This window comes from Devosia sp. 67-54 (assembly GCF_001899075.1).
In the GTDB taxonomy this organism is placed as follows: domain Bacteria; phylum Pseudomonadota; class Alphaproteobacteria; order Rhizobiales; family Devosiaceae; genus Devosia_A.
This window is the reverse complement of sequence record NZ_MKVA01000003.1, coordinates 223,505-334,436: the sequence shown is the minus strand read 5'-3', so window position 1 is coordinate 334,436 and position 110,932 is coordinate 223,505. Positions and strand designations below refer to the sequence as shown.

The window sequence follows — 110,932 nt, the reverse complement described above, 5'->3', positions numbered from 1 at the left end:
CGCTGGAGTTCCACCACGACAAGCACCACCAGGCCTATGTCACCAACGGCAACAAGCTGATGGAAGGCAAAGGGCTTGAAGTGCTGGAGCTCGAGGACCTCGTCAAGGAGGCGTTCGGCAAGGATCCGGCGCTCTTCAACAATGTCGGCCAGCACTACAACCACGTGCATTTCTGGAACTGGATGAAGCCCAATGGCGGCGGCGGCGCCAGCAAGGTGCCGGGCGAATTGCTGAAGAAGATCGAGAGCGACCTCGGCGGCTTCGACAAGTTCCGCGCCGACTTCCTCAATGCCGGCACCACCCAGTTCGGCTCGGGCTGGGCCTGGCTCAGCCTCAAGAACGGCAAGCTCGAGGTCAGCAAGACCGCCAATGGCGAAAGCCCGCTGGTGCACGGCAACGCGCATCCGCTGCTGGGCGTCGACGTGTGGGAGCACAGCTACTACATCGACTATCGCAACGCCCGGCCGAAATACCTCGAGGCCTGGTTCGACAATCTGGTGAACTGGGACCACGTCGCCTTCCTCTACGACGAAGCCAAGTAAGCCGGATTTCCCCGAGTCTTTGCCGAGGCAAGCGCCCGCTGGAGAGTCTCCAGCGGGCTTTTTCGTGCGCGCCGCTTCTAGCCGCCGGGGCCCCGTGTTAAGCTTTGCTTAACCATGACCCAACCGATCAACACCGTTGCCGTGCTCGTCGCCAATCCGGCGCTGTCGTCGATCCTGTCGATGACGCTGGCCGGCGCCTCGTCGCTGCGCGTCCGGCCGTTCGAGACGCAATTGGCGCTGATGACCTACCTCCGGCTGGCGCCGGCCGACCTGGTGATCGCCGATTTCGACAGCGTGCCGGCGCGCGCCGACCGGCTGGCCGAGGATCTGCGGCACGACCGCACCATCGGCGCCCGCGGCCTGCAGGTGATCGCGCTCGCCAGCGCCATGACGGCCGAGACCAAGGCGGCGTCGATCCATGCCGGGATCGACGAGGTGATCATGAAGCCGATGTCGCCGAAATACCTGGTCGAGCGCGTGCTCGCCCGGCTGGCGAGCCGCAAGGCGGCGGCGCCGGAACGGCGGACAAGCCTCAGGAAGCGCGACTGGTCGAGCTTCGGCGACAATGTGGTGCCGCTGTTCCGGCCGGCGCATCTGCACCGGCCGGTGTAAGGCACGAACAGGCGGCCGTTTAACCGAACGCAAAGTCCGGCGATCGCTGCCCCCACCCTCGGGTCCCTCCCCGCAAGGGGAGGGAGGCGATGGAACGGCATTCTCCGATGTTTCAGTCAGGCTCCCCTCCCCCCTGCGGGGAGGGGGTGGGGGGCCACGACCACCGTCGCCGACCTGGCGCGGCAAACCGCTTCAGAGCGCCGTCGCTCCCTGGTCGACGAGCCATGAAATCTTGTTCCACATGTCGTCGAGATTGGTGGCGAACTGCACGTAGCGGTCGTGGTTGCGGATGGAATTGGAGATGACGTCGGCGGCGTAGCCGCGCACCACCTTGAAGGCGTCGTGGTGGTCGTAGAAGACGACAGGCTTGCGCCCGGCCCCGCCGCCGCCGCGCACCCAGGTGAGATAGAGGCTGGTGGCCGAGGCCAGCGAGCCGGGGAGCGCCACGTAGAGCTGCGACAATGCCGCGAGGCGCTGCAGCCGGTCCTCGCGGTCGGGAATGTGCTCCACGACGACGCCGCCGAAGGCCGAGGGCTCGGAATAGTCCTCGGCGGCGATCAGCGTCACCTCGCCGCCGGCGGTACGGGCGCTGGTGATCAGCGGCACCGGCACGCCCTCGTCGCCGAGGCAGACGAGGCGCGCGCCGCGGCGGGCGAGGAAGCTGCCGACCTGCGACATGATCGAGGCGCGCTCGGCATCGCCGGGCCCGCGGTCGGAGGCGAAGACGCCCAGCACGGGGTGCGTGTCGGGCGCCATCAGAAGCCTTTGCTCAGGCTGCCGAGAATGCCGCGGACCAGCGCCCGGCCGAGCTGGCCGGAGACGTTGCGGGCCAGCGATTTCATCGCCGCCTCGGTGACGCTTTCGCGGTTCGAGCGGCGGGCCGGCGGCGGGCCGGCGTCCTGGCGATAGCGCGGCGGGCCGCTGCGCGGCGCCGGCTCGGGCTGGGATTGCGGCGACGGCGGCTGCTGCGGCGCGGGCGGCGCGGTCTTGGCCGCGGCCTTCTTCTGCAGCACCTCGAACGCCGATTCGCGGTCGATCACCTGATTGTACTGGATGCCGACGGGCGAGGCGTCGATCACCGCCTGCCGCTCCTCCGGCGTCACCACGCCGACGCGCGCCGAGGGCGGCCGGATCAGCGTGCGGTTGACGATCGAGGGCACGCCGCCGTCCTCGAGCACCGACACCAGCGCCTCGCCGATGCCGAGCTGGGTGATGATCTCGGCGGTCGAGAACGCCGGATTGGCGCGGAAGGTGTCGGCGGCGACCTTCACCGCCTTCTGGTCGCGCGGGGTATAGGCGCGCAGCGCGTGCTGCACGCGGTTGGAGAGCTGCGACAGCACGCGGTCGGGAATGTCGATGGGGTTCTGCGTGCAGAAATACACGCCCACGCCCTTGGAGCGCACCAGCTTGACCACCTGCTCGACCTTGTCGACCAGCGCCCTGGGGGCGTCGTCGAACAGCAGATGCGCCTCGTCGAAGAAGAAGACGAGCCGGGGCTTGGCCGGATCGCCGATTTCGGGCAGCTGCTCGAACAGCTCGCTCAGCATCCACAGCAGGAAGGTGGCGTAAAGGCGCGGCGCGCGCATGAGCTGGTCGGCGGCGAGGATGGAGACGACGCCCCGCCCGTCGGTGCCGGTGCGCATCAGGTCGGCGATCTCCAGCGCCTTCTCGCCGAAGAAATTGGCGGCCCCCTGCTGCTCCAGCACCAGCAAAGCGCGCTGCACCGCGCCGATGGAGGCGGTGGCGACGTTGCCATAGGTGGCGGAGAGCTCGCTGGAGCGCTTTTCGACCTCGACCAGCAGCGCCCGCAGATCCTTGAGGTCGAGCAGCAGCAGGCCGTTGTCGTCGGCGAATCTGAAGGCGACGTTGAGCACGCCCTCCTGCGTGTCGTTGAGGTCGAGGATGCGCGACAGCAGCAGCGGCCCCAGCTCCGAGATGGTGGCGCGCACCGGGTGGCCCTGCTTGCCGAACAGGTCCCAGAAGATCGCCGGGAATCTGTCGTTGGCCCAGTCGTCGAAGCCGATCTCCCTGGCGCGCTTGACGATCCAGCCCTCGGGCGTGCCCGGCTGCGAGATGCCGGCGAGGTCGCCCTTCACGTCGGCGACGAACACCGGCACGCCGGCGCGGGAGAAGCCTTCGGCGAGGCCCTGCAGCGTCACCGTCTTGCCGGTGCCGGTGGCGCCGGTGATCAGGCCATGGCGGTTGCCGTATTTGAGCAGCAGATATTCCGGCCTGGTGCTGACGCCCATGAAGATGCGGTCATCGAGCAACAGGCTGGGCATACGGCACTCCCCCGGGGATTCGGACGCTGGTCGGGCGAAACTATACCGGCGCCATGGCCCAGCGCCACCCCGCCTTGCCAGCCCGCCGCGCCGTTCCTATGTCAGGCCCGGCTTGACCGGAGGACACCATGCTGCTGTCGACGACCGAGGAATTGCAGGGATTTGAGGTCGTCGACTATCTCGGCCTCGTGCATGGCGAGGTGGTGTCGGGCGCCAACATCCTGCGCGACGTGATGGCCACGGTGACCGATTTCGTCGGCGGCCGCTCCGCCGCCTATGAGGAGGAGCTGGTCAATTCGCGCGAGGCGGTGCTGCGCGAGTTGTCCGACCGGGCGCAGCGGCTGGGCGCCGACGGCGTGGTCGGCCTCAGCATCGATTTCGAGGTGATCGGCAGCCGCGGCGCCATGATCATGGTGACCGCCATCGGCACCGCGGTGCGGCTCAAAAAGAGCTGAAATTCACCAAACCGGCGGGGAATGTTGGCCAGCGGCGCCGGATTTGGCGACAATCGGCGCATGAGCGGACACATCTTCACACGACGGCGCCTGTTGGGCGGCCTCGCAGCGGGGCTGGCGATGCCGGCCCTCGTCACCGCCGCGCGCGCGGCCCAGCCCCTCGACGCGGTGGGCGATTTCGGCCTCGATCCCAACGATCAGTCCGACCAGAGCAGCAAGCTGCAGGCGGCGTTCGACGCGGCCGCCGGCGACGGACGGCTGCTGCTGCTGCCGGGCGGCCACGCCGGCTTTGCGGTGAGCAAGCTGACTATCCCGGACGGGCTGCACGTGATCGGCCTCCAGACCATCCTCACCACGCCGGGCGATGCGCGCCTGGCGCTGATCTCGGGCGCTTTCGCCGTCTCGATCGAAGGCCTCGTGTTCCAGGCCAACGCGCCGGAAACGGCAGCGGGCGTCAACGGCCTGGTCGAGATCGAGAATTCGAGCGGCATCAGCTTCCGCCGCTGCGGCTTCTTCAACGCCGCCGGCAACGGCATCGCCGCGACCAATGCCGCCCTCACCGTCGAAGACTGCGATTTCGAGGGCGCCAGCGCCGCGGCGATCCACTCGCAGAACGGCCAGGGCTTCGTCATCCGCGGCAACCGCATCACCGGCGCCGACAATGCCGGCATCCGCATCTGGCGCGACAGCCCCGGCCCGGACGGCACGCTCGTCAGCGGCAACCAGATCCGCAAGATCGACTGGAAGGACGGCGGCAACGGCCAGAACGGCAATGGAGTGTCGATCTACAATGCCGACGAGGTGATCGTCGCCGACAACCGCATCAGCGACTGCGCCTTCAGCGCGGTGCGCATCAACAGCGGCAAGAACTGCCAGATCCGCGGCAATATCTGCCTCGGCTCGGGCGAGACCGCGATCTATTCCGAATTCGCCTTCTCCGGCTCGGTGATCGCCGACAACACGGTGGACGGCGCCGCCACCGGCATCGCCGTCACCAACATGGACCAGGGCGGGCATCTGGCGACGGTCAGCGGCAACATCGTGCGCAACATCGCGCCGCATTCGGCCACCAATCCCGACGCACAGCCGGTGGGCATCTACGCCGAGGCCGACGTGGTGGTGAGCGGCAACAGCGTCGACACCGTGCCGGGCGCCGGCATCGTCGCCGGCTTCGGGCCGTATGTGCGCAACGTCGTGGTGGCCGACAACCTCGTCACCAACGCCATGATCGGCATCGGCGTCAGCGTCGTGCAGCAGCAATCGCCGGGCCCGGTGCGGGTCAGCGGCAACCTCGTCAGCAGCGCGCAGCAGGGCATCGTCGGCATGGAATGGAGCAAGGTGGTGAGCCCCGACCTCGCCAAGGACGCCAAGCGCTACCCGAATGTGACGGTGGACGGCAACACGGTCAGCCGCTAGGATCGCCGCCATGCAGAAGAGCTTTTACGTGCGCGCGCTCTGGGACGACGACGTGAAGCGCTGGTATTCCGAGAGCGACATTCACGGCCTCGCCATCGAGACCGATACCCTTGATGAATTTGAAGAAGTGCTTTTCGACGTTGCTGCCGACCTCATAATCGCCAATCACTTTTCCAAAGATGACATTGCCTCGATGCCCCTGAGGGAACTGATGCCTGCCATCGTTTGGGAAAGGCCGCGCGAAAAGGCGGCCTAGTGGTCAAGGGCTTCTACCTGGCACTGACCAAGGAACTGGAAGCCTTGGGCTTCACGTACAAGGTCAACGCCAAGGGCAGCCACGAAAAGTGGGTGCGCGGCAAGGAAGTGCTGATTGTCCCGCGCCATCTGCTGTCGCGGCACGTTGCCAATACGCTCCTGCGGCTCGCCGGAAGCCAGCGCCGCTTCTAAACCTGCGGCCGCATCGCCGCCGTGGCCTTGATCATGCCGACGTCGAGGCCGCGGACGTTGCGGGTGATCTGCACGGCGAAGCGCTTGAGCACGTGCTCCTGCTCGGGCGTCGGGTCGGCGATGGCGAGCAGCAGCGTCGCCACCATCACCTGCGAGGCCAGCATGTTGCCGTCGTCGACCTTGAGGGCGTAGCCCCAGCCCTTGTCGCGCACGGCGCCGCACTGCACGCCCTCGGCGCCGCCCTTCTGGAACACCCGCCCGCCGAACGCCCGCATCACCTCGGTGTCGAGGCTGCCGGTGCCGCCGACCAGCTCGGGGTGGGCGGTGGCGGCATCGAAGATGCGCCGGGCGCCGGCGGCGAAATTGTCGGGCAGCCCCTCCCCCGTCGCCATGCGGGCGAAGCCGGCGGCGAAATCGCGAAGCGGCGCGGCCCAGGTGGGGATGGAGCAGCCGTCGGTGCCGGAGCGCTCGACGTCGAGCGGCTCGTGCAGCACCGTCTCGATGCCGGAGCGGACCTCGACCTGCACCGGATGGTCGCGGTCGACGTAATGCGCCGTCGGCACGCCGAGCGCCCTGGCGACGGCGAGCATGCCCGAATGCTTGCCCGAGCAGTTGTTGTGCACCGACGAGGGCGCCTGGCCGCTGTCGCGCAGCTTTTCGCGCGCCGGGGCGAAGGTGGGCGCATGCGCGCCGCATTCGAGGTCGGAGATGCCGAGCCCGATATGGCCGAGGAACGAGGTCACGCCGGAAACGTGGAAATCCTCGCCCTGGTGGCTGGCGCAGGCGAGCGCCAGCTCGGTGTCGGTCAGATGGAATTTGTCGATGGCGCCCGAGCTCACCAGCGCCAGCGCCTGCATCGATTTGACGGCGGAGCGCGGAAACACCGGCCGCTCGATGTCGCCGGCGGCGGCGATCACATTGCCTTGAGCGTCGCTGACGACGAAGGCGCCGCGGTGGCGATTCTCCACCCAGCTGCCGCGCGTGGTTTCGGCGAGGATCGGGTTGGCATCCAATCTGGGGTCCATGAAAAATCGGCCTCCGTGCTGCCCTGGTGGGACAACAGGAGGCCGGCAAAGTCAAGAAGAGGAGGTCGGGAGGCAGGCACGTTGCATGGGACCGACTGGGAGGTCGGCAGGGAAAACCTTACTTGCGGGGCGACAGCTGCAGGGTCAGCACGTCGTAGGACGGGCCGGCGAGCTCGGAGCCGGCCTTGATGCCGCCCTTGCCGGCGAGCGCCGGCTGGATGGCGAAGGCGCCGGCGCCGACGATGATGATGCCGGCGAGGATGCCGATCAGCAGCTTTTCGTGGGTCCTGGTCATTTGCAATCTCCCCGCGGGGTGAATTTCGGTGTGCCCGTTCTAGGGGCCGGCAACTGAAGTAACGGTGAGGCGCCCATTCAGTTTCCGTTCATGAGACGAACGCCGCCGCCAACTCCTTGGCTTGTCTGTTGCCGCCGGCGATGGAATGATCGCGACAGGAGGACGACATGACCAAGGTGATCGTGACCGGCGGCAGCGGCAAGCTGGGGCGCGCCGTGCTCAAGGATTTGGTGGCCAACGGCTACGAGGTGCTCAACATCGACCAGATGCCGCCGCGCGAGCCGATCGCGCCGACGGTGCGCATCGATCTCACCAATTTCGGCGAGGTGGCGGCGGCCATCCTCGGCGGCATCGACGAGCATCGCGGGCCGTTCGACGCGGTGGTGCACCTCGCGGCGATTCCGGCGCCGGGGCTCGCCGCCAATGCCCGCATCTTCGCCAACAACGTGCCGGCGACCTACAATGTGTTCGAGGCGGCGCGGCTGGCGAAGATCAAGACCGTGGTGTTCGCCTCGAGCGAGACGGTGCTCGGCCTGCCGTTCGAGACGCCGCCGCCCTATGCGCCGGTCGACGAGGAGTATTATCCGCGCCCGGAGACCGCCTATTCGCTCGGCAAGCTGGTGGACGAGACCATCGCCCGGCAGTTCGCGCGCTGGGACCCCGAGCTGAAGATCGCGGGCCTGCGCTTTTCCAACGTCATGGACGTCGAGGACTACAAGGCGTTCCCCGGCTTCGACGCCGACCCCAGGAAGCGCAAATGGAACCTGTGGGGCTATATCGACGCGCGCGACGGGGCGCAGGCGGTACGCAAGGCGATCGAGGCCGAGTTCAAGGGCTTCGAGGCCTTCATCATCGCCAATGCCGACACGGTGATGAGCCGCGCCAACGCGTCGCTGATGGCCGAAGTGTTCCCGGGCGTCGAGACGCGGCCGTCGATGTCAGCCACCGGCACGCTGCTGTCGATCGAGAAGGCCAAGCGCATGCTCGACTACAACCCGCAGCACAGCTGGCGCAATCACGTCTGAAGCCGGGCCCAGTCGCGGCGGTACCAGTCGACCACCGCTGCGACGCCGTCGGCGATCGGGGTCGCCGGCACGTCGCCGACCAGCGCGCGCAGCAGCGACACGTCGGCGGCGGTGGCGGCCACGTCGCCCGGCTGCATCGGCAGCAGCGTGCGCCGCGCCGGTTGGCCGAGCGCGGCTTCGAACGCGGCGATGAACGCATTGAGCGATGCCGGGGCGCCGCCGGCGATGTTGACGACACGCCAGGGCGCGGCCGGCGACAGCGTGTCGTGGGCGTGCACGGGCTCTCCCGCCGGCACGCGCGGGAGCAGGCGCGACACCGCCTCGACCACGTCGGCGACATAGGTGAAATCGCGCGACATGCGGCCGTGGCCGTAGACCTCGATGGGGCGGCCATGGGCGATGGCGTCGGCGAATTTCAGCGCCGCCATGTCGGGCCGGCCCCATGGCCCGTACACGGTGAAGAACCTGAGGCAGGTGGTCGGCAGGCCGAACAGCGCGGCGTAGGAATGGCTCAGCGCCTCGCCGCCGCGCTTGGTCGCGGCATAGATCGACAGCGGATAGTCGGTGCGGTCGGTTTCGACGAACGGCGTCGGCGGATGTGCGCCATAGACCGAGCTGGTCGACGCCACCAGCAGGTGCCTGGGCGGCGATGCCCGCAGCGCCTCCAGCAGGTTGAAGGTGCCGTCGAGATTGGTACTGACATAGCTCTGCGGCGCGTCGATGGAGTAGCGGACCCCCGCCTGCGCCGCGAGATGGACGACGATGTCGGGCCTCGCCCCGGCAACCGTGCGCCGCAGTAGATCGGCGTTCTCCAGCATGCCGGTAACGGCACGGAAGTTCGGCGATTGCGCGAGGATGGCGTGGCGCGCGCGCTTCAGGCGGACATCGTAGTAGTCGGTGAGGCCGTCATAGCCCACCACGGCGTGGCCGTCGGCGAGCAGGCGCTGCGCCAGATGGAAGCCGATGAAGCCGGCCGAACCGGTGACGAGGACGGTTGCCACCGCTAGCCCGCCACGCCCAGCAGCCGCGCGGCCTTGCTGGAGTCGAAGAAGCTGCGATGGCCGCTGAGATCGCCGCGGATCGGCACGTCGGGATAGTATTGCCGCGCCAGCTCGAGGCTCGGGATGTCGTTGGTGGTGTCGGCGGCGACGATGTAGAACACCTCGTGGCCGGCGAAGCGCCCGGGCTCGACGGCCGCGAGGCAGGCATCGGCGGCGTGCCGCCGCAGCGTATAGGCCCACAGGTGCATCGCCGCCCGGCGCGTCGGGACATTGAACCGCTGCGCCGCCTGGGCGCGGTCTTCGACGACCCAGTGGAAGCGCATGCTGGCCACCTGCAGGTCGGCATAGCGGCGTGCGAGGTTGTCGGCCTGCGCCTCGCAGATCCATTTGGAGAGCGCATACGGCTCCTCGCCGTGATTGGGGTGCTGCTCGTCCACCGGGAAATAGTCGAAGCTCGCCGCGCGGCTGTAGGAGAGGCCGATGGCGTTGACGCTGGAGGCCTGGCAGATGCGGCGGATGCCGCATTCGATGGCGGCGCGCATGGCGTTGTAGCTGCCCACCACATTGTTGTTGTGGACGACATGGTCCGGATGATGGAACGGCTCCGGGATCGCCGCCATGTGGATCAGCGCGTCGCAGCCGGCGAAAGCCCGGACCAGCCCGTCATAATCGGACATTTCGAGCTGGCGGTAGTCGACGCCGGGAGCGGGTTCGGCCGGCAGGTCGCGGTCGAGGCTCAATAGCGTATCGCCCCGCGCCAGCGCCCGTTCGACGATGGCGCGGCCGACCTTGCCGCTGCCGCCGGTCAGCGCGATCTTCATCGGCCCGCCTCCGTGTGGACCCTGATGCAGCCGATGGCGAACGGCCGGCCAAAGGCGGCGGTGACGCCGCATTGCTGCGCCGGCCGCCAGACCGGATCGGGCGTGGGGTCGATGAATTCGGCAATGCGGGGCATGGCGGGTCCGGTGGAGTCGTCGCCGCCAAGGTGCCTCACCGGCGCGCCGAAGTCGATTGCCCACGACCGCCGGGCCGGAATTTCGCCGGCCTTGGCTCAGGCGAACAGCGCGAACAGCTGCTCCCAGGCCGGGATGATGTGGCGCGCCGAATAGCCGCCGCCATAGAAGGTGCCGCTGGCCTTGACGATGCGGCCGGCCGCCACCGCCGGCAGGCGCTGCCAGATCGGGTTGGCCTCGAGCGCGGCGAGCCGGCTCTCGTCGTCGGCATCGAGCAGGAACGCATCGACGGCTCCCAGCACCTCGGGCGCGCGCTCGACGCTGATGACGCCGTACTCGCCGAGCCGGTCCGAGGCGATGGTGCGGCCGCCGAGATCGGCCAGCACCTGGCCGGCGAGAGTGACGTTGCTGGTCCCCTCCCCCAGCAGCAATTGCACCTCGCTGCTGTCGGGCTCGAACCAGATGGCGGCCACCAGCTTGCCGGCGATCGCCGCGGCGTGCGCGGCCTTCACCTTGTCGAGCTCGCCGGTGTAGGCGGCGATGAACCGGTCGGCGGCCGGGCGGCGGCCGAGCCAGTCGCCCATGCGGGTGAGGTTGGCCTGCCAGTTGAGCTTGTAGTCGACCGGGATCACCGGGGCGATGCCGCCGAGCCGGTCGATGGGCCAGTAGTCGCTGCCGGGAATGTCGGTGCAGACGATGAGGTCGGGGTCGAGCGCGGCGATCGCCTCGCGGTCGGCCGGGCCGCCGATGAAGGTGGCGCCCTCGGGCAGCGGAATCCAGTCGAGCCGCTCCTCCTGCACGCCATAGCCGATGACGGGCAGGCCGAGCGCCAGCGCCGGCTCGACGTCGAGGCGGAAATCGACGGCGACGACGCGCTGCGGCTGGTCGGGCACGTCGTAGGTGCCGGCCGAGGTGGTGATGCCGTGCGCATCGGCGGCGCGCGCCGGGCCGAGGCCGGTAAGGCCGGCGGCGAGCGCACCGAGGCCGAAGCCGCGGCGGGTAAGGCGGATGCTCATGGCGATCTCCTGTCGGACGTGGCGGCGCCCGGGCCGTCCTGGAAGGCGTTGAGGGTGGCGTAGAGGCCGCGCCGGCCGACGAGCTCGGCATGCGTGCCCTGCTCGATGAGGCCGCCCTCGTCGATGACGAGGATGCGGTCGGCGTTGCGCACGGTGGCGAGCCGGTGCGCGATGACCAGCGTGGTGCGGCCCTTCGACAGCTCGGTCAGCGACGCCTGGATCAGCCGCTCGGTCGCCGTATCGAGCGCCGAGGTCGCCTCGTCGAGGATCAGGATCGGCGGGTTCTTGAGGAAGATGCGGGCGATGGCGAGCCGCTGCTTCTGGCCGCCCGAGAGCTTCACCCCGCGCTCGCCGACGAGGGTGTCGAGCCCCTCGGGCAGGCTGGCGATCAGCCCGTCGAGCTCGGCCCGCCGCGCCGCCTCGAGGATTTCGCCGTCGCCGGCGCCGAGCCGGCCATAGGCGATGTTCTCGCGGATGCTGCCGCCGAACAGGAACACGTCCTGCTGCACGATGCCGATCTGGGCGCGCAGCGACGCCTGCGTCATGTCGCGGATGTCGATGCCGTCGATGCGGATCGAGCCGCTCTCGAGCTCGTAGAAGCGCGGCAGCAGCGAGCAGATGGTGGTCTTGCCGGCGCCCGACGGGCCGACCAGCGCCACGGTCTCGCCGGCGCCGATGCGGAGGTTCAGCCGGTCCAGCACCTTGCGGCTGCCGCCATAGGAAAAGCTCGCATCGGTGTAGGCGATGTCGCCCTTGAGATGCCCCACCTCGACGGCGCCGGGGCGGTCGGCGATGTCGGGCGCGGTGGCCAGCAGCGCGCTGAAGCGGCGGAAGCCGGCGAAGGCCTGCGGGTAGCTCTCGAGCACCGCGGTGATCTTGTCGATCGGCCGCATGAACACGTCGATCAGCAGCAGGAAGGCGATGAAGCCGCCATAGCTGAGGCTCCCCTCTATGACGAACCAGGTGCCGGCCAGCATCACCACGATCTGCAGCAGCCGGGTCGACAGATAGTTGAGCGTGATCGACGCGGTCATGTTGCGATAGGCGGCGAGCTTGGTGTCGCGATAGCTCTGGTTGTCGCGCTCGAACAGGCGCTGCTCGTGCGCCTCGTTGGCGAAGGCCTTGACCACGCGGATGCCGCCCATGCTCTCTTCGACGCGCACGTTGAAGTCGCCGACCTTGTGGAACAGCGCGTGCCAGTTCTGCGTCAGGCGGGCGCCGTAGGTGGCGGCGAGCCAGGTGACCGGCGGCACGATGGCGAAGGTCACCAGCGCCAGCGGCCAGTGCACCAGCAGCATCAGCAGCAGCGCGCCGAAAAAGGTCATCACCGCGACCAGCAGGTCCTCCGGGCCGTGATGGGCCACCTCGCCCACATCCTCGAGGTCGCGCGTCACGTGGGTGATCAGCTCGCCGGTCTTGGCGTTGTCGAAATAGCGGAAGCTGAGCTTGGTGAGATGCGCGAAGGCGAGCCGGCGCATGTCGGTCTCGATGCTGATGCCGAGCACGTGGCCGAGATAGTTCACCACGCCGAGGAGCACGGTGTTGAGCGCATAGACCAGCAGCAGGCCGCCGGCCGCCAGCAGGATCCAGCCCCAGGCGCCCGACGGCAGCAGGCGGTCGATGAAGGCCTGCACCGCCGCGGGGAAGGCCAGCTCCAGCAGGCCGACCAGGATGGCGGCGCCGAAATCGATCAGCGCCAGCCGCCGGTACGGCCGATAATAATGGAGCAGGCTGCGGAACATCGGGCTCAGGCGGCGACGGCCTTGGCCAGCTCGGGCACGAAGCGCTCGAGCATCCACGGGATGCCGAGCACCGAGGGCGCCGACATCGACATGGCGAAGGCCTTGTCGGTCATGCGCAGCATGCGGTGCGCGGCGATGGGGGCGAAGCGCTGCATCGCCTCGTTCTGGTAGATGGCGTCGGAGTCCGCATCGCCCTCGTCGAGGAAGATGACGACGTCGGCATCGACGGTGGAAAGATTCTCGAAGCTCACCTTGAAGAAATAGCCCGGCTGCTGCGACAGCGCCTTCACCCCGGCGGAGGGCTCGAGGCCGAGCTGGCCGACCAGCTGCACGCGCGGATCGGTCAGCGAATAGACGTTGATGCCGGGCTCGCCCACCCAGGCCGAGGCGAAGGTGAAGCTCCTGCCCTTGAACTCGGGATGCGCCGCCGCGGCGGCGGCGATGAGGCCGTTGGTCCTGTCGATCAGCCCCTGCGCCGCGTCCGGCTTGCCGAGCACGCGACCGGCGTCGAGCGTGATGTCGTGCCAATTGCCGGCCCAGGGCGCACTGGCGTAAGCGGCGACGGGGGCGATGGCGGTGAGGCGATCGTACTGCTCCTGCGTGAGGCCGCTGTAGAAGGCGAGGATGGCGTCGGGCTGCAGCGCCAGCACCTGCTCGTAGGGAATGTCGCTGTCGAAATTGATGCGCTCGGGCAGCGCCATGCCCTGCGCCTTCAGCGCCGATGTCAGCCAGGGCAGCAGCTTGTTCTCGTCGCCGCCCCAGGCCTGCTCGGGCACGCCGAGCGGCGCCGTGCCGAGCGCCACCACCGCGTCCTGCGTCATCCAGCCGATGGTGACGATGCGCTGCGGCGGGGCGGCGAACACCGTCTCGCCGAAGACGTGCCTGAAGCTCAGCGGAAAGCCGTCGGCGGCGCGCGCGGCGCGCGGCACGATCAGCAGGCTGGCGCCGAGGCCGGCGAGGCCCTGCGCGACGCGGCGGCGGGTGAGGTTGGGCATGGCGAAATCCTTGGGTCGATGGTTGTCGGGGGAGCGCATCACGATGCCGTCTCCTCGAAGGGGTGCAGGCCGCCGCTTTGCGGGATCACCAGCGGGGTGTGCGACACCGGGTCGTCGATCACCGTGCAGGGCAGGCCGAACACCGATTCCACCAGCGCGGCGGTGACGATGTCGGCGGGGCGGCCTTCGGCCACCACCACGCCGTCGCGCATGGCGATGAGGTGGCTGGCGTAGCGGCAGGCGTGGTTGAGGTCGTGCAGCACGGCGACCACGGTGTGGCCGCGGGCGCGGTTGAGGTCGCGCAGCAGGTCGAGCAGCTCGATCTGGTGGGCGATGTCGAGGAAGGTGGTGGGCTCGTCGAGCAGCAGGATCGGCGTCTGCTGCGCCAGCACCATCGCCACCCAGACGCGCTGGCGCTGGCCGCCCGACAGCTCGTCGACCAGCCGGCCGGAGAAGCGGTCGACGCGGGTGGCGGCCATGGCGTCGGCCACCGCCTGCTCGTCCTCGCGCGACCATTGCTGCAGGAGCTTCTGGTGCGGATAGCGGCCGCGCGCCACGAGGTCGGCGACGGTGATGCCGTCGGGGGCGATCGAGGTCTGCGGCAGCAGGCCGAGGCGCTGCGCGATCTCGCGGGCGCGATAGGTCTGGATGGCGCGGCCGTCGAGCAGCACCTCGCCGGCGGCCGGCTTCAGCAGCCGCGACAGGGCACGCAGCAGCGTGGACTTGCCGCAGGCATTGGGGCCGACGATCACGGTGAAGGAGCGCTCGGGGATGTCGACGTCGAGCGCGCGCGCCACCACGTGGCGGTCGTAGCCGATGGTGGCGTTGCGGACCGACAGGCGCGGGGTGGCGGCGACGATGCTGGAATGCTGGTTCATGCGGCTCACTCCTCAGCGCCGTGCTTCGCGCATCAGCAGCCAGGCGAAATACAGCCCGCCGATGCACACGGTGACGATGCCGACCGGCAGCTGGGTCGGGGCGAAGGCGCGCTGCGCCAGATAGTCGGCGCCGGCGAGCAGCAGCGCGCCGGTGGCGGCGGCCGGCAGCAGCGCGACGCCGCTGGTGCCGCAGAGGCGGCGGGCGATCTGCGGCGCCGCCAAGGCGACGAAGGTGATCGGGCCGGCGGCGGCGGTGACGGTGGCGGTGAGCGCGACGCCCAGCACGGTCATGCCGAAGCGCGTGCGCTCGACATTGACGCCGAGCGCCCTGGCGGCGTCGTCGCCGAGCTCGAGCTGGCGCATGGCGCGGCCGAGCAGCAGGGTCAGCGGCACGATGATACCGAGCACGGCGCTCACCTGCCCCAGCCGCTCCAGCGTCATGCCGTTGAGCGAGCCGGCGCTCCACACGGCGGCGGTCATCGCCACCTTGAGGTCGGCCTTGATCAGCAGATAGCTGTTGAGCGCGGTGAGCATGGCGCTGACGCCGATGCCGACGATGATCAGGCGGAAGCCCTGCACGCCGCCGCGCCAGGCGAGGATATAGACGATGGCCGCCGACAGGATGCCGCCGGCCAGCGCGCCGGCGGCGATGCCGTAGAAATTGCCGTGCAGCACGATGATCACCAGCAGCGCGCCGGTATAGGCGCCGGAATCGAAGCCGATGACGTCGGGGCTGCCGAGCGGGTTGCGGGTCAGCGACTGGAAGATGGCGCCGCTCATGCCCAGCGCGGCGCCCATGATCAGCGCCAGCGAGGTGCGCGGCAGGCGCCATTCGACCACCACCATATGCACCTTGGCGGTTGCCTGCCCGAGCAGCGCGCCCGCCACCTCGCCAGGCGAGAGCTGGAACTCGCCGCTGGCCAGCGTCACGAGGCCGATGGCGACGGCGCCGAGCGCGAGCAGCGCCGCCATCGCCAGCACGCGCGGATTGACGCGCGCCGACAGCCGGCCGCCCCACAGCCGCAGCGCGGCGCTCGGCTGGCCGAAATCGATGCCGGGGGCGCTGAGGCTCATAGCCCGCTCACCTTGCGGCGGCGGGCGAGCAGGATCAGCACCGGGGCGCCCACGAAGGCGGTGACGATGCCGACCTGCAATTCGCCCGGTCGCATGACGATGCGCCCGAGGATGTCCGAGACCAGCAGCAGGATGGGCGCCAGCACCAGGGTGAAGGCGGCGATCCAGCGCTGGTCGGGGCCGGCGATCCAGCGCGCCACGTGCGGCACCATCAGGCCGACGAAGCCGATGGGGCCGGCGATGGCGGTGGCGGCGCCCGACAGCAGCGTCACCGCGACCACCACCAGCACGCGGGTGCGCAGCATGTTGGCGCCGAGCGCGGCGGCGAGGTCGTCGCCCAGCGCGATGGCGTTGAGCGGCCGGCTGACCGCCACCGCCAGCCCGATGCCGACGACGATGAAGGGCAGGATGACCAGCAGATTGTCGTAGCCCGGCGTGGTCAGCGAGCCGGCGCTCCAGTAGCGCAACCGGTCGAAGGCGGCCGGGTTGAGCAGCGCGAGGCCGTTGGAGATGCCGCTCAGCACCGCGCCCACCGCCACGCCGGCGAGGGTCAGGCGGATCGGCGTCGCGGCGCCGCGGCCGACCGAGCCGATGGCATAGACGAGCAGCGTCGCCAGCACCGCGCCGAGGAAGGCGAACCAGATGTAGCCGCCGATGCTGGCGATGCCGAGGAAGCCCACGGCGAGCGTCACGAAGAAACTCGCCCCGGCGTTGACGCCGAGGATGCCCGGATCGGCGAGCGGATTGCGGGTCAGCGCCTGCACCAGCGCGCCCGAGAGGCCGAGCGCCACGCCGACCGTCAGCCCGAGGACGGTGCGCGGAATGCGCAGCGCCACGATGATGGCGCGATCGTCGCTGTCGGTCGCGTGCAGCAGCGAATCGAGCACCGTGGGCAGCGGAATGTCCTTGGAGCCGATGGCGACGCTGAGCAGCAGCACCAGCGCCAGCGCCGCGACGGCAAGGCCGAGCCACAGCAGGCGCTGCGCATTGCTCGCCGCCACGCCGCTGCGGGCGGTGGCCGATCGATCCGCCGCGAGCGCCAGCGAGGTCATGGCTCAGAGCCCCACCAGCTCGTAGGTGGCGTCGACCTCGTCCTGCACCTCTTCGGGGTCGCGGTCGGACTCCCAGGCCGCCTCGATGCGGCTGCGGATCGCCGGGTCGAGCGCCTCGTAGCGCGCCTCCCAATCGTGCTGCGCCACCCAATAGCCGACGAGCTCGTAGCATTGGGCCGGCAGCTTCAGCTCCTGGCGCACATATTTGCGGATGCCGCGCACCACCTTCTGCTCGCCCGCCACCCAGACGTAGCCGGGGCCGGCCGGCAGCGGCACGCGCCGCAGCACCGCGTCGAGGCCGCTGGGGGCGACGCCGTTGCCGCCGTGCAGCCAGGTGATGGAGGTGCCGGGCGGCGTTGCCAGCGGCTGCTCGTGGGCGGCGTCGATCACCTCGGCGAAGACGCGGGTCTGCAGGCCGGGCGGCATCTGCTCGAGCAGGCGCGACAGCGCCGGCAGGCCGGTGGCATCGGCGGCGAGCAGCTGCCACTGCGTTCCGGGCGGCGGCGCATAGAGGCCGCGCGGGCTGTTGAGGGTGATGCTGTCGCCGGGCGCGGCGCGCTGCGCCCAGTCGCTGGCGACGCCGCCTGCGTGCACGACGAAGTCGATGTCGAGCTCGCCGCGCACCGGATCGAAGCGGCGCACGGTATAGGTCGAGCAGCGGACCTTGGAGGGGCCGTCCGGATAGGTCCAGCGGCCGGTCTCGTCGATCACGGGCAGCGCCAGCTCGCCGGTCGCGGGATCGGGGAAGAACAGCCGCAGATATTCGTCGCCGATGCCGGTCGAGCGGAACGTATCGAGGCCGGCGCCGCCGAAGGTCAACCGCAGCATGCCCGGCGTCAGCAGGGTCCGCCGCAGCACCGTGGCGGTATGAAAGCGGCTGGCCGCCACTTAGGGGGCGACCTTGGTCGCCGGATCGCCGTCGAGGGCGGCGGCGAGCATCGGCGGCAGCTTGTCGAGCAGCCAGGCGATGGACAGCGGCGTCTGGAACGACAGCGCTCCCGACATGGTCCCCTGCCCGTCGTCGAGCCACACCGACCGCCCTTCGCGGGCGAGGCGCAGATTGCGGTAGAGCGGCATGGCCTCGACCAGCTTCTGCGTGTCGCTGCCCGCATCGATCGGCCAGACCACCGCGTCGAGATCGAGCGTGCGCAGGTTTTCCGGGCTGACGGTGATGCGGTTGCTTTCCTCGTCGCCTTGGCCGCGGAATTCCGGGGGGAAGCTCAGGCCAAGGCTGACGAGGAACCGGCTGGCGCTGTCCTCCTCATCGTAGAGGTGGAAGACGCCGTCATCGTAATAGACATTGGTCGCCGTCCTGCCGGCGAATTGCGGATAGTCGGCCTTCACCCTGGCGAAGCGGGCCTCGATGTCGGCGACGATCCTGTCCGACTTCTCGGTGCTGCCGGAGGTGGCGAGGTCGATGGCACGCAGCTCGTCCTGCCAGGGCGCGCCCCAGGTCGGATAGCCCTTGGGCAGCGCCACGACCGGCGCGATGCGGCTCAGCGCGTCGTATTGCGCCTGGTCCATCTCGATGAAGGTGCCGACGATGAGGTCGGGGTTCTGGTCGAGCACCCATTCGAGGTTGAGCTCGTCACCGTTGAACACCGCCGGCTCGGCGCCCACTGCCTGGCGCGCCGCCTCGGCCCAGGGCCAGGTGGCATAGGGATGGTCGCCCCACCAATTGCGCACCGCGACCGGGGCGATGCCGAGGGCATAGAGGAAATCCTGCTCGACGTAGCCGATCGACACCACCCGCTTGGGCTGCGCCGCAACGGTGGTGGTGCCGAAGCTGTTGTCGAGGCTCACCGGAAAGCCGGCGGCCAGCACCGGAGCCGCTGCCAGCGTCAGACCCAGCGCCAGGGCACCCGCGACCGTCTTCATCGTCACCACCGAAACCTTGCCGAAACTTTGCGTTTGTCGGTGCGGCGGTAACAATCATGATTATGCTGGTCAACTTAAAAGCGCCAAGTTTGGAATGGGTCTAAACAACCGCGCATCGCGCTCGATTAGACCGATGTTCCAGCGGCTCGCCGGCCGCGGCGTTAATCATGACTATAAATGTCGACTTAACAGCATAAAGCTGACTTTCGCAATCAGGAAAATCGACGGCGGACGACAAATCCCGCGTTGAACCGCCCGCGCGGCGGCCCGTAAGCATCTGGCGTTACGGTTCGAGCTTGGGGGCTTAGATGAAGACGATTTGCACAGCCATGGGGCTGGCTGCGGCGGCCATTGCCGCGGGCACGGTGTCGGCGCGGGCGGAAGAGGCGGCCAAGCCGCTCACCGTGGTGATCGACAATTACGCGACCTATGACGACGCCGGCGCCCTGGTCAGCAACCACGAGCTCGACTTCACGCTCGAAGGCACCGCCGGCGCGTGGACGCTGGGGGCCGAGGCCTGGTTCGGCGTCATGGCCGAATACGCCACCTCGACGCTGACGCTCGAGATCCCGACGCTGCTGCTCTACGCCAAATCCGACGCCTTCGGCGAGATCGACGCCTGGGACGCCAGCAACGCGCTCGGCAATGCCTGCGTGACGCCGCCCGGCGGCTCGACGCATTTCGGCAGCGAGGACCTGATGGCCTTCGGCACCTGCGCCGGCTACAGCGGGCAGGCCCTCACCTACATCACGCCGGACTTCTTCGACGGCTTCGGGCTGCAGGTGTCGGTGATGAAGGACCTCGAGGGCCAGACCGCCGCCGGCGAGGTCGACAGCTCGGTGTCGGCGGCGCTGACCTATACGCGCACCACCGAGACCGACGTCACCTACAGCGCCAGCCTCGGCGTCGACGCGGCCACCAGCCTCAATGGCGGCGTGCCGGCGGGCACCGCGCTGCCGGTCACCGTGCAGGGCGGCGGCAGCGTCGGCTGGGACGGCTGGACGGTCGGCGGCGCGGCGCAGTACGAATTCGCCTCGCTCAGCGGCGGCAACAGCTGGGGGCTCGGGCTCGGCGTCAGCAAGGACGTCACCGAGCAGCTGACGCTGGGGGCCGAGCTCGCCATCGACGGCTACGAGGACGCCGCCGCGGCGGTGATCTACCGCGAGTTCAGCCTGGGCACGACGGCCGAATACAAGATCCTCGACAACGCCTCGATCGATGCCGGGCTCAACGCCATCCGCGTCATCGGCGACGACGGCAGCGACACGATTTCGTGGCAGATCGGCACGGGCCTGTCGATCTCGTTCTGATCCGGATGAACGTGGCTGTCGGGCGCGGCCTCTAGGCGCGCCCGAGGCTTTTCTCGGACTGCGCGTCGAACAAATAGAGGCTGCCCGGCGCGGCGCTGGCCGAAATGGTCTGGCCCACGGCGAGCGCCGATTTGCCGGGCGCAGTGGCCGTGACCTCGGTGTCGCCGACCGTCAGGTGCACCAGCGTTTCGGCGCCGAGCGGCTCGATGGTGTTGACGACGCCGTTGAGCGTCAGCCCGCCCTCCTGCGGCGCGGCGCCGGCCACGAGGTCATGGGCGCGCACGCCAACCAGCATCTGGCCGCGCGCCGCCTGCCGCGCCGCGACGGGCGACGCCGCTCCGGCGACGGCGAGGCCGCCGTCGCTGCCGGTCGCCTTCAGCATGTTCATCGCCGGGCTGCCGATGAAGCGGGCGGTGAACACGTCGGCGGGGCTCTCGTAGATCTCTGTCGGCGTGCCGACCTGCAGGATGTAGCCATCGCGCATGACGACGATGCGGTCGGCCATGGTCATGGCCTCCACCTGGTCGTGCGTCACGTAGACGATGGTGCTCTTCAGCCGCTGGTGCAGGCGCTTGATCTCGACGCGCATCTGGCCGCGCAATTGCGCGTCGAGGTTGCTGAGCGGCTCGTCGAACAGGAAGGCCACCGGGTCGCGCACCATGGCGCGGCCGATGGCGACGCGCTGGCGCTGGCCGCCCGACAGCTGCGACGGCCGGCGCTTCAGCAGCTCCTCGAGGTCGAGGGTACGCGCCGCCGCCTCGATGCGCTTCTGCTTTTCGGCCTTGTCGAGCCTGGCGGTGTAGAGGCCGAAGCCGATGTTCTGCGCCACCGTCAGATGCGGATAGATGGCGTAGTTCTGGAACACCATCGCAATGTTGCGCTGCTTGGGCTCGCGGTCGTTGACGATCTCGCCGCCGATGCGGACGGCACCGGCCGAGATGTCCTCGAGCCCGGCGATCATGCGCAGCGTCGTCGACTTGCCGCAGCCGGACGGGCCGACCAGCACCACGAACTCGCCGTCGGCGATGTCGAGGTCGATGCCGTGCACGACGGTGTTGGAGCCGAAAGACTTGGTCAGCTTCTCGAGCGAGATGGTGGCCATCAGCGGGGTTCCTTGAGGGCGGCAAAGCGGCGGTCGAGCTGGGCGCGCGCGGCGGCGTCGCGCTCGGCATGAGCGCGGCGGCGGGCCTGCAGCTCGGCCAGCGCGGCGCGGTAGCCGGCGATGGCGTCGCCGAGCGGAGCCGGCGCCGGCCCGCCGAGGCGGGTGCGCACGGCGACGAAATATTCGGGCGAGACGATCTCGGCGAAGCGCGCCGCATCGAATTTCGGCTGGCGCCCGGTGGCGGCGACGAACGCGGCGCGGAACGGCGCATAGCCGTCGCGGCCGAGGTCGCCCTCCGCAGCCACCACGGCGCGCGCCACGGCGGCGGCGATCTCGTGCCCCTCGCGGAACGACAGCCCCTCCTCGCGCACCAGCGTGTCGGCGAGCTCGGTGACGGTGATGCAGGAGCGGCTGATATTGGCGCGCACCCGCTCGCCGTTCACCCGCACCGCGCCGAGCAGCGCCGCCAGCAGGTCGAGCACGCGGAAGGCGGTGCCGAACGCCTCGTAGCCGAAGCGCTGCGTCTCGCCCTCGCTGTCGTTCATGTCGGTGAACGGGGTGTTGTGCATGATGTCGAGCACGGCGCGGGCGCGCCCCAGCGTCTGGCTGCTCAGGTGGCGCAAATGCTCGATCGGCACCGGGTTGCGCTTCTGCGGCATGATCGAGGAGATCTGAACGAAGGCGTTGGGCACGTAGAGCTGGCCGACCTCGAAGCTGGTCCAGAACTGCAGATCCTGGATCGGCCGGCCGAGGTGCAGCATCAGCAGCTCGAGCGCGCCATAGGTGGCGGTGATGTAGTCCACGCCGGCGATGCAGCTATAGGAGTTCTGCAGCGGCCGGGCGAAGCCGAGCAGCTCGGCGACCAGCCCGCGATCGATGGGAAAGCCGGTGGTGGTGATGGCCGCGGCGCCCATCGGCGACAGATCGACGATGGCGCGCGCCGACTCGACGCGCGCGATGTCGCGCAGCAGCACCTCGATCATCGCCGCGAGGTAGTGGCCGTAGGTCGTCGGCTGCGCCGGCTGGCCGTGCGTGTAGGCGACGATCAGCGTCGCCCGCTCGCGCTCGGCCGCCTCGATCAGCGTTTGCAGCAGCTGTTCGAGCTTGCCGAGCAGCGCGTCGAGGCGCGGCTTCAGCGCCAGCTTGAACAGCGTGTGGTCGATGTCGTTGCGCGAGCGCGCCGTGTGCAGCCGGCCGCCGAGGTCGGGGCCGAGCCGCGCCTTCAGCTCGCGCTCGACGAGAAAGAAGAAGTCCTCCACCTCGCCGGTATAGGCGAGGCCGTCGATGTCGAGCGAGGCGTCGATCGCATCCAGCGCGACGGCGATGGCGGCGGCCTGCGCGGGCTCGAGGATGCCGGTCGCGGCCAGCATCACCAGATGCGCGCGGTCGATGCGGCGGAAGCCGTCGACATGGTCGGCCTTGACGCCGTCGAACAGCGGCCGGAGCACCGTGTCCTTGTAGACGGGATCGGGAAAGACGCTGCTGTCGGCCTGCGGCATGGTCAGCCCTTCAGCCCGGCCAGCATGACGCCGCGCACGATGAAGCGTTGCAGCAGCAGGAACACCACCAGCGTCGGAATGGTGGCGAGCGCGGCGCCGGTCATGATCATCTCCCAGCGCGTGTCCTGCGCGTCCGAAAAGCTCGAGATGCCGACCGGGATGGTATAGAGGTCGTTGCTGGTGGTGACGATCAGCGGCCAGAAGAACGCCGTCCAGTTGCCGAGGAAGGTGAAGATCGCCAGCGCCGACAGCGCCGGCGTCACCAGCGGCATCGCCACCTTCCACCAGATGGTGAATTCGTTGAGCCCGTCGATGCGCGCCGCCTCGAGGAAATCGTCGGGCACGCTCTCGAAGAACTGCTTCATCAGGAAGGTGCCGAAGGCCGTCATCATGCCCGGGAACATGATGCCCCAATAGCTGTCGAGCCAGCCGAGCTTGGACGACATCAGGTACCAGGGGATCACCAGCATCTCGGTGGGGATCATCAGCGTCGACAGGATGGCGAGGAAGATGAAGTAGCGGCCGCGGAAGCGGAACTTCGCCAGCGTGTAGCCGACGAGGCTGTCGAAGAAGACGTTGGAGATGGTCACCGACACCGCGACGATGGTGGAATTGAGCATCCAGCGCATGAAGTGGCCGTCGGCGAGCGCCGTGACGTAATTGTCCAGCGACGGCCGCGCCGGGATCAGCCGCAGATCGTAGACCTGCGCCGAGCTCTTGAGCGAGGTCGAGAACATGTAGAGCAGCGGCGTGACCATGATCAGGCCGCCCAGCAGCAGCAGCGTCCAGGCGACGACGCGGCCCGGACGGATGCGCTTGCGGTTCATCGCCAGCTCGGCCGTGGCCATCAGCGGTCCCTCAGCAGGAAGAGCTGGAGCAGCGAGATCACCAGCAGGATGACGAACAGCACCACGGTCTGCGCCGCGGCATAGCCCATGTCGTAGGACGAGAACGCCGTCTGGTAGATCAGCAGCACCAGCGGCTTGGTGGAGTTGAGCGGCCCGCCCGGATCGTTGTGCGTCATGTTGAAGACGGAATCGAAGATCCTGAGGAAGCCGATCGAGGAGAACACCACGAGGAAGATGGTGGTCGGCCGCAGCAGCGGCAGCGTGATCTTGCGCAGGATGGCCCACTCGCCCAGCCCGTCGATGCGCGCCGCCTCGTAATAGGTCGCGGGGATGGCGCGCAGGCCGGCCATGAAGATGATGATCTGGAAGCCGAGGCCGGCCCAGATGCCGGTGACGGTGATGGCCGGCAGCGCCTGCGCCGGGGTGCGCAGGAACGGCTGGGCGGGAATGTGCAGGTGCGACAGCAGGCCGTTGATCACCCCGACCGGCACCGGCTGGTAGAACCAGCGCCAGACCCAGGCGAGCGCCGCCGCAGTGGTGAGGAAGGGCAGGAAATAGAGGGCGCGGATGAAGCCGTGCAGCACGCGCACGCGGTCGAGGTAGTAGGCGATGACAAAACTCAGCACCAGGCTGATGGGCATGCCGATCAGCAGGTACTCGAAGGTGTTGCCGAAGACCTTCAGGAACACCGGGTCGGCGAACAGGCGCTGGTAGTTCTCGAGGCCGATGAACTGCGCCGGGCGCATCAGGTCCCAGTCGGTGAACGACAGCCAGAACGCATAGAGCGTCGGGTAGAAGCGGATCCAGCCGTAGAACAGGATGGGCAGGGCCAGAAAGCCCCAGGCCCAGACGACGCGGCGCTGGTGCAGCGTCAAACGCGAACCGACGCGGCCCGTGGGGGCCGCGCCGGTCGAACGTGCGGAGACGCTTTCGGCCAAGAGCTTACTTCTTGGCTTTGTCGATGATGGCCTGTTCGGCCTTGGCCGCCTCGGCCAGCGAGTCGGCCGGCGATTCGCCGTTGAGCACCACGCGGTTGACCATGTCGATGGCGCCCTGGCGCTGCGCCGCCTCGTCGACGAAGGTCGTCGTGTGGGCGTAGTCGAGGCCCTTGAGGAACGGCGCGTAGATCGGGTCGTTGAGGTTGGCGTCGGTCAGCGCCGCGGCGCGGCGGGCCGGCAGCTCGCCGACGGTCTTGAGCCAGATCTGCATGGCCTCGGGCGAGGTCACATATTGCAGGAACTTCTCGGCGGCGGCCTTCTTGTCGCCGCTGGTGTCGGCGGACAGGCCGTTGGCGAAGTAGCTGGCGAAATTGCCGCGGACGCCGTCGGCATTGGCCGGCAGCTCGGTCACGCCCCACTCGAAATCGGTGATCGGCCTGAAGCTGCCGAGGCGGAAGGTGCCGTCGATGGTGAAGGCCGCGAGCCCGCCCTTGAAGGCGGCCTGGCCCTCGTCCATGAAGCCCACCGCGCCCACCTTCTCCTTGGTGGCGAGATCGGTGTACCAGGTCAGCGCCTTGACGCCGGCGTCGCTGTTGTAGGCGACGTTGCCCTTGTCGTCATACGGCACGCCGCCGAACTGGCGGACCAGCACCTCGCGCCACCACTGGTGGTCCTGGCCGGCGAAATCGAGGGTGATGCCTTCCGAGGTGATGTTGCCGGCGCCGTCGGTCTTGACGGTCTTTTTGGCGTCGGCCACCAGCTCGTCCAGCGTCTTGGGCGGCTCGGTGATGCCGGCGTCCTTGAGGATGTTCTTGTTGTAGAACAGCGCCAGCGAGCGCACCGCGGTGGGCAGGCCGTAATATTTGCCGTCGCGCGAGATCGCCGACACGATCGGGAAGAAATCCTTCTCGATTTCGGCATTGGGGAACACTGCGGGATCGAGCGCCTGCAGCACGCCGCCCTGCTGGAACTTGTCGAGCCAGCCATAATAGAACTGCAGCACGTCGGGGCCGTTGCCGGCGGCGTGCGCGGCGATCACCTTGGTCTGGTAGTCGTCGTACGGGAAGGTGGTCTGCTTCACCGTGATGTCGGGGTTGGCGGCCTCGAAATTCTTGATCAGTTCGTCCATCGCCTTGACGCGAGTGTCGTAGACGTACTGCCAGTACTGGATTTCCACCGCCTGAGCGGCGCTAGCGGCGAGAAGGCTGATGCCGGCGGCTAGAGCGGCGATCTTTACGGAAAAGCGCATCGGATGTGTCTCCCTTGTCCCCTTCGGCGCGGCGGGTTGCATGCTGCGCGCCATGCGCACCCGGCGGCCGGAGTGCTGCGGAGGGGATGCTGGGGCCTGCCGGCTGGACTGTCAATAAAATAATCTAGTTGAGTTATTCGCCGCGCGCCTGTTTGCTGGACAAGTTTTTCCGTCCGCGGTTTCAGCACGGCAGATGACCAGGCACAGCAATCAGGACGTTCCGGCGCGGCTGGCGATCGGCAGCAATCCCGAGCGCAACCGGCGGCACAACCGGCGCGTGGTGCTGGAGGCGGTCCGCACGCATGGGGCGCTGGGGCGCACCGAGATCGGCCGGCTGACGCGGCTCACCGCGCAGGCGGTCGCCAACATCGTCGACGATCTGGTGCGCGAGAATTTCCTGGTCGAGACCGGGCGGCTGCGCAGCGGCCGCGGCCAGCCGCCGATCCAGTTCGCGGTCAACCCCGACGGGCCGGTGACGGTCGGGGTCGAGCTCGCCGCCGACCATCTGACCACGGTGCTGCTCGATCTCACCGGCAGCATCCGGGCGCAGTCGAGCAAGCCGATCGCCGAGCAGTCGCCGCGCGCCATGGCCAGGCGGGTCGCGCGCGAGATCGGCCGGCTGCGCGCCAGCGTCAACCGGCCGGCGCCGATGCTGGGCGTCGGCGTGGTGATGCCCGGCCCGTTCGAGATCGAGGGCATCGCCTCGGCCGGCCCCGGCACCCTGCCCGGCTGGCACGGCATCGACGCGGCGGCGGTGCTGGCCGAGGCCATCGGCGAGGCGGTGATCATCGAGAACGACGCCACCGCCGCGGCGGTGGGCGAGCGCCTGCACGGGGCCGGGCGCGCCATCGAGGATTTCTGCTTCGTGTATTTCGGCGTCGGCCTCGGGCTCGGTATCGTGCAGGGCGGCCGGCCGATGCGCGGCGCCTTCGGCAATGCCGGCGAAATCGGCCTCATTCCGCTGAGCGGGCGGAACGGCCGCGTCGCCGGCGCGCTCGAACGCTTCGCCTCGCCGCACGCGCTGCGCGAACGGCTGGCCGCCGCCGGCGTCGCCGCGCCGGACGTCGCCACGATTGAAGCCCTGTTCCAGTCGGGCGATCCGGCGCTCGCCGCCTGGATCGGCGAGGCGGCGGACTATCTGGCGCAATTGGTGGTGACGCTCGAAAACATCCTCGATCCGGAAACCATCGTGTTCGGCGGGCGGCTGCCCGATGCGGTGATCGATGCCATCATCGCCGCGCTGGAGCCGCTGCCGCCGTCGATCGCGACGCGGGCGATGCGGGCGCAGCCGCGGGTGCGGCGCGGCCAGACCGGGCAATTGACGGCGGCGCTGGGCGCCGCCGCGCTGCCGCTGTTCGAGACGGTGACGCCGCGCCTGCACCTTGCCGCCACCCCCGCCGGAGCCGAGACCAACCAGGAGCCTAGTCGTGCTGACCGATCGTGAACGCCTGGCGCGGCAGCGCGCCCGCCCCCTGCTGCTCGAGCTGCACAACGCGCTGACCCGGCTGACCTCGACGCTGACGGTGATGAACACCGGTGCGCATCCCGACGACGAGCAGAGCGGCATGCTGGCGGCGCTGCGCTTCCGCGACGGCATGCGGGTGGTGATCGCCTGCTCGACGCGTGGCGAAGGCGGGCAGAACAGCCTCGGGCCGGAGCGCGGCGGCGCGCTCGGCGTGGTGCGCACGCGCGAACTCGAAGAGGCGGCGCGGGTGCTCGATGCCGACCTCGCCTGGCTCGGCTTCGGGCCGGGCGATCCGGTGCACGATTTCGGCTTCTCCAAGAACGGCGTCGACACGCTGGCGCGCTGGGGCCGCGAGCGGCTGCTGGAACGGCTGGTGCGCGCCTATCGGCGCGAGCGTCCCGACATCGTGATACCGACCTTTCTCGACGTTCCCGGCCAGCACGGCCACCACCGCGCCATGACCGAGGCGGCGGAAGCGGCGATCGCCCTCGCCGCCGACCCCGAGGCGTTCCCCGAACATGCCGCCGAAGGGCTGGCGCCGTGGCGCGTCGCCAAATACTACCTCCCCGCCTGGCCGGGCGGCGGCGGCACCTATGACGACGAAGTGCCGCCGCCCAACGCCACCGTGCTGGTCGAGGCCGGCGGCCGCGACGCCGCCACCGGCGCGCCCTATGCCGAGATCGGGCAATGGTCGCGCGCCGACCATGCGACGCAGGGCATGGGACACTGGCAGGCGGTGCCGCAGACGAGCTGGGCGCTGCATCTCGAATCCGACGCCGGCGGCAGCGAGCACGGCATCGCCGACGCCCTGCCCGCCGACCTTCGCACCCTCGGCACGACGCTGGGCGGCGCTGCTGCGGCGGCGCTGGCCGAGGCGCAGGACCGGATCGACGACGCGCTCGCGGCGTTCCCGCAGCGCGACGGCATCGTCACCGCGCTGACCGCGGCGGCCACTGCGCTCGCGCGCGCCGATGCGGCGCTCACATCCGAGCAGCGCGCGGCCGCCGGCCATCGCCTCGCGCGCAAGCAGCGCGAGATCGACGCCGCGCTGCTGCTTGCCGCGGGCGTCCGCGGCAGCGCCTGGCTGGCGCCCGCCGCCATCGCGCCCGGCGGCGACGCCGAGCTCAATGCGCATGTCGATGCGGATCTGCCCGTCACCGTCCGGCCCGTCGCCGATGCGGCGCTCGCCGTCGGCCCGGGCGCGACGCGCGACGGCATCACGCGCCATCTCGTCCGCGCCGCGGCGGACGCCCCGCTCACCTCGCCCTTCGCCGAAGGCTTTGCATCAGCCGGCGGCAACGGCCTGCTCTGGGTCGAGCTCAGCGCCGAGATCGGCGGCCGGACCGCGCGCATGGCGCTCGACCTCGACGAGCCGGCGGCGATCGTGCCCGCCGTCTCCGTCAGCGTCGATCCCGACGCGGTGCTGCTGCCGCTGCCCGTCTCCACCGGCCCCATTGCGGTGACGCTGCGCGCCGACCGTCCCGGCGCCGGCGTCACGCTCGCGGCCGCCCCCGGCTTCGCCGTCAGCGCCGATGGCGGCCGCCTCGCCGTCACCCCCGCGCCAGAGCTCGCGGCGGGGCGCACCCGGCTGCCGGTGCTGGTCGACGGCGCTCCGGGCTATCGCAGCACGCCGATCGCCTATCCGCATATCGGGCGCACGCGCTGGCTCGAGCCGGCGGGGCTCGACGTGCTGGCGCTCGACCTGGCGCTGCCGACCGGCGCCCGCATCGGCTATGTGGGCGGCGGCGCCGACCATGTCGGCACCTGGCTCGAACGGATGGAGCTGGCGGTCGACACGCTCGACGCCGACGCCCTGGCCAGCGACCTCGCGCGCTACACCACCATCGTCGTCGGCATCTTCGCCTTCGGCCTGCGCCCCGACCTCGCGGCGGCGACGTCGCGGCTGCACGACTGGGTGCGGGCCGGCGGCCATCTGGTGACGCTCTACCACCGGCCGAGCGACGGCTGGGACCCCGACCGCACGCCGCCGGCGCGCCTCAGGATCGGCTCGCCGTCGCTGCGCTGGCGCGTCACCGATCCGGCGGCGGCGGTGACGGTGCTGGCGCCCGGCCATCCGCTGCTCAACGGTCCCAACCGCATCGGCCCCGACGACTGGGCCGGCTGGGACAAGGAGCGCGGCCTCTATTTCGCCTCGGAGTGGGACCCGGCCTATGTGCCGCTGCTGTCGCTCAACGATCGCGGCGAGGCGCCGCTCACCGGCGCGCTGCTGTCGGCGGAGATCGGCAAGGGCCGGCACACGCACACCAGCCTCGTGCTGCACCACCAGATGGACCGCCTGGTCCCCGGCGCCTTCCGGCTGCTCGCCAACCTGGTGCAGCCGGCGTAACACGCTCGTATCGACGCAAGCACCACCGCACCAGCGGCCCTATCGCCCCCCTCCCCCTTGCGGGGAGGGGCTGGGGGTGGGGGCAGCGCGCACAATCGCCGCCATGGTTGAGTCTAGCGCAGCGTCAGCCGGAAGCGGGCGGTGAAGCGTTCGGCGCCCCACCACATGGGGAAATTGGTGCCCCATTTGTTGTTGTGGAGGTTGAAGCGCAGCCCGCCCGACCATGACGGCGGCTGCGGGTGGAACGCCATGAACGCCGCCTCCGCCGGCGCCGCCAGCGGCGTGTCGAGCGGCCGGAGCTCGAGACTGCCGCGCCGCACCGCCGCCACCGCCTGCAGCTGCCCGCCGCCGCGCGGCGCGCTCGTGGCGGGATCGAGCCACAGCCCGGTCTTCAGCACCTGCCACGCCCCCTCGCCTTCCGGCGTAAAGGTGAAAAAGCTCGCCTCCGGCATGCGATTGGCCGGCTTGTCGATGAGGGTGACGGCGATCTCGAGCGTCGTCTCGTCGATGCCGCGGCAGGCGAACTCGATCCGCGCCGGCGCTCCCAGCCTCGCATGGGCCTCGGCGTCGACGACCCGAACGCCGTTCTCCATCGTCGTCGCATAGGCGCGCGACATTGCCGTTGCGGCGTGGTCGAGCCCGGGCTTGCCGTGATCGAGGATGGCCCAGTCCGGTCGCGTGGTGAGGTAGCCGTCCATCCACATGTCGACGTCGCCGGCGTCGTAGCTCTCGTAGCGATAGCCGAACAGGCTCCCGCCAACGCCGGCGAGCCGCGTGCCCGATGGGCTGGTGACCGACGCGATGTCGCCGCTCGCCGGATCGATTTCGATGCGCCAGCCGCCGGGCGCGTCGATCGGCGCCGCCGCCAGCGCCGCCGTCGCCGCGTCGGCGCGGGCGCGGTCGGCCGGCTCCAGCGCCGCCGTTGCGGCATCGAGATAGGCGCGCTGCTCGGCCCACGACGCCTCGGTATAGGCGAAGCGGTAGTCGCGGCGGCGCAGCGCCTCGAAGGCCGGACGGTCCCACGCCGTCTCGTCGCGCAAATAGGATTTGATGTCGACGCCGCAGGTGTGCTCGGCCACCAGCGCGAGGCCGCGGCCGAAGGCCTGGCGGGCCGGCGTCAGGCGGTCGGCGGCCAGCTCGTCGTAGAGCCGCTGCAGCGCCAGGAAGCGGCGGGTCTTGCCGGGATCGGAGGCCGAGCCGTAGATCCAGCTGTCGCCGATCTCGGTCTCGACCACCGGCAGATGGGCGCGCCGGGCCCAGACGATCTCGCCATACTCGTCCAGCGTCGAGGCGTGCACCGCGGCGCCGGGCTGCGCGTGCCGCAGTTCGCGATGGATCTCGGCCACCTGCGGCACGCTTTGCGGCCCCATATTGTCGCTGGTGTGGGCAAAGCCGATGCCGTCGTCGAAGCCGGCGGGAAAATGCGTCGCGCCATAGGAAGGCTGGTACATCACCACCACCTCCGTCCCGTCCGGCGCGCGCCAGCGGAACAGCTCGGGCACGTCGGGCACCGGCGAGGCGGCGTTGACGCCCAGATGCAGGAAGCGCACCCCGGCCTCGGCCAGCAGCGGCACGATGCCGAGCGTGTGGCCCGGCACGTCGGTCATCTTGGCGGCGCTGGTGGCGACACCGAAACGCCGATCCAGTTGCTGCGCGTAGGACAGCCCGGCGCGAAACAGGTCCGGCGACATCAGCTCGGAATGGGTGGTGAAGGGCAGCGCGTGCCAGCGGATCAGGCCGCGCTCGATGGCGCGCTCGAGCCGCTTGACCTTGTCGGCGTCCTGCGTCGCCAGGTGGTCCCAGATCAGCCAGGCGCCGGTGGTCCACGCGAAGGCCGGATCGGCCGGGTTCTCGGCAAGGAAATGCTCGCCGGTGTCGATCGCCTGCGGAATGAAGCGCTGGTGGTATTGCGCCCGCACCCGCGCCGCGTGGTCGGTGAAGCCGATGTCGAGATGGGTCTTGAAGACGAGGTGTATACGGCGGGCGCTCATGTCATCCTACGGTGCCGCGCACGACCAGCCGCGTGACGATGGTTTCGGTCAGCGCCGGCTGGCCCGGGTTGCGCAGGCGCGCGAGGATCAGCCGCACGAAGGCCTGCACGCGCTCGATCAGGTCGATCTTGACGGTGGTGAGGTTGTAGCTCTTCCAGTGCGCCTGCAGGATGTCGTCGAAGCCCACCACCTGCACGTCCTCGGGCACGCGGCGGCCGAGCTCGTGGCGCAGCGCATCCATGACGCCGAAGGCGCCGACGTCGTTGGCGGCGAACACCGCATCGACGCCGCCCTGCACGCGGAACAGGCTGAGCGTCTCGCGATAGGCGGTATCGTAGGTATAGTCGCCGGCCATCAGCACCGGCGGCGGCAGGCCGCGCTCGGCGAGCACGCGCCGCACCAGCTTTTCGCGCTCCACCGTCGCCAGCGATTGCCGCACGCCCGACAGGAAGGCGATGCGGCGCGCGCCATAGCCCTGCATCAGCGCCACCGCCTGCTCGATGCCGGTGCGCTGCACCACCCTGAGGCGATCGGTGAGCGGTCCGCCGGGGGCATCGCCGGCGCCGTCGTCGTCGCCATAGACCACGTAGATCGGCACGGCGCGGTCGAGCACGCGGCTCAGGATCTGCGGGCGGACGTTCTCGGTGAAGGCGATCACCGAATCCGGGTTGTAGCCCTTCATGTAGGTGAGCAGCGTCTCGTCCATGCTGAGGTCGATGCGGGTCTTGAACAGCAGCGTGGCGAAGCCCTCGGCCTGCAGCGCCGTGGTCAGCGCGTCGATCTCCTGGCTCTCCCACGGGCTGCACACGTCGGGCACGATGACGCCGACCAGATGCGAGCGGCCGGTGACCATCGAGCGGGCGGCGCGGTCGGGGGTGTAGTTCAGCTCCTGCGCCACGCGCAGGATCATGTCGCGCTTGGCCGGCTTGATCGAGGCGTGCGGGTTGAAGGCACGCGACACGGCGACGCGCGAGACGTTGGCGGTGCGGGCCACCATGTCGGCTGTGGCCCGCCGGGAGCCGCGTGGACGCTCTTTGGTCAATCCGTTCGCCCGCTGTCACGCAATTGCAATCGTGTTCATGTTCAATCTGCGGCGCGCCGCGGGACACTGTCAAGCTTGTCAGCGCGACATCTTGCGTAAGCATCTGATCTGTCAGTGCAAACTGAGCACTGATCGGCTCGGAACATCTGTTCTACTGCGACTCTGAACAGGCAAAAATCGAAATGCCCGTTCTACGGCTTGACGGAAATTGAACGCGTGTTCATTCTGACGGCCGCAGTCGCATCAGGGGAGAGGTGGCCCCGGCGATCGCCAATCCGGCGCCGAAGCGGCGCCCTACGGGAGGACATCACATGAGCAATCGTCTGCGTGCATTGTATCTGGGCCTCGCGGCCGTGGTCGCGACGGCCATCCCGGCCTACGCCGTCGACCTGACGATCACCTGCCGGTGCGTCATCGGCGGGGTGAACAGCGCCGGCGCCGAATGGATCACCAAGAGCGTCATCCCGGCCTTCACCGACAAGATGAAGGCCGAAGGCAAGGACGTGAAGGTCACCCTCAACCAGTTCGCGGGCGAGGACGCCCAGCTCACCCAGCAGCAGGCGCTCGACTTCTCGACCGGCGCCGGCCCCGACGTCGCCGGCTTCGACGGCTTCTTGATCCCGAGCTTCGCCGAGGGCGGCCTGCTGAAGCCGCTCGACGAGGTGGCCGGCCCCGACGTCGACAAATGGGACGGCTGGAGCCACATCTCCGACGGCATCAAGGCGATCATGTCGTACAAGGGCAAGATCTACGGCGTGCCCGGCGGCACCGACGTGCGCATGATCTTCACCCGCAAGGATTTGCTGAAGAAGGCCGGGATCGACGGCGACAGCTTCCAGCCGAAATCGTGGGCCGAGCTGCTCGACGCGGCGCGCGCCCTCAAGAAGGCGGGCGTCGAGTTCCCGCTGCAGCTCGATGCCGGCGTCGCCATGGGCGAGGCCACCACCATGCAGGGCTACTACATGGCGATCCTGGGCACCGGCGAGTCGCTGCGCGACAAGGACGGCAAATGGATCGTGTCGAGCCCGGGCATCCTCGACACGCTCAAGCTCTACAAGACCATCTATGTCGACGAAAAGCTCGGCGACCAGCGCGCGCAGCTCCTCGCCGACGGCCGCAACCAGAGCTTTGCCAATTTCCGCGACGGCAAGACCGGCCTCTTGGTCGAGGGCGACTGGTTCTACCGTTCGGTGACCGCGCCCAAGAGCGAGTTCGCGGTCAAGGATCGCGACACCGTCATGGGCTGGGCCAAGATGCCCGCCGAAAAGCCCGGCGCCGGCGTCAACGGCCAGGACTTCGTCACCATCTCGGGCGGCACGGGCTATGTGCTCAACCCGCACACCAAGAACCCGGCAGAGGCCTGGGCGCTGCTCGCCTTCATGAACTCGAAGGACCAGCTCGACGCGCAGCAGACGTTCCAGCCGGGCATCAAGGCGCGTGACGACGTGCCGGTGCCGAACAATCCGTTCCTCACCACCACGTCCGCGACGCTCCTGCCGCTCACCACGGCCCGGCCGAACGATCCGAACTACAACAAGGTCTCGGAAGCCATCCAGCGCATGACCGAAGCGGTCGTGTCCGGCGAGATGTCGCCGGAAGATGCGATGGCCCAGTACAAGACCACCGTCACGGGGATCGTCGGCGAAGCCAACACGGTCTCGCTCTGAGTTCCTCCCGCGGGCCGCTCGGGTTCTCCCGGACCCAGGCGGCCCGCACCCTTCGTGCCCCAAGGTGACACGCCGGTGAAGCAGTTCTCGCTTCTCTCCCGCCGCGCGGCTGCGCTGTTCCTGACCCCGGCCGGTCTGCTGGTCGCGGTGTTCGTGCTGCTGCCGTTCTTCTGGGTGATCGTGGTGTCGTTCACCAACCGCACCCTGCTCGGCGTCACTGCCGTGCATCCCGATTTCGTCGGGCTGCAGAACTACATCCGGCTGTTCAACCCCTCGACCTTCTTCACCCGCGGCCAGTTCGGCTCGTCGCTGATCATCACCACGCAGTTCGTGCTGCTGTCGGCGCTGATCGGGCAGGCGCTGCTCGGGCTGCTGCTGGCCTGGCTGATGCAGGCCATCCCCCCTGCCCTCAAGCGCGCCGTCGAGGCGGCGGTGATCGGCGCCTGGATCCTGCCCGAGGTGGTGATCGGCTTCGCCTGGTTCGCCTTCCTCGACTACGACAACGGCACGCTCAACATGATCCTGACCGCGCTCGGCCTGCCGCGCGGCGACTTCCTGCTGCAGCAGCCGTTCTGGGTCATCGTCATCTTCAACACCTGGCGCGGCGCCGCCTTCTCGATGATGCTGTTCAACTCGGCCTTCTCGTCGATCCCGCCGAGCTATTTCCAGGCGGCCGACGTCGCCGGCGCCAGCTCGTTCCAGAAGTTCCGCGACATCGCGCTGCCGCTGATCCGCGGCCATGTGGTGACCGACCTCATCCTCATCACCATGTGGACGTTCAACGTGTTCACGCCGTTCCTGCTGACGCATGGCGGGCCGGCGTACCGGACGGAGCTGCTGTCGATCTACAACTACCGCGTCGCCTTCAAGGATTTCGAGTTCGGCCAGGGCTCGGCGGTGGGCGTCATCATCATGCTGATCAATCTGGTGCTGGCGCTGATCTATCTCAGCATCGGGCGGCGGCGCTCGAAGGCCGAGCGCGAGGCGGCGGCGTCATGAAGCTCACCACGCCGCAATTCCTGTCGCGTGTCGGCTTCTCGGCCTTCGCCGCGATTCTGGGGGCGCTGTTCGCGCTGCCGCTGATCTGGTTCATCTTCGCGCCGTTCAACGCCCGGGCCGAGATGGGGCTGGCGCTGCCCGATCCGTTCACCTTCTCCAATTTCGAGACGGTGTTCGGCAATTCGCTGGCCATCCACGCGCTGCTCAACAGCCTGATCGAAGGCGTCGGCGCGGTGATCGTGGTCGGCATCGCGGCAACGCTCGCCGCCTATGCGCTCAGCCGCTCGAGCATCCCCGGCAAGGGCGCGGTGACCTACATCCTGCTGCTGTTCTCGTCGGTGGTGTCGGGCTCGGCGGCGATGGTGCCGATCTTCCTCATCGTCTCGGCGCTGGGGCTGATCGACACGCAGGTGGCGGTGATCCTGGTGTTCGCCGGCGGGCTATTGCCCACCGCGATGTTCATCCTGCGCGATTTCATCGACGGCATCCCCAAGAGCTACGAGGAAAGCGCCATGGTCGCCGGCGCCTCGCCGGTGCAGGCGTTCTTCGACGTGGCGCTGCCGGTGATCCGGCCGGGCATCGTCGTCGTCGTGGTGTGGGCCTTCGTCAACGTCTGGGGCGGCTTCCTGATCCCGTTCATCCTGCTGCGTTCGTCCGAGCAGATGCCGGCCTCGGTCGCCATCTATTCGTTCTACTCCGAGGCCGGCACGCCGATCGTGACGCTGCTCGCCGCCTATTCGCTGATCTATTCGCTCCCCGTCATCGCGCTCTACCTCTTCGTGAGCTGGCGCTTCGGCTTCCGCTTCTTCGGCGGCATCAAGGCATAGGATTCCATGGCGTCCGTCGAGTTCCGCTCCGTCACCAAAAGCTTCGGCAGCTTCACCGCGGTCGATCACGTCGACCTGAGCATCGGCGATGGCGAATTCGTCTGCCTGCTCGGCCCCTCGGGCTGCGGCAAGACCACGTCGCTGCGCATGATCGCCGGGCTCGAGACGCCCAGCTCCGGCCAGATCCTGATCGGCGGCGACGACGTCACCGGCCTGCATCCCAAGGACCGCCAGATCTCGATGGTGTTCCAAGACTATGCGCTCTACCCGCACATGAACATCGCCGACAACATCGCCTATCCGCTGAAGGTGCGCGGCGAGAGCCAGGAAAAGCGCCACGCCCGGGCGCAAGAGGTCGCCGGCGTGCTGAAGATCGGCGACCTGCTCAGCCGGCTGCCGAGCCAGATCTCGGGCGGCCAGCAGCAGCGCACCTCGCTCGCCCGCGCGCTGGTCTATCCGAGCCGCGTCTACCTGTTCGACGAGCCGCTCTCGAACCTCGACGCCAAGCTGAGGCTCGAGGCGCGCGGCTTCCTCAACCATCTGCAGCGCGACATGGGGATGACCGCCATCTACGTGACGCACGATCAGGCCGAGGCCATGGCGCTCGCCACCCGCATCGCGGTGATGGACCGCGGCCGCATCGTGCAATACGCCCCGCCGATCGAGATCTACCGCCGGCCGGCGACGACGTTCGTCGCCAATTTCGTCGGCAACCCGCCGATGAACCTGGTGCCGGTGACGGCCCGCGCCGAGGGCGACAGCGTGCGGCTCAGCGCCGACGGCGTGACGCTGGCGCCGCTGCCGCTGTCGGCCGGCCTCAAGGCGGCGCTCGCCGCCGGCCCGACGCTCACCCTCGGCGTCCGCCCCGAGCATCTGAGCGTGACCGAGGAGGCCGACAACAGCATCGGCGGCAAGCTCTTCGCCAACGAGAACATGGGCCCCGAAAGCCTGGTGACGATGGAGCGGCCGGACGCCAGCCGCGTCACCGCCCGCATCTTCACCGACGACCATGTCGAGGTCGGGGAGACGGTCCGCTTCGGCTTCGCCCCCGAGCACGTCACGCTGTTCGACGGCGCCGGCACGCGCATCCCCCGCGACGGGGAGGCGGGGTTGTGATCGGCGCCGGCACGGTGCCTTTGGCCCCCAGCCCCAGCCCCTCCCCGCAAGGGGGAGGGGAGCCCGACTGCAATCGCTTTGCTGACATCGACATCTCTCTCGGACGCGTCGGCTCCATCGCCCCCCTCCCCCTTGCGGGGAGGGGTAGGGGGTGGGGGCCGCAGTCCACCGGGTCCCATCCATGACCACCAATCTCACCGTCCACCTGACGCCCGCCGACCAGGCGCGCGACCCGTATTACTACATCCCCTTCGACGTGCCCGAAGGCACCACGCGGATCGACGTCCGCATGGCCTATCCGCATGCCGACGATTGCGTCGTCGATCTCGGCTGCTTCGATTCCAGGATGACCGACTACCCGGCCCCGCCCGCAAGCTTCCGCGGCTGGTCGGGCGGCGCCCGCGACCGCTTCTTCATCGCCACCGACGACGCCACGCCCGGCTATGTGCACGGGCCGATCCCGGCCGGCCGCTGGCAGGTGATCCTCGGCCTCTACAAGATCCCGCCGCAGGGCGCCGACGTGCAGGTCAGCATCGGGCTCGACGCCGCCGCGCGCGCCCTCGCCCCGCCGCCGGCGCGCACCTTCCCCGTGCGCAAAGGCCCCGGCTGGTACAAGGGCGACCTGCACTGCCACACCTTTCACTCCGATGCGCGCGGCGCGCCGGAGGTGCTGCACGCCGCAGCGACCCAGGCGGGGCTCGATTTCCTCGCCGTCGCCGACCACAACACCACGACGCAGCGGCGCTATTTCCACCCGCAGTCGTCGCCGGACCTGGTGTTCGTGCGCGGCATGGAGGTGACCACCGCCGTCGGCCACGCCAACGTCTACGGCGTCGACGACTGGATCGATTTCCGCATGAGGCGGCCGTCCGACGCGCATGTGCTGGAACGGCTGGTGCACGAGCGCGGCGGGCTGCTGTCGGTCAACCACGACAAGCCGACCATCCCGTGGGACTACGAGCTGCCGCGCATCGACTGCATGGAGGTGTGGCAGTCGACCTGGCTGGCGTGGAACTGGGTGTCGCTCGGCCGCTACCAGCAGCGCCTCGCGGCGGGCCTGCGCATCAGCGCCATCGGCGGCAGCGATTTCCACCAGCCCGAGGCGTTGCAGCCGGAAGGGCCGCTGGTGCTGGCCCGGCCGACCACGGTGCTGTGGCTGGAGGCGCTGTCGGAGGACAATGTGCTCGCCGCCATGAAGGCCGGGCGCGGCTACGTCACCGAAAGCCCCAGCGGGCCGCATCTCGAGATCACCCTCAACGGCCAGCCGATGGGCAGCACCGTGCGCCGGCCGATCACGGCGGACGCCGTCGTGCGCGGCGCCAGGGGCGACACGCTGGCCTGGATCGACGCCGGCGGCGTGTTCGCCGAGCGCGAGATCGACGCCGACGACTGGCGCTGCGATTTCGGCCTCATCGACAGCCCGGCGCGGTTCGTGCGCGCCGAGATCGTCGCCCGGGCCAGCCGCGAGCGGCTGGTGCAGGAGTTTCGGGCGGAGTTCCCCGACGGCACGCTGCCCTGGGGGCTCACCGACCACGACCTCGCGACGCAGCCGATCCGCCGCGCCATCAGCAATCCGATCTATGTGACGTAACCGAGGGGAACGCCGGGAGGAGGGAGCAGAGGGATCGCCGGGAGGGCCGCGCCACGGTCCGTTACGGCCGACCGCTCTAAAACGCCGCTACACCCACACGGCGCCGGGCGCGGACCTGCCGCGGCCGGCGGATGCTTTGCGCTGTCCCCGCCCCTCCCCCGCGGGCGCCGCCCGAGAACATTTGTTCTCAATTTGCCGCTTCCGTTGGAATTTCCCACATGCCGCGGGCGGCAAAAGAAACCGCTTTTGCAACGCCTCGCGATCTGTCACAAAAGTGTCATTGGAGCGTCGCCGATCGGTCAGCAGCAGATGCTAGCTGGCCGCTCGGGCCAATGACACTTGGCCACGGGAGGCTAACTCCCGGACCGCAATCGGATGGAGGACCTGAGTATGCTTCGCACAACATTGGTGGCAGGCCTTGTAAGCCTGACCGCCGCCGCCCTGACATCGACCGCTTCCTACGCCGCGACTGAAATCACGTTCTGGCACGCCATGAGCGCCGAGCTCGGCACCAAGCTGGAATCGATCGTCGACGGCTTCAACAAGAGCCAGAGCGACTATCACGTGACGCCGGTGTTCAAGGGCACCTACCCCGAAGCCATGACCGGCGCCATCGCGGCGTTCCGGGCCGGCCAGCAGCCCGACATCGTGCAGGTCTACGAAGTCGGCACCGGCACCATGATGGCGGCCAAGGGCGCCGTCTATCCGGTGTACCAGCTGATGAAGGACACCGGCCAGGCCTTCGATCCGAAGGCGTATCTCCAGGCCGTCGTCGGCTATTATACCGACACCGAAGGCAACATGCTGTCGATGCCGTTCAACTCCTCGACGCCGATCCTCTATTACAACAAGGACGTGTTCAAGAAGGCCGGGCTCGACCCCGAAAAGGCGCCGGCGACCTGGGAAGAGCTGATCGACGATTCCAACAAGATCATGTCGTCGGGCGCCGCCAAATGCGGCTTCACCACCGGCTGGGTGTCGTGGGTGCAGACCGAAAACATGTCGGCCTGGCACAACGTGCCGATCGGCACCGAACAGAACGGCTTCGGCGGCCTCGATGCCGAGTTGAGCTACAACAACCCGTTCATGGTCAGGCACTGGACCAATCTGAAGAAATGGGCCGATGCCGGCATCTTCGAATATGGCGGTCCGGTAGGCGGCAATGACGCGCCGCCGAAGTTCTATTCGCAGGAATGCGCCATGTACATGAACTCGTCGGCGTCGCGCGCCGGCGTGCTGCTCAACGCCAAGGACTTCAAGGTCGGCTTCGGCATGCTGCCCTACTATTCCGACGTCAAGGGCGCGCCGCAGAACTCGATCATCGGCGGCGCCACGCTGTGGGTGCTGCAGGGTCACACGCCCGAGGAATACAAGGGTGTTGCCGCGTTCCTCGCCTACCTGTCCAAGCCGGACGTGCAGGCCGACTGGCACGAGTTCTCGGGCTATCTGCCGATCACCACGGCGGCCTACGATCTCGCCAAGAGCCAGGGCTATTACGACAAGAACCCCGGCTCCGACATCGCCATCAAGCAGATCAATCTGAACCCGCCGACCGAAAACTCGAAGGGCCTGCGCTTCGGCAATTACGTGCAGATCCGCGACGTGATCGACCAGGAGTTCGAGGCCATGCTGGGCGGCAGCAAGACGCCGCAGCAGGCGCTCGACGCCGTCGTGTCGCGCGGCAACGATCTGCTGCGGCAGTTCCAGTCGGCCAACGAATAAGCCGAACCAAACAAGGGGCGGGCCCGGCATCGACCGGGCCCGTACCGTGACCGATGCAGAGCAAGCGAACCGTCTTCCCCAACAAGGTGCTGCCCTACATGCTGCTGTTGCCGCAGATGGCGGTGACCGTGGTGTTCTTCCTGTGGCCGGCCGGCCAGACGCTGCTGTCGTCGTTCCAGCGGCAGGATCCGTTCGGGCTGAAGACGACCTTCGTCTGGTTCGACAATTACACGCGGCTGTTCAAGGACCCGCATTATGTGGGCTCGCTGGGCGCCACCGCGGTGTTCTCCATCGCCACCGCCGTCGTCTCCATCGGCATGGCGCTGATCCTCGCCCTCGCCGTCGACCGGATGGTCCGCTCGGCGCGCGTCTACACCACGCTGATCGTGTGGCCCTATGCCGTCGCCCCGGCCGTCGCCGGCGTGCTGTGGTGGTTCATGTTCAACCCCACCATCGGCATCTTCGCCTTCCTCATCCGCAAGGCCGGCTATGACTGGAACCACACGCTGCACAGCACCGACGCGATGATCCTCATCGTGCTGGCGGCGAGCTGGAAGCAGGTCAGCTACAATTTCCTGTTCTTCGTCGCGGGCCTGCAGGCCATTCCCGCCTCGCTCAAGGAGGCCGCGGCGATCGACGGCGCCGGTCCGCTCAAGCGCTTCTGGACCATCATCTTCCCGCTGCTGTCGCCCACCACCTTCTTCCTGCTGGTGATCAACGTCGTCTATGCCATGTTCGACACCTTCGGCATCATCGACGCCACCACGCAGGGCGGGCCGGCGCAGTCGACCAATATTCTGGTCTACAAGGTGTACGAGGACGGCTTCATCGGCCTCAACCTCGGCTCGTCGGCGGCGCAGTCGGCGCTGCTGATGATCATCGTCATCGCCCTGACGGTGGTGCAGTTCCGCTTCGTCGAACGGCAGGTGCAGTACTGATGGTCGAGAACCGCCCCATCCTGGATTTCATCTGCCATTTGATCCTGATCGTGGGCGTCGCGATCGTGGTGTTCCCGGTGTATTTGGCGGTGATCGCCTCGACGCACGGGGCGTTCGACTTCATGTCGGGGCTGATCCCGATGCTGCCGGGCGACCAGGCCATCGCCAATTATTCGACCATGCTGGGCACCGGCATCTCCACCTCGGGCACGCCGCCGTTCCTGCCGATGATGCTCAACTCGCTGCTGATGGCGCTCGGCGTCGCCGTCGGCAAGATCGCCATCTCGATCCTTTCGGCGTTCGCCATCGTCTATTTCCGCTTCCCGTTCCGCGCCCTCGCCTTCTGGCTGATCTTCATCACCCTGATGCTGCCGGTCGAGGTGCGCATCATGCCGACCTTCAAGGTCGTCTCCGATCTGGGGCTGCTCAATTCCTATGGCGGCCTCATCATGCCGCTGATCGCCTCGGCGACGGCGACGTTCCTGTTCCGGCAGTTCTTCCTCACCGTGCCCGACGAACTGCTCGAGGCGGCGCGCGTCGACAGCGCCGGGCCGATGAAGTTCTTCTGGGACATCCTGGTGCCGCTCAGCCGCACCAACATGGCGGCGCTGTTCGTGATCCTGTTCGTGCTCGGCTGGAACCAGTATCTGTGGCCGCTGCTGGTGACCACCGATCCGCGCTACTACACCGTGGTCATGGGCATCAAGCGCATGGCGGCGGTGGCCGATTCCTATCCGCAATGGAACCTGGTGATGGCCGGGGTGGTGCTGGCGCTGGTGCCGCCGGTGCTGGTCGTCATCTTCATGCAGCGCCTGTTCATCAAGGGCCTGGTCGAAACGGAGAAGTAAGCCGCATGGCGTCGATCGAACTCAAGGGCGTCGGAAAGACCTATGCCGGGGCGGTGCGCGCCGTGGAAGGCGTCGACCTCGCCATCGGCGACGGCGAGCTGGTGGTGCTGGTCGGCCCCTCCGGCTGCGGCAAGTCCACGCTGCTGCGCATGATCGCCGGGCTCGAGACCATCACCGACGGCACGATCTCGATCGGCGGCAAGGTGGTCAACAAGGAAGAGCCGGCCGAGCGCGACATTGCGATGGTGTTCCAGAACTATGCGCTCTACCCGCATATGAGCGTGCGGCAGAATCTCGAATACGGGCTCAAGAACCGCGGCACGCCCCGGCCGGAGATCGACAGCCGCGTGGCCGAGGCCGCCCGCATCCTCGAGATCGCGCCGTTCCTCGACCGCCGGCCGCGGCAATTGTCGGGCGGGCAGCGGCAGCGCGTCGCCATGGGCCGCGCCATCGTGCGGCAGCCCAAGGCGTTCCTGTTCGACGAGCCGCTGAGCAATCTCGACGCCAAGCTGCGCGGGCAGATGCGGGTCGAGATCCGCACCCTGCAGCGCCGGCTCAAGACCACCAGCGTCTACGTCACCCACGACCAGCTCGAAGCGATGACGCTGGCCGACCGGCTGGTGGTGATGAACGCCGGGCACATCGAGCAGGTGGGCACGCCGACCGAGCTCTACGACCGGCCGCAGACGCTGTTCGTCGCCGGCTTCATCGGCTCGCCGCCGATGAATTTCATCGATGTCGCGGATCTTTCCAGCGATAACCTGACACATGTGCAGGCTGGCGCCCCCGGCGCCAAGACCATCGGCATCCGGCCGGACGGCCTCACCACCACCGCCAATCCCCAGGCAATCCGGCTCGAAACGACGGTCGCGCTGATCGAGCCGGTGGGGGCGGAGAGCCACATCCATGTGCGCTGGCAAAACCGTATGGTGGTGGCGCAGATGCACGGCCGCCCGGGCTTCGCCGAGGGCGAGGCGGTCACCCTCTACGCCGACCCCGGCAGCATCCACCGCTTCGCCGCCGACGGCCGCCGCATCGGCTGAAAGCGCCAGTCAGATCAGGACTTTACGGCACCCGCCGTCAGTCCGGCGATGATGTGGCGCTGGGCCAGGAAGAACACGATGATGGTGGGCAGGATGGTCAGCGTGATGAACGCCAGGATCAACTGCCAGTCGGTCATGAACTCGCCCTTGTACACCATAATTCCCAACGGCCACGGGTACTTAGACTCCGAATTGAGCATGATCAGCGGCAGGATGTAGCTGTTCCAGCTGCCCACGAACGACAGGATGCCCACGGTCGCCACGATCGGCCGGGCCAGCGGCAGCGACACGTACCAGAAGAACCGCAGATAGCCGCAGCCATCGACGAAAGCGGCGTCAAACAGCTCCGACGGCATGCCGCGAAAGTAGTTGCGGAACAACAGGATGCTCATGCCCAGCCCGAACGCCACCTGCGGCAGCACCACGCCCCAATAGGTGTCGAGCAGGCCGAGGTCGCGGATGCGGATGAACAGCGGCAGGATGGCCGTCGCCGCCGGAAACATCAGCCCGAGCAGGAAATAGTTGAGCAGCATGCGCGAGCCGAAGAACTTCACATGCGCGAAGGTGAAGGCGGCCATGGCGCCGCAGGCGATCGTCAGCGCCACGGTCAGCAGCGCGATGATCAGCGAATTGCCCATCTGCCGCCAGTAGCGGTTGCCGGTGAGGATGTCCCAGTAGTTCGACCACATCCAGTCGTGCGGCAGGCCGAAGGCGTTGCTGCGCAGGTCGCCCAGCGTCTTGAAGCCGCCCAGCGCCGTGGTGACCAGCGGCACGATGACGATGGCGGCGACGATCAGCAGCGACACGTAAAGATAGGCCTGCGTGGCGGCGCCGACGCGGCGGCCGGACTCCACCGCCCGGTGGGACGGCGCGGCAAGATCGTCGGTGGCGAGCGCTTCAGTCATTTCTCATGAAGATCCGGCGGTAGCTGAAGGCGAGAGTGACGCAGATGACGAACAGCACCACGCCCACGGCGCTGCCGAACCCGACCTGCATGCGCATCACGCCGAAGGTGTAGAGGAAGGTGACCATAGTCTGCGTCGCGTTGAGCGGCCCGGCGCCGGTCAGCGGCATGATCATGTCGAACAGTTGCAGCGAGCCGACGACGGCGAAGAACAGCGACAGGCGCACGGTCGAGCCGAGCATCGGCAGCGTCACGAGCCGGAATTTCTGCCAGCCGGTGGCGCCGTCGATCTCGGCCGCCTCCAGCACCTCGCGGTCGATGGCCTGCAGGCCGGCGATGAACAGCATCATGTGGAAGCCGAAATATTTCCACACGATCACGCCCAGCACGGCGGCCATCGCCGTGTTCTTGTCGGCGAGCCAGAACGGTGCATCGACGCCGAAGGCGTGCCAGATGCTGCCGACGAGCCCGAACTGGCCGTCATAGACGAAGCGCCAGATCAGGCCGGCGGCCACGTCGGCCAGGATGTAGGGCAAAAAGAAGATCAGCCGGAAGGCGACGGCGCCGCGGATCGGCTTGGTCACCATGGTGGCGAGCCACATCGCCAGCGGCACCTGGATGCAGATCGAGATGACGATGATCAGCCCGTTGTTGACCAGCGCCGTGCGAAAGGCCGCGTTCTTGAAGATCAACTCGAAGTTCTTGAGGCCAACCCATTGCGTGGGCAGGCTGTAGCCGTTCCAGTTGTAGAGCGAATACCAAGCCGCCTCGCCCATCGGCAGGAACACGAAGACGGTGAACAGCAGCAACGCCGGCGGCAGGAACAGGATCAGCACCGGCCACTTGCCCTGCGCGCCGATGGCGCTCGAGCGGCGGCGCGCCAGCGCCGGTGCGGCAACTCGGTCGGATGCGATCGGCACAGTGCTCATGAACTCACCGCTGCTGCCGGCCCTGCCGGGCCCAGGGAGAGGTGCCGCCGGAACGTCCGGCGGCACCGGTCGCGACTACATGCTATGCGCATCCTCGATCTGCTGCGAGCCATCTTGGGGCGACACCTCGCCCGAGAAGATGGCCACCGACATGTCGTTGACGACGCGGCCGACATTGGGCCCGAGGTCCTGGTCGACATAGTTCTGGTGCCAGGTGGCCTTGGCCATCTGGTTGGCGACGTCCTTGAGCGTCGGATCGGTGATCGCGCCGTCGGCGCCCTTGATCACCGGCAGGTCGCCCAGCGCCACGAACTTGCTCTCGTTCGCGGCGTTGGTCAGGAACTTCACGAAGTCCTCGGTCTCGGGCGGGGCGGCGGCGGTGACCACCCAGCCGTTGATGCCGCCGAAATCCTCGGTGATGGTGCCGGCGCCGCCCTCGATGGTCGGGAACGGGAAGCGGCCAATATTGTCCTGGGCCAGGCCCTTGCCGTCGGTGGCGTTGGACGCCTGGCTGGTCGGGGTCGCCATGTTCTCGAAGCCGAGCAGCATGGCGGCGCGGCCATCATCGAATACCGGTACGGTCTCCGGCCAGGTAGCTCCCTGCCAGCCATCCTGGCACGGGTTCATCTTGCCGAGGTCGGCGAGCAGCTGGCCGGCCTTGATGAAGGGCTCGGCGGTGAAGCCGCCATTCTGGCCGGCCTTGGCGGCGTCGAACCCGGCCTGACCGGCTTCGCGCATGCTGAGGTAGCTCCAGTAGAAGTGGATCGGCCATTTGTCGCCGCCGCCGCAGGCGAGCGGAGTGACGCCGGCATCCTTGAGTTTCTGCACGGCGCCGGTGAAATCGGTCCAGGTGTGGATGGCGGTGCCGTCCACACCGGCCTTCTTGAACAATTCCTTGTTGTACCAGAACGACACCACGCCGCTCTTGAACGGCGCCGCCCAGACCTTGCCGTCGAAGGTCATGGCGCTGATGGCGCCCTGGCTCAGCTCGTTCCGCCACTCGCCATTGTTGGCGTCGAGCGCGGCGTCGAGGGCGCGGATCTTGCCGGTCTGGGACTGTTCCTTCAGCACGCCGCCGCCCCAGGTGTAGAACAGCGACGGCGGATCGTCGGACTGCAGCAGCGTCGGCAATTTGGCCTTGAACGCCTCGTTTTCGAGGAATTGCAGCTCCACCTTCACGCCCGGATGCGCCGTCTCATAAGCCTTGGCCACATCCTGCATGGCGGCGAGGCGGGCGGGATTGGTCTCCAGATGCAGCCATTTGATGGTCGAATCGGCGAAGGCGGACGATGCGCCCATGACCAGCAGCGATGCGCCGAGCGCCAGAATCGCGCGGCGAGTAAGATGTACGTACCTCATTTCAACCCCTCCCAGAACGGCCGGGGCTTGTCGCTCCCGCCTGTTCGCAGTGTTTCAGAAACCGCCGGGATCCTCCTTCCGGCGACGGTCATGGTAGAGCAGCGCGGATGCGTGTCAAGTTACACCACCCGCGAGGGCGGCGTTCAGTGCTGCCCGCTCTCGTCCGGCACGGCGTAGGCGATCAGGTCGTCGCCCACCGGGGTCTTCATGAAGTGATGGCCGCCGGCGAAGATGGCGACAACCTGCTTGCCGTCGGCCTCGAAGGTCATCGGCGTCGCCTGCCCGCCGGCCGGGAGCTGCGTGCTCCAGACCTCCTTGCCGGTCCTGATGTCGAAGGCGCGGAAGACGTTGTCGGTGCTCGCGGCAATGAACACCAGGCCGCCGGCGGTGATCAGCGGGCCGCCATTGTTGGGCGTGCCGATGGTGATCGGCAAATAGGTGGGCAGGCCGAACGGACCGTTGGCGCGGGCATCGCCGAGCGGGTGGTCCCACAGGGTCCTGCCGGTCTTGAGATCGATGGCGCGGATGCCGCCATAGGGCGGCTGCTTGCACAGCAGGCCGGTGAACGGCACCTTCCAGCCGGCGTTGATCAGCGTCGCGTAGGGTGCGCCCTTCTGCACGGCTGCCTCCTCGCCCTTGGTGTCGGCGCCGCCGAGATCGTCGATCGCCCTCCAGCCGAGCTTGTCGGCCTCCGCCCGCGGCACGAGCTGGTCGAAATTGGGCATGTCGTTGTAGTTGGCGATTAGAATGCCATCCTTCTCGTCCACGGCGACGCCGCCCCAGTCCGAGCCGCCATTGTAGCTCGGATACTGGATGAACGGCTTGTCGACGCTGGGCGGAGTGTACTGGCCGAAATAATTGGCCTCTCGAAACTGGATGCGGCACCACAGCTGATCCATCAGCGTCGCCCCCCACATGTCGGATTCCGTCAAATTGGGGCGGTCGACATTGGCATAGCCGGAATAGGGCTGCGTGGGGCTGAGCTTGTCGGGCTCGACGCTGCCGGTGCTGGGCACCGCCCGTTCGGTGACCGGCTGCAGCGGCTTGCCGGTGCGGCGGTCGAGCACATAAATCTGCCCCTGCTTGGACGGCAGCACCAGCGCCGGTATCGGGCCGGCGTCACCGGGATAGTCGAACAGGGTCGGCTGGCTGCCAAGATCGTAGTCCCACACGTCGTAGTGCACGGTCTGAAAGTGCCAGACGTCCTTGCCGGTGGTCACGTCGATCGCGACCACCGAGGAATTGTAGGTGTTCTCGTACGGCTTGCGGTTGCCGCCGAAATAGTCGACCGACGAATTGCCCAGCGGCACGTAGACAAGGCCGAGCTCGTCGTCGCCCGCCGCGGCGGTCCACATGTTCGGCGTGCCGCGGGTGTAGGTTTTGCCCGGCCCCGGCTCCGTGGTGACGCCCGGACGCCCCATGTCCCAGGCCCACAGGAACTTGCCGCTGACGACGTCGTAGCCCCGGATGACGCCCGACGGCGCGTCTTCGTCCATGCCATCCTGCACCTGCGCGCCCATGACGATAACGTTGCGCACGATCATCGGCGGAGCATTGTTGCCGTACCAGCCGGGGACGGTACGGCCGATGCCCTTGAGCAGGCTGACCTGGCCGCCGGTGCCGAAATCGGTGCAGAGCCTGCCGGTCGCGGCATCGACCTCGATGAGCCGCGCATCCATCGTCCCCTCGACGATGCGGTTGGCGCAGGGCTGGCCGGCGGGCGCATCGGGTACCGCGTAGTAGGCGACACCCCGGCAGGTCGCGCCGTACGGGATGTGGCCATTGCTGACCTGCGGGTCGTAGCGCCAGGCCTCCTTGCCGCTGCCGGCGTCGACCGCGAGGATGATGTTGCGTGCTGAGCAGAGGTAGAGCGTGTCGCCGATCTTGATCGGCGTCGTCTCGGGCGAATATTTGTTCTTCAATTCGTCCGGATGGGGCTGCGTGTCCGGCAGATCGCCGGTGCGGTACTGCCAGACCTGCTTCAGCTTGCCGGCGTTGTCGGGGGTAATCTCGGCCAGGGTCGAATAGCGCGTCTCGAGATTGCTGCCGCCATAGACCGGCCAGTCCTTGCCGCCGCCTTTCGCCATGGTGTCGATGGGCGTCGGCGTGCCGGCGGTGGTCTGCGCGTCCTGCGCATCGGCGCGGCCATGAAGCACCGACGGCGCGGCGACCAGGAGGCCGAGAGCGATCGCTGCGACGGCCGTCGCACCTTGCGTGGGGCGCCACCCGGTCCACGCGATCGGCCGGATGGCCCGCAGCACCGGGTTGGCAAGCAGCACGAGGACCAGCAGGATCACCGGGCCGAGCAGGCGGGGCACCTGCGCCCAGCCGTTGAAGCCGGACTCCCAGATCGCCCAGATCAGCGTGAAGACGAAGGCCAGAACGTACACCGGAATGGCCAACTGCTCGCCGCGGAACAACAGGACGCTGGTGACGATCAGCAGCAGCCCGGCAATGCCGTAGTACGGCGATCCACCCAGCGTGATTAGCCAGGCGCCGCCGACAACGAGCCACGCGCCGATCAGGAGCATCGCCACCGCCAGCAGCATGGTGAGCCAGTAGGCGAAGCCGCGGGAATAGGACGGATGGGCCATGACGCTCCTCCTGTTGTGGTCTTTCGACGCTCAATCAAGCTCACGGCAGCGAGTTCCCAAATTGCGACGAAAGGCGGCCTCCGCCCCGGTCGGTAGCGGGCCGGAACCAATCCGGACAGCGCAGGTTTACCCAGATCGATATTTCAGCGTCGTTCTTCGCCCATGGCGCAAATCTTCAGCCAACAAGCCAGCCAGCTTGTCTATGTCGCACTCTATGGCCTGCTGGCCCTGGTGCTGGTGGTGCCGATTGCGTGGGCAACAGTAGATCGATCGCCCTGGGTGACAGGGCAATATGCGGCGGTGGGGCAGCCGGTGCCGTTTTCTCATGCGCATCACGTCGGCGAGGTCGGGCTGAGCTGCCAATATTGCCACCAGGGCACAAAGATCTCGGCCAGCGCCGGACTGCCAGCCAGCGAAGTGTGCATGACCTGCCACTCGCAGATCCTCAAGGACGCGCCGGTGCTGGCGCCCATCCGGGCGAGCTTCCAGTCCGGCAAGCCGGTGGCGTGGAACCGCGTCAACGCCCTGCCCGACTATGTCTATTTCAACCACGCGGCGCACGTGAACAACGGCGTCGGCTGCGTCACCTGCCACGGGCGCGTCGACGACATGCCACTGATGCAGCAGGCGGCGCCGCTGACCATGGAATGGTGCCTCAACTGCCACCGCGACCCGGCGCCGAATTTGCGGCCGGAGAGCGCGGAATTCTCCATGGACTGGACGCCGGCCGACGACCCGCGCAAGCTCGGCGCGGCGCTGCTCGCGCATTTCCACATCCATCCAGACACGCTGACGGACTGTTATGTCTGTCACCGCTAGCATCCGTGCACAACTCGACACCGAGCCCCCGGCGCGCTTCTGGCGCAGCCTCGACGAGCTCAGTAGAACACCATCCTTTCGGGCGCGGCTGGCGCAGGAATTTCCGGACATCGCCTCGCGCTTTTCCGCCGGCGTGCGGAGCAACCGGCGCACGGCGCTGAAGCTTCTGGGCGCCTCGCTGCTGATGGCCGGCGTCGCGGCCTGCAAGGCACCTGCGAGCATCGCCCCCTATGTCGATGAGCCCGAACACATCGTTCCCGGCCGACCCCGCTTCTTCGCGACGTCGATCCCCATCGACGGCTATGCCATGGGCGTGCTGGCCGAGAGCCATGAGGGCCGGCCGACCAAGATCGAGGGCAATCCGCTGCATCCCGCGTCGCTCGGCGGCACCGATGCCATCATGCAGGCGAGCGTCTGGTCGCTCTACGATCCGGCCCGATCGCGCGTGGTCCGCCACGGCACAGAGGTGTCGACCTGGACCGCCTTCCAGGGCGAGATCGCGGCGCTGCGCGCAGCGGCGGCCGACGGCGCTGGCCTCGGCATCGTCATCGGCGCCGAGACCTCGCCGACGCTCAGGCGGCAACTGGCGGCGCTTAGGGTGCAGATGCCCGCGCTGCGGGTCTATCGCCATGCGCCGCTGTCGCGGGACGAGATCGTGCCGATCTACGATCCGAGCGGCGTAACGACGATCCTGTCGCTGGGCGGCGACATGCTCGGCGAGGGACCGGGCAAGCTGGCCTATGCCCGTGCCTTCGCCGAGGGCCGCCGCGTGCGGCACGACCACCGGACGATGAGCCGCCTCTATGCCCTCGAGAGCGCACCGACCCTCACCGGCGCAAATGCGGACTGGGTGCGCCGGGTCAAGCCGAGCGCACTCGACGGCGAAGCGGAGAAGATCGCGGCCGCGCTGGCCGGAACCGGGTCGATCGATCCCGGCATCATGCCGCTGATCGACGATCTGCGTCGCGGCGCCGCCCTCGTGGTCACCGGCTCGCAGTCCAGCGCGCATGTCACCGCGTTGGCGCAGCAGATGAACCAGCAGCTCGGCGCGCCGGTCCGCTACATCGCCTCGCCGGAACTCGCCGGCGACGGTTCCCTGGCCGATCTGGCGGCCGACATCGACGACGGCCGATTGCAGACCCTGATCGTCCTCGACGTCGACCTCGTGCACGCGACGCCAACGATCGCGCCGGCCCTGCGCCGGCTGCGGCGCCTCTACCACCACGGCCTCCATCTCGACGCCACCGCGCGGCTGGCGCATTGGCACGTGCCGGCGACGCATGCGCTCGAAAGCTGGTCGGACCTGCGCGCCTATGACGGCACGGCGTCGCTGCTGCAGCCGCTGATCGAGCCGCTGTACCAGGGCCGCACCGCGCATGACATGCTGGCGACACTGGCCGGCGATTTCACCACCAGCACCCACGATCTCGTCCGTTCCACCTGGCCGCAGCTCGACGAGACCGCCTGGGGCACGGCGCTGAAGACGGGCGTCGTCGCCGGCACGGCCGCGCCTGCGCTGGCCCTGGCGCCCGCGCCCGTTCCTGCGGCAGGCGTTGCTGCCACGGGGCTGGAGCTGGTGCTCGCCGCCGATCCGTATTTTCGCGATGGCGCGTGGGCCGCGAACCTGTCGCTCACCGAGCTGCCCCGGCCGCTCAGCAAGCTGGTGTGGGGCAACGCCGCCGAGATGTCGGCGGCCACCGCGTCCCGGCTCGGCCTCGCGTCGGGCGACGAGATCAGCATCGAGCGGCAGGGCCGCATGGTCAGACTGCCCGCCTTCGTGCATCCGGGCATGCCGGACGACACCATCGCGGTGTCGCTCGGCTGGGGGCGACAGATCGCGGACGACGCCCCGGTCGGGGCCAACGCCTTTCCCCTGCTCGACACGACCGGCCCGCTTGCCGTCGCCGCGACCGGGCACCACGTCGGCGTGATCACCACGCAGGAGCACCACGCGACCGAAGGGCGGGATCTGCTGCACGAGGTGGAGCTCGCGCAATGGCCCGGCCCCAACCCCAAGCCGGAAAAGCAACCCTCCGTCCTGCCGGACTGGGACAACCCCGAGGAGGCCTGGGGCATGAGCATCGACCTCACCGCCTGCATCGGCTGCATGGCGTGCGTGTCGGCCTGCCAGGCGGAAAACAACTCGCCCGTCGTCGGTCCCGAGGAAATGGCGCGCGGCCACGACATGAATTGGCTCAGGATCGACCGCTACTATTCCGGCGATCCGGCCACGCCCGAGACGTCGTTCCAGCCGGTGCCCTGCATGCAATGCGAGAAGGCGCCGTGCGAGGTCGTCTGCCCGGTCAACGCCACGGTGCACACGCATGACGGGCTGAACGCGCAGGTCTACAACCGCTGCGTCGGGACCCGGTACTGCTCGCAGAACTGCCCCTACAAGGTCCGGCGGTTCAACTTCTTCGACTACAACAAGGACATCATCGAAACCTCGCCGCTGAGCCTATTGATGAACCCCGACGTTTCGGTGCGCGAACGTGGGGTCATGGAGAAATGCACCTATTGCGTGCAGCGCATCGCCGAGGCCCGGATCGACGGCGACATCACCGATACGCCGATCGCCGACGGCGCGGTGCTGACGGCGTGCCAGCAGTCGTGCCCGACGCGGGCAATCACTTTCGGCAACATCAACGACCGAAGCGCCAAGGTGGTGGCTGAAAAAGCCGAGCCGTCGAGCTACGCCATGCTGGCCGAGCTCGGCACGCGGCCGCGCACCACCTATCTCGCCAAGGTGCGCAACCGTGTCTGAGCCGGTGCTCATCGGGCGGCCCTCCGACGCCGAGATCGCCGCCCGCATCGCCAGCGTGCCGCTGCGCGGGCGGTTGCCGCGATATTTCTGGCTGGCCTTCCTGGTGCTGTTCGTGGTGGCGCTGGGCTTCCTGTTCTCGATCACATGGCTCCTGGTCGAAGGCATCGGCACCATCGGCCTCAACATTCCCGCCGCCTGGGGCTTCATGATCGTCAACACCGTGTGGTGGATCGGCATCGGCCATGCCGGCACGCTGATCTCGGCGGTGCTGGTGCTGCTCAGCCAGAACTGGCGCAACTCCATCAACCGCTTCGCCGAGGCGATGACGCTGCTGGCCGCGTCGATGGCCGGGCTGTTCCCGATCCTGCATCTGGGCCGGCCGCGATATTTCTACTGGCTGCTGCCGCTGCCGGTGACCCACATGCCCTGGCCGCAATGGCGCAGCCCGCTGGTGTGGGACTTCTTCGCCATCGCCACCTACATCCTCGTGTCGCTGATGTTCTGGTACATGGGGCTGGTGCCCGACCTCGCCGTGCTGCGCGACCGCGCGACCACACGCGGCAAGCAGGTCGTCTACGGGCTGCTGGCGCTGGGCTGGCGCGGCTCGGTGCACCATTGGAGCCGCTTCGAGCGCGCCTATTTCCTCATCGCCGCGCTGGCGACGCCGCTGGTGGTCTCGGTGCACTCGGTGGTGTCGCTGGATTTCACCAGCGCCATCGTGCCCGGCTACCACTCGACGATCTTTCCGCCCTATTTCGTCGCCGGCGCCCTCTATTCCGGCTTTGCGATGGTGTTCACCATCGCCGTGCCGCTGCGGCAGTTCTTCGGCTTTGAGCAATTCATCACCGAAAAGCACCTCGACGCCGGCGCCAAGGTGATGCTCGCCTCCGGCGCGCTGGTGGCCTTCGGCTACATCTCCGAAGCCTTCTTCTCCTGGTACTCGGGAGACGAGTTCGAGCGGTTCATGATGTGGAACCGTGCCTTCGGCAGCTATGGCTGGACCTTCTGGATCATGCTGGCGTGCAATGTCGGCACGCTGCAACTGCTGTGGTTCAAGCGCGTCCGCACCAATGCCTGGCTGCTGTTCGGACTGTCGATCCTGATCAATATCGGCATGTGGCTCGAACGCTACGTGATCGTGGTCACCAGCCTCACCAAGGACTTCATGCCCTCGGCGTGGCGCGACGTGGAGCCGACCTGGACCGATTTCGGCCTGCTGTTCGGCTCGCTGGGCATGTTCTTCACGCTGCTGTTCCTGTTCCTGCGGGTGCTGCCGGCGATCACCATCTTTGAGGTGCAGGAGTTGCGTCACGAGGTGGCGCGATGAGCGAACCGCGGAGCACCGGCCTGCTGGCCGGCTTCGATAGTCCCGAGGCGCTGCTGGCGGCCGCCCGCAAGGCACGTGACCGTGGCCTCGTGTCGCTCGATGCGTTCACGCCGTTCCCGATCAAGGAACTGCCCGAGCTCATCGGCGTCAGGCCGAGCCGCATCCGCGTCTGGGCCTTCATCGGCGGCGTGGTGGGCGGGCTCGGCATCATCGGGCTCCAGCTCTATTCGACCACCATCAACTATCCCATCGACGTCGGTGGCCGGCCGCTGGCGGCGTTCACCGCCTTCCTCGTTCCAGGCTTCGAATGCGCCACGCTCGGCGCCGCGCTGGTGGGGTTCTTCGGCATGTTCGCGGGCAATGGGCTGCCGCGGCTCTATCATCCGGTGTTCAACGCGCAGAGCTTCAGCCTCGCCAATGGCGACCGCTTCTATCTGCTGGTCGGCGCCGAGGATCCGGGCTTCGACCGTGGCAAGCTGCGGCGGCTGCTGCGCTCATGGCACGCCGTCAGCATCGAGGACGTGACGCCATGAAGCGCGTCATCGGCCTAGTTGCGCTGCTCGCCCTCGCCGGCTGCGACCAGAAGATGGCCGACATGCCCAAGCGCAACCCGTTCGATACCTCGCCTCTGTTCAGCGACGGCGCCGCGGACCGGCCGGAGATCGCGGGGACCGTGGCCACCGACGCCGACCTCGCGCCGCAACCCGACGCCCTGCCCGCGGCATTGCCGCTCGGCATGCTGCAGCACGGGCAGGACCGCTTCAACGTGTTCTGCTCGCCCTGCCACGCCTATGACGGACACGGCAACGGCCGCGTGGTGCAGCGCGGCTTCCCCAACCCTCCGGACCTGCATTCGCCCGCCATCGTCGCGCTCGGCGACCGCCAGATCTTCGACGTCATCACCCACGGCTACGGCATGATGTTCCCCTATGGGGGGCGGGTGCCGCCGGCCGACCGCTGGGCCATCGTCTCGTACATCCGCGCCCTGCAATATGCCGACCGCGTGCCCGCCGCCGATCTCACGGCCGAGCTCAAGGCCAGGCTGGAGGCCGGCAAATGAGCTGGCTCACGCCGATCGCGCAGGCCTGGCTGGTTGCCGTGATGACGGGGATCGGGCTGCCGCTCGGGGCGCTCGCCATCCTGATGATCCACAAATTGACCGGCGGCCTGTGGGGCGAGGAAGCCAGGCCCGCGCTCGAACGCATCGCCGGCACGTTGCCGCTGCTGCTGCTGTGCGGCCTGCCGCTGCTGGCAGCAATTCCGCTGCTGCTGCCCTTCGTGGCGCAGCCTGCCGCCGAACTGCCGGCCCGTGTCGCCGCCAAGCTCGGCTATCTGCAGCCCCCCTGGATCATCGTGCGCACGCTGGTGGTGGCCGGCGCTTGGCTGCTGGTGTGGCGGACCCACTACCGCTCGCGCCGCGCCGCGGTGCTCGGGCTCATCGCCTACATGCTGGGGCTGCTGGTCTTCACCACCGACTGGATGCAGGCGCTCGACCCCAGCTATTATTCGACTATCTATCCCGTCATCGTCGCCGGCGCGCAGATCCTCGGGGCTTTCGCGCTGACCATCCTGCTGATCCCGGTCGACGTGAAGGGCGATTTCGGCAAGCTGCTGCTCGCCGCGCTGCTGAGCTGGGCATATTTCGCGGCCATGCAATGGCTCATCAGCTGGATGGGCGACCTGCCGGACGAAGCCGAGTGGTACCTGCGGCGACTGAACGGCGCCTGGCCGGCGCTGCTGATCCTGATGGTCGTGCTGTTCGCGGTGGTGCCGTTCTTCGCGCTGCTGCCGGCGAGCGTGCGTACAACCCTGCCGAAGCTGCGGCTCGTCGCCGGCCTGGTGCTTGCCGGCTACGTCGCGGAAAGCCTGTGGCGGATGGGGCCGGCGCATGGCTGATACCGCGATCCAGCATCACGACACGCACGAACAGCGCGACGTCTCGCGGCGCGGACTGCTGGTCTTCGCGGCGACGTTCGGGGCGCTGGTGGTGCTGTCGGTGACCATCCTATGGCTGGTCCTGGGCATGCGCGCGGGTGGCTTCGCGGCGGCGCAGCATCTCGGCGAGGTGCCCGGCGACAGCGAGCTGGACCAGCGCCAGCAATTGGCCGCCTACAGGACGGCGCAGAACGCCGAGCTCGAGCGGCTGGACTGGGCCGACGGCAGCAAGCGCTACGCCAAGGTGCCCATCGAGGACGCCATGCGACTGCTCGCGGCCAAGGGGGCGGCGCGATGAGGGTGTTGCTGGTGCTGCTGCTCTGGTTCGCCATGCACCCTGCTCTCGCGGCGGTGCAGCAGCCCGAATTCGATCCGACGCTCGGCCGGCAGATCGACCTGACGACGAGCCTCACCGACGAGACCGGCCGGACGGCGCCGCTTTCGGCGTTCACTGCAGGACGGCCGGCGCTGATCCTATTCGGCTACCACAATTGCCCGAACCAGTGCGGCGTGGCGCAGCAGGTCATCGCGTCGGCGCTGGACCGCTCGGGGCTCGCCGGCCAGGTGGTGCCGCTGTTCATCACGCTTGCGCCAGAGGAAGGGCCGGACGACGCCGCTGCCGCCAAGGACCGGCTGGCGGACGCGGTAGGCGCCGCCGCCAGCCGCTGGCGGTTCCTCTCGGGTGCGGGCGTGGCGCAGCTCGGCGAAGCGTTCGGCATCGGCGCCATCGAGCGCGCGCGCATCCGGCAGTTCGTCCATCCCGTCGCGGTGTTCACGCTGACCCCGGCCGGCCGCATTTCGCACGTGCTGCCCGGCCTCCAGCTTACGCCCAGCGATTTGCGGCTGGCGCTGGTCGATGCCTCGGACGGCACCATCGGCAATGTCATCGACCACATTGTGCTGTGGTGCGCCGGCTACGACACCAGCACCGGCAAGTACACCGCTCCGATGGTCGCGCTGTTGCGCGCCGGGGCGATCGGCACAGTGGTGCTCGGCCTCGCCGGCATCGTCTTCCTCGAGATCAGGAAGCGGCGATGGACAGCATAACGGTCCACCCCATCGAGGCTTCGACGCTGGCGCCGCAGGTCGACCTGCTGTTCTATGCGCTGCTGGCTTTCTCGTTCGGGCTGGGCATCTTCCTCACGGTGCTGGTGGTCGGCTACGCGGTGAAATATCGCCGCGGCAGCAAGGCCGACCGCTCGGGCGAGCAGGCGCGCAATACGGTGCTCGAGATCGCCTGGACCAGCGCCACGGCACTGATCGCGCTCGGCATTTTCCTGTGGGGCGCCGACCTGTTCCTCGAGCGCGACCACCCGCCCGCCGGCGCCATCGAGATCGCCGGCATCGGCAAGCAGTGGATGTGGATCTTCGAGCACGCCAATGGCCGCCGCGAGATCAATGAGCTGCACGTCCCGCTGGGCCGGCCCGTGGTGGTGAACCTCAGCTCCGAGGATGTGATCCACTCGATGTTCGTGCCGGCCTTCCGCATGAAGATGGACGCCGTGCCGGGACGCGAGACGCGCCTGTGGTTCCAGACCACCCGCGCCGGCACGTTCGACCTGTTCTGCGCCGAATATTGCGGCACGCAGCATTCGGAGATGCGCGGTCATATCGTGGTGCAGCCCGAAGAGCAGTTCGCCGCCTGGCTGGCAGCGGCGCCGAGCACGGCCTCGCTGGTCGAGCAGGGGCAGACGTTGTTTCGGGCGCTCGGCTGCTCGGGCTGCCATGGCCCGAACGCCACCGTGCGGGCGCCCAGACTGGAACGCCTCTATGGCCATCCGGTCGGCCTGAGCCGCGGCCAGACCGTCATCGCCGACGACGGCTACATCCGCGACTCCATCCTGCAGCCCCAGAAGGACGTGGTCGGCGGGTTCGATCCGATCATGCCGAGCTTCCAGGGGCTGATCACCGAGGACGATCTGGGCAAGCTCGTCGCCTACATCAAATCGCTGGCCAACGCCGGAGGACCGCCATGACCGCCACCGCCGAAGCGCCCGACCGCCGCAGCTATTTCGCCGAGGGGTGGAACCCGGCGGCGTGGCTGCTGAGCACCGACCACAAGCGCATCGCGTGGCTGTACCTGGTGGCGCTGCTGGCGTTCTTCTTCATCGGCGGCGCCGCCGCGACGCTGATACGGATCGAGCTCGCCACGCCGGCCGCCGACCTCGTTAGCGACGACACCTACAACAAGCTCTTCACCGTGCACGGCATCGTCATGGTGTGGTTCTTCCTGATCCCGTCGATCCCGGCGACGCTGGGCAATTTCCTGCTGCCGCTGATGCTGGGGGCCAAGGACCTGGCTTTCCCGCGGCTCAACCTCGCGAGCTGGTACGTATTCATGGCCGGGTCGCTGACGACCCTCTATGCCGTGATCGCCGGCGGCGTCGACACCGGCTGGACCTTCTACACGCCGCTCTCGACCATGTTCAGCAACTCGCATGTGAGCCTCGCCGCGGCGGGCGTGTTCATCGTCGGCTTTTCGACGATCATGACCGGCATCAACTTCATCGTCACCACGCACAAGCTGCGCGCGCCGGGACAAACCTGGTTCCGGCTGCCGATCTTCGTGTGGACGCTCTACGCCACCAGTCTGGTGATGGTGCTGGCGACTCCGGTGCTGGCCGCCTCGCTGCTGCTGATTGTCGCCGACCGGGTGTTCGGCATCGGCATCTTCGATCCGGCGCAGGGCGGCGATCCGCTGCTGTTCCAGCACCTGTTCTGGTTCTACTCGCATCCGGCGGTGTACATCATGATCCTGCCGGGAATGGGCGTGGTCAGCGAGATCCTGCCCTGCTTCTCGCGGCGGCCGCTATTCGGCTACCGGTTCGTTGCCTATTCGGCGATGGGCATCGCGCTGCTCGGCTTTCTGGTCTGGGGCCACCACATGTTCGTGTCCGGCCAGTCGAGCTTTGCCGGGGTGGTGTTCTCGTTCCTGAGCTTCTGCATCGCCGTTCCATCGGCCATCAAGGTGTTCAACTGGACGCTGACCATGCGCAAGGGCTCGATCACCTTCGAGACGCCGATGCTCTATGCGCTGGGCTTTCTCGGGCTGTTCGTGTTCGGCGGCCTGGCGGGGCTGTTCCTCGCGGCGCTGGCGGTGGACGTGCATCTCACCGACACGTACTTCGTCATCGCGCATTTCCACTACATCATGGTCGGCGGCATGGTGACGGCGTTCATGGCGGGCCTGCACTTCTGGTGGCCCAAGATGACAGGCCGCATGTATTCCGAAACCTGGGGGCGCATCGCCGCGGCCACCACCTTCGTCGGCTTCAACCTCACCTTCTTTCCGCAATTCGTGCTGGGGTATCTCGGCATGCCGCGGCGCTACCACACCTACCCCGACGAATTCGCCGTGTGGAACATGCTATCAAGCGCCGGCGCGGTGATCCTGGCGTTCGGCTATCTGATGCCGCTCTGCTACCTGGGCTGGTCGCTGTTCCGCAGCCGGCGGGCGCCGGACAATCCATGGGACGCGACGGGCCTCGAATGGCAGACCAGCTCGCCACCGCCACAGCACAATTTCGCAACGCAGCCCGAGGTCACCGGGCCGCCCTACCAGTACGAACTGCCGGAGATCGACCGGCCGGCGGCGCCAAGATGAGCGCGGAAGCCCAGGGACACGCCACCGGCGTCGAGCCGAGCGGGGAATTCGGCGTCTTCGTCTTCCTCGTCTCGGAAGGGCTGCTGTTTTCAGCGCTGATCCTCGGCTATCTGGTGGCGCGGCTGGCGCCGGGCGCCGACTTCGCAGCGGGCAGCCGCGAGCTGTCGCTGCCGCTCGGCACTCTCAACACGGCGGTGCTCCTGAGCAGCAGCTTCTGCATCGCGCTGGCGACCATCTGGGGCAGCGAGCGCAGCCGCTGGGCGCGGCTCGCGGCGCTCGCAACGGTGGCGCTTGGGATCGTCTTCCTCTGCATCAAGGGCTACGAATATTTCGAGGAGGCGCAGAAGGGCCTGCTGCCGTTCCGCGACATGTCGGACCGCTACCCCAAGGCCGAACCGCAGCATCTGCGGCTGTTCTTCGATGTCTACCTGGCTCTCACCGGCACGCACGCGCTACACGTGATCTCGGGCATCGGCCTTGTCGGCGGCATCGCCCTGTTCTGGCGGCGCCTGGCGCGACCCGCCCACACGCTGAAGCTGGCCGCCCTTTACTGGCACTTCATCGATGTGATCTGGGTCTTCCTGTTCCCGCTGCTCTATTTGGCGCGCTGATGACCATCCGCGCCGCCCTCCTCACCTATGTCGGCCTGCTGCTGCTGCTGGCCCTCACGGTCGCCTCCACCTTCGTGCCGCTGGGCGCGGGGAACTCGCTGATCAACCTCGCGGTGGCCGTCGCCAAGGCGGCGCTGATCGGCATGGTGTTCATGCATCTGCGCCGCAGCGGCCTGCTGGTGTCGCTCACGGTGGCCGTGCTGCTGTTCTGGATCTGCCTGATGTACGGCCTGACCCTCAACGACTACTTCACCCGCTGAAGCTCAGCGAAATGCCTCCACCGGTCAGTGGCCGGAAACGACTTCGAGGATGGTGTAGGAGTGCGGCGGCAGCGCCAGCCTGGCGACGCCGTTCTGCATGGCGACCTCGCTGGTCACCGGGACGACGTTTTCTGGCGCTTCGGGGGTGTTGCGGACGAAGGGATCGGCGTGCTGCAGGCTATGGGTGCGGGCGGAGTGGCCCTTGCCGACGGCAACCGTCGTGTCGATGGTTTCGGTCCGATGCGTGTTGACGATCGAGACGTAGACGCGTCCTGCCGCGTCGCTTCGCGTGGCGCTGACGTCGAGATAGGGGACGCTCAGGCGCTGGCCGCGCCCGTTGTCCACGCTGGTGGCCTCGCAATCGTTCCAGACATCGATGGCGACATCGCCGCTCAGATGCCGCTGCATCTTGAGCGCGTGGAACACCGTTTCCTTGAGCACCATGTCGGGAGTGACGACCAGCATGCCGACGACGTTGAGCGTCTGCGCGAAATTGGCGAGCGCCACCGTATTGCACTGGCGCTGCATGGCGTTGATGAAGCCGGCGCAGGCCAGGGCGTCGACCAGCCGGTATTGCGACGTGGTCGGGCGCCAGCCGGGCGTCATCTCGGCATGCGAGACATCGCGGCAGTTCCATTCGGTGTAGGCGATCCGTGGCTTGTGCGCGAGCTTGCGCCGATAGGCGACGAGGTCGATCACCGCCGCGACGGACTGCATCAGGCTTTCCTCGATGGCGCCCGTCTGCACGATCCTGTCGTAATTGTCCTCGCCGGTCTTGGCGTTGAAGTTCCAGTAGCGGTGCTGGGTGACGTAGTCGATGTGCTCGCCCGCCTCCGCCATGACGGCGGACGTCCAATCCAGCATGTCCTCGGCATGACCACCGCCGAGCACCAGCACCTTGATGCCGGGGTCGAGCTTCTTCAGCGCCCGCGCCCATTCGCGCGCCCGCGCCGCATAGTCCTCGGCCGTGGTGTGCCCGATTTCCCAGCGGCCCCATTCCTCATTGCCGATCTGCCAGTATTTGACGCCGAATGGCGCGGCATGGCCGTGCGCCTTGCGCAGCTCCGCCCATTTGGTGCCGGTGTCGAGATTGGCGTATTCGAGCCAGGCCAGGGCCTCGCGAAGCGTGCCGGTGCCCGTCGTCAGGTTGATCTGCGGCTCGGCACCGATGGCGCGGCAGTAGGCGACGAACTCGGCTGTGCCGAAGCCGTTGCCGACGGCATAGCCGAAATGGGCATCGACCACCCGCGGCCGTTGTTCCGCCGGGCCGACGCCGTCGGTCCACTCATAGCTGGTGGCGGTGCAGCCGCCGGGCCAGCGCACGACGGTCGGGGCGGCTTCCGCCACGGCGTCGACGACGTCCTGGCGCAGACCGTCCGGCCGTGCCCTGGGGTGCGACGGATCGTACAGCCCTTCGTCCGCCACCCAGCGGCGCCGCGACATGAACTGGCCGTAGATGAGCGGATCGATCTTGCCGATCGGCCGCGACGGGTTGGCGACGATGGTGGCCTTCATGTGCAGGGGTCCTAAGCTTGAACTTCGACGATGGTGTAGGAGTGCGGCGGCAGCGACAGCGTCACACTGCCCTCGTGGCACTCGGCGGAACTGGTGCGGGGCGAAATCGCATCCGGCGATTCGAACGTGTTCCTGGCCAGCGGATCGTCGTGGCTGAGCGTATGGACCATGGCGCGGCTGCCGCTGCCCAGTACCAGCGTCGTCTCGATCGGCTCGCTGCGATGCGTGTTGACGATGGACACGACCTGCCGGCCGGAGGCCGTATCGAGCGTGGCGCTGACATCGAGGTAGGGCGGGGTGAGCGCCTCGCCCCGGCCGGTGTCGACCGAATAGCTGTCGCAATCGGTCCACGCATCGATGGCGACGTCGCCGCTGTGCCGGCGCTGCATCGCCAGCGCCCAGAACACGCTCTCGCGCAGCACCGCGGTGGGCGTCACCACCAGCATGCCGACGACGTTGAGCGTCTGGGCGAAATTGGCGAGCGTCACGACATTGCACTGGCGCTGCATGGCGTTGATGAAGCCGGCGCAGGCCAGCGCATCGACCAGGCGGTATTGCGACGTGGTCGGACGCCAGTTCGGCGACATCGCCCGATGCGAGATGTCGGCGCAGTTCCATTCGGTGTAGGCGATCCGCGGCGCGGTTTTCAGACCGTGGCGATAGGCGGCGAGGTCGATGACACCGGCCACGGCTCGAATGAGCTGCTCCTCGATGGCGCCGACGCTGACGATGCGATCGTAATTGTCTTCGCCGGCGGCCGAGTTGAATTCCCAGTAGCGGTGCTGGGTGACGTAGTCGATGTGCTCGCCGGCCTCGGCCACCACCGTCGACGTCCAGTCCAGCATGTCGCTCAGATGGCCGCCGCCCAGCGCCAGCACCTTGATGCCCGGATCGAGCTTCTTCAGCGCCCTCGCCCACTCACGGGCACGGGCGCCGTAGTCGGCGGCAGTGGTGTGCCCGATCTCCCATGGCCCCCACTCCTCATTGCCGATCTGCCAGTATTTGACGCCGAATGGTGTGGCATGGCCGTGCGCCTTGCGCAGTTCTGCCCACTTCGTGCCGGTATCGAGATTGACATATTCGAGCCAGGCGAGGGCTTCGCGCAGGCTGCCGGTCCCGGTGGTCAGGTTGATCTGGGGCTCGGCCCCAATGCCGCGGCAATAGGCGACGAATTCGGCCGTGCCGAAGCCATTGCCGACAGCATAGCCAAAATGCGCGTCGACCACGCGCGGCCGCTGCCCCGCCGGGCCGATGCCGTCGGTCCATTCATAGCTGGTGGCGGTACAGCCGCCGGGCCAGCGCACGATCGTGGGCGCGGTCTGCTTCACCGCGTCGACGACGTCCCGCCGCAAACCATCCGGTCCGGCGGCCGGATGCGACGGATCGTGCAGCCCCTCGTCCGCCACCCAGCGGCGCCGCGACATGAACTGGCCGTAGATGAGCGGGTCGATTCGGCCGATCTGCCGCTTCGGATTGGTGACGACGGTGGCTTTCATGGATGTCCTTCGGAACAGGCGGGACGCTGCGGCACTGCACTCATCCCCGGAGACCGGTCGTCGCGATGCCGTCGACGAGCCGCCGCTGGAAGAAGAAGAAGATGAGCAGCAGGGGAATGATCGACAGGCACGACATGGCGAACAGCGCGCCCCAGGTCGAGGTGCTCTCGCCCGTGGTCGAGCTCAGCGCGCGCAGGGCCAGCGGCACCGTCAGCTTGTCGCCGCTCGTCAGGTAGAGAAGCTGGCTGAAGAAGTCGTTCCAGGTCCACACGAAGGTGAAGATGGCGACGGTGATCAGCGCCGGCGTGCACAATGGCGCGATGATGTAGAGGAAAATCCGGAACGAGCCGCAGCCATCGACGCGCGCCGCCTCGTCGAGCTCACGCGGAATGCCGCGGATGAACTGCGTCATCAGGAAGACGAAGAACGAGTCGACCGCGAGGAATTTGGGCAGCACCAGCGGCAGGATGGTGTTGATCAGGTGCGCCTTGTTGAAGAGGATGTACTGCGGAATGATGGTGACGTGCGGCGGCAGCATCAGCCCGAGCATCATCAGCGCGAACCAGACGTTGCGCCAGCTGAACTTCAACCGCGCGAACACATAGGCGGTGAGCGTGCAGGACAGCAAATTGCCGACGATGGCCAATGCGGCGATGACGAACGAATTGAAGAAATAGACCAGGAACGGGACGTTGAAGAACGTCCAGCCCTTCGGGTAGTTCTCGAGCGTGACGGTCTGCGGAACGAGCGACAGATTGGTGAAGATCTCGTCTTCCGGCTTCACCGAGCTGCTCAGCATCCAGAACAGCGGGTAGAGCATGACCACGGCGCCGGCGCACAGCAGCGCGAGCAACAGATAGCCCTTCGGGCGTCATCCTGCCGGTGCCGATGCCGACCAATGTGTGCTTCGGCGGACCCGACTGGCGCACCATGTATGTCACCAGCGCCTATCTGCGCCTGCCCCCCGGCCTGTCGACCCTCGCCCCGCTCTCGGGCGCGGTCTTTGCCGTCAGGAGCGCCGTCCCAGGCCTTCCCGCGCGCGTCTTCGGTGCCGGATCGTGAACCGGGTGCGCCTCGCGCAGGCCGAGCAGGCGGTCACCGGCGAAAGCCCGCTGTGGGACGATCGCCGCCAGGTGCTGTGGTGGATCGACATCCAGGGCAAGCGCCTGCTGGGCTGGCGGGACAGCGGCTCCCTACCCGCTTTGGCGCTGCCCTCGGAGCCCGGGCTCGTCGCCTTGTCCGAAGATGGCGGTCTCGTTCTCGGGCTGGAGGACGGGCTCTGGCGCTACATCCCCGAGCGCGGCGAACTGACCCTGCTGACGCCGATCGAACACGGCCGCCCCGGCGTCCGACTCAACGACGGCAAGCCGGATCGGCAGGGCCGGCTGTGGTTCGGCTCCATGGACAAGAGCGGCTCCGGCGTCCCGGTGGGCCGGCTCTACTGCCGGTATCCCGGCGGGGACGTTCGCATCGTCCGCGAGGAGGTCCGGGTTCCCAACGCGATCGCCGTCTCGCCGGATGGCTCGACGCTGTACTTTTCGGATTCGCCCTCGCAGGAGGTTCTTGCCTTCGACCTCGATCCGGCCAGCGGCGAATTGGGCGACGCCCGCCTGTTCGCGCGCTTCGAGGGCAACGAGAAGCCGGACGGGACTGCCGTCGACGCCCAGGGCGACGTCTGGATCGCGGTGGTGCATGGCGCCCGCGTCGCCCGCCTGGATCGGCATGGCGTCGAGGTCGAAGCGATTGCCGTGCCGGTGTCGAAGCCGACGATGCCGGCGTTCGGCAGGGCCGACCGGCGGACGCTGTTCGTGACCAGCCAGCGGCGCTTTCTCGACCAGGACGAACTGATCCGGCAACCGGCCGCGGGCGGCCTGCTGGCCGTCGAGGTGGACAGGGCCGGGCTTCCGGCCTTTTCCGTGCGCCTGTAGCGCGGATGCAACCGCCGGGCCTGACGATGCCGCGGCCCCTGCCGGAGCAGGGGGCTGTTGTGTATTATGCCACCCTTCTATAGTCGTACCCGACGCCGTTGCTTCAGCTTGCGGCCAGGCGGACACTGCCTCGGAGAACAGCGTAGATGAAGAACTTCACGTGGCAGCTTGTCGCTCTTGGTGTTTTCGGCCTGGCTGCGGCCGGTCCTGCCTATGCCGGCCCCAAGGAAATGGCCCTGCTCTCCAACTACATCGGGGAGTGGAGCGGCTCGAGCGCGCTGATCGGCGGTGAGACGCCGGAGCCATTCTCCTGCCGGCTGACGATCAACAAGGGCAACCAGTCCAAGATCAACTATGCCGGGCGCTGCACCCTGACGACGATGAACCTGTCGGTCACCGGCACCATCGCCTTCGACGATGCGACGCGGACCTACCAGGCCGTCATGGGCTCCAATGCGGGCTACAAGGGCGTCGCGGTCGGACGCGTCAATGGCGACAAGATCACCTTCGATCTGTCCGAGAAGGAATCCGATCGTGCCGGCAATGCGGTCCGGCTCGGGGCGCAGATCATTCTCGTCGGCTCGAACTCGATCACCGTGAACTACCAGGTGGAGTTCAACGACTCGGGTAAGGTGCTCACCGCTTCAGTGCCGTTCACGAAATAGACGGCGCTGTCGACGCACAGGATGGGGGCGTAGTCCGTGGCCGAGCCGATGCGCACCACCGCACCTGAAGGGCGCGGCGCTCCGTCTGCCGCGCTGGTGGCCGTCGCCGGTGTCGACTACACGCTCAAGGTCGGCTCGGCGCCGCTGCACATCCTGCGCGACGTGTCGTTCGACGTCGCGGCCGCGCAGGTGGTCGCGATCGTCGGGCCTTCGGGCAGCGGCAAGACGTCATTGCTGATGCTGCTGGGCGGACTCGAGCGTCCCACCAAGGGCAAGGTGGCGATTGCCGGGCAGGATCTCACCGGCCTCTCCGAGGACGCGCTTGCAGCGTTCCGGCGCAAGACCGTGGGCATCGTGTTCCAGAGCTTCTACCTCATTCCCTCCCTGTCGGCGCAGGACAATGTCAGCCTGGCGCTCGAGATCGCCGAGCCGGGACTGGCGCTTGCCGAGGCGCGGACGCGCTCCGCCGCCGCGCTCGCGGCTGTCGGGCTCGGCGACCGCATCCATCATCGTCCGGCAGCGCTGTCGGGGGGCGAACAGCAGCGCGTCGCCCTGGCGCGGGCCCTGATCGCGCGGCCCAAGCTGCTTTTGGCGGACGAGCCCACCGGCAACCTCGACCAGAACACCGGCGCGCAGGTCATCGAGCTGATGTTCGATCTGGCCCGGCAGCAGCAGGCCGCGGTGATCTTCGTGACGCACGATCCGGGGCTCGCCGCGCGCGCCGACCGCGTGCTCACCATGACGCGCGGCGAGCTCACAGAAGACAGAAAATGAGGCGCGGCGTCTGGGCGGCCATCACGCTGGGGCTGTTGGACATGCGCGGCGACATCCGCCGCTTCGGGCTCCTGATCGCCTGCCTCGCCGTCGGAACCGCCCTCATCGCGGGCGTCAGCTCGGTCGGCGCCAGCATCCGGCAGGCGGTCGAGCGCGACGCCGCGGTGATCGTCGGCGGCGACGTGGAGCTGTCGCGCGCCGATCGGCCGGCGACGCCGGACGAGCTCGCCAAGATCGCAAGCTTCGGCAAGGTCGCCGTCGCTATCGACACCAATGTGCGGGCGCAGTCGGACGCGAACGACGCCTTCGTCGATCTGGTTTCGGTGGGCGAAGGCTATCCGCTGGTCGGCCGCGTCGACGCCGACGGGCTGCCGGCGGACACGCAGCCTTTCGCCTTTCTGGGGCGGCGCGACGGCAGCTTCGGAGCGCTGGTCGATCCCCTGCTGCTCGACAAGCTGCACACCAGGGTCGGCGACAACATCGAGCTCGCGGGCACCGCGTTCCAGGTCCGCGGCACCCTCGGCAAGCTGCCGGACAGCGCGGTTCGCGGCTTTCGCCTCGGCCTGCCCGTGCTCATCAGCACCGAGGGCTTCGCGGCGCTGGCGGACACCACCTCGCCCCTCCCCGGGCTGGGCACCTACTACCGCTACAAGGTGCTGTCGGCGACGCACGACGCCGAGCAGTTGCGCACCGGCCTCGCGGCGGCCCTCGGCGACACCGGATGGACCATCCGGACGCCACGCGACGCGCTCGGGGCGATGGTGCATTACTACGACCTGTTCATGCGCTTCCTGGTGATCGTCGGGCTCGCCTCGCTGCTCGTCGGCGGGGTCAGCGTGTGGACCGTGGTTTCGTCCTATATTTCCGAACGCTCGACCGTGATCGCGGTAATGCGCAGCGTGGGCGCCAGCCGGGCGCGCATTTTCCTGCATTTCTTCGCGCAGGTCGCCGCGCTCGGACTGGCCGGAGTCGGCGCGGGGATCGTCGTCGGCGCGGCCGTGGGCCTGCTTGCCCTGCCGATCGTCGGCCAGGCCATCGGCGTCCCCCTGGCGCCGACTCTCTATCCGCAGCCGCTCGCGGTGGCCGCGGCCGTCGGCCTCGTGACGGCGTTCGCCTTCTCCTATCTGCCGCTGCAGCAGGCGCTCAACATCAAGCCGGTGATCCTGTTCCGCGCCAAGGGGCTCGCCTCGCCCTTCGCCTGGCGCGGCCTCGTGGGCTCGCCGCAGATCATCCCGGTGGTTGTCTCGGCGATCGCCTTCATCTGGCTGGCCATCGTCATGACGGACGATGTCACGCTGGTCGCGGCCTTCGCGGCGATGAGCGTCGTCGCGGTCGTCATCCTGCGGCTCGCCACGGGATTCGCCCGGGCGGGGCTGCGCCGCTTGCCGGAGTCGGCCAACGCCGTGCTGCGGCGTGCCCTGCGCGAGATTTCGGGGCCGGACTCGAATGCGCCCTCGGTGGTCATCTCCATCGGCATGGCGCTGGCGATGCTGATCGTCGTCCTCGCGCTCGAGACCAACCTCAGCAACGAATACCTGGGCGCCTCGGCCTTCGACGTGCCGAGCTTCGTCGCCTCTGATCTGTTCTCGGACGAAGCCGCCAAGCTGAAGGCACTGCAGGCCGAGGACAGCGACATCACCGACGTCACCACCACCCCGATGCTGCGCGGCGCCGTGACCGCCGTGAACGACACGCCGGTGGCGGCCCTCAAGCCGCACGGCTCCGAAGCGCTGTTCCTGCTGTCCGGCGATATTCCGATCACCTACCGAAGCGAGCTGCCGAAAGCCTCCAAGCTGGTCGAAGGCGATTGGTGGCCCGCCGACTACAGCGGTCCGCCGCTCGTCTCGCTGCATCAGAGCCTGCGGTCGGGCCTCGGCCTGAAGGTCGGCGACAAGGTCAGCTTCGACATCTTCGGCGACAGCATCACCGCGACGATCGCCAATTTCCGGGACTATTCCTGGCAGGGCGGCATCGACTTCCTCGTCGCCTTCTCGCCCGGGGTGCTGGAAACCTATCCCGCGACTCTCCTCGGCGCCGTGAAGGCCGCGCCGGGACGGGAAGAGGCGGTCGAACGCAGTCTCGCCGCGACGCTTCCCGACGTTCGTTTCGTCGCGATAGGAGAGACGCTCGACCAGATCACCAAGGCGCTCGGCCAATTGTCGCTGGCGGCCACATCGGTTGGCGGGCTTGCTGTCGGCAACGGCCTGCTGGTGCTGATCGGCAGCCTCGCGAGCGGGCGGCAGCAGCGCCGGGCAGATGCGCTCATCACCAAGGTGCTCGGCGCCTCGCAGCTCGAAATCATCGCGGTCTTCGCGCTGCAATATCTGCTGCTGGCGGTATTTGCCGCCGTTCTCGCCACGGCTCTGGGCCTCGCGGCGGCATGGGGGCTGACGCTGGCGCTGCTCGACGTCGAGTTCACGGTCAATAGCGGGGTGCTGGCGGCGATCATCGTCGGGGCGGTCGCCATCGTCGCCGCCCTCGGCGCCACCACGGTGCTCGGCGCCTTCCGCACCGCCCCCGCGCGCCTCCTGCGCGAACTCTAGCCGCGCCACCGGCCGCGACTGCCGGGCACGCGCCTCCAGCCGAGCACCCGCGCTCGGAGGGCTATCCGCTCGCCCGCCCGAATCACCGGATTACGGCGAACCCCACCTCTCGAGACCACAGACGCATCCCGCGGACCCGCGAAACCAACTCCACCCCTTGCGCCTCGCTCCAATATCGATATTGATAATGATAATGGAGGTTCCAAATGCGGCGGCGCGACGCCATCTATTCCACGCTCAAACGGCAGATCGTTCTCAACGAGCTGAAGCCCGGCAAGGTGCTCACCGAGCTCGCCATCGCCGCCGACCTCGGCTCGAGCCAGGGGCCGGTGCGCGAGGCGCTGATGCGCCTGCAGGAGGATGGGCTGGTGCAGCGCAGCGGCCATCGCGGCACCACCGTCACGCCCCTCAATCCCGAGGAAGCGGCGGAAATCCTGGCCTTGCGCCGCCGCATCGAGGTTCGCGCCGCGCCGCGCGCTATGCGCGCCGTCGACGACGCGGCGCTGAAGCGCCTGGCGCGACTGATCGAGCTGATGGGCGAGGCCGCCGCGGCCGACGACGCCTATGCGCTGATCGAGCACGACACCGAGTTCCACCTCGAAATCTTCCGCCTCGCCGACCTGCAGGCCCTCGAGCAGATCCTGGTGCGCTGCATCCTGCATTCGCATCGCCAGAAGCTGTGGGAGCCGCGGCATCGCCGTCCGCTCGCCGCGGCCGTCGCCCGGCACGACATCCTGCTCGAGCTGGTGCGTCACCGCGACGGCGACGGCCTCGCCAATGCGCTGGGGCAGCACATCGACACCATCGTCCAGATCGAGCCGCAGCGAGCCGCGTCATGACGCCCTTCATCGATCCGGACATGCTGCCGATCCTCGAGGAGATGCGCGCCGCACCGCCGGTCGACTACGCCGGCATGCCGATCGCCGACGCCCGCCGGATCTTCGACACCGGCGCTGCCTATTGGCGCGCCCTGAGCCCGGTGAACGTCCTGGCGGAGGACCTGACCCTCCCCGGCGCGTCCGGCCCGATGCGCGCCCGGCTCTACCGTCCGAGCGCGACGGGCACGCTGCCGCTCGTCGTCTATGTGCATGGCGGCGGCTGGACCTTCGGCTCGGTCGATTCGCACGAAAACGAGATGCGCTACCTGGCGCTCGGCGCCAACGCCGCCGTGCTCGGCTTCGACTACCGGCTGGCGCCGGAAGCGCCGTTTCCGGCGCCGCTCGACGATACGCTCGCCGCCATCGCCGCGGCCCGCAGCGGCCGCCTCGCCGGCAAGGCCGACACCACGCGCTGGGCGATCGCCGGCGACTCCGCCGGCGCCCATCTCGCCCTCGCCGCGATGCTGTCGGCGCGCGCGGCGGGTGACGATCTTCCGGTCGCCGCCGGCCTGCTCTACGGCTGCTACGCGCCGCGCTTCGACAACGAGAGCAATGCCCTGTTCGGCGGCGGCGATTTCGGCCTCTCCAACGCACGCATGCGCTGGTACTGGGCCAATCTGCTGGGCGGCGCGGCACCCGGCCTCCTCTCGGCGCCACTCGATGCCGATTTCGCCGGCCTGCCGCCCGCTTATCTTCTGGCCGCCGGCCTCGATCCGCTGCGCGACGACACGCTGCAGCTCGCCGAGCGGTTCGCCACGGCCGGCGTTGCGCACGAGCTCGTCACCGTGCCCGGCGTCATCCACGGCTTTCTCGGCCGTGCCGCACGGCTGCCCGCCGCGCAGCGCGCCCTGCGCGACGCCGGGGCCTTTCTGTCAGCGAAACTAAATGGGAGGACCAACAATGGAACGTAGGACATTCATCAAGCTCAGCGGCGCCACCGCGCTGGCGAGCACGCTGGCGGTGCCGGCCCGCGCCCAGTCGGCGACGACGGTGCGCTGGTGGTACCATTTCGACAATCCGCAGGCGACGCCCGCCGATCTCGTCGCCAAGTTCGAGGCGGCCAACCCGGACATCAAGATCAAGGCCGAGTCGATCCCGTGGGGCGGCGGCAACGACTACTACACCCGGCTGTTCGCGGCGCTCATCGCCGGCAACGGTCCCGACTGCGCCATGGTCAAGCTCAACAACCAGGCGCGCCTGCTCGAGATGCAGGCGCTGGCGCCGATCGACGACATGGTGGCCAAATGGGATGCGCGCAGCGACATTCCCGACAACATCTGGACGCTGACCAAGGCGACCGACGGCAAGCAGTACTACCTGCCGCTGCAATATGCGGTGATCTACCTCTACTACCGCCCCGACCTGTTCAAGGCGGCCGGCGTCGAGCCGCCCAAGACGTTCGAGGAGTTCCGCACTGCCGCCAAGGCGCTGACCAAGGATGGCGTGTTCGGCTTCGGCATGCGCGGCGGCGCCGGCGGCGTCGACAATTGGGGGCCGTTCGTGCTCGGCGGCGGCGCCAATTTCAACAAGGGCGGCATGGTCTCGGATGCGGCGCTCGCGGCCAACCGCACCTATGTCGGCTTCGCCACCGAGGGCAAGGTGGTGCCGCCCTCGGCGCCGACCGACGGCTTCCAGCAGATCGTCGCCAACTTCAAGGCGGGCCGCACCGCCATGTGCATCCACCATGTCGGCTCGGCCAACGACATTGTGGCGACGCTCGGCGACAACGTCTCGGCAGTCCCCGTGCCGCGCAGTGCCGACGGCAAGGGCTGGACGCTGTTCGGCGACGAATCGAGCGCGGTGTTCTCGGCCAGCAAGAATGCGGACGCCGCGTTCAAATGGATCAGCTTCCTGTCGACGGCGGAAAACAACGCCGCCTTCGTCAATCTGACCGGCCAGCTCTCGGTGACCAATGCGGGCGCCAAGCTCGACACCAGCCATCCGGCGCGCTTCGTCGAGGCCAGCGTCGCCTCGCTGCCGATCGCCGGCGTGCTGCCGGACTCGCCCAAGACGGCCGACTTCACCGGCAAGGTATGGCCGACCAACATGCAGCAGGCGCTGCTCGGGCAGATCACGCCCGATGCCATGATGCAGGCCTTCGAAGCCCTGTTCAACGGCTGACGACAGCGCGGGAGGCAGCCATCCGGCGCCTCCCGCTTCCTATTCCCATGCAGTTCGCAATGACGTCAGCACGCCGCCATCTCCTGCCCTACTGGTTCCTCGCCCCGGCGCTGCTCATCGAGCTGGCGATCATCCTCTATCCGGTGCTGCAGACGGCCTGGATGAGCCTGCACGACTATGTGCTGTTCCGTCCCAACAACGCGCCGTTCATCGCGCTCGGCAATTTCATCCGCGCCGCCAACGACCCGGTGTTCTGGCTGTCGCTGGGCAATTCGCTGATCTGGATCGTCGGCATCATCGCGGTGCAGTTCGTGCTCGGGCTCGGCACGGCGCTCCTGCTCAACCAGAGCTTCTGGTGGCGCGGCGTCGCGCGCGCGCTGGTGGTGATCCCATGGGCCCTGCCCAGCGTCATCATCGGGCTGATGTGGACCTGGATGTACGACTACAATCTGGGCGTCATCAACGACGTGCTGCTGCGCATCGGCCTCATCCACGAGCCGATCGCCTGGCTGGCGCGCCCCGACACCACCCTGCCCTCGATCATGCTGGCGCTGGTCTGGCAGGGCTTCCCGTTCTTCGCCGTGACCATCCTCGCCGGGCTGCAGACCGTGTCGCGCGAATTGCTCGAGGCCGCCGAGATCGACGGCGCCACGCGCTTCCAGCGGCTGCGCCTCGTGGTGCTGCCCTCCATCGCGCAGGTGCTGGCGACGGTGCTGCTGCTGCGCACCATCTGGGTCGCCAATTCGCTCGACGTCATCCTGGTGATGACCGGCGGCGGGCCGGGCTACGCCAGCTACACCCTGCCGCTTTACGCCTTTCTCGAGGCCTATTCGAGCATGCAGTTCGGCTATGGCGCGGCGCTGTCGCTGATCCTCACCGTGCTGCTGCTGTTCGTCGTCTATGCCTATGTGCGGCGCGCCGCCGCGGCGGAGATCGCCAAATGATCGAGCGCCGCTCCCGCCTCACCCGCATCCTCACGGTCGAGCTGCCGATCCTGGTGATCGTCGCCTTCGCCATCGCCCCTTACGTCTGGATGGTGCTGACGTCGATCAAGCCGGACGCCGACATCACCGTGTTCCCGGTGCGCTACCTGCCGCAGCAGGTGACGTTCGGGCACTATCAGGTGCTGCTCGAACAGACGAGCTTTCTCGGCAACCTGCTGAACAGCCTCGTCATCGCGCTGGGCGCCGTCGCGCTCGGGCTCTTCGCCAGCATTCCGGCGGCCTATGCCTTCTCGCGCTTCCGCTTCCGCGGCCGGCAGGTGCTGATGACGCAGTTCCTCGTCATCAACCTGTTCCCCGTGGTGCTGCTGATCATCCCGCTGTTCGTGATGATGCGCAGCCTCGGCCTGCTCGATACGCATCTGGGCATCATCCTCGGACACGCGACCTTCGCCATCCCGTTCTCGGTGTGGATGCTCACCAGCTACATGAGCGGCATCCCGCCCGAGCTCGACGAGGCGGCCATGATGGACGGCGCCACGCGGCTGCAGGCCATCGTCCTGGTGATCCTGCCGCTGCTGATGCCCGGCGTCGTCACCACGGGAATCTACATCTTCGTGACCTCGTGGAACGAATACCTCTTCGCCATGATGCTGTCGGGCGATGCCGTACGCACCGTCACGGTTGCGCTGCAGCTCTTCATCGGCGAATTCACGGTCCAATGGGGCCTGCTCACCGCCGGCGGCACGCTGGTGGCGCTCCCCGTGACCATTCTCTTTCTCATCGTGCAGAGGCGGCTCGTCGGCGGTCTCACGGCCGGAGCGGTAAAATCATGACCAACACCATAGGCATCATCTCGGCGCTCTATGCGCGCCCGTTCACGCGCGAGCATTTCGGCGCCTTCGCGCGGGCAAAAGCCGCCGGCTGCGACTTCGTCGAATTGCTGGTGCCCGAACCCGGCGAGCTCGATCTCGAGGCAACGCGAAAGGCACTGGCCGGCCAAGGCCTCGGTGTCGCCCTCGCAGCGCGCGTCAATCTGCAGCGCGACCTCGCGAGCAGCGATGCCGCCTGCCATGAGGCAGGCGTCCGCTATCTCGAATCGTGCGTCCAGATCGCCGGCAGGCTCGGCGCCACCATCGTCGGCGGGCCGCTCTACGGGGCGCCGCTGGTGTTCGCCGGCCGCGCCCCCGCTCCGGTCGAGGAGTCCGAGCGGCAGCGCCGCCTCGATCGCATCGTGGATGGGCTGCGCCGGGCCGGCAAGGTCGCGGCCGATGCCGGCGTCAAGCTCGCCATCGAGCCACTGAACCGCTTCGAGACCGACATCGCCAACACCACCGGACACGGCCTGCAACTGGTCGAGGCGGTCGGCTCGCCCGCCGTCGGCCTGATGCTCGACACCTTCCACATGAACATGGAGGATTACTCCATCACCGACTCCATCCGCCGCGCCGCGCCACACCTCATCCACTTCCAGGCCTGCGAGAACAATCGCGGCTATGTCGGCGCCGGACACATCGACTGGCCGGACGTGGCGCGCACCCTTGCCGCCATCGGCTATCGTGGCGCCATCACGCTCGAGCCGTTCCGGCGCAACGACGAACGCGCCGGCGTACCGTTGGCGCAATGGCGGCCACCCGATGGCAGCGAGGACGCCCAGCTCGCCCACTCCGTGGCCTTCCTGCGCGCCACGCTCGACTATGCCTGGAGGCAGCAATGAGCCGGCTTCGCATCGGCTGGATCGGCTGCGGCACGCACGCCAACGAGATGCTGCTGCCGCAGCTCACGCGCTTCGACGTGGCCCTCGCCGCCCTGTGCGACATCGACGAGGGCCGGCTGACGCGCACCGGCGACCGCTTCGGCGTTGCCCCCGAGAACCGCCTGCGCGACTGGCGCGCCCTCCTCGCCCGTACCGATCTCGACGCGCTCGTCGTCGCGGCCGGTCCGCAGATTCATTTCGAGGTCGCGCTCGCGGCGGTGGCGCGGCGGCTGCCGGTGTTCATCGAAAAGCCGCCGGCGCCGACCGCTGCCGATGCCGAGCGCCTGGCCCAGGCCGCGGACGCAGCGGGCGTCCCCGTCGTGGTCGGCTTCATGAAGCGCTATTCGACGGCCAACCGCATCGCCCTCAACCTCGTTCATGCCGAGGAATTCGGCGTTCCCGCCTCCTTCCTCGGCGAATACATGACTGCGCCGACCTATTTCGCCGGCGACCCGGACTACACCGGCTTCTACCTCCACCATTGCGTGCACTATTTCGACCTCGTGCCGCTGCTGATGGGCGAGGTCGCCCACATCTCCAGCCGCCGGCACGAGCTGGCGCCCGGCAAGCTGCTGCTGCACGTCGATTTCCGCTTCACCTCCGGCGGCATCGGTACGCTGGTGCTCGGCACCCACCAGTCGCGCGCGACGCCGATGGAGTGGTGGCAGGTGATGGGCGACCATCGCCGCGTCGAGGTGCGCAACGTGCACGAGGTCCGCTATTTCCGCGCGCCGGCGTTCAAGGTCAGCGACCCGGCGGCGACATTGTCGCCCGAGCAGGACACGCTGATCTGGGAGCCCAACCTCACCGTCGCCGCCAACGAAGACCACAAGGGCTACCACGCATTGTTCGCCGATTTCCTCGCCGTCCTCCGCGGCGAGCGGGCGGCGGCGCCGACAGCGGCCGACGGCGCCCGCGCCATGCGGCTCATGGAAACGGCACTGGCATCGACATGAGCACTCTCCGCTGGGGCATATTGGCGACCGGAAACATCGCCGAAAAGTTCGTCACCGACCTGCAATTGACCGGCCACGCGGTGGTGGCCGTCGGGTCGCGCTCCCCCGACAAGGCCGCCGCCTTCGCGTCCCGCTTCGGCCTCGCCCGCGCCCACGGCAGCTACGAGGCTCTGGTCGCAGACCCGGAGGTGGACGCGGTCTATGTCGCGACACCGCATCCCATGCACGCACCAGCCGCGAGACTCGCTATCGCTGCGGGCAAGCACGTTCTCGTCGAAAAGCCTTTCGCGCTTAACGCAATGGAGGCCACCGACCTCGTGGAGCGCGCCGCGAGCCGCGGAGTCGTGCTGCTGGAGGCGATGTGGATGCGGTTCCTGCCGCACATGGCGAAGGTGCGCGAGCTGCTTGCCGCCGGGGCCATCGGCACGCCGCGGACGCTGGTCGCGACGCATACGCGGCACCTGTCGAGCGATCCGCGGCACCGGCTGAACGATCCGGCGCTCGGCGGCGGCGCCCTGCTCGATCTCGGCGTCTATCCGGTATCGTTCGCCGTCGACATGCTCGGCGCGCCCACCGCGATTACAGCCAGCGCCCGCTTCAAGCCCACCGGCGTGGACGCCGAAGTCGCGGCGACCTTCCGCCATGCGGGCGGCGCGGTGTCGATGATCTTGTGCGCGAGCGACACCGAAGGGCCCAATACCGCGCAGATCACCGGCACCGACGGCTACATCGAGCTCGATCCGATCTGGCTCATGCCGACCACGCTCAGGCTGTTCGACAGCAAGCGTACGCTGCGCGACACCTACACGCCCGACTTCACAGGCCGGGGCCTGCACTACCAGGCCGCCGAGCTCGAACGCCTGGTAGATGCCGCCAGGTTCGAAAGCCCGATCCTGCCACCGGCACAAACCGTCGCCGTCATGCAGGCCCTCGACACCATCCGCGCCCAGATCGGCCTGCACTACCCCTCGGAGTGAACGCGGCGGCGACAGGCCGATGAGCGTTCATCGTGACATCGGCGGCGTGCTGGCCCAGCGCAGGATGCTTTGCACCGCGGCGAGGCCGGGATCGTCGGCGCGGCGCATCACGGTCAGCAGTTGCATCCATAGATCGTCGTCGGCGGTCTCGAGGAATTCCCGCACAGCGCCTGCGGCGAAATCCTCGATGCGCATCGAACAGCGCGCCGCATGGCGTTCCAGATGGTCGCGCTCAGGCGGAGCCAGCGTGGCGAGCACGGCCTCCACCACCTCCGGCCGGTCGAGTTGTGCGACGAGCTCGCCGAGCATTCTGCCTATTGCACCAGCGGCGTGGCGGCGGCCTCGAGCGTCGCGCCGACGACCTGCGCCTGCCCGGCGAGCAGGCTCACATATTGCCGCAGCGCGCGCTCCTCGACACCGGCGCTCAGCCGGCGCGCGACCTGTTCTTTCGCCACCTCGAAGGGCAGCCGCTCGCCGAGGACGACCTTGTCGACGGCAACGATGTGGAAGCCGAACCGGGTCTTGACGACGTCGCGGAGCAGCCCCTTGTTGCCCGGATGAAACAGCACGCGGTCGAACTCCGGCACCGTGTCGCCGCGGCCCAGTTGCCCCAGATTGCCGTCCTGTGCTCCGGAGGAACAGTTGGAGAGCTCGCGCGCCATCTCACCGAAGCGTTCCGGTTCGCGCAGCAGCGTGTTGAGGGTGGCCTCGGCCTTCGCGCGCATCAGCGGCACGTTCACGCCGGGCGTCACCTGGAACAGGATGTGGCGGGCGTAGGCAAGGTCGGCGCTGCGAAAGTCCAGGGGATGGCCGTCGTAGTAGCGGCGGCACTCCGCCTCGGTCGGCTCCGGCGTGCGCACCTCGGCAGCCAGCAATTGCTCGATGGCGCCGCTCACTGCCTCCTCGTCGTCCTCATCGTCCGCCAAGAGGCCGAGGGCGACCGCCCGTTGCCGCAGCAGCTCGCGGGCGGCAGCCATCTCGCTGGTCTCCCCGGCCACCGGCTCGACGGCGACGCCGTTGACGAGGACGGTCGTCATGTCCGCGACACCTTCTTGCTGCGGCGATCCGGCGTGCGGACGATCTGGTAAGGCCGGAACAGATAGGCCAGCGAGCCGATACCGCTCCAGATATGCACCATGCGCGTGAACGGCGAGATCAGGAAGATGCTGAAGCCGAGCAGCACGTGCAGCTTGTAGACCAGCGGCACGTCGAGCATCAGCGACGCCGCGCCGGCGTTGAAGGTGACGATGCCGCTCACATAGGCGCTCAACTGCGCGAACATGACGCCGTCCATGTGCTGGGCCGAAAGCGGCACTGTGCTCAGCCCCAGAGCGAGCTGCAGCCAGAGCATGATGATGACCACGAAGTCCATCTTGCGGCTGTTGAGCCTCAGGCGCGGATCGACGATGCGGCGATGGATGACGATCGACAGCCCGATGATCGCAATCACCCCGGCGATGCCGCCGGCCACCATGGCGACCAGCTGATGCTGGGCCGGGCTCAGGGCCCAGTCGACCGCCCAGGCCGGCGACAGGAAGCCGACGAAATGGCCGATGACCACCGTCAGGACCCCGTAGTGGAACAGGTTGGATCCGGACCGCAGCCGACCGCGGCGCAGGATCTGCGAGGAATCGCTCTTCCAAGTGTACGGCTCCCGGTCGAAGCGGATGAGGCTGCCCAGCAGCAGCACCACGAGGCAGATGTAGGGATAGACCCCGAACAGGAAGGTGTTGAGGTACTCATTCGACATCGCGGCCTCCTGCTGCATTCGTCCCCTGGGCACTGGCTCGGACGAGCGGCGCGCCGGCAAAGGCCGGCTCCTCGCGCCACTCCTTGTCGATCGAATCCGGCCGCTCGTTGGCGATCGGCACCGTCGCGGCATCGAGCGGCGTCTCGCCGGCGATCGCCAGCAGCGCCTGCAGCACCGCCGCATAGGGACTGCGGCGCGAGATCAGCGCCCGGTCGATCACCTTGAGGATGTGCGCGCAGTCGGCGAGCATGTCGCGCGCCTCGTCGAGCTCGCGGCAGCTCAGATATTCGAGCACCACCGGCAGGTAGTCCGGCAGCTCGGTGCTGGTGAGCTCGTAGCCGGCGGCGGCATACAGAGATTTGAGTTCGACCATGGCGGAGCCGCGGTCGCGGCTGTCCCCATGCAGATGCTCGAACAGATGCAGCGACAGCGCCCGGCCGCGATCGAAGAGATCGCTGTAGCGCTCCTCGGCGTCGAGCAGATCGCCCTCCCCCAGGCCGGCGATCAAGGCCAGCAGGGCGTCTCGTTCCGCGGGCGCGACCAGGGCCGAGCCGCGGACGAATTCGGCCATCTCAGGCAGCGCCGCCCGCATCTCGGCGGTGGGATAGGACAGCAGCGCGCTGAATACCCGCAGCACCAGCATCACGCCCCCCTCACGTATCGAGCGGCCGGATGGGCGTCAGCTTGCGCCGGCCCATCTGCCCGCCGAACAGGCTCGAATGCGGCTCGCCAGCGTCGCAGCCATTGCCGAAGCTGAAGCCGCAGGCGCCACGCACGCCATAGGCGTCCTCGGCCATCTCCTTGTGGCCGGTGGGAATGACGAAGCGATCCTCGTAATTGGCGATGGCGAGATAGCGATGCATGTCCTCGGCCATCTGCGGGCTGAGGCCCGCCTGCGCGAGCACCGACATGCCGTCGCCCTCGCCCAGCTGGCGCTGGCGGAAATGGATGCGCATGGCCAGCAGCCGCTCGAGCGCCGACACGATCGGCTCCTCGGCGCCCGCCGTCAGCAGATTGGCGAGATAGCGCACGGGGATGCGCAGCGAGCGCACGTCGGGGATTTCCCCGACCGTCTCGATGGCGCCGGCATTGGCATGCGACTGGATCGGCGACAGCGGCGGCACATACCAGACCATCGGCAAGGTCCGGTATTCGGGATGCAGCGGGAAAGCGATCTTCCACTCCACCGCCATCTTGTAGGCGGGCGAGCGCTGCGCGGCCTCGATCCAGTTCTCGGCGATGCCGTCGGCGCGGGCCTGGGCAATCACCGCGGGGTCGTTCGGGTCGAGGAACAGCTTGAGCTGCGCCTCGTAGAGGTCGGCCTCGTCCGCCACCGACGCCGCCTCCTCGATGCGGTCGGCATCGTACAACAGCACGCCGAGGTAGCGGATACGTCCGACGCAGGTTTCCGAGCAGACGGTCGGCTGGCCAGCTTCGATGCGCGGGTAGCAGAAGATGCACTTCTCGGCCTTCCCCGAGGTCCAGTTGTAGTAGATTTTCTTGTACGGGCAGCCCGACACACACATGCGCCAGCCGCGGCACTTGTCCTGGTCGATGAGGACGATGCCGTCTTCCTCGCGCTTGTAGATCGAGCCGGACGGACAGGACGCGACGCAGGCCGGATTGAGGCAGTGTTCGCACAGCCGCGGCAGGTACATCATGAAGGTGTTTTCGAACTGCCCGTAGATGTCCTTCTGCACGCCCTCGAAATTGTAGTCCTTGGAGCGCTTGTCGAATTCGCCGCCGAGGATCTCCTCCCAGTTGGGGCCCCACTCGATCTTGTCCATCGGCTTGCCCGAGACCAGCGACAGCGGCCGTGCCACGGGCGAGGTCGGCAGCTCCGGCGCCTTCTGCAGGTGCTCGTAGTCGAAGGTGAAGGGCTCGTAGTAGTCGTCGATCTCGGGGAGCGCCGGGTTGGCGAAGATCTTGGCGAGAATCGTCAGCTTGCCGCCCTGCTTGGGAACAATCTTGCCGTTCTTCTTGCGCCGCCAGCCGCCCTGCCAGCGCTCCTGGTTTTCCCAGTCCTTGGGATAGCCGATGCCGGGCTTGGTCTCGACGTTGTTGAACCAGGCATATTCCATGCCCTGACGTGACGTCCAAACCTGCTTGCAGGTGACCGAGCAGGTGTGGCACCCGATGCATTTGTCGAGGTTCAGCACCATGGCGATCTGAGCACGGATTTTCATCAGGCCTTCTCCTCGGCGGCGCGGTCGACCGGATTGGAATGGTCGAGCCACTCGACCTTGTTCAGCTTGCGCACGATGACGAACTCGTCGCGATTTGACCCGACGGTGCCGTAGTAGTTGAAGCCGTAGGAGAGCTGCGCGTACCCCCCCACCATGTGGGTCGGCTTGAGCAGCGTGCGGGTGACGGAGTTGTGGATGCCGCCGCGCAGCCCGGTGATCTGCGAGCCCGGCACGTTCACGATCTTTTCCTGCGCGTGGTACATGAGGCACATGCCCTCGTGCACGCGCTGGCTCACCACTGCCCGCGCCGTGATCGCGCCGTTGAGGTTGAACAGCTCGATCCAGTCGTTGTCGACGATGCCGGCCGCCTTCGCGTCGGTTTCCGACAGCCACACGATCGGCCCGCCGCGCGACAGCGTCAGCATCAGCAGGTTGTCGGTGTAGGTCGAGTGGATGCCCCATTTCTGGTGCGGCGTGATGAAGTTGAGGACGATCTCCTTTTCGCCGTTGCCGCGCGTGCCCAGCATGGTGTCGACGGTACGCGTATCCACCGGCGGCCGGTACAGGGCGAAGGCCTCGCCGAAGTCGCGCAGCCAGGCATGGTCCTGGTAGAATTGCTGTCGGCCGGTGAGCGTCCGCCAGGGGATCAACTCGTTCACGTTGGTGTAGCCGGCCGTATAGCTTACATGCTCGCTCTCGATGCCCGACCAGGTGGGTGACGAGATGATCTTGCGCGGCTGCGCCTGGATGTCGCGGAACCGGATCTTTTCGTCCTCGCGCGCCGCCGCCAGATGCGCGTGTTCGCGTCCGGTGATCTTGCCGAGGGCGTCCCATGCCTTGACCGCCACCTCGCCATTGGTCTCGGGCGCCAGACAGAGGATCACCTCGGTTGCATCGATGTCGCTCTCGATGCGCGGCCGGCCCTCGGTCGCGCCCGGCTCGGTGACGCGACGGTTGAGGCCGGCGAGCCCTTCCACTTCCGCCTTGGTGTCCCAGGCGATGCCTTTGCCGCCATTGCCCAGCTTGTCCGCCAGCGGGCCGAGCGCCGTGTAGCGCTTGTAGGTGTTGGGGTAGTCGCGCTCGACCACCGTGATCTGCGGCGCCGTAACGCCCGGGATCAGATCGCACTCGCCGGCCTTCCAGTCCTTCACCTCGAACGGCTGCGCCAGTTCCGCTGGCGTGTCGTGCTGCATCGGCGTCAGTACGACGTCGCGCTCGACGCCCAGATGACCGACGGCAAGCTCCGAGAAGCGCTTGGCGATGTCCTTGTAGATCTCCCAGTCGCTGCGCGATTCCCACACCGGATCCACCGCCGCCGACAGCGGGTGGATGAAGGGATGCATGTCGGAGGTATTGAGGTCGTTCTTTTCGTACCAGGTGGCGGTCGGCAGCACGATGTCGGAATAGAGGCAACTGGTGGACATGCGGAAGTCGAGGGTCGTCACCAGGTCGAGCTTGCCCTCGGGGGCCGGATCGCGCCAGGCGACCTCCTGCGGCTTCACGTCACCGCTTTCACCCAGATCCTTGCCCTGCAGGCCATGCCTCGTGCCAAGGAAGTGCTTGAGGAAATATTCGTGCCCCTTGCCCGACGACCCGAACAGGTTGGAGCGCCAGATGAAGAGGTTGCGCGGAAAGTTCACCGGATTGTCCGGGTCTTCGCACGACATCGCCAGCGCGCCGGATTTGAGGCTTGCCGCCACATGGTCCTTGACCGCAGCTCCAGCCTTGTCTGCCGCCGCCGCCAGGGTCAGCGGATTGGCAGCGAGCTGCGGCGCGGACGGAAGCCAGCCCATGCGCTCGGCCTTCGCGTTGAGATCGATGAAGCTGCCGCGGTAGGCATCAGCATTTGCCAGCGGCGACAGCAATTCGGCGACGTCGAGCTTTTCGTAGCGCCACTGGTCGGAATGCGCGTAAAAGAACGACGTTCCGTTCATCTGCCGCGGCGGCCGCACCCAGTCGAGCGCGAAGGCCAGCATGGTCCAGCCGGTCTGCGGCCGCAGCTTTTCCTGGCCGACATAATGGGCCCAGCCGCCGCCGGATACACCGATCGTTCCGCACATCATCAGGAAATTGATGATCGAGCGGTAGTTCATGTCCTGGTGATACCAGTGGTTCATGCCGGCGCCGATGATCACCATCGAGCGGCCCTTGGTCTTTTCGGCGTTGGTGGCGAACTCCCGCGCCAGCGTGATGGCCTGTGCGGCCGAAACGCCGGTGATCTTTTCCTGCCAGGCCGGCGTATAGGGAACGTTATCGTCATAGCCCTTGGCGACGGCGCCGCCGAGACCGCGATCGAGCCCGTAATGGGCACACATCAGGTCGAAGACCGTCGCCACACGGGCTTCGCCATCGGCGAGACTGACCTTGCGCACCGGTACCTGCCGCACCAGCACGTCGCCGCCCTGGTCGTTTTCGGGAAAGCGCTCATGCGTCGTCCCGCCGAAATACGGAAAGGCAACCGGCACCGCGTCGTCGCGGCGATCGATGAGGCTCAGCGCCAGCTTCACGGTGGCGCCGGTTTCGCCGTCCTTGTCCTCGAGGTTCCAGCGGCCCGCCGGTTCGCCGTCCTTCGGCCAGCGATACCCGATCGAGCCCTGGGGAACGACGAGGTCGCCGCTGTCCTCGCCGACGGCCACGGTTTTCCAGTCGGCGCGGCCACCGGAGGGCGCGCCGACGAGATCGCTCTGGCGCACATAGCGGTCCGGCACCCAGCGTTTGCCGTCCTTGCGGAGCCGGACCAGCATCGGCATGTCGGTGTAGCGCCGCGTATAGTCCTCGAAATACGGCACCTGCCGGTCGAGAAAGAACTCCTTGAGCACGACGTGGCCCATCGCCATGGCGAGCGCCGCGTCGGTGCCCTGCTTGGGATGGAGCCATAGGTCGGAGAGCTTGGCCACCTCGGCATAGTCGGGCGTGATGGCAACGACCTTGGTGCCGTTGTACCGGGCCTCGACGAAAAAATGCGCGTCGGGCGTGCGCGTCTGCGGCACGTTGGAGCCCCAGGCGATGATGTAGCCCGAATTGTACCAGTCGGCCGATTCCGGCACGTCGGTCTGCTCGCCCCAGGTCTGCGGGCTCGAGGGCGGCAGGTCGCAATACCAGTCGTAGAACGAGAGCAGCGTTCCACCGATCAGGCTCAGATAGCGCGCACCGGAGGCGTACGAAACCATCGACATCGCAGGTATCGGCGAGAAGCCGACGACGCGATCCGGCCCCCAGGTCTTGATGGTGTGAATATTGGCGGCCGCGATGATCTCGTTGACCTCGGCCCAATGCGAGCGGACGAAGCCGCCGCGGCCGCGCATCGATTTGTAGCCGCGCGCCACCTGCGCATCGTTCACGATCGACGCCCATGCCTCGACCGGGCCCAGAGTCTTGCGCGCCTCGCGCCAGGCTCGGACCAGCCGGCTGCGGACCAGCGGATACTTGATGCGGCTGGCGCTGTAGAGGTACCAGGAATACGAAGCCCCGCGCGAGCAACCGCGCGGCTCATGGTTGGGCATGCCGGCACGCGTGCGCGGATAGTCGGTCTGCTGCGTCTCCCAGGTGACGAGGCCACCCTTGACGTAGATTTTCCAGCTGCAGGAGCCGGTGCAGTTCACGCCGTGGGTCGAGCGCACGATCTTGTCGTGCTGCCAGCGCTGGCGGTAGCCCTCCTCCCAGCGGCGATCCTCATCGCGCAGTTCGCCATGACCGTCGGCGAACGGCTCGCGCAAGCGCGACAGATAAGTGAGGCGCTCGAGAAAGTGGCTCACGTCATTCCTCCTCCCTATGGAGACTCGGCGGCCATCTCGCCCATAACGGGCGCACGCCGGACCTCCGTCAAGTAGTTGAGCATCAAGGAGACGGACACAATTCCGTAAAGCAGCATGAAGCAGCTCGAATTGATGCCAAGCATATCCAGTAGGGCTCCGAACATAATCGGCAGCAGAAACCCTCCCAGACCGCCCATCATGCCCACGACACCCGAGATCACGCCCATGGATTCGGGGTAGTCGTCACCGACATATTTGAACGTCGACGCCATGCCGCAGGCGAGCGCGACGCCGAGGATGAACAGCAGCGCCGCAAACGCCCAGGCCGGCAGCGCGATGGCAAAGCTCACCGGCCCCTTGACGGTCTGAATGGTGAAGTCGGTGTGCGGATAGGACAGGATGAACAGGCAGATCCAGGCGACCCACATCACCCACCAGGTCACGGCGTGGGCGCCGAAGCGGTCCGACAGCCAGCCGCCGAAGGCGCGGAACACGCCGGCCGGCAATGCGAAGGCGGCGGCAAACAGCGCCGCCTCGCCGACCGAGAAGCCATATTCGGACCTGAAATATTGCGGCATCCAGATCGACAGCGCGGTGAAGCCGCCGAACACGATGGAATAGTATTGGCAGTACTTCCACACGCGCGGCTCGCGCAGCACCCGGAGCTGCTCCCACAGCGGCGCCTGCGCCTTGCCCTTGCCCGGATCTGGCGCCGACAGCAGGTAGAACAGCCCCGCCGTCACCAGCAGCGCCACCGCATAAACTCGCGGCACCATCTGCCAGCCATAACCTGACATAAGTGCTGGAGCGACGAACATGTTGAGCGCCGCCCCGACGGTGCCCGCGCCGAAAACGCCCATGGCAAAACCGCGCCGCCGCTTGTCGAAAAACCGCGCCACATAAGGGGTTCCGACCGAAAACGAGGCGCCGACCAGGCCGAGCGCCAGCCCCAGCAGCAGGAATTGCCACAGCGCCGTGGCGTACGAGGAGATCCACACGGGGATGGCGCAGCCCACCAGCAGAATCAGCATCACCAGCCGGCCGCCGAGGCGATCCGTCCACACCCCCAAGGGCAGGCGAAACAACGCGCCCGACAGCACTGGCGTCGCCGTCAACAGGCCGAACTGCGTCGAGTCGAGCCCGAGCTCGCTGCGTATGGGAATGCCGGTGACGCCGAACATCAACCACACCGCGAAGCAGACAGTGAAGGCAAACGTGCTGACGATCAGCACCCGCATGCCGACGACATCGGTCATTTTCGTCGCCCCCTGGTCGCACCGGTGACGATCCCGTCTACACGCCGGAACCCTCCCGGTCTTTGCGCTAGCTCAAAGACAATGCCGCGGCTCTTGCCGTCCTGCTACCCGCTCGCGAGATTTCGCACATCTTGTAGCTACACTTGCAATGGACGGCATGATTATCGGCATATTGACGGTTTCCGACCGCGCCAGCCGCGGAGACTATGAAGACCTCGGCGGCCCCGCGATCATCTCCTATCTGGACGCAGCTCTATCGAGCTCATGGACGGCGCTCAGACGTATCGTTCCCGACGGTGTCGACTCCGTCGCAACGGCCATGGTCGAACTCTGCGAGGCCGGGGCGGCATTGATCCTCAGCACTGGCGGCACCGGCCCCTCTCCCCGCGACCAGACACCGGAAGCAATGGCGCGGGTGATCGACAAGGAGTTGCCGGGATTCGGCGAGTTGATGCGAAGGGTCAGCCTCTACGAAGTGCCCACGGCGATCCTCTCGCGCCAGAGTGCGGGCGTTCGCGGCAAGACATTGATCGTAAGCCTGCCCGGCAAGCCAGCGTCGATCACGACCTGCCTCGACGCCGTGTTTCCGGCCATTCCGTATTGTCTCGAATTGATCGGGGCCGGACATATGGAGACCAACGCCAGAGTCGTCTCGGCATTCCGTCCCACCTAGCGATGGCGGGCGGCGACAATTTGCGACCGGTCTCTAAGCCGGTTCAAGGCCAAAATCGGCAGGGCTGAGAACGAGGTCGGCGAGCGTGTAGCGATCCAGAGTGGAGACGAAGGCGGCAAGGGCTTCCCCTAGCACGCCGCGCAAGCGGCAGTTTGGCGTGATGCGGCACCTGCCGCCGGCGAAACATTCCACCAGATCGAAATCCGGCTCGGTGGCGCGCACCACGTCACCCAGACCAATCTTGTCCGGCGGCTTGCCTAACCGCAGGCCTCCGGTCCGCCCGCGCACCGCCGTGAGATAACCCGACCGGGTCAGCAGATTGGCGACCTTCATCAGATGCGTGCGGGAAATGCCGTAGCGGTCGGCCGTCTCTTCGATGGTGACAAGTGCACCGTCGCGAACCGCCGCATACATGAGCACCCGCAGGGCGTAATCGCTGAAATTGGTCAGTCGCATCGGCGTGCTCTCCCGGAATGGCGTTCAAGCAAAATGCATGGCTGCACCGCTGCGGCAACATGCGCGATAAAACATATATTGACAATATATCTTTTAAGGACGAAGCATCACGAACGCCGGATCGGCGCCCCGGAGCGGATCGTGCCGCGCTTCCTCCGATGCTTCACGACAGCGGCTCAAGGAGACTTTTGATGCCCAATCCTGCGGCCGCACAAACGCCAGACACCATCGACGTGCGTTCTCTGGTGCCGATGCAGCGCCACCAAAAGATCTTCGAGCTCGTCGACCGGCTGGCACCCGGAACGGGGTTCGTGCTGGTCAATGACCACGACCCCAAGCCGCTCTACTACCAGCTCGAAGCTGAGCATCCCGGGCAGTTCTCCTGGACCTACCTCGAAAGCGGCCCAGAGGTCTGGCGGGTGGAAATCGCCAGATTGCTCAAGGTGGCGTAACCGGCCACGGCGACCGCTTCGCAGGCCGGGCCGGGAGGCCTCTCGATGGCTGGTGTCTCACTGTCGCGCTGGACCATGTCGTACTTTGCCGCGGCGCTCGTCGCGCTGCTGGCGGCGGAGACGATGATGGTCCTCGGCTTCGGCTTTCCCAGCGCTCCGGTCGAAGCGCCGGCCACGTTGGTGCTGGTACACGTGGTGGCGCTGGGCTGGCTGAGCCTGCTGCTTTGTGGAGCTCTGTTCCAGTTCGTTCCGGTGCTGGTCGCCAGACCTCTGCACGACAATCACCTACCCTTTGCTACTCTCTGCTGTCTGCTGGCCGGTCTCGTGCTGCTGCTTTGCGGCTTCCTGCAACTCGACGGTACGCTCGAGGGCGATTGGCCGCTGCTTCCGGCGGCCGGCTCGCTGCTGGCACTTGGCTTCGTTCTGGTGCTCTACAATCTGGGCCGCACCCTGTGGGCAGGCCGGCCACTGCCCTTGCCCGCCCGCTTCTTCGTCGCCGGGCTCTGTGGCGTCGCGGCTGCCGCCAGCCTCGGCCTGATCTTCGCCTTTGTTCTCACCGGCCTTGCAACGGCGCCGCCGCTCGCCGACCTTGCGGCAAGCGGCCTGCCCTTGCACATCGTGGCCGGCGTCGGCGGTTGGCTTACCTTGTCCGCGATGGGTGTCAGCTATCGCCTGCTCGCAATGTTCATTCTGGCCCCCGAAGACAGGCGGTGGACCTCGATCGCTGCGCTGTGGGGCGGCATCGGCGTGCTGCTGCTCGCCGTCGGCGGAGGTGCAGGCGCAGTCCTGCTGAACGCCGACCCTACCCCCGTGTTCGTCGCCGCGGCGTTGCTGGCCGTGCCCGTGCTGGCCGCCTACGGTCACGACGTGATTCGACTCTATGCCAAGCGCAAGCGGCGCAAGCTCGAAACCAACAGTTTGATGGCGGCGCCGGCGCTGATCTCACTTGCCCTCGCTGCGGCGCTGCTGCTGGCGCTGCTGGCGCTGGGGCAAATGCCGCGGTTTGCCGGAGCGGTGCTCTACCTGCTCGCCTTCGGCTGGCTGTCAGGCCTTGGCCTGTCGCAGCTCTACAAGATCGTCGCCTTCGTCACCTGGCTCGAATGCTACGGTCCGCTGCTGGGTCGTGCTCCCACGCCGCGGGTGCAGGACCTCGTCGTCGAAAGCCGCGCCCGCAAATGGTTCTATCTCTACTTCGGCGCCGTCTGGTTCGGGACAGTAGCTCTCCTGGCGGAGCAGGCGCTCGTGTTCCGTGGTCTCGCCTTGCTGTTGTTGCTGGCGACCGCCGGACTTGTCGTCGAGTTCGTGCGCACGCGCCGGCTGGCCGATGTCGCCATAGGCCCGCAAGGGCAAGACGTTCCACACCGGCCACGGTTGCTCTGTGCCCTAGTTGCTCAACCCTGAGGTGACTGAATGATCTCGCGTTACGTTGACCTGGACGTTCGGCCGATATTGCGGGCCGGGGGCGAGCCCTTCGCGGCGATCATGGAAGCGATCGGCAGGCTGGCGCCGGACGAAGGGCTGCGTCTGTTCGCGAACTTCAAGCCGACGCCGCTGTTTGCCGTGCTCGGGGCGAGAGGCTTCGGAAACGAAGCCATCGAGATGGGCGGCGGCGACTGGCAGGTGCTGTTCTATCCGACGGGCGAGGCGGATGCCTATGCTCCGGTGGACAGTAACTCGGACTGGCCGGCACCGGTGCGCAATGTCGATGGTCGCGACCTCGATCCACCCGAACCGATGGTGAATATCCTTGCGGCAATTGAAGCGATGCCGACCGGCGAGGTGCTCGCGGCGCTGCTCGGCCGCGAACCGGTGTTCCTGTTCCCCGAACTCGCCAAGCGCGGGCACGCCTGGCGCGGTGGATTCGATGCGGACGGCACCACCTATCGCCTGCTGATCCGCATCGGCGGCAAGGATGCAAAGCCATGAGCGCCGAGAGCGACGCATTGATCGAACGGGTGACGGAAGCGCTGCGCGTCGTCATCGATCCGGAACTCGGCTACAACATCGTCGATCTCGGCCTCGTCTACAGCATCACGGCAGCCGAAGGCGGCGTGGTCGACATCGTCATGACCACGACGACACGCGGGTGTCCGGCCACCGGTTTCCTCAAGGACGGCGCGCGCGACGGGGCGTGGGCCGTGCCGGGCGTGGAGTTCGTCGACGTCACGCTGACCTACGAGCCGCACTGGGTTCCCGAGATGATGACCGACGCGGCCAAGCAGCATTTGGGGTTCGCATGAGTGCTGACGCTCCTTCCCAGGCGAACGCGCTGATCGACCTGTTGCTCGAGAGCCTGCGGCAACTGGCGGCGGCCGGCGAGACCGAGGCCGCCTGTCGGCTGGCCGGCGGGGCCTGTGCCATCCTGCGCCCTGACAATATCCATGGCTGGCGGCGCTTCGACGCGCTGCTGCATCGCCTGACCCGGCCCGACCGGGGCGCCTGCTCCCTGATCGGCCGATGCCGCTCGCCGAATTGATCATGCCCGACGCTCCGCCGCACTACGGCGCGTCCCGGCCGTTCGAAGCGCCGGTCGTTGCCAATGTCGTCCTCACAGGGCCAGGCGCGCGCAACGAGAAGCGGCATATCGAAGTGGATCTGCGCGGCAGCGGGCTGAGCTATTCCGCTGGCGATGCGCTCGCCATCGTGCCTCGCAACGATCCGCGGCTGGTCGAGACCGTGCTCACGGTGCTCGGCATCGATGGGCACGCGGAGGTGCGAGTCGGGGGTGGGCGCATGCGGTTCGCGCAGGCTCTGGCTACGCAGTTCGAAATCGCCGTCGCGACGCCGCGGTTTCTCAATCTGTGGGCGAAATTGAGCGGAAGCACCGAATTGCGGGCGCTTGCCGCACCCGAAAAAACCGAGGCGCGGCGGGGGTTTCTGCGCGCTTACCACATCCAGGACATCGTGCGGGGGTGGCCGGTGGAAGGCCTTGCGGCGGAGGCGGTGGTGGCTGGGTTGCGGCCGCTGCAGCCGCGGCTCTGTTCGATCGCGTCGAGCCCGGCGGTGGACCCGGCGAGAGCGGCTATCACATTGGCAACGCTGGATTATTCGCTGCGGGGGGAGCAGCGGCTGGGGGTGGTGACGGGGTATATGGCACCGCAGGCGCGGCCGGGGACGACGCTGCCGGTCTTCGTGCAGCCGGAACCGCGATTTCGGCTGCGTTTACAAGGGGATATCGTGATGATCGGAGCCGGAACGGGGGTCGCGCCGTTCCGCGCGTTCGTGGCGGAACGGCGGGCGCGGACCAGCGCCGGACGGGCGTGGCTGGTGTTTGGGGCCCGTTCCCGCCGCGACGATTTTATCTATGCGGATCAATGGGATGCGGCGATCGAGGACGGAACGCTCACGCGGCTCGACCTGGCATTCTCGCAGGATATCGCTGGTAAGGTGTACGTGCAGCACCGGCTGCTCGAGCACGCCGCCGAACTCTATGCATGGATCGAGAACGGCGCGTCGATCTATGTCTGCGGCGACGCCGCCGGCATGGCGCCGGCGGTGCACGCGGCGCTGCTCGAGATCATCGCGCATGAGGGGCGGACATCGCCGGAGGAGGCGGCAGCCTGTCTTCGCCACCTCGCGCGCGATGGCCGCTACTGCCGGTCGATCTACTGAGCTCAGTCGCTCAGCGTACGCAACGCGCCGGGATCGAGGATCTCGATGCGGTCGAGCGCCGTGACGCGGATGATCCCCCGGTCCTTGAGCACGCGCAGCACGCGCGACACCGTCTCGAAGGTGATGCCGAGATAGTCGGCGATGTCGCTGCGCTGCATGGGCAGGACGACCGTGTCGCCGGTGTCCTGGCGGTCGAGCAGGTCGCACAGGAAGCTCGCCATCTTCTCGTTGGCGCTCAGCCGGCCAAGCAGCACCAGATGCGACTGCATGCGGGCGAAGTGGCGCAGCGCGAAGCCGAGCAGCTTCTGGGCGAAGCCGGCACTGTTCGCCGGACGCAGCATGCGGATGCCGGCGCCGTCGACGCTCTCGGCGCAGCATTCGTGCTCCTCGCCGGGCTCGAGGCCGAAGACGTCCCCGGCGTAGCAGAAACTGGTGATCTGGCGGCGCCCGTCGGCGGTCATCTGGCAGATGCGGACGGTGCCGAACTCGACGAGATAGAGCGGGCCGGTGTCGTCGCCCTGGGCGTAGATCATGGCATCGGCCGGATAGTAGCTCACCGTCCCCGGCTGGCTCTGTGCGAGCAGATCGCGCACATCCGGATCCTGGAAGTGGCTGGGAGTGGCAGGGATCGGGATGGCGGTTTGGGCAAACATGACGGCGTCTCCAGGTAATGGGGAGATACTGCCGGGCCGGGCCGTGCGCCGAAATTCCGGTCGTGCGACTAGGGGGTTTACTTAGTGGCGCTGCGCGCCGCCACAGCCTCGTAGACCGCATCGGTGAGCGAGAGGCCGAGCAGCGGCTTCAGCAGGGTGCGGAACGTCCACGGCGCCAGCGGATGCGAGGCCTGGTTGGCGAGCAGGATCACCGGCGCATGGCGGCCGCAGAACGCGGCGGCCGCCGCCCCGTCGGCGCCGACCGCATGATGGTCGAGCACGGTGCAATCGAAATTGGGCTCGTGCGGCGCGGCAATGCTCGCGCGCGAGGTGACGTCGTGGCCCTCCGCCGCCAGCGCAAATTCGAGTGACCGGCGAAGCTCGGTATCCAGCGCAATGAGGAGAATGCGGGCCATGATGCGGCGAAACTAGCCCCCGCCCCGGACCCGCGCTTTGCGTCAGATCAAGAGGGGTCGGGGCCCGAGCCGCCGAACTGGTCGAGATCGATGTCGATGACGGTGCGCACCAACTCGGCCAGGTTCTTGGCCTGCATCTTGCCCATCAGGCCGGCGCGATAGACCTCGACGGTGCGCGGGCTGAGGCCGAGCTCGTAGGCGATCGCCTTGTTGGCCTGCCCCTGCACCACCCGCTTCAGCACCTGCAATTCGCGATCGCTGAGGCTGGCGAGGCGCTCATGCGTGCGCGCGGCCGCCGCCGCCGCGTCGCCGCGCGAGGCAGCGACCGCCACCGCGCGGTTGATCGAGTCGATCAGCACCTCGTCGCTGAACGGCTTTTCGATGAAATCCATGGCGCCGGTCTTCATCGCCTCGACCGCCATCTGCACGTCGCCATGGCCGGTGACGACGATCGCCGGCAGCATGGTGCCGGCGGCCTTGAGACGCCGCAGCAGCTCGACGCCGTCGATATCGGGCATGCGCAGGTCGGTGACGAGGCACCCGTTGCGCACCGAGGGCGCAACGTCGAGGAAGGCCGCCGCCGAGCTGTGGGTGCGCACCGCAAAGCCGGCCGATCCGAGCAGGAAGGCCAGGGAATTGCGCACCGGCTCCTCGTCGTCGACGATATGGACAACGACATCCGCGCTACTCATCGCTCGGGGCCTCCTGGACGATCGGCAGCGCGAAGCTGAAGGTCGAGCCGCCGGCCTCGTTGCGGCGGTAGGTCAGGTCGCTGCCGTGGGACTGAATGATGCGGCGGGAGATCGACAGGCCGATGCCCATGCCGCCGGCCTTGGTGGTGACGAAGGGCTGGAATAGCCGGTCGGCAATCTCGTCGGCGATGCCGGGGCCGGTGTCGCTGACGTCGACATGCATTGCCTGGTTTCCTTCCACATAGGTGCGGACCACGAGCTCGCGGCGCGGGCTTTCCCGCATGGCCTCGATGGCGTTGCGCATGAGGTTGGTGAGCACTTGCTGGATCTGCACGCGATCGGCAAGCACCATGGCGTCGTCCGGCGCAAACGCAAATTCGGTGCGGATGCCATACTCGCGCGAGCCGACGAGGGCGAGCGCCCCGGCCTCCTCGATCAGTTTCTTGACGTCTTCGGGGCGCTTCTCGGTCTCGCCGCGGGTGGTGAACTCCCGCAAATGCCGGATGATGTCGCCGGCCCGCAACGCCTGCTTGGCGGTCTCCTGCAAGGCGCCGCGCATCAGCTCGGCCGGGGCGCCCGGGATCTGCGCCAGCAGCCGGGTGCAGCCCTGCACGTAATTGGCGATCGCCGCCAGCGGCTGGTTGAGCTCGTGCGCCAGGGTCGAGGCCATTTCGCCCAGCTCGTTGAGGCGGGCAAGCCGGACCAGCTCGCTCTGCGCCTCCTGCAGCCGGGCCTCGCTCTCCTGGTGCTCGGTGAGATCGCGGATGAAGCCGGTGAAATAGACGTCGTCACCGGTGCGCGACTCGCCCACCGCGAGCGTCATGGGAAAGGTGGAGCCGTCCTTGCGGCGGCCGACGACGACGCGATCGATGCCGATGATGCGCTTTTCGCCGGTCTGCAGATAACGGTGCAGATAGCCGTCATGCTGTTCGCTGTAGGGCGAGGGCATCAGCATCCTGACATTCTGCCCGAGCGCCTCCTCCGGCTGGTAGCCGAACTGCCGCACGGCCGCCCGGTTGAAGGAGGTCATCGTCCCCTTGGCGTCGATGACGATCGAGGCGTCGGGGACGGTGTCGAGCACCGATTGCAGATGCGCCTCGCGCCGCTGCAGCGCGACCTTGACCGCCGCCCATTCGGCACGCGTGCGGTGCAGCATGCCGCCGAGCCAGGCGATGGTGGCGCCGACGATGAGGAACAGCGTGATGTTGAGAATGGAGGAGTCGATGGGATCGGCACGGTTGGAGACGAAATAGAACACCGCCGGGGTCGCGACGAGCGTGGCGAACAGGCCGGGAAACAGGCCGCCCCACATGGCGGCGGCGAGAATCGCCGGGGCGAACAGCAGCCCGACCGCCGAGCTCGGCAGCAGATTGTGAATGGCGAGCCGGACGGCGGTCGAAATGCCGACGAACGCCACTGCGGCGACGTACGGCGCCCATCGCTGGCGAAGCAACGAGATCATTGCTGGACACTGCTGGCTCGTGAAATTCACGGCAGCTTAGGGGCCAGCCGCGGCGCGGGCAAGCCGGCCGCCGGCACGACGATGCCGCCGGTCAGGACCGGGTCGCCAGCCGGGGCCGCGACGATAAATCACGCCGCCGAACGAACCGGAGGGCGCAGCGCGGCAGCGACGCCGCGGCGGTCATGCCGGACCATCGGCATTGCGCCCTCCCCGCGGCGCCGGCCGCGCCGCGTCGCGGCCAGCGCGCACCGGGCGGTCGTCGTCGAACAGGATGCGCTCGGCGGCGCCGTCGAGATCCTGGTACTGGCCGCTGCGCAGCGACCAGAGGAAGGCGACGAGGCCGATGGCCCCGAGCGCGATCGAGACCGGGATCAGATAGATCAGCACGCTCATCGGGCGAACCGCGCGCGCAGCGGCATGAAGCGGCCGATCGGCCGGGGGGCGCCGGCGCGGCCGTCGAGGCGCAGCGCGTTGAGCACGACCAGGATGGACGATGCCGACATGGCGAGCGCGGCGGCGAGCGGCGTGACGAGGCCGGCGATGGCGAAGGGCAGCGCCACCGCATTGTAGAGGATGGCGAGGGCAAAATTCTGCACGATGAGGCGGTGCGCCTGCCGGGCCACCGCGAGGGCGGCAGGCACCGCCTCGAGGCCATCGCGCAGGAAGACGAAATCGGCGGCGCTGCGGCCGGCATCGACGGCGCCCGAGGGCGCCATCGAGACGTGCGCGGCGGCAAGCGCCGGAGTGTCGTTCAAGCCGTCGCCGACCATCAGCACCCTGTGGCCGGCGGCGCGCAGCGCCTCGAGCCGGGCGAGCTTGCCGGCCGGGCGGATGCCGCCCTGAAAGCGTGTCACGCCGAGCTCGCCGGCGAGCCGGGCGACCGCCGCGGCGGCATCGCCCGAGAGGATCTCGACCGCGAGGCCGCGCGCGCCGAGGGCGGCGATGGCGTCGCGGGCGCCGTCGCGCAGATGCTCGCGGAAGCTGAAGCAGGCGACGAGTTCGCCATTGCGCGACAGCACCGTCGCCGGCCGGGCGGCGGGCGCCGATTGCTGCGGCCGGGCGAGCGCCCAGTCGGGGCGGCCGAGCCGCAGTCGATCGGCCCCGGCGCGCGCCTCGAGGCCGTGGCCGGGCACTTCGTGCACGTCGTCGAGGCGAACGCCCGGGGGCGTGGCACCGGCCTGGGCCGCGACGAGCGCCTGCGCATAGGGGTGGCGGGAGTGGGCCGCAAGCAGCGCGGCGAGCGCCAGCGCCTCGGCGTCGGCCGGGCCGGCGAGCTCGGGGCGGCCGGTGGTCAGCGTGCCGGTCTTGTCGAACACCACGGTGTCGATCCCGGCGAGCCGTTCGAGCCCGGCCCCGTCCCTGACCATGATGCCGCGCTCGAACAGGCGGCGCGCCGCGATCACCTGCACGATCGGCACCGCGAGGCCGAGGGCGCAGGGACAGGTGATGATCAGCACCGCCACGGCGATGGTCGCGGCGCGATGCAGATCGCCGGTGGCCAGCGCCCAGGCGAGGAAGGACAGCAGCGCGGCGCCGTGCACCACCGGGGCGTAGAGGCTCGCGGCGCGGTCGGCGAGGCGGCGATAGCCGGAGCGGCCGGCTTCGGCTGCCGCCATCAGCCGCATCATCTCGGCGAGAAAGGAGTCATGGGCGGCGGCGATGGCCTCGAGCCGGAGCGGCGCGGTGAGGTTGAGCGTGCCGGCCTCGATGCTGGCACCGGGCGAGACGGCCAGCGGCAGGCTCTCGCCGGTCACCAGCGAGCGGTCGAGCTCGGAGACGCCGGCGAGCACGCGCGCATCGACCGGCACGCGCTCGCCGGCCGCGAGCAGCAGCACCATGCCGGGCACGATCTGGTCGACCGCGAGGAAGCGGCGCGCGCCGTCGCGGTCCTCGACGGTGGCGCCGCGCGGCGCCAGCCGGGCGAGGTCGCCGATGGCGGCGCGGGCGCGGGCGCGCATGGCGTCGTCGAGGGTGCGGCCGACGAGCAGGAAGAACAGCAGCATCACGGCGGCGTCGAAATAGGCGTGCGGTCCGCCGGTCAGGGTGTCGTAGGCGCTCATGCCGAAGGCCAGGGCGACGCCGATGGTGATCGGCACGTCCATGTTGGTGTGGCCGTGGCGCAGCGCGGCGAAGGCCGAGCGGTAGAAGATGCGACCGGAATAGAGCAGCACCGGCAGCGCGATCAGCGCCGAGAGCAGGTGGAAGAGCTGGCGCAGCTCGGGGCCGGCGCCGGCCCAGACCGAGACCGAGAAGGCCATGATGTTCATGGCGGCGAAGCCGGCGACGGCCAGAGCGCGCACCAGCTCGCCGAAGCTGCCGTCGGGGGCGGCGGCGTCGGCCTCGCTCAGATGCGGCGGGTGGCCGATGGCGGCGAGCGCCGGGCCGATTGGCGGCGGCGCGGCGCCGTCGGGCCAGCGCACGACGACGCTCTTGGTGGTGAGGTTGGCGCGGGCTTCGGCCACGCCGTCGAGCTGGCCGAGGGTGCGCTCGATGGTGGCGAGGCAGCCGCCGCAATGGATGCTCGGCACCGACAGCCGCACCTCGCGCAGCGCATCGGCGGCCGGGCGCGAAGCCAGCAGCAATTCCTCGCGCGAGGGGATGATGCGGGGGCCGTCGGCGGCGGCGCTCATGCAGGCGCTCCGGCGGGGGTGGCGGAGGTCGCCGGGGCCGATGTTCCGGCCGGACCGCGCATCGCCACATAAGCGTGCCAGGTGGCGTGGCCGAGCAGCGGGAAGACGACGACGAGGCCGACGAGCGCGGTGGCGACGCTGAGCGCGAACAGCGCGACGACGATGGCGGCCCAGGTGAGCATCACCGGCAGATTGTGCGAGACGATCGCCATGCTGCGCCCCATGGCGCTGAGCGCGTCGGTGCGCTGGTCGAGCAGCCGGGGGATGGCGAAGACGCTGACGGCGAAGGAGAAGGCGGCGAACAGGCCGCCGACGAGGCTGCCCACGAGCAGCAGCAGCAGGCCGAGCGGCGTGCCGAGCAGCACGGGCAGCACGTGGTCGAAGCTGGGGAACGGCAGCAGGCCGAAGAACAGCGCGAACAGCAGCACGGCGGCGCGGTTCCACAGCAGCATCAGCAGCAGCAGGAGCAGGCCGACGAAGACGATCTGGCCGCCCGAGCGGATGCGCACGAACAGCATGTCGGCGAGGGTCACGGTGTCGCCGGCGGCGAGACGGCGGCTCTTTTCGTAGAGGCCGGTGGCGGCGAGCGGCGCGACCACCAGGAAGCCCGACAGCGAGGGGAAGAGGATGTAGTCGTAGCCGAAATCGACCAGGCCCCAGACGATCAGCAGCGAGACAACGAAGATCAGCCCGCCATAGGCGAGGCTCAGGCCGGGGCGCGTGGCGAAATCGCGCCAGCCGGCGGCGAGCCAGCCGAAGGCGTCGGCGGGGGTGGCGCTGCGGCGCCAGTCGGGGCTGGCCGCCGCGATGGGCGGCAGCACCGGCGGCAGCGTGTCGGATTTGCCCAGTGTGGCCATCACCATTTCCCTTCGTTCAGCAGGACGATTGCGCGGCCTGGTAGCCGCCGGCCGGGCCGGGCGCCTTGAGATGCGGCACGCAATCGGGCTGCGACAGCACCGAGGTCCAGATCAGATGCGTATTGGCGGCGGCGAACAGCGCGACGCCGGCGGCCAGCGCCAGCCCGACGAGCAGCCGTGTGCGCAGCCGCGAGGTCATTGCCCGCTCCGGCCGAGATCGAGGACGTAGAGCGCCAGGATCTTGCGGTCGGTGGCGCTGAGGCGCGCCTCCCAGGTCGGCATGTGTCCCTGCCGGCCGTTGTAGATGCTGGTGTAGATCGACGCTTCGTCGCCGCCGTAGAGCCAGAAGGCATCGGTCAGATCGGGCGCGCCGGTGCCGGGGGCGCCGCGGGCGTCCTCGCCGTGGCAGGCCGCGCAATTGTCGGCGAACACCTGCCGGCCGGTGGCGACGAGATCGGTGGCGCCGGTGCCCGGATGCGACAAATCGTGGACGTAGGTGGCGACGGCGCGTATCGAGTCGCGGTCGATCATGGCGTCGCGGCCCCAGGCGGGCATCTGCGAAAAATGCGTGTCGGGATGGTCGGAATTGATGCCGACGCGGATGGTCTCGAACACCTCGTCGGGCGAGCCGCCCCACAGCCAGCGCGAATCGGTGAGGTTGGGATAGCCGGGCCCGCCGGTGGCGGTGACGCCGTGGCAGGCGGCGCAATTGTCGCCGAACAGAGCGTGGCCGGTCTCGCGCACGTCGCGCATCAGCGCCGGATCGGCCTGGATGGTGGCGAAATCCTCGCCGGCGATCTTCCGCGTCCAGTCGGCGCGGTTGTCGGCGGCGAGCTGCAGCCCGTTGGCGACGTCCTGCTTCACGTCGGCGCCGAGCAGGCCCCTGGTGTAGGTGGTGCCGAGCGGAAAGGCCGGCATCAGCACCCACCAGACCAGCGCGAAGGCCACGGCCAAGGTGAGGAACATCCAGATCGGCCACGGCACGCGGGTGTTGAGCTCCTTGATGCCGTTCCATTCGTGGCCGGTGGTGCCGTGCCCGGTGTGCGGATCGCGCTCGATTACGCCCATGGCCCGCTCTCGTCGTTCATGATGGAGGTCCTGGCGCGCTCGAAGCGCTTCCTGTTGCCGGGCCAGAAGGTGTAGACGACGACCCCCAGCGCCAGCGCGATCAGGTAGAACAGGCCCCACGATTTGGCGAAGCCGAGCATGAGGTTGTGCTCGAGGCCCATCATTGCGCGTCTCCTTGCAGTTGCGGTTCGGCGTGCGCCACGTCGGTGAGCTTGCCCAGCACCTGCAGGTAGGCGACCAGCGCATCCATCTCGGTGACGACACCAGCATTGCCGTCGAAGCTGCGCACCGCCGTGGCATCGCCGTAGCGGGCCTTGACGCCCTGCGCCTCGGTGCTGTCGGGCGCCGACTGGCCATAGGCATCCGTCGTGGCGTTGTGGACCATCTCGTCGCTGTAGGGGACGCCGAGAGCCTTCAGCGCCGCGAGGTTGGACGGCAGATCGTCGGTCCGGAGGCTGGTGCGCTCGAGGAAGGCGTAGCCGGGCATGATCGATTCCGGCACCACGGCGCGCGGATCGGTGAGGTGCGCCACCTGCCACTGGTCGGAATATTTGTCGCCGACGCGGGCGAGATCGGGACCGGTGCGCTTCGAGCCCCACAGCATCGGGTGGTCGTATTGCGACTCGACGGCGAGGGAGTATGGCCCGTAGCGCTCGACCTCGTCGCTCAGCGTGCGGATCATCTGCGAGTGACAGGCATAGCAGCCTTCGCGCATGTAGATGTTGCGGCCGGCAAGCTCGAGCGGGGTATAGACGCGCATGCCCGGCGCGGCCTCCACCGTCTGCTGGATGGTGAAGAGCGGGCCGATCTCGACGAGGCCGCCGATGCTGGCGACGACGATGATGGCGACGGCGAGGCCGATCGAGTAGCGCTCGAGCTGGTAGTGCGAATTGAACATGGCGCTACTCCCCAGCCACCACGGGCGCCGAGGGCATGTCGGGCACCTGGCCGGCCGGCGCGATGCGGGCGGCCGGCGCGGTGCGCGTGGTCATCCAGATGTTGTAGCAGCCGACCGCCGTGCCGATGAGGAAGAGCAGGCCGCCGAAGGCGCGGGCGATGTAGTAGGGATGCATGGCGAGCAGGGAATCCACGAAGGAATAGGCGAGCGTGCCGCTGTCATTGTAGGTGCGCCACATCAGCCCCTGGGTGATGCCGGAGTTCCACATCGCAAAGACGTAGATGACGGTCCCGGCGATGGCGAACCAGAAGTGCACCTCGACCAGCCGCGGCGAATACATGCTCGGCCGCTTCCACAATTGCGGGACGAGGTAGTAGATGGCGCCGAAGATGATCATGGCGTTCCAGCCGAGCGTGCCGGCATGCACGTGGGCGATGGTCCAGTCGGTATAGTGCGACAGCGCGTTGACCGGCTGGATGGCGAGGAACGAGCCCTCGAAGGTCGACAGGCCGTAGAACACCGCCGCCACCATCATGAAGCGCAGCGTGGCGTCGTCGCGCACCTTGTGCCAGGCGCCGTTGAGGGTCAGCAGCGCATTGGCGGCGGCGATCCAGGAGGGCACCAGCAGCATCACCGAGAAGGTCATGCCGAGCGTCTGCACCCATTGCGGTAGCGCCGTGTAATGCAGATGGTGCGAGCCCACCCAGACGTAGAAGAAGGTGATGCCCCAAAAGCCGATGATCGACATGCGATAGGAGTAGATCGGCCGCCCTGCCCGCTTGGGCAGATAGTAATAGAGCATGCCGAGGAAGCCCGCGGTTAGGAAGAAGGCCACGGCGTTGTGGCCGTACCACCATTGCACCATCGCGTCCTGCACGCCGGAGAACAGCGAGTAGCTCTTGGCGCTGCTGAGCGACACCGGCAGCGCCAGATTGTTGACGATGTGCAGCATGGCCACGACCAGGATGAAGGCAAGGAAGTACCAGTTGGCCACGTAGATGTGCGGCTCGCGGCGGCGCGCCAGCGTGCGCAGATAGAGGATGAAATAGGTGACCCAGACGATCACCAGCCAGATGTCGGCATACCATTCCGGCTCGGCATATTCCTTGGACTGCGTGACGCCGATGAGGTAGCCGGACACGGCGAGGACGCAGAAGAGATTGTAGCCGGCGAGCACGAACCACGGCGACAACTGGTCGGGCAGCCGCGCCCGCGAGGTGCGCTGCATGACGTGCATGGACGTTGCGATCAAGGCGTTGCCGCCGAAGCCGAAGATGATGCCGGTGGTGTGGATGGGGCGCAGCCGCCCGAAGCTCGCCCATGGCACATCGGCGAAGGTCAGCCTGGGGAAGGCCAGCAGCCAGGCGACCCAGTCGCCGACCAGCATGCCGATGATGGCCCACACCATGGCGGCGACGATGCCGAACTTGATCGGCTCGTCGTAATAGCTCGCGAGCCGCTCCGGACCCGGCTCCGGCGCATCGAGACGCCGCAGCACGACGATGGCGCCGAGGATGCCGGCAAGCAGCACCACAACGCCCTGCGGCCCCATCAGATCGTTGCGGCCGGCGACTGCCATGAACAGGCCGCACAGCGCCACGAGCACACACAGGCCAAGCGCCATCTGGCGCTCGCCGACCGTCATTGTGGAAACCATGCGCCGTCGCCTCCTGGTTGCATGCCGGGGGCGCATGTGTGCGCAGCGTCGCGATCCGCCCAGATCGCGACTGCCCTCTTTCTGCCCCGTCGTGACACTACACACCGCCCCGCGGTTAAAACATGGTTCTTCATGTCGCAGCCCGCATCGTCGCGCATTGACGGCCGACGCCGGCATCCGCCACAGTGGGATCGACACATCTGTCGCAAGGACCGCGCAGCATGGCTTGGCCGTCGTCGTTCGTTGCATCTGGAGGCGTGGTTTCGCGCCACCCGTTCTGGCGGGGGCGGCGGCGCGCGGCAACGGGCGCGACGACCGCAAAGTCGTGGCGTTTCAACCGGATGCGATGGCTCGACCGGGCGCTGGCGCGGGGCGGACGCCTGCTGCGCGTGGCGTTCGTCGCCGCGCTGCTGTCGCTGGGGGTGGCCGCGCATGAAGCGGCCATGGCGATGGCGCTCGATGCGGGGGCAATGGCGGAGGCGATGCCGGCCGGCATGACCATGACGGCGGGGGCGCCGCAGATGCAGCACATGTCGCACGACGCATCGTGCATGGCGCCGCACTGCGCTCCGGCGCCGGCGTGCTGCGTGCTGGAGCAGTGTTTCATCGGGGTGGTGCCGACGCCCGACATCGGCTTTCCGACGGCCGGGCGGCCGGCCCTGGTCGCGGCGCCGGCGCCGCTGCGGACGAGCTCCGTCGCGTCGCTGCCGTTCCGGCCGCCGACCCTGAGCTGAGGCGCGCAGGCGGCCCGTCGCGGCCGCAGATCCGTAGCACTCAACTCAGGAGAAGTTTCGACATGATTCGTACATTCGCACGCGCGGCCCTGGCGGGCGCGACATTGCTGCTGCTCGCCGCACCGGCCCGGCCGGCCGACACCGAAGCGGGACGCAGCCTGCCCGACGCCTGCCGGACGACGGCCGCCGCCGACGCGCATATGGACCACATGGCGGCCGGGGGCATGGACATGAGCGGCATGGACATGACCGGCGCCGGCGACCTGGACGCCGCGCACCGGGACCTCATGCAGGGCATGCAGGAGATGCACGCCAACATGGACGAGGGCATGCAGGTCGCCGACATCGATGCGGCCTTCATCTGCTCCATGATTCCGCACCATCAGGGCGCCGTCGACATGGCCCGGGCCGAGCTGGCGCACGGCAAGGATCCGTGGGCCCGGGCGCTGGCCCAGCGGATCCTGGACGGACAGGCGGCGGAGATCGCCGAGATGATCGGCTGGGTGAAGTCGCGGCCGCAATAGGCGGCGAGGCGGGAGGGCGCGCATGTCGCGCCCTTCCACCGCGCGGGCTGGGGGGCCGCCCGTCACCGCGGCGTTTCGGGCGGGGCCGGCGCCGGCGCGTCCGGCTGGCGGGCGGGTTGCGCCGGCGTGTCGTCGCGGGTGATCTCGACGTTGACCTTGGCGAGAAGCCCGGCGACGGTCGCAAGGATCGCGAGCCAGGGCGCGCCGAGCGTCACGATGCCGCCGGCGACGGCGCCCGCCGTCAGCGGCAGGGTGAGGAACACGTCGCCGTCGCTGCTCTTGACCACGAGCTTGCGCACATTGCCTTCGGCCATCAGGCGGTTGAGCTCGTCCAGCAGGTGCTTGCCGGAGACCTCGATTTCCTCGACGAAGGTCTTCCATGCGGTCTTGGTGTCGTCGCTCATTAAGCCCTCCTTCGGCAGCACTTGGACGCACAATAGACGCCGCCGCGGCGGCGGACTTGATCTGGCTCAAGCGGGCGCGGCGCTCATACGGGCCGCACCGCGATCACCTGGAAGCGGTGCGCCTCGCCATTGGCCTCGGTGACGGGGATGGAGGCGCCGACGGCGAGCGGGGCGTCGAGCGCGAGGACCGAGCGGAACAGCGGGCCGCCATCATATTCGAGCACCAGCTCGCCGCCGTCGCCGAGCCTGATCCTGCCGCCCACCGGCCGGTGTCCGGAGCGCAGCCGGGTGCCGTGGCAGCAGCCATGGCCGCGGCGCAGCGCCTCGGCGTCGACGCTGCCGTCGGAGCGCAGCGGCACGTAGAGGTTGTAGAGGCGGCCGCGCTCGCCGAAGGGATGCTGCGGTTCGCGGTCGAGCTCGAGCTGGACATGACAGATTGCGGCGCGCGTCATCGATCACCTCCTTGCCGGTGCAGTCCCGCGCGCGGCGGGCAGCGCGCGACGGGCGATGGAGGTCGCATACGCCCGGCCCCGGTGACGAACTTTGCGCCAGATCAAGGACGGCGACGAAAGTCGCAGCGGCGGCAGCGGGACTTTTTCGGCGGTGTTTGCGCGGGCGCAAGGACAGCGCCGGGCAGCGGGCTAGGCTTTCCGGTTCATGGAGGAGCTGCGATGGCCGACCCCAGCACTGTCCTTGACACCCTGTCGCTGAACGAGATCATGCGCATCTGGCCGCGCACCATCCGCGTGTTCATCGACTGGCACCTGCATTGCATCGGCTGCCCGATCGCCGATTTCCACAGCCTCGCGGATTCGGCGGACGAGCACGGCTACAATCGCGCGGCGCTGCGGGCGGCGATCGTGCGCGCCATCGAGAACCGCCCTATTTCGCCAGCGCCGCCTCGACGCCGTCGGCGATGAGCAGCAGATGATGCGGGTTCCTGACGAGCAGCTTCTGCCGGCCGGTGCTGACCAGACCAGCCGCCTCCCAGGCGGTAAGAATGCGCGACACGGTGTGGAGCGTGGTTCCGGTCATTTCGGCGATATCCTGCTTGGAGATGGGGAAATCGATCCGTACCCCGTCGTCCTCGGGATAGCCCGACTGCCGGGCGAGCCGGAGCACGGCGTGGCCGACACGGCGCTCGACCGCCTCGGTCGAGAACTCCCGGATGCGCAGCTGCGCCTCCTGCAGCCGCTCTCCCATGATCTGCATGGCGTTCACCGCGAAGGCCGGATGGCCGTCGACCACGGTGGACCACGCCGACATCGGCCAGGCCAGCGCCACGCTCTCCAGCACGGCCGTGGCGGTGCCGGGATAGTCCGGCCGCTGCATGACCCTGGCGATGCCGAAGAGGTCGCCGGGCGCGACCATGCGGATGACGATCTGCTGGCCCTCCGAGGTCATCTGCGTGACCCGCAGGCGGCCATGCAGCAGGACGAAGAAGCGCTCGGCGATTTCCCCTTGCTCGAACACCACGTCGCCGGCGGCATAACGCTGGCTGCCGGCCTCCGACAGCACGTCGTCGAGGGCGGCATCGTCCAGGCGGGCAAACAGGGCAAGATCGCGGATCAGCGTGCGGTCAAGCATGACGGTCGACCTCCAGGGCCACTCGCATGGCGCCAAGCTATGGCAGCGACAGCGGGCGCGGCAATGGTCGATTCCGTCGCAACCGCCATTGCGTCCAGACGACCAGCACGACGAACGCCGCGAGGCTGGCGACGGTAACCGGTCCGCTCAGCAGGCGCAGCGAGTCGGGGCCGACGGTGCCGCCCAGCAGGCGCAGCAGCAGCGACAGATGCAGCAGCGCCAGCGGCCAATAGAGCGACGGGCTGAAGCTCAGATGGATGCCGAGCACCGCCGGCAGGATGATGAGCGCGTGCGCCATCAGCATCGACAGCACGAAGCCGAGGAATACGGTGTGCAATTGCAGGTCGTAGGCGCGGTCGAGGTCGTCGCCGAACAGCAGCAGGCCGCCCGACACCGCCAGCCAGACATAGCCGGCGAGCATGCCCGTGGCGAAGAAGCGGGAGGCGCCGGGGCGCCGGATGACGCGCCGCGCGACGTCGTAGCGACAGAGCCAGACGGCGAGCCCGAGCAGCGCACCGCCCAGCAGCCAGCGCCCGGACAGGCTGTCGATACCGAGCGCCGCGCCGATGACCAGCAGGCACAGCAGCCCGGCAAAGGCCGTGCGGCTGAGCTCGCCAGGCCGCAGGGTGCGGCTCAGCTCCAGCCGTTCGGCGGCGATGGTGCCGACGAAGAAGGCGATCCACAGGCCGACGCTGGCGCGGGCATCGGCCGACAGCATCCAGACGAAATCGCCGGCCGCCATGCAGAAGGCCCCGACGGCGAGGCTGAAGGTGAACAGCGCGCGCTGCAGCAGGAAGACGGCCACCGAGGCGGCGAACAGCACCAGCCCGCCGGCAAGAAAGAGCCCCGCCCCGGCAGCCGGCGCGCCGAGCAGGCAGCACACGCCGCCCGCCGCGAAGGCCAGCGGCGCGACCAGCGCCCAGCGCCGCTCGAGCGCGACGGCGCGTTCGAGCGAGATCACCGTGCCGAACAGGCCGCAGACCATGAGCGGTCCGTGGATTTCGGCGACGGCGTCTCCCTCCAGCGGCAGGCCGAGGCGGACGAGACCACCCCAGAGGCCCGCCATTGCGGCGGCACCGGCGAGCCCGAGGAGAACGACGTTCGCCGTACGTGCGAGACGGGTTGCGTCCTGGCTAGGAGGCGATGCGGTCAATCTTGACCTGCCACACCTCAGGTCCCGACTTCTCGTAGGTCCACTCGAAGCTGCCCGGATATTCGGTGCTGAACTGGTAGAACAGCGGGCGCGGATCGTGATCGTTGACGATGCGGAAGAATTCGCCCGGCAGCAGGTTGTCGAAGGTGCTGAAGATCATCGGGTGGCGCAGGCGCGGCGCGATCACGCGCACGTCGATGGTGGTGTCGGTCGCTTGGCAGTCGTTGCACATCAGGCATAATTCCTTGTTCGCGTCATTCCCAGCAGCTCGAAGCCGTGATCGCTCACCATGTCCTCAGACCATGGGGGATCCCACACCAGCCGCACGTCGATGGTTTCGGCGTCGGGAAATGCGGCGCCGAGCCGCTCGCGCACATCGTCGCGGATCAGGCTGCCGAGCGGGCAAGCCCGGCTGGTCAGCGTGAAGACGATTTCGATCGCGGCGCCGGACCGGGTGGCCGACAGCACGAGGCCGAGATCGACGATGTTGATGCCGAGCTCGGGGTCGATGACCTCGCCGAGGCAGGCGCAAATATCCGGGTCGAGGATCGGGATCAGCACCGTCACGCCTTCGTTCTGCTGGAACGCTGCATGATTACGGCCGGCGGCGCATCGCTTCTTTGCGCCAGCGCAAATTCCGGCTCAGGTCGCCGCCGATGCGAGCCCTGGCCAGGACGCGGCCGGCGGCAGCGCGTCGAGCTGCAGCAGCGCCAGCGCCCGGCGCGCCATCTGGTCGACCATCGCCTCGAGGGTCTGCGGCCCCTGGTAGAACGGCAGGGCCGGCGGCGCGACGATGGCGCCCATCTCGGTGACGGCGGCCATGGCCCGCAGATGCCCCAGATGCAGCGGCGATTCGCGCACCATGAGGACGAGCAGACGCCGCTCCTTGAGATGCACGTCGGCGGCGCGGGTCAGCAGATTGTCCGAAAGGCAGCAGGAGATCGCCGACAGGGTACGGATCGAACAGGGGGCGACGATCATCCCGTGGGTCGCGAACGAGCCGCTGGCGATGGTGTCGCCGATGGCGCCGACCGGATGAACGACGGTGGCGAGCGCTTCGGCGCGCGCGAGGCCGTGCGCGCCCAATTCGTGGCGGAGCGTCTGCCGCCCGGCCTTGCTGACGACCAAATGGGTCTCGATGCCAGCGGCCTGCGACAGGATTTCGAGGACACGCAGGCCGAGGCACGCGCCCGACGCTCCGGACATGCCGATGACGACGCGAGATGTCATGGGGCGGCACCCAGACCCAGCCGTGGCCAGATCTCGTCGATGCGCGACATCGCCTCGCTGCTCATGGCGAGCACCCTGCCCCATGGGCGGGCGGTCTCGGCACCGATCTTGTTGGTGGCGTCGAGCCCGATCTTGCCGCCAAGGCCGGGCAGCGGCGAGGCAAAATCGAGATAGTCGATCGGCGTGTTGTCGAGCTGCACCAGATCGCGCGAGGCGTCGAAGCGGGTGGAGATCGCCCACAGAACGTCGTCCCAATTGCGGATGTCGATATCGGCCGCGTCGACCACGACGATGGTCTTGGTCATCATGAATTGCGGCAGCATCGACCACAGCCCCAGCATGACGCGGCGCGCCTGCCCCGGATAGCGCTTGTCGATGGCGACGATGGCGAAGCGGTAGGAGCAGGCGGCGGACGGGAAGTGAACGTCGCGAATTTCGGGGAACTGCCGGCGCACCAGCGGCACGAACAGGCCGCCCAGCGCCTCGGCGAGCACCGCCGGCTCGTCCGGCGGGCGCCCGGTGAAGGTCGATACATAGGTCGGATCGTGGCGATGCGTGATGGCGCCGAGGGTGACGACGGGGAACGGCTCCACGGCGTTGTAGTAGCCGGTATGGTCGCCATACGGTCCCTCCGGCGCGCGCTCGGTCGACGACACGGCGCCTTCGAGCACGAACTCGGCATTGGCCGGAACCGGCAGGTCCACGCTCACGGCCCGGGCCACGCCGGTCTTTTCCCGACGCAGCAGACCGGCGAAGGCGAGCTCGCTGACGCCGTCGGGAATCGGCATTGCCGCGGCCAGCATGGTCGCGGGGTCGGCGCCGATGGCGATGGCGATCGGCATGTCCTCGCCGCGCGCCTGCCAGCGGGCGAAATGACGCGCGCCTCCCCGGCCCGGAAGCCAGCGCACGATCAACCGGCCGCGCCCGAGAACCTGCAGGCGATAGACGCCGACATTGATGTCGGCGGCATCGTCGGGGTCGCGCGTGACCACCAACGGCCAGGTGATCAGCGGCGCGGGCTCGCCGGGCCAGCACCACTGGATGGGCAGCGCGCCGAGATCGAGCTCGGCGGCCGGAACGACCACCTGCTGCACCGGCGGGCGCGACACGGAGCGGGTACCCATGGCCAGCGCCGCGCGCAGCTCCGGCAACCGCCGCAGCGCGCCGCGCAGCGTCGCGGGCGGCTCGGGATGGCGCAGATAGGCCAGCGTTTCGCCGAGCTCGGCCATGCCCGCCGCCTCGATGCCGAGGCCCATGGCGACGCGCTGCGGCGTGCCGAAGAGATTGACCAGGACGGGATAACAAAGCTCGCTGCCGGCCGCATCGACCGGCCGCTCGAACAGGATGGCGGGACCGCGGGCGGCGAGCACGCGCCGGTGAATCTCGGTCATCTCGTGCACGAGAGAGACCGGCTCGGCGACACGCACCAGCATGCCGGCCGCATCGAGCTCGGCCATGAATTGGCGCAGGTCGGAACGTCCCATCTGGCGGTACCCGTTTTCCGGTACCGACCATGGAGGCGACGCATCTGTCTTTGCGCAAACGCAAACAGGCTTGCCGGCCCCGATGCTACGGTCGGCCGGTTCAAGGACGTTCCGATGCTGCCGCCGATCCTCCGCCTGCTCGCCACGCCGCTGCCCCTGCCCCTGGTGCAAGGGATGGCGCAAGCGAGCCTCACGCACATCCTTCGCGAGCATCCCGGGCTGTTCGACCGGCTCGGGACGTTCGCGGCACGGCCGATCGCCATCTCGCCCACCGACGCGCCGTTCGACTTCACGCTGGTGCTGGCGCGCCGCAGCGTGCGCGTCACGCGGCGCGGGGCGACGCCACCGGCCTACGCGACCCGCATCTGCGGCCCGATCGTGCTGCTGCTGGCGCTCGCCGAGGGGCGGCTGGACGGCGATGCGGAGTTTTTCGGACGCCACATCAGCATCGAGGGCGACATGGAGACGGCGCTGGCGCTGCGCAACGCGGCCGAAAGCATCCCGCTCGATTTCGTGCGCGACCTGGCGCCGCCCTGGCGCTGGGCGCAGCGCCCGGGGCAGGCGGTGCTGGGGGCGGTGCGCCGGTCGCTGCTGGAGCGCGAGGGCGTGCCATGCAACTGATCTGTCCGGCCGGCACGCCGGCGGCGCTGCGCGATGCGGTCGATCTCGGCGCCGACGCGGTCTATTGCGGGTTCCGCGACGAGACCAATGCCAGGAACTTCCCGGGGCTCAATTTCAGCCGCGAGGAGCTGGAGCGCGAGATCGCCTATGCGCATTCGAGGCAGGTGCATGTGCTGGTCGCCATCAACACCTTCATGCGCGCCGGCAGCGAAGCGCTGTGGGAGCGGGCGGTGGACGATGCGGTGCGGCTGGGCGCCGACGCGCTGATCCTCGCCGATCTGGGCCTCATCGCCTACACGGCCGAGAGGCATCCGCAGGCGCGGCGGCATCTGTCGGTGCAGGCGGGAGCGGCGAACGCCGATCACATCGGCTTTCTGGTCGAGGCGTTCGGCATCAAGCGCGCGGTGCTGCCGCGCGTGCTGTCGCTGACCGAGGTCGCGGCGCTGACGCGCGAGGTGCCGTGCGAGACCGAAGTATTCGTGTTCGGCGGACTGTGCGTGATGGAGGAAGGGCGGTGCTCGCTGTCGTCGTACGCGACGGGGCTGTCGCCGAACATGCATGGCGTGTGCTCGCCCGCGAGCCATGTGCGCTACCGCAAGGACGGCGAGGCGATGGTGTCCATGCTCGGCGACTTCACCATCAACCGGTTCGGCGCCGGCGAGGCCGCCGGGTACCCGACCATCTGCAAGGGGCGGTTCACGGCCGAGGGCCGCGACGGCTACGTGTTCGAGGACCCGGTGAGCCTCGACGCCCTGGCGCATCTCGACACGCTGCACAAGGCCGGCGTTAGCGCCCTCAAGATCGAAGGCCGGCAGCGCGGACGCGCCTATGTCGCGCAGGTGGTCAAGGAAATCCGCCGGCGGCTGCAATCGGGCTCCGGCGCGGCCGACGGCGCCGAGGCGCTGCGCCGGATGAGCGAGGGGCAGCGCACCACGGAGGGGTCCTATGACCGACGCTGGCGCTGATCCCGGCGCGGGCCGGCTCACCCTCACGCTCGGCCCGGTGCTGTTCCTGTGGAGCGAGGAGCGCTGGCGCGATTTCTACTTCCGGATCGCGGACGAAGCCGATCTCGACGCGGTGGTGATCGGCGAAACGGTGTGCTCCAAGCGCGAGCATTTTCATGCGCGCGCCATGGACGAGGTGGCCGAGCGGCTCACGCGGGCGGGCAAGACGGTGCGGCTCGCCTCGCTGGCGCTGGTCACCGCGCCGCGCGAGCGGAAATCGGTGCAGCGGCTGGCGGCGCAGGAGCGTTTCGCGGTGGAGATCGGCGAGCTGTCGGCGGTGCCGCGGCTGCGGGGGCGGCCGTTCGCGGTCGGGCCGATGGTCAACGTCTACAACGCGGCGACGGCGGAGGTGCTGGCCAAGCTCGGGGCGACGACGATCTGCCTGCCGCCGGAACTGCCGCTCGCCTCGCTCGAGCGGATTTGCGCGCAGGCGCCGCGCGTCGGCATCGAGGTGTTCGCCTTCGGCAAGGTGCCGCTGGCGATCTCGGCGCGCTGCGCCCATGCCCGGTTTCGCGGGCTGACCAAGGACACCTGCCAGTTCATCTGCGGCGAGGACCCGGACGGGGTGGCGGTCGATACGCTCGACGGGCAGCGCTTCCTCGCGCTCAACGGCGTGCAGACGGTCTCGGGGACGTGCCACGTCGCCCTCGACGACATCGACGGCCTGCGGCGGGCCGGCGTGCGAGGGCTGCGCCTGTCGCCGCAGAGCTGCGACATGGTGGCGGTGGCGCAGATCTTCCGCGCGGTGAGCGAGCGGCGGCTCGAGGCTGCCGTGGGCCGACGGCGGCTCGCCGAGATCTATCCCGACGTGCCGTTCTCCAATGGCTTCCTG

General features: G+C 68.2%; 114 protein-coding genes (2 of these 114 cut by a window edge). 57 read left to right on the top strand and 57 right to left on the bottom strand.

Translation table 11 applies throughout. From position 1 onward, the window contains the following. Both BGO82_RS04265 and BGO82_RS04260 read left to right on the top strand, forming a co-directional pair. Positions 1–542 carry the 3' portion of a superoxide dismutase gene (locus BGO82_RS04265; protein WP_291304309.1) on the top strand. It extends 67 nt beyond the left edge of the window, so only the last 542 of its 609 coding nucleotides appear in the window; the start codon falls outside the window, past its left edge; its stop codon occupies positions 540–542. 114 nt (positions 543–656) lie between these two features. Continuing rightward, positions 657–1,154, top strand: a complete 498-nt coding sequence (locus BGO82_RS04260; RefSeq protein WP_291304308.1) for a response regulator — start codon at positions 657–659, stop codon at positions 1,152–1,154. Between the two features lie 192 nt (positions 1,155–1,346). Here BGO82_RS04260 and BGO82_RS04255 read toward each other — a convergent pair whose 3' ends face one another. Further along, positions 1,347–1,910 (bottom strand): hypothetical protein, encoded by a 564-nt coding sequence (locus BGO82_RS04255; protein ID WP_291304307.1) that lies wholly within the window; start codon positions 1,908–1,910, stop codon positions 1,347–1,349. Then, the gene (locus tag BGO82_RS04250) at positions 1,910–3,436 is read right to left on the bottom strand and encodes a helicase HerA-like domain-containing protein (protein ID WP_291304306.1); all 1,527 of its coding nucleotides are present in this window, start codon (positions 3,434–3,436) and stop codon (positions 1,910–1,912) included. Before BGO82_RS04250 ends, BGO82_RS04255 begins: the two co-directional genes overlap by 1 nt. A 128-nt stretch (positions 3,437–3,564) precedes the next feature. Between BGO82_RS04250 and BGO82_RS04245 the strand changes: the two genes are divergently transcribed. Genes BGO82_RS04245 through BGO82_RS04230 form a run of 4 tightly spaced genes read left to right on the top strand, consistent with a single transcriptional unit; the run spans position 3,565 to position 5,754 of the window. After that, positions 3,565–3,891 (top strand): YbjQ family protein, encoded by a 327-nt coding sequence (locus tag BGO82_RS04245; RefSeq protein WP_291304305.1) that lies wholly within the window; start codon positions 3,565–3,567, stop codon positions 3,889–3,891. Positions 3,892–3,951: 60 nt separating this feature from the next. Beyond that, positions 3,952–5,307: a TIGR03808 family TAT-translocated repetitive protein gene (locus tag BGO82_RS04240; RefSeq protein WP_291304304.1), complete on the top strand. Its 1,356-nt coding sequence runs from the start codon at positions 3,952–3,954 to the stop codon at positions 5,305–5,307. A 10-nt stretch (positions 5,308–5,317) separates the two neighbouring features. Then, positions 5,318–5,563, top strand: a complete 246-nt coding sequence (locus BGO82_RS04235) for a DUF1902 domain-containing protein (RefSeq protein WP_291304303.1) — start codon at positions 5,318–5,320, stop codon at positions 5,561–5,563. After that, the gene (locus BGO82_RS04230) at positions 5,563–5,754 is read left to right on the top strand and encodes a type II toxin-antitoxin system HicA family toxin (protein ID WP_291304302.1); all 192 of its coding nucleotides are present in this window, start codon (positions 5,563–5,565) and stop codon (positions 5,752–5,754) included. The genes BGO82_RS04235 and BGO82_RS04230 overlap by 1 nt, the downstream gene beginning before the upstream one ends. Here BGO82_RS04230 and BGO82_RS04225 read toward each other — a convergent pair. Then, positions 5,751–6,779, bottom strand: coding sequence for an asparaginase (locus BGO82_RS04225; RefSeq protein WP_291304301.1), 1,029 nt, complete (start codon positions 6,777–6,779; stop codon positions 5,751–5,753). The two genes, BGO82_RS04230 and BGO82_RS04225, sit on opposite strands and share 4 nt — an antisense overlap. A gap of 118 nt (positions 6,780–6,897) precedes the next feature. Beyond that, positions 6,898–7,074, bottom strand: a complete 177-nt coding sequence (locus tag BGO82_RS04220; RefSeq protein WP_291304300.1) for a hypothetical protein — start codon at positions 7,072–7,074, stop codon at positions 6,898–6,900. 167 nt (positions 7,075–7,241) lie between these two features. On the opposite strand from BGO82_RS04220, the gene BGO82_RS04215 reads away from it, so the two are divergent. After that, positions 7,242–8,099 carry an NAD(P)-dependent oxidoreductase gene (locus BGO82_RS04215; RefSeq protein ID WP_291304299.1) on the top strand — a complete coding sequence of 286 codons (858 nt, stop codon included), beginning with the start codon at positions 7,242–7,244 and terminating at the stop codon, positions 8,097–8,099. Here the strand turns inward: BGO82_RS04215 and BGO82_RS04210 are convergent. From BGO82_RS04210 to BGO82_RS04160, 11 genes are all read right to left on the bottom strand, one after another. Further along, positions 8,090–9,100 (bottom strand): NAD-dependent epimerase/dehydratase family protein, encoded by a 1,011-nt coding sequence (locus BGO82_RS04210; RefSeq protein ID WP_291304298.1) that lies wholly within the window; start codon positions 9,098–9,100, stop codon positions 8,090–8,092. The genes BGO82_RS04215 and BGO82_RS04210 overlap by 10 nt on opposite strands. Before the next feature lie 2 nt (positions 9,101–9,102). Next, positions 9,103–9,921, bottom strand: a complete 819-nt coding sequence (locus BGO82_RS04205; protein ID WP_291304297.1) for an NAD-dependent epimerase/dehydratase family protein — start codon at positions 9,919–9,921, stop codon at positions 9,103–9,105. Further along, positions 9,918–10,055 (bottom strand): hypothetical protein, encoded by a 138-nt coding sequence (locus BGO82_RS04200; protein WP_291304296.1) that lies wholly within the window; start codon positions 10,053–10,055, stop codon positions 9,918–9,920. The genes BGO82_RS04205 and BGO82_RS04200 overlap by 4 nt, the downstream gene beginning before the upstream one ends. Positions 10,056–10,151: 96 nt before the next feature. Then, a complete protein-coding gene (locus BGO82_RS04195; RefSeq protein ID WP_291304295.1) occupies positions 10,152–11,069 on the bottom strand; it encodes an ABC transporter substrate-binding protein in 918 nt (305 codons plus the stop codon). Further along, on the bottom strand, positions 11,066–12,811 hold the full coding sequence (locus BGO82_RS04190; RefSeq protein WP_291304294.1) for an ABC transporter ATP-binding protein: 1,746 nt from the start codon (positions 12,809–12,811) through the stop codon (positions 11,066–11,068). The genes BGO82_RS04195 and BGO82_RS04190 overlap by 4 nt, the downstream gene beginning before the upstream one ends. A 5-nt stretch (positions 12,812–12,816) precedes the next feature. Next, positions 12,817–13,845, bottom strand: coding sequence for an ABC transporter substrate-binding protein (locus tag BGO82_RS04185; protein ID WP_291304440.1), 1,029 nt, complete (start codon positions 13,843–13,845; stop codon positions 12,817–12,819). Next, positions 13,845–14,684: an ABC transporter ATP-binding protein gene (locus BGO82_RS04180; protein ID WP_291304293.1), complete on the bottom strand. Its 840-nt coding sequence runs from the start codon at positions 14,682–14,684 to the stop codon at positions 13,845–13,847. Before BGO82_RS04180 ends, BGO82_RS04185 begins: the two co-directional genes overlap by 1 nt. A 12-nt stretch (positions 14,685–14,696) precedes the next feature. Further along, entirely contained in the window at positions 14,697–15,758 is a 1,062-nt protein-coding gene (locus BGO82_RS04175; protein WP_291304292.1) for an iron chelate uptake ABC transporter family permease subunit, read from the bottom strand. After that, positions 15,755–16,810, bottom strand: coding sequence for an iron chelate uptake ABC transporter family permease subunit (locus BGO82_RS04170; RefSeq protein ID WP_291304291.1), 1,056 nt, complete (start codon positions 16,808–16,810; stop codon positions 15,755–15,757). The genes BGO82_RS04175 and BGO82_RS04170 overlap by 4 nt, the downstream gene beginning before the upstream one ends. 3 nt (positions 16,811–16,813) lie before the next feature. Then, on the bottom strand, positions 16,814–17,698 hold the full coding sequence (locus BGO82_RS04165) for a siderophore-interacting protein (protein ID WP_291304290.1): 885 nt from the start codon (positions 17,696–17,698) through the stop codon (positions 16,814–16,816). Then, positions 17,699–18,688, bottom strand: coding sequence for an ABC transporter substrate-binding protein (locus tag BGO82_RS04160; protein WP_291304289.1), 990 nt, complete (start codon positions 18,686–18,688; stop codon positions 17,699–17,701). A gap of 308 nt (positions 18,689–18,996) precedes the next feature. On the opposite strand from BGO82_RS04160, the gene BGO82_RS04155 reads away from it, so the two are divergent. Next, positions 18,997–19,998 carry a hypothetical protein gene (locus BGO82_RS04155; RefSeq protein WP_291304288.1) on the top strand — a complete coding sequence of 334 codons (1,002 nt, stop codon included), beginning with the start codon at positions 18,997–18,999 and terminating at the stop codon, positions 19,996–19,998. A 31-nt stretch (positions 19,999–20,029) separates the two neighbouring features. On the opposite strand, the gene ugpC is transcribed toward BGO82_RS04155, so the two are convergent. Genes ugpC through BGO82_RS04130 form a run of 5 tightly spaced genes read right to left on the bottom strand, consistent with a single transcriptional unit; the run spans position 20,030 to position 25,634 of the window. Then, positions 20,030–21,100, bottom strand: coding sequence for a sn-glycerol-3-phosphate ABC transporter ATP-binding protein UgpC (ugpC, locus tag BGO82_RS04150; RefSeq protein ID WP_291304287.1), 1,071 nt, complete (start codon positions 21,098–21,100; stop codon positions 20,030–20,032). Further along, a complete protein-coding gene (argH, locus tag BGO82_RS04145; protein ID WP_291304286.1) occupies positions 21,100–22,599 on the bottom strand; it encodes an argininosuccinate lyase in 1,500 nt (499 codons plus the stop codon). Before argH ends, ugpC begins: the two co-directional genes overlap by 1 nt. Positions 22,600–22,601: 2 nt before the next feature. Then, positions 22,602–23,447 (bottom strand): carbohydrate ABC transporter permease, encoded by an 846-nt coding sequence (locus BGO82_RS04140; protein WP_291304285.1) that lies wholly within the window; start codon positions 23,445–23,447, stop codon positions 22,602–22,604. Then, positions 23,447–24,385 (bottom strand): sugar ABC transporter permease, encoded by a 939-nt coding sequence (locus tag BGO82_RS04135; RefSeq protein WP_291304284.1) that lies wholly within the window; start codon positions 24,383–24,385, stop codon positions 23,447–23,449. The genes BGO82_RS04140 and BGO82_RS04135 overlap by 1 nt, the downstream gene beginning before the upstream one ends. 4 nt (positions 24,386–24,389) lie before the next feature. After that, on the bottom strand, positions 24,390–25,634 hold the full coding sequence (locus tag BGO82_RS04130; protein WP_291304283.1) for an extracellular solute-binding protein: 1,245 nt from the start codon (positions 25,632–25,634) through the stop codon (positions 24,390–24,392). A 193-nt stretch (positions 25,635–25,827) separates the two neighbouring features. Here BGO82_RS04130 and BGO82_RS04125 point away from each other — a divergent pair, with 193 nt between their 5' ends. After that, positions 25,828–27,078, top strand: coding sequence for an ROK family protein (locus BGO82_RS04125; RefSeq protein ID WP_291304282.1), 1,251 nt, complete (start codon positions 25,828–25,830; stop codon positions 27,076–27,078). Next, positions 27,062–29,446, top strand: coding sequence for a PIG-L family deacetylase (locus BGO82_RS04120; protein ID WP_291304281.1), 2,385 nt, complete (start codon positions 27,062–27,064; stop codon positions 29,444–29,446). The genes BGO82_RS04125 and BGO82_RS04120 overlap by 17 nt, the downstream gene beginning before the upstream one ends. Before the next feature lie 113 nt (positions 29,447–29,559). Here the strand turns inward: BGO82_RS04120 and BGO82_RS04115 are convergent, their stop codons facing one another. Both BGO82_RS04115 and BGO82_RS04110 read right to left on the bottom strand, forming a co-directional pair. After that, positions 29,560–31,437, bottom strand: a complete 1,878-nt coding sequence (locus tag BGO82_RS04115; RefSeq protein WP_291304280.1) for a DUF5054 domain-containing protein — start codon at positions 31,435–31,437, stop codon at positions 29,560–29,562. 1 nt (position 31,438) lies between these two features. Next, a complete protein-coding gene (locus BGO82_RS04110) occupies positions 31,439–32,434 on the bottom strand; it encodes a LacI family DNA-binding transcriptional regulator (RefSeq protein ID WP_291304279.1) in 996 nt (331 codons plus the stop codon). Between the two features lie 356 nt (positions 32,435–32,790). On the opposite strand from BGO82_RS04110, the gene BGO82_RS04105 reads away from it, so the two are divergent. The 9 genes from BGO82_RS04105 to BGO82_RS04065 all read left to right on the top strand — a co-directional run bounded on the left by BGO82_RS04105 (position 32,791) and on the right by BGO82_RS04065 (position 43,230). Beyond that, complete coding sequence (locus BGO82_RS04105) at positions 32,791–34,146, top strand: extracellular solute-binding protein (protein WP_291304278.1); 1,356 nt, start codon at positions 32,791–32,793, stop codon at positions 34,144–34,146. Between the two features lie 75 nt (positions 34,147–34,221). Next, positions 34,222–35,145 carry a sugar ABC transporter permease gene (locus tag BGO82_RS04100; protein ID WP_291304277.1) on the top strand — a complete coding sequence of 308 codons (924 nt, stop codon included), beginning with the start codon at positions 34,222–34,224 and terminating at the stop codon, positions 35,143–35,145. Next, positions 35,142–35,972, top strand: a complete 831-nt coding sequence (locus BGO82_RS04095) for a carbohydrate ABC transporter permease (protein ID WP_291304276.1) — start codon at positions 35,142–35,144, stop codon at positions 35,970–35,972. Before BGO82_RS04100 ends, BGO82_RS04095 begins: the two co-directional genes overlap by 4 nt. Before the next feature lie 6 nt (positions 35,973–35,978). After that, complete coding sequence (locus BGO82_RS04090; RefSeq protein ID WP_291304275.1) at positions 35,979–37,088, top strand: ABC transporter ATP-binding protein; 1,110 nt, start codon at positions 35,979–35,981, stop codon at positions 37,086–37,088. 181 nt (positions 37,089–37,269) lie between these two features. Continuing rightward, positions 37,270–38,679 (top strand): CehA/McbA family metallohydrolase, encoded by a 1,410-nt coding sequence (locus BGO82_RS04085; RefSeq protein WP_291304274.1) that lies wholly within the window; start codon positions 37,270–37,272, stop codon positions 38,677–38,679. Positions 38,680–39,069: 390 nt separating this feature from the next. After that, on the top strand, positions 39,070–40,401 hold the full coding sequence (gene ugpB / locus BGO82_RS04080; RefSeq protein WP_291304273.1) for a sn-glycerol-3-phosphate ABC transporter substrate-binding protein UgpB: 1,332 nt from the start codon (positions 39,070–39,072) through the stop codon (positions 40,399–40,401). A gap of 53 nt (positions 40,402–40,454) precedes the next feature. Next, on the top strand, positions 40,455–41,339 hold the full coding sequence (ugpA, locus tag BGO82_RS04075; protein WP_291304272.1) for a sn-glycerol-3-phosphate ABC transporter permease UgpA: 885 nt from the start codon (positions 40,455–40,457) through the stop codon (positions 41,337–41,339). Further along, complete coding sequence (gene ugpE / locus BGO82_RS04070; protein WP_291304271.1) at positions 41,339–42,187, top strand: sn-glycerol-3-phosphate ABC transporter permease UgpE; 849 nt, start codon at positions 41,339–41,341, stop codon at positions 42,185–42,187. Before ugpA ends, ugpE begins: the two co-directional genes overlap by 1 nt. 5 nt (positions 42,188–42,192) lie before the next feature. Then, positions 42,193–43,230 carry a sn-glycerol-3-phosphate import ATP-binding protein UgpC gene (locus tag BGO82_RS04065; RefSeq protein WP_291304270.1) on the top strand — a complete coding sequence of 346 codons (1,038 nt, stop codon included), beginning with the start codon at positions 42,193–42,195 and terminating at the stop codon, positions 43,228–43,230. A gap of 14 nt (positions 43,231–43,244) precedes the next feature. Here BGO82_RS04065 and BGO82_RS04060 read toward each other — a convergent pair whose 3' ends face one another. The 4 genes from BGO82_RS04060 to BGO82_RS04045 form a co-directional block, all read right to left on the bottom strand. Continuing rightward, positions 43,245–44,135: a carbohydrate ABC transporter permease gene (locus tag BGO82_RS04060; RefSeq protein WP_291304269.1), complete on the bottom strand. Its 891-nt coding sequence runs from the start codon at positions 44,133–44,135 to the stop codon at positions 43,245–43,247. Continuing rightward, positions 44,128–45,063, bottom strand: coding sequence for a sugar ABC transporter permease (locus tag BGO82_RS04055; protein WP_291304268.1), 936 nt, complete (start codon positions 45,061–45,063; stop codon positions 44,128–44,130). The genes BGO82_RS04060 and BGO82_RS04055 overlap by 8 nt, the downstream gene beginning before the upstream one ends. 75 nt (positions 45,064–45,138) lie before the next feature. Further along, positions 45,139–46,422: an extracellular solute-binding protein gene (locus BGO82_RS04050; RefSeq protein WP_291304267.1), complete on the bottom strand. Its 1,284-nt coding sequence runs from the start codon at positions 46,420–46,422 to the stop codon at positions 45,139–45,141. 143 nt (positions 46,423–46,565) lie between these two features. Continuing rightward, complete coding sequence (locus BGO82_RS04045) at positions 46,566–49,016, bottom strand: membrane-bound PQQ-dependent dehydrogenase, glucose/quinate/shikimate family (protein ID WP_291304266.1); 2,451 nt, start codon at positions 49,014–49,016, stop codon at positions 46,566–46,568. A gap of 162 nt (positions 49,017–49,178) precedes the next feature. On the opposite strand from BGO82_RS04045, the gene BGO82_RS04040 reads away from it, so the two are divergent. From BGO82_RS04040 to BGO82_RS03985, 12 genes are read left to right on the top strand one after another with little or no spacing between them, the layout of a single operon-like run. Next, a complete protein-coding gene (locus BGO82_RS04040; RefSeq protein ID WP_291304265.1) occupies positions 49,179–49,835 on the top strand; it encodes a cytochrome c3 family protein in 657 nt (218 codons plus the stop codon). Further along, positions 49,819–52,599: a TAT-variant-translocated molybdopterin oxidoreductase gene (locus BGO82_RS04035; RefSeq protein ID WP_291304264.1), complete on the top strand. Its 2,781-nt coding sequence runs from the start codon at positions 49,819–49,821 to the stop codon at positions 52,597–52,599. Before BGO82_RS04040 ends, BGO82_RS04035 begins: the two co-directional genes overlap by 17 nt. After that, complete coding sequence (nrfD, locus tag BGO82_RS04030) at positions 52,592–53,926, top strand: NrfD/PsrC family molybdoenzyme membrane anchor subunit (protein ID WP_291304263.1); 1,335 nt, start codon at positions 52,592–52,594, stop codon at positions 53,924–53,926. The genes BGO82_RS04035 and nrfD overlap by 8 nt, the downstream gene beginning before the upstream one ends. After that, entirely contained in the window at positions 53,923–54,459 is a 537-nt protein-coding gene (locus BGO82_RS04025; protein WP_291304262.1) for a DUF3341 domain-containing protein, read from the top strand. Before nrfD ends, BGO82_RS04025 begins: the two co-directional genes overlap by 4 nt. Beyond that, a complete protein-coding gene (locus BGO82_RS04020; RefSeq protein ID WP_291304261.1) occupies positions 54,456–54,986 on the top strand; it encodes a cytochrome c in 531 nt (176 codons plus the stop codon). The genes BGO82_RS04025 and BGO82_RS04020 overlap by 4 nt, the downstream gene beginning before the upstream one ends. Beyond that, positions 54,983–55,822, top strand: coding sequence for a hypothetical protein (locus BGO82_RS04015; protein ID WP_291304260.1), 840 nt, complete (start codon positions 54,983–54,985; stop codon positions 55,820–55,822). Before BGO82_RS04020 ends, BGO82_RS04015 begins: the two co-directional genes overlap by 4 nt. Next, positions 55,815–56,159, top strand: coding sequence for a hypothetical protein (locus BGO82_RS04010; protein ID WP_291304259.1), 345 nt, complete (start codon positions 55,815–55,817; stop codon positions 56,157–56,159). Before BGO82_RS04015 ends, BGO82_RS04010 begins: the two co-directional genes overlap by 8 nt. After that, the gene (locus BGO82_RS04005; RefSeq protein WP_291304258.1) at positions 56,156–56,908 is read left to right on the top strand and encodes an SCO family protein; all 753 of its coding nucleotides are present in this window, start codon (positions 56,156–56,158) and stop codon (positions 56,906–56,908) included. The genes BGO82_RS04010 and BGO82_RS04005 overlap by 4 nt, the downstream gene beginning before the upstream one ends. Continuing rightward, complete coding sequence (gene coxB / locus BGO82_RS04000; protein WP_291304257.1) at positions 56,896–57,837, top strand: cytochrome c oxidase subunit II; 942 nt, start codon at positions 56,896–56,898, stop codon at positions 57,835–57,837. Before BGO82_RS04005 ends, coxB begins: the two co-directional genes overlap by 13 nt. Beyond that, the gene (ctaD, locus tag BGO82_RS03995) at positions 57,834–59,465 is read left to right on the top strand and encodes a cytochrome c oxidase subunit I (RefSeq protein WP_291304256.1); all 1,632 of its coding nucleotides are present in this window, start codon (positions 57,834–57,836) and stop codon (positions 59,463–59,465) included. Before coxB ends, ctaD begins: the two co-directional genes overlap by 4 nt. Then, positions 59,462–60,076 (top strand): cytochrome c oxidase subunit 3, encoded by a 615-nt coding sequence (locus BGO82_RS03990; RefSeq protein ID WP_291304255.1) that lies wholly within the window; start codon positions 59,462–59,464, stop codon positions 60,074–60,076. Before ctaD ends, BGO82_RS03990 begins: the two co-directional genes overlap by 4 nt. Then, entirely contained in the window at positions 60,076–60,336 is a 261-nt protein-coding gene (locus tag BGO82_RS03985) for a cytochrome C oxidase subunit IV family protein (RefSeq protein ID WP_291304254.1), read from the top strand. The genes BGO82_RS03990 and BGO82_RS03985 overlap by 1 nt, the downstream gene beginning before the upstream one ends. A 24-nt stretch (positions 60,337–60,360) precedes the next feature. Here BGO82_RS03985 and BGO82_RS03980 read toward each other — a convergent pair whose 3' ends face one another. Genes BGO82_RS03980 through BGO82_RS03970 form a run of 3 tightly spaced genes read right to left on the bottom strand, consistent with a single transcriptional unit; the run spans position 60,361 to position 64,200 of the window. After that, positions 60,361–61,851: an alpha-L-arabinofuranosidase C-terminal domain-containing protein gene (locus BGO82_RS03980; protein ID WP_291304253.1), complete on the bottom strand. Its 1,491-nt coding sequence runs from the start codon at positions 61,849–61,851 to the stop codon at positions 60,361–60,363. 11 nt (positions 61,852–61,862) lie between these two features. Further along, a complete protein-coding gene (locus tag BGO82_RS03975; RefSeq protein WP_291304252.1) occupies positions 61,863–63,347 on the bottom strand; it encodes an alpha-L-arabinofuranosidase C-terminal domain-containing protein in 1,485 nt (494 codons plus the stop codon). Between the two features lie 40 nt (positions 63,348–63,387). Next, positions 63,388–64,200: a carbohydrate ABC transporter permease gene (locus tag BGO82_RS03970; protein ID WP_291304251.1), complete on the bottom strand. Its 813-nt coding sequence runs from the start codon at positions 64,198–64,200 to the stop codon at positions 63,388–63,390. 35 nt (positions 64,201–64,235) lie between these two features. On the opposite strand from BGO82_RS03970, the gene BGO82_RS03965 reads away from it, so the two are divergent. The 13 genes from BGO82_RS03965 to BGO82_RS03905 all read left to right on the top strand — a co-directional run bounded on the left by BGO82_RS03965 (position 64,236) and on the right by BGO82_RS03905 (position 76,886). Then, the gene (locus tag BGO82_RS03965) at positions 64,236–64,409 is read left to right on the top strand and encodes a hypothetical protein (RefSeq protein ID WP_291304250.1); all 174 of its coding nucleotides are present in this window, start codon (positions 64,236–64,238) and stop codon (positions 64,407–64,409) included. After that, complete coding sequence (locus BGO82_RS03960; RefSeq protein ID WP_291304249.1) at positions 64,406–65,275, top strand: SMP-30/gluconolactonase/LRE family protein; 870 nt, start codon at positions 64,406–64,408, stop codon at positions 65,273–65,275. Before BGO82_RS03965 ends, BGO82_RS03960 begins: the two co-directional genes overlap by 4 nt. Positions 65,276–65,421: 146 nt before the next feature. Further along, positions 65,422–65,940 carry a hypothetical protein gene (locus BGO82_RS03955; protein WP_291304248.1) on the top strand — a complete coding sequence of 173 codons (519 nt, stop codon included), beginning with the start codon at positions 65,422–65,424 and terminating at the stop codon, positions 65,938–65,940. A gap of 36 nt (positions 65,941–65,976) precedes the next feature. Next, complete coding sequence (locus tag BGO82_RS03950) at positions 65,977–66,714, top strand: ABC transporter ATP-binding protein (RefSeq protein WP_291304247.1); 738 nt, start codon at positions 65,977–65,979, stop codon at positions 66,712–66,714. Next, positions 66,711–69,257, top strand: coding sequence for an FtsX-like permease family protein (locus BGO82_RS03945; RefSeq protein ID WP_291304246.1), 2,547 nt, complete (start codon positions 66,711–66,713; stop codon positions 69,255–69,257). The genes BGO82_RS03950 and BGO82_RS03945 overlap by 4 nt, the downstream gene beginning before the upstream one ends. A 206-nt stretch (positions 69,258–69,463) precedes the next feature. Beyond that, positions 69,464–70,096: a GntR family transcriptional regulator gene (locus BGO82_RS03940; protein ID WP_291304245.1), complete on the top strand. Its 633-nt coding sequence runs from the start codon at positions 69,464–69,466 to the stop codon at positions 70,094–70,096. Continuing rightward, on the top strand, positions 70,093–71,046 hold the full coding sequence (locus BGO82_RS03935) for an alpha/beta hydrolase (RefSeq protein ID WP_291304244.1): 954 nt from the start codon (positions 70,093–70,095) through the stop codon (positions 71,044–71,046). The genes BGO82_RS03940 and BGO82_RS03935 overlap by 4 nt, the downstream gene beginning before the upstream one ends. After that, a complete protein-coding gene (locus tag BGO82_RS03930) occupies positions 71,036–72,256 on the top strand; it encodes a sugar ABC transporter substrate-binding protein (RefSeq protein WP_291304243.1) in 1,221 nt (406 codons plus the stop codon). The genes BGO82_RS03935 and BGO82_RS03930 overlap by 11 nt, the downstream gene beginning before the upstream one ends. Before the next feature lie 59 nt (positions 72,257–72,315). Further along, positions 72,316–73,200: a sugar ABC transporter permease gene (locus BGO82_RS03925; RefSeq protein ID WP_291304242.1), complete on the top strand. Its 885-nt coding sequence runs from the start codon at positions 72,316–72,318 to the stop codon at positions 73,198–73,200. Then, positions 73,197–74,033 (top strand): carbohydrate ABC transporter permease, encoded by an 837-nt coding sequence (locus BGO82_RS03920; protein WP_291304241.1) that lies wholly within the window; start codon positions 73,197–73,199, stop codon positions 74,031–74,033. Before BGO82_RS03925 ends, BGO82_RS03920 begins: the two co-directional genes overlap by 4 nt. Continuing rightward, positions 74,030–74,914 carry a sugar phosphate isomerase/epimerase family protein gene (locus BGO82_RS03915; RefSeq protein WP_291304240.1) on the top strand — a complete coding sequence of 295 codons (885 nt, stop codon included), beginning with the start codon at positions 74,030–74,032 and terminating at the stop codon, positions 74,912–74,914. The genes BGO82_RS03920 and BGO82_RS03915 overlap by 4 nt, the downstream gene beginning before the upstream one ends. Further along, entirely contained in the window at positions 74,911–75,909 is a 999-nt protein-coding gene (locus BGO82_RS03910; RefSeq protein ID WP_291304239.1) for a Gfo/Idh/MocA family oxidoreductase, read from the top strand. The genes BGO82_RS03915 and BGO82_RS03910 overlap by 4 nt, the downstream gene beginning before the upstream one ends. Next, a complete protein-coding gene (locus BGO82_RS03905; protein ID WP_291304238.1) occupies positions 75,906–76,886 on the top strand; it encodes a Gfo/Idh/MocA family oxidoreductase in 981 nt (326 codons plus the stop codon). Before BGO82_RS03910 ends, BGO82_RS03905 begins: the two co-directional genes overlap by 4 nt. 27 nt (positions 76,887–76,913) lie before the next feature. On the opposite strand, the gene BGO82_RS03900 is transcribed toward BGO82_RS03905, so the two are convergent. Genes BGO82_RS03900 through BGO82_RS03870 form a run of 7 tightly spaced genes read right to left on the bottom strand, consistent with a single transcriptional unit; the run spans position 76,914 to position 85,833 of the window. Further along, complete coding sequence (locus BGO82_RS03900; RefSeq protein ID WP_291304237.1) at positions 76,914–77,195, bottom strand: hypothetical protein; 282 nt, start codon at positions 77,193–77,195, stop codon at positions 76,914–76,916. 5 nt (positions 77,196–77,200) lie between these two features. Continuing rightward, a complete protein-coding gene (locus tag BGO82_RS03895; RefSeq protein ID WP_291304236.1) occupies positions 77,201–77,923 on the bottom strand; it encodes a peptidylprolyl isomerase in 723 nt (240 codons plus the stop codon). Then, the gene (gene narI / locus BGO82_RS03890; RefSeq protein ID WP_291304235.1) at positions 77,920–78,636 is read right to left on the bottom strand and encodes a respiratory nitrate reductase subunit gamma; all 717 of its coding nucleotides are present in this window, start codon (positions 78,634–78,636) and stop codon (positions 77,920–77,922) included. Before narI ends, BGO82_RS03895 begins: the two co-directional genes overlap by 4 nt. Beyond that, entirely contained in the window at positions 78,626–79,279 is a 654-nt protein-coding gene (gene narJ, locus BGO82_RS03885; RefSeq protein ID WP_291304234.1) for a nitrate reductase molybdenum cofactor assembly chaperone, read from the bottom strand. Before narJ ends, narI begins: the two co-directional genes overlap by 11 nt. A gap of 10 nt (positions 79,280–79,289) precedes the next feature. After that, entirely contained in the window at positions 79,290–80,822 is a 1,533-nt protein-coding gene (gene narH / locus BGO82_RS03880; protein WP_291304233.1) for a nitrate reductase subunit beta, read from the bottom strand. After that, positions 80,822–84,577, bottom strand: a complete 3,756-nt coding sequence (locus BGO82_RS03875; RefSeq protein WP_291304232.1) for a nitrate reductase subunit alpha — start codon at positions 84,575–84,577, stop codon at positions 80,822–80,824. Before BGO82_RS03875 ends, narH begins: the two co-directional genes overlap by 1 nt. A gap of 14 nt (positions 84,578–84,591) precedes the next feature. After that, positions 84,592–85,833, bottom strand: coding sequence for an MFS transporter (locus BGO82_RS03870; RefSeq protein WP_291304231.1), 1,242 nt, complete (start codon positions 85,831–85,833; stop codon positions 84,592–84,594). Between the two features lie 157 nt (positions 85,834–85,990). On the opposite strand from BGO82_RS03870, the gene mog reads away from it, so the two are divergent. Next, positions 85,991–86,506 carry a molybdopterin adenylyltransferase gene (mog, locus tag BGO82_RS03865; RefSeq protein WP_291304439.1) on the top strand — a complete coding sequence of 172 codons (516 nt, stop codon included), beginning with the start codon at positions 85,991–85,993 and terminating at the stop codon, positions 86,504–86,506. A 33-nt stretch (positions 86,507–86,539) separates the two neighbouring features. Here mog and BGO82_RS03860 read toward each other — a convergent pair whose 3' ends face one another. Further along, positions 86,540–86,962, bottom strand: coding sequence for an Rrf2 family transcriptional regulator (locus BGO82_RS03860; RefSeq protein WP_291304230.1), 423 nt, complete (start codon positions 86,960–86,962; stop codon positions 86,540–86,542). Between the two features lie 191 nt (positions 86,963–87,153). Here BGO82_RS03860 and BGO82_RS03855 point away from each other — a divergent pair, with 191 nt between their 5' ends. The 6 genes from BGO82_RS03855 (at position 87,154) to BGO82_RS03830 (ending at position 91,026) form a co-directional block, all read left to right on the top strand. Further along, positions 87,154–87,414: a DUF2249 domain-containing protein gene (locus BGO82_RS03855; protein WP_291304229.1), complete on the top strand. Its 261-nt coding sequence runs from the start codon at positions 87,154–87,156 to the stop codon at positions 87,412–87,414. A gap of 75 nt (positions 87,415–87,489) precedes the next feature. Then, on the top strand, positions 87,490–88,815 hold the full coding sequence (locus BGO82_RS03850) for a hypothetical protein (RefSeq protein WP_291304228.1): 1,326 nt from the start codon (positions 87,490–87,492) through the stop codon (positions 88,813–88,815). A 9-nt stretch (positions 88,816–88,824) separates the two neighbouring features. Next, positions 88,825–89,340: a DUF2249 domain-containing protein gene (locus BGO82_RS03845; protein WP_291304227.1), complete on the top strand. Its 516-nt coding sequence runs from the start codon at positions 88,825–88,827 to the stop codon at positions 89,338–89,340. Then, positions 89,337–89,654 carry a metal-sulfur cluster assembly factor gene (locus BGO82_RS03840; protein WP_291304226.1) on the top strand — a complete coding sequence of 106 codons (318 nt, stop codon included), beginning with the start codon at positions 89,337–89,339 and terminating at the stop codon, positions 89,652–89,654. Before BGO82_RS03845 ends, BGO82_RS03840 begins: the two co-directional genes overlap by 4 nt. Continuing rightward, complete coding sequence (locus BGO82_RS03835) at positions 89,651–89,890, top strand: hypothetical protein (RefSeq protein WP_291304225.1); 240 nt, start codon at positions 89,651–89,653, stop codon at positions 89,888–89,890. Before BGO82_RS03840 ends, BGO82_RS03835 begins: the two co-directional genes overlap by 4 nt. Further along, the gene (locus tag BGO82_RS03830) at positions 89,872–91,026 is read left to right on the top strand and encodes a hypothetical protein (RefSeq protein ID WP_291304224.1); all 1,155 of its coding nucleotides are present in this window, start codon (positions 89,872–89,874) and stop codon (positions 91,024–91,026) included. Before BGO82_RS03835 ends, BGO82_RS03830 begins: the two co-directional genes overlap by 19 nt. Positions 91,027–91,028: 2 nt before the next feature. On the opposite strand, the gene BGO82_RS03825 is transcribed toward BGO82_RS03830, so the two are convergent. The 12 genes from BGO82_RS03825 to ccoN form a co-directional block, all read right to left on the bottom strand. Further along, positions 91,029–91,679 carry a helix-turn-helix domain-containing protein gene (locus tag BGO82_RS03825; protein WP_291304223.1) on the bottom strand — a complete coding sequence of 217 codons (651 nt, stop codon included), beginning with the start codon at positions 91,677–91,679 and terminating at the stop codon, positions 91,029–91,031. Between the two features lie 77 nt (positions 91,680–91,756). Continuing rightward, a complete protein-coding gene (locus BGO82_RS03820) occupies positions 91,757–92,095 on the bottom strand; it encodes a hypothetical protein (protein ID WP_291304222.1) in 339 nt (112 codons plus the stop codon). Between the two features lie 47 nt (positions 92,096–92,142). Next, entirely contained in the window at positions 92,143–92,787 is a 645-nt protein-coding gene (fixJ, locus tag BGO82_RS03815) for a response regulator FixJ (protein ID WP_291304221.1), read from the bottom strand. Next, positions 92,780–94,249, bottom strand: a complete 1,470-nt coding sequence (locus BGO82_RS03810; protein ID WP_291304220.1) for a PAS domain-containing sensor histidine kinase — start codon at positions 94,247–94,249, stop codon at positions 92,780–92,782. Before BGO82_RS03810 ends, fixJ begins: the two co-directional genes overlap by 8 nt. Before the next feature lie 180 nt (positions 94,250–94,429). After that, the gene (gene ccoS / locus BGO82_RS03805) at positions 94,430–94,642 is read right to left on the bottom strand and encodes a cbb3-type cytochrome oxidase assembly protein CcoS (protein ID WP_291304219.1); all 213 of its coding nucleotides are present in this window, start codon (positions 94,640–94,642) and stop codon (positions 94,430–94,432) included. After that, positions 94,639–96,879, bottom strand: a complete 2,241-nt coding sequence (locus BGO82_RS03800) for a heavy metal translocating P-type ATPase (RefSeq protein WP_291304218.1) — start codon at positions 96,877–96,879, stop codon at positions 94,639–94,641. The genes ccoS and BGO82_RS03800 overlap by 4 nt, the downstream gene beginning before the upstream one ends. Then, a complete protein-coding gene (locus BGO82_RS03795) occupies positions 96,876–97,736 on the bottom strand; it encodes a DUF2189 domain-containing protein (RefSeq protein ID WP_291304217.1) in 861 nt (286 codons plus the stop codon). Before BGO82_RS03795 ends, BGO82_RS03800 begins: the two co-directional genes overlap by 4 nt. Before the next feature lie 16 nt (positions 97,737–97,752). Then, on the bottom strand, positions 97,753–97,935 hold the full coding sequence (locus tag BGO82_RS03790) for a hypothetical protein (protein ID WP_291304216.1): 183 nt from the start codon (positions 97,933–97,935) through the stop codon (positions 97,753–97,755). Beyond that, positions 97,932–98,804, bottom strand: coding sequence for a cytochrome-c oxidase, cbb3-type subunit III (ccoP, locus tag BGO82_RS03785; protein ID WP_291304215.1), 873 nt, complete (start codon positions 98,802–98,804; stop codon positions 97,932–97,934). The genes BGO82_RS03790 and ccoP overlap by 4 nt, the downstream gene beginning before the upstream one ends. Beyond that, a complete protein-coding gene (locus tag BGO82_RS03780; RefSeq protein WP_291304438.1) occupies positions 98,795–98,965 on the bottom strand; it encodes a cbb3-type cytochrome c oxidase subunit 3 in 171 nt (56 codons plus the stop codon). The genes ccoP and BGO82_RS03780 overlap by 10 nt, the downstream gene beginning before the upstream one ends. After that, on the bottom strand, positions 98,965–99,702 hold the full coding sequence (gene ccoO / locus BGO82_RS03775) for a cytochrome-c oxidase, cbb3-type subunit II (protein ID WP_291304214.1): 738 nt from the start codon (positions 99,700–99,702) through the stop codon (positions 98,965–98,967). The genes BGO82_RS03780 and ccoO overlap by 1 nt, the downstream gene beginning before the upstream one ends. A gap of 4 nt (positions 99,703–99,706) precedes the next feature. Beyond that, the gene (gene ccoN / locus BGO82_RS03770) at positions 99,707–101,359 is read right to left on the bottom strand and encodes a cytochrome-c oxidase, cbb3-type subunit I (protein ID WP_291304213.1); all 1,653 of its coding nucleotides are present in this window, start codon (positions 101,357–101,359) and stop codon (positions 99,707–99,709) included. A gap of 341 nt (positions 101,360–101,700) precedes the next feature. On the opposite strand from ccoN, the gene BGO82_RS03765 reads away from it, so the two are divergent. Then, positions 101,701–102,093, top strand: coding sequence for a hypothetical protein (locus tag BGO82_RS03765; RefSeq protein WP_291304212.1), 393 nt, complete (start codon positions 101,701–101,703; stop codon positions 102,091–102,093). A gap of 104 nt (positions 102,094–102,197) precedes the next feature. After that, positions 102,198–102,617, top strand: a complete 420-nt coding sequence (locus tag BGO82_RS03760; protein WP_291304211.1) for a DUF305 domain-containing protein — start codon at positions 102,198–102,200, stop codon at positions 102,615–102,617. 62 nt (positions 102,618–102,679) lie between these two features. On the opposite strand, the gene BGO82_RS03755 is transcribed toward BGO82_RS03760, so the two are convergent. Beyond that, positions 102,680–103,021 (bottom strand): DUF4342 domain-containing protein, encoded by a 342-nt coding sequence (locus tag BGO82_RS03755; protein WP_291304210.1) that lies wholly within the window; start codon positions 103,019–103,021, stop codon positions 102,680–102,682. An 83-nt stretch (positions 103,022–103,104) separates the two neighbouring features. After that, positions 103,105–103,473, bottom strand: coding sequence for a hypothetical protein (locus tag BGO82_RS03750; protein ID WP_291304209.1), 369 nt, complete (start codon positions 103,471–103,473; stop codon positions 103,105–103,107). Between the two features lie 219 nt (positions 103,474–103,692). On the opposite strand from BGO82_RS03750, the gene BGO82_RS03745 reads away from it, so the two are divergent. After that, positions 103,693–103,941, top strand: coding sequence for a hydrid cluster protein-associated redox disulfide domain protein (locus BGO82_RS03745; RefSeq protein WP_291304208.1), 249 nt, complete (start codon positions 103,693–103,695; stop codon positions 103,939–103,941). Here the strand turns inward: BGO82_RS03745 and BGO82_RS03740 are convergent. From BGO82_RS03740 to BGO82_RS03715, 6 genes are all read right to left on the bottom strand, one after another. Then, a complete protein-coding gene (locus tag BGO82_RS03740) occupies positions 103,904–104,608 on the bottom strand; it encodes a Crp/Fnr family transcriptional regulator (protein WP_291304207.1) in 705 nt (234 codons plus the stop codon). The genes BGO82_RS03745 and BGO82_RS03740 overlap by 38 nt on opposite strands. Positions 104,609–104,645: 37 nt before the next feature. Beyond that, positions 104,646–105,674, bottom strand: a complete 1,029-nt coding sequence (locus BGO82_RS03735; protein WP_291304206.1) for a hypothetical protein — start codon at positions 105,672–105,674, stop codon at positions 104,646–104,648. A gap of 67 nt (positions 105,675–105,741) precedes the next feature. Next, positions 105,742–105,993: a DUF2249 domain-containing protein gene (locus tag BGO82_RS03730; RefSeq protein ID WP_291304205.1), complete on the bottom strand. Its 252-nt coding sequence runs from the start codon at positions 105,991–105,993 to the stop codon at positions 105,742–105,744. Beyond that, entirely contained in the window at positions 105,993–106,328 is a 336-nt protein-coding gene (locus BGO82_RS03725; RefSeq protein WP_291304204.1) for a metal-sulfur cluster assembly factor, read from the bottom strand. The genes BGO82_RS03730 and BGO82_RS03725 overlap by 1 nt, the downstream gene beginning before the upstream one ends. Positions 106,329–106,403: 75 nt before the next feature. Beyond that, positions 106,404–106,991 carry a UbiX family flavin prenyltransferase gene (locus tag BGO82_RS03720; protein WP_291304203.1) on the bottom strand — a complete coding sequence of 196 codons (588 nt, stop codon included), beginning with the start codon at positions 106,989–106,991 and terminating at the stop codon, positions 106,404–106,406. Next, positions 106,988–108,475 carry a UbiD family decarboxylase gene (locus BGO82_RS03715; protein WP_291304202.1) on the bottom strand — a complete coding sequence of 496 codons (1,488 nt, stop codon included), beginning with the start codon at positions 108,473–108,475 and terminating at the stop codon, positions 106,988–106,990. Before BGO82_RS03715 ends, BGO82_RS03720 begins: the two co-directional genes overlap by 4 nt. A 114-nt stretch (positions 108,476–108,589) precedes the next feature. On the opposite strand from BGO82_RS03715, the gene BGO82_RS03710 reads away from it, so the two are divergent. The 3 genes in view from BGO82_RS03710 to BGO82_RS03700 are tightly spaced (each overlapping or abutting the next) and all read left to right on the top strand, a layout consistent with a single transcriptional unit that may run on beyond the window. After that, entirely contained in the window at positions 108,590–109,096 is a 507-nt protein-coding gene (locus BGO82_RS03710; RefSeq protein WP_291304201.1) for an SCP2 sterol-binding domain-containing protein, read from the top strand. Beyond that, a complete protein-coding gene (locus BGO82_RS03705; protein WP_291304200.1) occupies positions 109,087–110,061 on the top strand; it encodes a peptidase U32 family protein in 975 nt (324 codons plus the stop codon). Before BGO82_RS03710 ends, BGO82_RS03705 begins: the two co-directional genes overlap by 10 nt. After that, positions 110,042–110,932 carry the 5' portion of a U32 family peptidase gene (locus tag BGO82_RS03700; protein ID WP_291304199.1) on the top strand. It continues 48 nt past the right edge of the window, so 891 of the gene's 939 nt are visible here — the first part of the coding sequence; the start codon lies at positions 110,042–110,044; its stop codon lies beyond the right edge, outside the window. The genes BGO82_RS03705 and BGO82_RS03700 overlap by 20 nt, the downstream gene beginning before the upstream one ends.

Coding starts and splice junctions, on each gene's coding strand:
- BGO82_RS04260 (WP_291304308.1), top strand. CDS start 657: ATGACCCAACCGATCAACACCGTTGCCGTGCTCGTCGCCAATCCGGCG.
- BGO82_RS04255 (WP_291304307.1), bottom strand. CDS start 1,910: ATGGCGCCCGACACGCACCCCGTGCTGGGCGTCTTCGCCTCCGACCGC.
- BGO82_RS04250 (WP_291304306.1), bottom strand. CDS start 3,436: ATGCCCAGCCTGTTGCTCGATGACCGCATCTTCATGGGCGTCAGCACC.
- BGO82_RS04245 (WP_291304305.1), top strand. CDS start 3,565: ATGCTGCTGTCGACGACCGAGGAATTGCAGGGATTTGAGGTCGTCGAC.
- BGO82_RS04240 (WP_291304304.1), top strand. CDS start 3,952: ATGAGCGGACACATCTTCACACGACGGCGCCTGTTGGGCGGCCTCGCA.
- BGO82_RS04235 (WP_291304303.1), top strand. CDS start 5,318: ATGCAGAAGAGCTTTTACGTGCGCGCGCTCTGGGACGACGACGTGAAG.
- BGO82_RS04225 (WP_291304301.1), bottom strand. CDS start 6,779: ATGGACCCCAGATTGGATGCCAACCCGATCCTCGCCGAAACCACGCGC.
- BGO82_RS04220 (WP_291304300.1), bottom strand. CDS start 7,074: ATGACCAGGACCCACGAAAAGCTGCTGATCGGCATCCTCGCCGGCATC.
- BGO82_RS04215 (WP_291304299.1), top strand. CDS start 7,242: ATGACCAAGGTGATCGTGACCGGCGGCAGCGGCAAGCTGGGGCGCGCC.
- BGO82_RS04205 (WP_291304297.1), bottom strand. CDS start 9,921: ATGAAGATCGCGCTGACCGGCGGCAGCGGCAAGGTCGGCCGCGCCATC.
- BGO82_RS04200 (WP_291304296.1), bottom strand. CDS start 10,055: ATGCCCCGCATTGCCGAATTCATCGACCCCACGCCCGATCCGGTCTGG.
- BGO82_RS04195 (WP_291304295.1), bottom strand. CDS start 11,069: ATGAGCATCCGCCTTACCCGCCGCGGCTTCGGCCTCGGTGCGCTCGCC.
- BGO82_RS04190 (WP_291304294.1), bottom strand. CDS start 12,811: ATGTTCCGCAGCCTGCTCCATTATTATCGGCCGTACCGGCGGCTGGCG.
- BGO82_RS04185 (WP_291304440.1), bottom strand. CDS start 13,845: ATGCGCTCCCCCGACAACCATCGACCCAAGGATTTCGCCATGCCCAAC.
- BGO82_RS04180 (WP_291304293.1), bottom strand. CDS start 14,684: ATGAACCAGCATTCCAGCATCGTCGCCGCCACCCCGCGCCTGTCGGTC.
- BGO82_RS04175 (WP_291304292.1), bottom strand. CDS start 15,758: ATGAGCCTCAGCGCCCCCGGCATCGATTTCGGCCAGCCGAGCGCCGCG.
- BGO82_RS04170 (WP_291304291.1), bottom strand. CDS start 16,810: ATGACCTCGCTGGCGCTCGCGGCGGATCGATCGGCCACCGCCCGCAGC.
- BGO82_RS04160 (WP_291304289.1), bottom strand. CDS start 18,688: ATGAAGACGGTCGCGGGTGCCCTGGCGCTGGGTCTGACGCTGGCAGCG.
- BGO82_RS04155 (WP_291304288.1), top strand. CDS start 18,997: ATGAAGACGATTTGCACAGCCATGGGGCTGGCTGCGGCGGCCATTGCC.
- ugpC (WP_291304287.1), bottom strand. CDS start 21,100: ATGGCCACCATCTCGCTCGAGAAGCTGACCAAGTCTTTCGGCTCCAAC.
- argH (WP_291304286.1), bottom strand. CDS start 22,599: ATGCCGCAGGCCGACAGCAGCGTCTTTCCCGATCCCGTCTACAAGGAC.
- BGO82_RS04140 (WP_291304285.1), bottom strand. CDS start 23,447: ATGGCCACGGCCGAGCTGGCGATGAACCGCAAGCGCATCCGTCCGGGC.
- BGO82_RS04130 (WP_291304283.1), bottom strand. CDS start 25,634: ATGCGCTTTTCCGTAAAGATCGCCGCTCTAGCCGCCGGCATCAGCCTT.
- BGO82_RS04125 (WP_291304282.1), top strand. CDS start 25,828: ATGACCAGGCACAGCAATCAGGACGTTCCGGCGCGGCTGGCGATCGGC.
- BGO82_RS04115 (WP_291304280.1), bottom strand. CDS start 31,437: ATGAGCGCCCGCCGTATACACCTCGTCTTCAAGACCCATCTCGACATC.
- BGO82_RS04110 (WP_291304279.1), bottom strand. CDS start 32,434: ATGGTGGCCCGCACCGCCAACGTCTCGCGCGTCGCCGTGTCGCGTGCC.
- BGO82_RS04105 (WP_291304278.1), top strand. CDS start 32,791: ATGAGCAATCGTCTGCGTGCATTGTATCTGGGCCTCGCGGCCGTGGTC.
- BGO82_RS04095 (WP_291304276.1), top strand. CDS start 35,142: ATGAAGCTCACCACGCCGCAATTCCTGTCGCGTGTCGGCTTCTCGGCC.
- BGO82_RS04090 (WP_291304275.1), top strand. CDS start 35,979: ATGGCGTCCGTCGAGTTCCGCTCCGTCACCAAAAGCTTCGGCAGCTTC.
- BGO82_RS04085 (WP_291304274.1), top strand. CDS start 37,270: ATGACCACCAATCTCACCGTCCACCTGACGCCCGCCGACCAGGCGCGC.
- ugpB (WP_291304273.1), top strand. CDS start 39,070: ATGCTTCGCACAACATTGGTGGCAGGCCTTGTAAGCCTGACCGCCGCC.
- ugpA (WP_291304272.1), top strand. CDS start 40,455: ATGCAGAGCAAGCGAACCGTCTTCCCCAACAAGGTGCTGCCCTACATG.
- ugpE (WP_291304271.1), top strand. CDS start 41,339: ATGGTCGAGAACCGCCCCATCCTGGATTTCATCTGCCATTTGATCCTG.
- BGO82_RS04065 (WP_291304270.1), top strand. CDS start 42,193: ATGGCGTCGATCGAACTCAAGGGCGTCGGAAAGACCTATGCCGGGGCG.
- BGO82_RS04060 (WP_291304269.1), bottom strand. CDS start 44,135: ATGACTGAAGCGCTCGCCACCGACGATCTTGCCGCGCCGTCCCACCGG.
- BGO82_RS04055 (WP_291304268.1), bottom strand. CDS start 45,063: ATGAGCACTGTGCCGATCGCATCCGACCGAGTTGCCGCACCGGCGCTG.
- BGO82_RS04050 (WP_291304267.1), bottom strand. CDS start 46,422: ATGAGGTACGTACATCTTACTCGCCGCGCGATTCTGGCGCTCGGCGCA.
- BGO82_RS04045 (WP_291304266.1), bottom strand. CDS start 49,016: ATGGCCCATCCGTCCTATTCCCGCGGCTTCGCCTACTGGCTCACCATG.
- BGO82_RS04040 (WP_291304265.1), top strand. CDS start 49,179: ATGGCGCAAATCTTCAGCCAACAAGCCAGCCAGCTTGTCTATGTCGCA.
- BGO82_RS04035 (WP_291304264.1), top strand. CDS start 49,819: ATGTCTGTCACCGCTAGCATCCGTGCACAACTCGACACCGAGCCCCCG.
- BGO82_RS04025 (WP_291304262.1), top strand. CDS start 53,923: ATGAGCGAACCGCGGAGCACCGGCCTGCTGGCCGGCTTCGATAGTCCC.
- BGO82_RS04020 (WP_291304261.1), top strand. CDS start 54,456: ATGAAGCGCGTCATCGGCCTAGTTGCGCTGCTCGCCCTCGCCGGCTGC.
- BGO82_RS04015 (WP_291304260.1), top strand. CDS start 54,983: ATGAGCTGGCTCACGCCGATCGCGCAGGCCTGGCTGGTTGCCGTGATG.
- BGO82_RS04010 (WP_291304259.1), top strand. CDS start 55,815: ATGGCTGATACCGCGATCCAGCATCACGACACGCACGAACAGCGCGAC.
- BGO82_RS04005 (WP_291304258.1), top strand. CDS start 56,156: ATGAGGGTGTTGCTGGTGCTGCTGCTCTGGTTCGCCATGCACCCTGCT.
- coxB (WP_291304257.1), top strand. CDS start 56,896: ATGGACAGCATAACGGTCCACCCCATCGAGGCTTCGACGCTGGCGCCG.
- ctaD (WP_291304256.1), top strand. CDS start 57,834: ATGACCGCCACCGCCGAAGCGCCCGACCGCCGCAGCTATTTCGCCGAG.
- BGO82_RS03990 (WP_291304255.1), top strand. CDS start 59,462: ATGAGCGCGGAAGCCCAGGGACACGCCACCGGCGTCGAGCCGAGCGGG.
- BGO82_RS03985 (WP_291304254.1), top strand. CDS start 60,076: ATGACCATCCGCGCCGCCCTCCTCACCTATGTCGGCCTGCTGCTGCTG.
- BGO82_RS03980 (WP_291304253.1), bottom strand. CDS start 61,851: ATGAAGGCCACCATCGTCGCCAACCCGTCGCGGCCGATCGGCAAGATC.
- BGO82_RS03975 (WP_291304252.1), bottom strand. CDS start 63,347: ATGAAAGCCACCGTCGTCACCAATCCGAAGCGGCAGATCGGCCGAATC.
- BGO82_RS03965 (WP_291304250.1), top strand. CDS start 64,236: ATGCCGACCAATGTGTGCTTCGGCGGACCCGACTGGCGCACCATGTAT.
- BGO82_RS03955 (WP_291304248.1), top strand. CDS start 65,422: ATGAAGAACTTCACGTGGCAGCTTGTCGCTCTTGGTGTTTTCGGCCTG.
- BGO82_RS03945 (WP_291304246.1), top strand. CDS start 66,711: ATGAGGCGCGGCGTCTGGGCGGCCATCACGCTGGGGCTGTTGGACATG.
- BGO82_RS03940 (WP_291304245.1), top strand. CDS start 69,464: ATGCGGCGGCGCGACGCCATCTATTCCACGCTCAAACGGCAGATCGTT.
- BGO82_RS03935 (WP_291304244.1), top strand. CDS start 70,093: ATGACGCCCTTCATCGATCCGGACATGCTGCCGATCCTCGAGGAGATG.
- BGO82_RS03930 (WP_291304243.1), top strand. CDS start 71,036: ATGGAACGTAGGACATTCATCAAGCTCAGCGGCGCCACCGCGCTGGCG.
- BGO82_RS03925 (WP_291304242.1), top strand. CDS start 72,316: ATGACGTCAGCACGCCGCCATCTCCTGCCCTACTGGTTCCTCGCCCCG.
- BGO82_RS03920 (WP_291304241.1), top strand. CDS start 73,197: ATGATCGAGCGCCGCTCCCGCCTCACCCGCATCCTCACGGTCGAGCTG.
- BGO82_RS03915 (WP_291304240.1), top strand. CDS start 74,030: ATGACCAACACCATAGGCATCATCTCGGCGCTCTATGCGCGCCCGTTC.
- BGO82_RS03910 (WP_291304239.1), top strand. CDS start 74,911: ATGAGCCGGCTTCGCATCGGCTGGATCGGCTGCGGCACGCACGCCAAC.
- BGO82_RS03905 (WP_291304238.1), top strand. CDS start 75,906: ATGAGCACTCTCCGCTGGGGCATATTGGCGACCGGAAACATCGCCGAA.
- BGO82_RS03900 (WP_291304237.1), bottom strand. CDS start 77,195: ATGCTCGGCGAGCTCGTCGCACAACTCGACCGGCCGGAGGTGGTGGAG.
- BGO82_RS03895 (WP_291304236.1), bottom strand. CDS start 77,923: ATGACGACCGTCCTCGTCAACGGCGTCGCCGTCGAGCCGGTGGCCGGG.
- narI (WP_291304235.1), bottom strand. CDS start 78,636: ATGTCGAATGAGTACCTCAACACCTTCCTGTTCGGGGTCTATCCCTAC.
- narJ (WP_291304234.1), bottom strand. CDS start 79,279: ATGCTGGTGCTGCGGGTATTCAGCGCGCTGCTGTCCTATCCCACCGCC.
- narH (WP_291304233.1), bottom strand. CDS start 80,822: ATGAAAATCCGTGCTCAGATCGCCATGGTGCTGAACCTCGACAAATGC.
- BGO82_RS03870 (WP_291304231.1), bottom strand. CDS start 85,833: ATGACCGATGTCGTCGGCATGCGGGTGCTGATCGTCAGCACGTTTGCC.
- mog (WP_291304439.1), top strand. CDS start 85,991: ATGATTATCGGCATATTGACGGTTTCCGACCGCGCCAGCCGCGGAGAC.
- BGO82_RS03860 (WP_291304230.1), bottom strand. CDS start 86,962: ATGCGACTGACCAATTTCAGCGATTACGCCCTGCGGGTGCTCATGTAT.
- BGO82_RS03855 (WP_291304229.1), top strand. CDS start 87,154: ATGCCCAATCCTGCGGCCGCACAAACGCCAGACACCATCGACGTGCGT.
- BGO82_RS03850 (WP_291304228.1), top strand. CDS start 87,490: ATGTCGTACTTTGCCGCGGCGCTCGTCGCGCTGCTGGCGGCGGAGACG.
- BGO82_RS03845 (WP_291304227.1), top strand. CDS start 88,825: ATGATCTCGCGTTACGTTGACCTGGACGTTCGGCCGATATTGCGGGCC.
- BGO82_RS03840 (WP_291304226.1), top strand. CDS start 89,337: ATGAGCGCCGAGAGCGACGCATTGATCGAACGGGTGACGGAAGCGCTG.
- BGO82_RS03835 (WP_291304225.1), top strand. CDS start 89,651: ATGAGTGCTGACGCTCCTTCCCAGGCGAACGCGCTGATCGACCTGTTG.
- BGO82_RS03830 (WP_291304224.1), top strand. CDS start 89,872: ATGCCGCTCGCCGAATTGATCATGCCCGACGCTCCGCCGCACTACGGC.
- BGO82_RS03825 (WP_291304223.1), bottom strand. CDS start 91,679: ATGTTTGCCCAAACCGCCATCCCGATCCCTGCCACTCCCAGCCACTTC.
- BGO82_RS03820 (WP_291304222.1), bottom strand. CDS start 92,095: ATGGCCCGCATTCTCCTCATTGCGCTGGATACCGAGCTTCGCCGGTCA.
- fixJ (WP_291304221.1), bottom strand. CDS start 92,787: ATGAGTAGCGCGGATGTCGTTGTCCATATCGTCGACGACGAGGAGCCG.
- BGO82_RS03810 (WP_291304220.1), bottom strand. CDS start 94,249: ATGATCTCGTTGCTTCGCCAGCGATGGGCGCCGTACGTCGCCGCAGTG.
- ccoS (WP_291304219.1), bottom strand. CDS start 94,642: ATGAGCGTGCTGATCTATCTGATCCCGGTCTCGATCGCGCTCGGGGCC.
- BGO82_RS03800 (WP_291304218.1), bottom strand. CDS start 96,879: ATGAGCGCCGCCGCCGACGGCCCCCGCATCATCCCCTCGCGCGAGGAA.
- BGO82_RS03795 (WP_291304217.1), bottom strand. CDS start 97,736: ATGGCCACACTGGGCAAATCCGACACGCTGCCGCCGGTGCTGCCGCCC.
- BGO82_RS03790 (WP_291304216.1), bottom strand. CDS start 97,935: ATGACCTCGCGGCTGCGCACACGGCTGCTCGTCGGGCTGGCGCTGGCC.
- ccoP (WP_291304215.1), bottom strand. CDS start 98,804: ATGGGCGTAATCGAGCGCGATCCGCACACCGGGCACGGCACCACCGGC.
- BGO82_RS03780 (WP_291304438.1), bottom strand. CDS start 98,965: ATGGGCCTCGAGCACAACCTCATGCTCGGCTTCGCCAAATCGTGGGGC.
- ccoO (WP_291304214.1), bottom strand. CDS start 99,702: ATGTTCAATTCGCACTACCAGCTCGAGCGCTACTCGATCGGCCTCGCC.
- ccoN (WP_291304213.1), bottom strand. CDS start 101,359: ATGGTTTCCACAATGACGGTCGGCGAGCGCCAGATGGCGCTTGGCCTG.
- BGO82_RS03765 (WP_291304212.1), top strand. CDS start 101,701: ATGCGATGGCTCGACCGGGCGCTGGCGCGGGGCGGACGCCTGCTGCGC.
- BGO82_RS03755 (WP_291304210.1), bottom strand. CDS start 103,021: ATGAGCGACGACACCAAGACCGCATGGAAGACCTTCGTCGAGGAAATC.
- BGO82_RS03750 (WP_291304209.1), bottom strand. CDS start 103,473: ATGACGCGCGCCGCAATCTGTCATGTCCAGCTCGAGCTCGACCGCGAA.
- BGO82_RS03745 (WP_291304208.1), top strand. CDS start 103,693: ATGGCCGACCCCAGCACTGTCCTTGACACCCTGTCGCTGAACGAGATC.
- BGO82_RS03740 (WP_291304207.1), bottom strand. CDS start 104,608: ATGCTTGACCGCACGCTGATCCGCGATCTTGCCCTGTTTGCCCGCCTG.
- BGO82_RS03735 (WP_291304206.1), bottom strand. CDS start 105,674: ATGGCGGGCCTCTGGGGTGGTCTCGTCCGCCTCGGCCTGCCGCTGGAG.
- BGO82_RS03730 (WP_291304205.1), bottom strand. CDS start 105,993: ATGTGCAACGACTGCCAAGCGACCGACACCACCATCGACGTGCGCGTG.
- BGO82_RS03720 (WP_291304203.1), bottom strand. CDS start 106,991: ATGACATCTCGCGTCGTCATCGGCATGTCCGGAGCGTCGGGCGCGTGC.
- BGO82_RS03715 (WP_291304202.1), bottom strand. CDS start 108,475: ATGGGACGTTCCGACCTGCGCCAATTCATGGCCGAGCTCGATGCGGCC.
- BGO82_RS03710 (WP_291304201.1), top strand. CDS start 108,590: ATGCTGCCGCCGATCCTCCGCCTGCTCGCCACGCCGCTGCCCCTGCCC.
- BGO82_RS03705 (WP_291304200.1), top strand. CDS start 109,087: ATGCAACTGATCTGTCCGGCCGGCACGCCGGCGGCGCTGCGCGATGCG.